At 59.0% G+C, this 112,334-nt stretch carries 104 protein-coding genes, 4 tRNA genes and 1 riboswitch (1 of these 109 cut by a window edge); of the genes, 60 read left to right on the top strand and 48 right to left on the bottom strand.

Annotated features, from left to right (window positions below; translation table 11 throughout):
* From D3F01_RS06995 to D3F01_RS06965, 7 genes are all read right to left on the bottom strand, one after another.
* A protein-coding gene (locus D3F01_RS06995) for a plasmid recombination protein (RefSeq protein ID WP_242887387.1) crosses the window boundary here: on the bottom strand, window positions 1–486 show its 5' end (the start). The gene continues 765 nt to the left of window position 1, outside the view; only the first 486 of its 1,251 coding nucleotides appear in the window; its start codon is at window positions 484–486; the stop codon falls past the left edge of the window.
* Window positions 487–1,113: 627 nt separating this feature from the next.
* Window positions 1,114–1,458, bottom strand: coding sequence for a hypothetical protein (locus tag D3F01_RS06990; protein WP_242887384.1), 345 nt, complete (start codon window positions 1,456–1,458; stop codon window positions 1,114–1,116).
* 899 nt (window positions 1,459–2,357) lie between these two features.
* Window positions 2,358–4,187, bottom strand: a complete 1,830-nt coding sequence (locus D3F01_RS06985; RefSeq protein ID WP_242887381.1) for an amylosucrase — start codon at window positions 4,185–4,187, stop codon at window positions 2,358–2,360.
* A 3-nt stretch (window positions 4,188–4,190) separates the two neighbouring features.
* Window positions 4,191–5,123, bottom strand: a complete 933-nt coding sequence (locus D3F01_RS06980; RefSeq protein ID WP_242887378.1) for a carbohydrate kinase — start codon at window positions 5,121–5,123, stop codon at window positions 4,191–4,193.
* A gap of 43 nt (window positions 5,124–5,166) precedes the next feature.
* Complete coding sequence (locus D3F01_RS06975) at window positions 5,167–5,784, bottom strand: hypothetical protein (RefSeq protein ID WP_015564179.1); 618 nt, start codon at window positions 5,782–5,784, stop codon at window positions 5,167–5,169.
* The gene (locus D3F01_RS06970; protein WP_242887362.1) at window positions 5,771–6,421 is read right to left on the bottom strand and encodes a DUF624 domain-containing protein; all 651 of its coding nucleotides are present in this window, start codon (window positions 6,419–6,421) and stop codon (window positions 5,771–5,773) included. Before D3F01_RS06970 ends, D3F01_RS06975 begins: the two co-directional genes overlap by 14 nt.
* Before the next feature lie 17 nt (window positions 6,422–6,438).
* Window positions 6,439–7,494 (bottom strand): LacI family DNA-binding transcriptional regulator, encoded by a 1,056-nt coding sequence (locus D3F01_RS06965; RefSeq protein WP_242887359.1) that lies wholly within the window; start codon window positions 7,492–7,494, stop codon window positions 6,439–6,441.
* A 358-nt stretch (window positions 7,495–7,852) separates the two neighbouring features.
* On the opposite strand from D3F01_RS06965, the gene D3F01_RS06960 reads away from it, so the two are divergent.
* The 7 genes from D3F01_RS06960 to D3F01_RS06930 all read left to right on the top strand — a co-directional run bounded on the left by D3F01_RS06960 (window position 7,853) and on the right by D3F01_RS06930 (window position 15,991).
* A complete protein-coding gene (locus D3F01_RS06960) occupies window positions 7,853–8,800 on the top strand; it encodes an ABC transporter permease subunit (RefSeq protein WP_117535009.1) in 948 nt (315 codons plus the stop codon).
* 13 nt (window positions 8,801–8,813) lie between these two features.
* Entirely contained in the window at window positions 8,814–9,719 is a 906-nt protein-coding gene (locus tag D3F01_RS06955) for a carbohydrate ABC transporter permease (RefSeq protein ID WP_173012883.1), read from the top strand.
* A 76-nt stretch (window positions 9,720–9,795) separates the two neighbouring features.
* Window positions 9,796–11,469, top strand: a complete 1,674-nt coding sequence (locus tag D3F01_RS06950; RefSeq protein ID WP_242887356.1) for an extracellular solute-binding protein — start codon at window positions 9,796–9,798, stop codon at window positions 11,467–11,469.
* A 24-nt stretch (window positions 11,470–11,493) separates the two neighbouring features.
* Window positions 11,494–12,969: a glycoside hydrolase family 32 protein gene (locus tag D3F01_RS06945; protein WP_242887353.1), complete on the top strand. Its 1,476-nt coding sequence runs from the start codon at window positions 11,494–11,496 to the stop codon at window positions 12,967–12,969.
* Between the two features lie 317 nt (window positions 12,970–13,286).
* Window positions 13,287–14,507, top strand: a complete 1,221-nt coding sequence (locus D3F01_RS06940) for a GTP-binding protein (protein WP_242887350.1) — start codon at window positions 13,287–13,289, stop codon at window positions 14,505–14,507.
* A gap of 31 nt (window positions 14,508–14,538) precedes the next feature.
* Window positions 14,539–15,501, top strand: a complete 963-nt coding sequence (locus tag D3F01_RS06935; protein ID WP_156076219.1) for a GTP-binding protein — start codon at window positions 14,539–14,541, stop codon at window positions 15,499–15,501.
* A gap of 28 nt (window positions 15,502–15,529) precedes the next feature.
* Complete coding sequence (locus tag D3F01_RS06930) at window positions 15,530–15,991, top strand: hypothetical protein (protein ID WP_242887346.1); 462 nt, start codon at window positions 15,530–15,532, stop codon at window positions 15,989–15,991.
* A gap of 56 nt (window positions 15,992–16,047) precedes the next feature.
* Here the strand turns inward: D3F01_RS06930 and D3F01_RS06925 are convergent, their stop codons facing one another.
* Window positions 16,048–16,902, bottom strand: coding sequence for an NAD(P)/FAD-dependent oxidoreductase (locus tag D3F01_RS06925; RefSeq protein ID WP_242887343.1), 855 nt, complete (start codon window positions 16,900–16,902; stop codon window positions 16,048–16,050).
* A 147-nt stretch (window positions 16,903–17,049) separates the two neighbouring features.
* On the opposite strand from D3F01_RS06925, the gene D3F01_RS06920 reads away from it, so the two are divergent.
* The 3 genes from D3F01_RS06920 to D3F01_RS06910 all read left to right on the top strand — a co-directional run bounded on the left by D3F01_RS06920 (window position 17,050) and on the right by D3F01_RS06910 (window position 21,500).
* A complete protein-coding gene (locus tag D3F01_RS06920; RefSeq protein ID WP_117533839.1) occupies window positions 17,050–18,057 on the top strand; it encodes an asparaginase in 1,008 nt (335 codons plus the stop codon).
* Window positions 18,058–18,234: 177 nt separating this feature from the next.
* Window positions 18,235–19,752: a sodium/proline symporter gene (locus D3F01_RS06915; RefSeq protein WP_242887340.1), complete on the top strand. Its 1,518-nt coding sequence runs from the start codon at window positions 18,235–18,237 to the stop codon at window positions 19,750–19,752.
* A 335-nt stretch (window positions 19,753–20,087) separates the two neighbouring features.
* The gene (locus D3F01_RS06910) at window positions 20,088–21,500 is read left to right on the top strand and encodes a glycoside-pentoside-hexuronide (GPH):cation symporter (protein WP_242887337.1); all 1,413 of its coding nucleotides are present in this window, start codon (window positions 20,088–20,090) and stop codon (window positions 21,498–21,500) included.
* A gap of 99 nt (window positions 21,501–21,599) precedes the next feature.
* Here the strand turns inward: D3F01_RS06910 and D3F01_RS06905 are convergent, their stop codons facing one another.
* Together D3F01_RS06905 and pckA are read right to left on the bottom strand one after the other, a co-directional pair.
* Window positions 21,600–22,262 (bottom strand): helix-turn-helix transcriptional regulator, encoded by a 663-nt coding sequence (locus D3F01_RS06905; protein ID WP_242887334.1) that lies wholly within the window; start codon window positions 22,260–22,262, stop codon window positions 21,600–21,602.
* Between the two features lie 170 nt (window positions 22,263–22,432).
* Window positions 22,433–24,037 (bottom strand): phosphoenolpyruvate carboxykinase (ATP), encoded by a 1,605-nt coding sequence (gene pckA / locus D3F01_RS06900; protein WP_097771399.1) that lies wholly within the window; start codon window positions 24,035–24,037, stop codon window positions 22,433–22,435.
* Window positions 24,038–24,485: 448 nt separating this feature from the next.
* Here pckA and D3F01_RS06895 point away from each other — a divergent pair.
* From D3F01_RS06895 to D3F01_RS06880, 4 genes are all read left to right on the top strand, one after another.
* Window positions 24,486–24,560 (top strand) — tRNA-Glu (locus tag D3F01_RS06895).
* 41 nt (window positions 24,561–24,601) lie between these two features.
* Window positions 24,602–24,678 (top strand) — tRNA-Asn (locus tag D3F01_RS06890).
* A 262-nt stretch (window positions 24,679–24,940) separates the two neighbouring features.
* On the top strand, window positions 24,941–26,002 hold the full coding sequence (gene trpS, locus D3F01_RS06885; RefSeq protein ID WP_005934814.1) for a tryptophan--tRNA ligase: 1,062 nt from the start codon (window positions 24,941–24,943) through the stop codon (window positions 26,000–26,002).
* 218 nt (window positions 26,003–26,220) lie between these two features.
* Entirely contained in the window at window positions 26,221–26,601 is a 381-nt protein-coding gene (locus D3F01_RS06880) for a hypothetical protein (protein WP_117506026.1), read from the top strand.
* Window positions 26,602–26,660: 59 nt separating this feature from the next.
* Here the strand turns inward: D3F01_RS06880 and D3F01_RS06875 are convergent, their stop codons facing one another.
* The 7 genes from D3F01_RS06875 to D3F01_RS06845 all read right to left on the bottom strand — a co-directional run bounded on the left by D3F01_RS06875 (window position 26,661) and on the right by D3F01_RS06845 (window position 34,576).
* A complete protein-coding gene (locus tag D3F01_RS06875) occupies window positions 26,661–26,813 on the bottom strand; it encodes a hypothetical protein (RefSeq protein WP_181967253.1) in 153 nt (50 codons plus the stop codon).
* The gene (gene thrS / locus D3F01_RS06870; RefSeq protein ID WP_242887331.1) at window positions 26,806–28,596 is read right to left on the bottom strand and encodes a threonine--tRNA ligase; all 1,791 of its coding nucleotides are present in this window, start codon (window positions 28,594–28,596) and stop codon (window positions 26,806–26,808) included. Before thrS ends, D3F01_RS06875 begins: the two co-directional genes overlap by 8 nt.
* Window positions 28,597–28,964: 368 nt before the next feature.
* Window positions 28,965–30,245, bottom strand: coding sequence for a chloride channel protein (locus D3F01_RS06865; protein ID WP_242887316.1), 1,281 nt, complete (start codon window positions 30,243–30,245; stop codon window positions 28,965–28,967).
* Window positions 30,246–30,490: 245 nt separating this feature from the next.
* The gene (locus D3F01_RS06860; RefSeq protein ID WP_242887303.1) at window positions 30,491–32,341 is read right to left on the bottom strand and encodes an ammonium transporter; all 1,851 of its coding nucleotides are present in this window, start codon (window positions 32,339–32,341) and stop codon (window positions 30,491–30,493) included.
* Window positions 32,342–32,593: 252 nt separating this feature from the next.
* Entirely contained in the window at window positions 32,594–33,004 is a 411-nt protein-coding gene (locus D3F01_RS06855) for a DUF1622 domain-containing protein (RefSeq protein ID WP_242887300.1), read from the bottom strand.
* A gap of 92 nt (window positions 33,005–33,096) precedes the next feature.
* A complete protein-coding gene (locus D3F01_RS06850) occupies window positions 33,097–33,732 on the bottom strand; it encodes an RpiB/LacA/LacB family sugar-phosphate isomerase (protein WP_242887297.1) in 636 nt (211 codons plus the stop codon).
* A gap of 67 nt (window positions 33,733–33,799) precedes the next feature.
* A complete protein-coding gene (locus D3F01_RS06845; RefSeq protein WP_242887294.1) occupies window positions 33,800–34,576 on the bottom strand; it encodes an SDR family oxidoreductase in 777 nt (258 codons plus the stop codon).
* Between the two features lie 162 nt (window positions 34,577–34,738).
* Here D3F01_RS06845 and D3F01_RS06840 point away from each other — a divergent pair, with 162 nt between their 5' ends.
* Complete coding sequence (locus D3F01_RS06840; RefSeq protein WP_242887291.1) at window positions 34,739–35,659, top strand: sugar phosphate nucleotidyltransferase; 921 nt, start codon at window positions 34,739–34,741, stop codon at window positions 35,657–35,659.
* 400 nt (window positions 35,660–36,059) lie between these two features.
* Here the strand turns inward: D3F01_RS06840 and D3F01_RS06835 are convergent, their stop codons facing one another.
* The 4 genes from D3F01_RS06835 to D3F01_RS06820 all read right to left on the bottom strand — a co-directional run bounded on the left by D3F01_RS06835 (window position 36,060) and on the right by D3F01_RS06820 (window position 42,617).
* Window positions 36,060–38,951, bottom strand: coding sequence for a leucine-rich repeat protein (locus D3F01_RS06835; protein WP_242887275.1), 2,892 nt, complete (start codon window positions 38,949–38,951; stop codon window positions 36,060–36,062).
* Window positions 38,952–39,150: 199 nt separating this feature from the next.
* A riboswitch (cyclic di-GMP riboswitch) is annotated at window positions 39,151–39,226 on the bottom strand.
* 230 nt (window positions 39,227–39,456) lie between these two features.
* A complete protein-coding gene (locus tag D3F01_RS06830; protein WP_242887272.1) occupies window positions 39,457–40,506 on the bottom strand; it encodes a putative ABC transporter permease in 1,050 nt (349 codons plus the stop codon).
* Between the two features lies 1 nt (window position 40,507).
* On the bottom strand, window positions 40,508–41,260 hold the full coding sequence (gene trmB / locus D3F01_RS06825; protein ID WP_242887269.1) for a tRNA (guanosine(46)-N7)-methyltransferase TrmB: 753 nt from the start codon (window positions 41,258–41,260) through the stop codon (window positions 40,508–40,510).
* 169 nt (window positions 41,261–41,429) lie between these two features.
* Window positions 41,430–42,617: an alanyl-tRNA editing protein gene (locus D3F01_RS06820; protein ID WP_242887266.1), complete on the bottom strand. Its 1,188-nt coding sequence runs from the start codon at window positions 42,615–42,617 to the stop codon at window positions 41,430–41,432.
* 124 nt (window positions 42,618–42,741) lie between these two features.
* Between D3F01_RS06820 and malQ the strand changes: the two genes are divergently transcribed.
* The 3 genes from malQ to D3F01_RS06805 all read left to right on the top strand — a co-directional run bounded on the left by malQ (window position 42,742) and on the right by D3F01_RS06805 (window position 45,774).
* Window positions 42,742–44,283 carry a 4-alpha-glucanotransferase gene (gene malQ, locus D3F01_RS06815; RefSeq protein WP_242887263.1) on the top strand — a complete coding sequence of 514 codons (1,542 nt, stop codon included), beginning with the start codon at window positions 42,742–42,744 and terminating at the stop codon, window positions 44,281–44,283.
* 195 nt (window positions 44,284–44,478) lie between these two features.
* The gene (locus D3F01_RS06810) at window positions 44,479–45,273 is read left to right on the top strand and encodes a diguanylate cyclase (protein ID WP_242887260.1); all 795 of its coding nucleotides are present in this window, start codon (window positions 44,479–44,481) and stop codon (window positions 45,271–45,273) included.
* Between the two features lie 60 nt (window positions 45,274–45,333).
* Window positions 45,334–45,774 (top strand): hypothetical protein, encoded by a 441-nt coding sequence (locus D3F01_RS06805; RefSeq protein ID WP_005934706.1) that lies wholly within the window; start codon window positions 45,334–45,336, stop codon window positions 45,772–45,774.
* A gap of 16 nt (window positions 45,775–45,790) precedes the next feature.
* On the opposite strand, the gene D3F01_RS06800 is transcribed toward D3F01_RS06805, so the two are convergent.
* Both D3F01_RS06800 and ychF read right to left on the bottom strand, forming a co-directional pair.
* On the bottom strand, window positions 45,791–46,474 hold the full coding sequence (locus D3F01_RS06800; protein WP_242887242.1) for a 5'-methylthioadenosine/adenosylhomocysteine nucleosidase: 684 nt from the start codon (window positions 46,472–46,474) through the stop codon (window positions 45,791–45,793).
* 67 nt (window positions 46,475–46,541) lie between these two features.
* Entirely contained in the window at window positions 46,542–47,675 is a 1,134-nt protein-coding gene (gene ychF / locus D3F01_RS06795) for a redox-regulated ATPase YchF (RefSeq protein WP_097771383.1), read from the bottom strand.
* A gap of 177 nt (window positions 47,676–47,852) precedes the next feature.
* Here ychF and D3F01_RS06790 point away from each other — a divergent pair, with 177 nt between their 5' ends.
* The 11 genes from D3F01_RS06790 (at window position 47,853) to D3F01_RS06740 (ending at window position 59,950) form a co-directional block, all read left to right on the top strand.
* Window positions 47,853–49,133, top strand: coding sequence for an L-serine ammonia-lyase, iron-sulfur-dependent, subunit alpha (locus tag D3F01_RS06790; RefSeq protein ID WP_097771382.1), 1,281 nt, complete (start codon window positions 47,853–47,855; stop codon window positions 49,131–49,133).
* Window positions 49,134–49,268: 135 nt separating this feature from the next.
* Window positions 49,269–49,967 carry a response regulator transcription factor gene (locus D3F01_RS06785; RefSeq protein ID WP_005934701.1) on the top strand — a complete coding sequence of 233 codons (699 nt, stop codon included), beginning with the start codon at window positions 49,269–49,271 and terminating at the stop codon, window positions 49,965–49,967.
* Window positions 49,967–51,481, top strand: a complete 1,515-nt coding sequence (locus D3F01_RS06780; protein ID WP_117477081.1) for a HAMP domain-containing sensor histidine kinase — start codon at window positions 49,967–49,969, stop codon at window positions 51,479–51,481. Before D3F01_RS06785 ends, D3F01_RS06780 begins: the two co-directional genes overlap by 1 nt.
* A gap of 254 nt (window positions 51,482–51,735) precedes the next feature.
* Window positions 51,736–52,386, top strand: a complete 651-nt coding sequence (gene rpe, locus D3F01_RS06775; RefSeq protein ID WP_097771380.1) for a ribulose-phosphate 3-epimerase — start codon at window positions 51,736–51,738, stop codon at window positions 52,384–52,386.
* A gap of 13 nt (window positions 52,387–52,399) precedes the next feature.
* Window positions 52,400–53,404, top strand: a complete 1,005-nt coding sequence (locus D3F01_RS06770; RefSeq protein WP_242887239.1) for an RnfABCDGE type electron transport complex subunit D — start codon at window positions 52,400–52,402, stop codon at window positions 53,402–53,404.
* Window positions 53,401–54,120 carry an Rnf-Nqr domain containing protein gene (locus D3F01_RS06765; RefSeq protein WP_097771378.1) on the top strand — a complete coding sequence of 240 codons (720 nt, stop codon included), beginning with the start codon at window positions 53,401–53,403 and terminating at the stop codon, window positions 54,118–54,120. The genes D3F01_RS06770 and D3F01_RS06765 overlap by 4 nt, the downstream gene beginning before the upstream one ends.
* Complete coding sequence (locus D3F01_RS06760; protein WP_242887236.1) at window positions 54,117–54,725, top strand: Rnf-Nqr domain containing protein; 609 nt, start codon at window positions 54,117–54,119, stop codon at window positions 54,723–54,725. Before D3F01_RS06765 ends, D3F01_RS06760 begins: the two co-directional genes overlap by 4 nt.
* Window positions 54,726–54,751: 26 nt before the next feature.
* Entirely contained in the window at window positions 54,752–55,861 is a 1,110-nt protein-coding gene (locus tag D3F01_RS06755) for a putative glycoside hydrolase (RefSeq protein WP_242887233.1), read from the top strand.
* Window positions 55,862–55,894: 33 nt separating this feature from the next.
* Window positions 55,895–57,193 (top strand): DUF1015 domain-containing protein, encoded by a 1,299-nt coding sequence (locus tag D3F01_RS06750; protein ID WP_242887230.1) that lies wholly within the window; start codon window positions 55,895–55,897, stop codon window positions 57,191–57,193.
* The gene (locus D3F01_RS06745; protein WP_242887227.1) at window positions 57,190–59,115 is read left to right on the top strand and encodes a DEAD/DEAH box helicase; all 1,926 of its coding nucleotides are present in this window, start codon (window positions 57,190–57,192) and stop codon (window positions 59,113–59,115) included. The genes D3F01_RS06750 and D3F01_RS06745 overlap by 4 nt, the downstream gene beginning before the upstream one ends.
* Window positions 59,105–59,950 (top strand): putative RNA methyltransferase, encoded by an 846-nt coding sequence (locus D3F01_RS06740; protein ID WP_154277110.1) that lies wholly within the window; start codon window positions 59,105–59,107, stop codon window positions 59,948–59,950. Before D3F01_RS06745 ends, D3F01_RS06740 begins: the two co-directional genes overlap by 11 nt.
* 61 nt (window positions 59,951–60,011) lie before the next feature.
* On the opposite strand, the gene D3F01_RS06735 is transcribed toward D3F01_RS06740, so the two are convergent.
* The 3 genes from D3F01_RS06735 to D3F01_RS06725 all read right to left on the bottom strand — a co-directional run bounded on the left by D3F01_RS06735 (window position 60,012) and on the right by D3F01_RS06725 (window position 64,060).
* Window positions 60,012–61,382, bottom strand: a complete 1,371-nt coding sequence (locus tag D3F01_RS06735) for a sodium-dependent transporter (RefSeq protein WP_117506044.1) — start codon at window positions 61,380–61,382, stop codon at window positions 60,012–60,014.
* Between the two features lie 119 nt (window positions 61,383–61,501).
* Window positions 61,502–63,049, bottom strand: coding sequence for a lipase (locus tag D3F01_RS06730; RefSeq protein ID WP_242887224.1), 1,548 nt, complete (start codon window positions 63,047–63,049; stop codon window positions 61,502–61,504).
* 135 nt (window positions 63,050–63,184) lie between these two features.
* Window positions 63,185–64,060, bottom strand: a complete 876-nt coding sequence (locus D3F01_RS06725) for a LysR family transcriptional regulator (protein WP_097771371.1) — start codon at window positions 64,058–64,060, stop codon at window positions 63,185–63,187.
* A 248-nt stretch (window positions 64,061–64,308) separates the two neighbouring features.
* Here D3F01_RS06725 and D3F01_RS06720 point away from each other — a divergent pair, with 248 nt between their 5' ends.
* Window positions 64,309–65,055, top strand: a complete 747-nt coding sequence (locus D3F01_RS06720; protein WP_242887221.1) for a TraX family protein — start codon at window positions 64,309–64,311, stop codon at window positions 65,053–65,055.
* Window positions 65,056–65,113: 58 nt separating this feature from the next.
* Here D3F01_RS06720 and D3F01_RS06715 read toward each other — a convergent pair whose 3' ends face one another.
* The 4 genes from D3F01_RS06715 to D3F01_RS06700 form a co-directional block, all read right to left on the bottom strand.
* Window positions 65,114–65,542 (bottom strand): type II toxin-antitoxin system HicB family antitoxin, encoded by a 429-nt coding sequence (locus D3F01_RS06715; protein ID WP_242887204.1) that lies wholly within the window; start codon window positions 65,540–65,542, stop codon window positions 65,114–65,116.
* Between the two features lie 30 nt (window positions 65,543–65,572).
* The gene (locus D3F01_RS06710; RefSeq protein WP_154277149.1) at window positions 65,573–65,743 is read right to left on the bottom strand and encodes a type II toxin-antitoxin system HicA family toxin; all 171 of its coding nucleotides are present in this window, start codon (window positions 65,741–65,743) and stop codon (window positions 65,573–65,575) included.
* 146 nt (window positions 65,744–65,889) lie between these two features.
* Window positions 65,890–65,983, bottom strand: a tRNA-Ser gene (locus D3F01_RS06705).
* A 33-nt stretch (window positions 65,984–66,016) separates the two neighbouring features.
* A tRNA-Ser gene (locus tag D3F01_RS06700) sits at window positions 66,017–66,104 on the bottom strand.
* Window positions 66,105–66,334: 230 nt separating this feature from the next.
* Between D3F01_RS06700 and D3F01_RS06695 the strand changes: the two genes are divergently transcribed.
* The 5 genes from D3F01_RS06695 to D3F01_RS06675 all read left to right on the top strand — a co-directional run bounded on the left by D3F01_RS06695 (window position 66,335) and on the right by D3F01_RS06675 (window position 70,874).
* On the top strand, window positions 66,335–66,964 hold the full coding sequence (locus tag D3F01_RS06695; protein WP_005934683.1) for an XRE family transcriptional regulator: 630 nt from the start codon (window positions 66,335–66,337) through the stop codon (window positions 66,962–66,964).
* Between the two features lie 78 nt (window positions 66,965–67,042).
* The gene (locus tag D3F01_RS06690) at window positions 67,043–68,401 is read left to right on the top strand and encodes a putative DNA modification/repair radical SAM protein (protein ID WP_035394627.1); all 1,359 of its coding nucleotides are present in this window, start codon (window positions 67,043–67,045) and stop codon (window positions 68,399–68,401) included.
* Window positions 68,380–69,174 carry a TIGR03915 family putative DNA repair protein gene (locus D3F01_RS06685; protein WP_242887201.1) on the top strand — a complete coding sequence of 265 codons (795 nt, stop codon included), beginning with the start codon at window positions 68,380–68,382 and terminating at the stop codon, window positions 69,172–69,174. Before D3F01_RS06690 ends, D3F01_RS06685 begins: the two co-directional genes overlap by 22 nt.
* On the top strand, window positions 69,171–70,235 hold the full coding sequence (locus D3F01_RS06680; protein WP_242887198.1) for a hypothetical protein: 1,065 nt from the start codon (window positions 69,171–69,173) through the stop codon (window positions 70,233–70,235). The genes D3F01_RS06685 and D3F01_RS06680 overlap by 4 nt, the downstream gene beginning before the upstream one ends.
* A 162-nt stretch (window positions 70,236–70,397) precedes the next feature.
* A complete protein-coding gene (locus tag D3F01_RS06675) occupies window positions 70,398–70,874 on the top strand; it encodes a peptidylprolyl isomerase (protein ID WP_097771366.1) in 477 nt (158 codons plus the stop codon).
* 351 nt (window positions 70,875–71,225) lie between these two features.
* On the opposite strand, the gene D3F01_RS06670 is transcribed toward D3F01_RS06675, so the two are convergent.
* On the bottom strand, window positions 71,226–71,879 hold the full coding sequence (locus D3F01_RS06670; RefSeq protein ID WP_117533782.1) for an ECF transporter S component: 654 nt from the start codon (window positions 71,877–71,879) through the stop codon (window positions 71,226–71,228).
* Between the two features lie 217 nt (window positions 71,880–72,096).
* Here D3F01_RS06670 and D3F01_RS06665 point away from each other — a divergent pair, with 217 nt between their 5' ends.
* Window positions 72,097–73,536 carry a PLP-dependent aminotransferase family protein gene (locus tag D3F01_RS06665; protein ID WP_242887196.1) on the top strand — a complete coding sequence of 480 codons (1,440 nt, stop codon included), beginning with the start codon at window positions 72,097–72,099 and terminating at the stop codon, window positions 73,534–73,536.
* On the opposite strand, the gene D3F01_RS06660 is transcribed toward D3F01_RS06665, so the two are convergent.
* Entirely contained in the window at window positions 73,443–74,354 is a 912-nt protein-coding gene (locus D3F01_RS06660) for a hypothetical protein (protein WP_207697292.1), read from the bottom strand. The genes D3F01_RS06665 and D3F01_RS06660 overlap by 94 nt on opposite strands.
* 124 nt (window positions 74,355–74,478) lie before the next feature.
* On the opposite strand from D3F01_RS06660, the gene D3F01_RS06655 reads away from it, so the two are divergent.
* Window positions 74,479–75,864: a sodium:alanine symporter family protein gene (locus tag D3F01_RS06655; RefSeq protein ID WP_242887192.1), complete on the top strand. Its 1,386-nt coding sequence runs from the start codon at window positions 74,479–74,481 to the stop codon at window positions 75,862–75,864.
* A 54-nt stretch (window positions 75,865–75,918) separates the two neighbouring features.
* On the opposite strand, the gene D3F01_RS06650 is transcribed toward D3F01_RS06655, so the two are convergent.
* Window positions 75,919–77,202 (bottom strand): aminoacetone oxidase family FAD-binding enzyme, encoded by a 1,284-nt coding sequence (locus D3F01_RS06650; RefSeq protein WP_242887188.1) that lies wholly within the window; start codon window positions 77,200–77,202, stop codon window positions 75,919–75,921.
* A gap of 223 nt (window positions 77,203–77,425) precedes the next feature.
* On the opposite strand from D3F01_RS06650, the gene D3F01_RS06645 reads away from it, so the two are divergent.
* From D3F01_RS06645 to dnaJ, 6 genes are all read left to right on the top strand, one after another.
* Window positions 77,426–78,901, top strand: a complete 1,476-nt coding sequence (locus D3F01_RS06645; RefSeq protein ID WP_242887185.1) for a diguanylate cyclase — start codon at window positions 77,426–77,428, stop codon at window positions 78,899–78,901.
* Window positions 78,902–78,990: 89 nt separating this feature from the next.
* Complete coding sequence (locus tag D3F01_RS06640; RefSeq protein ID WP_117477061.1) at window positions 78,991–79,533, top strand: stage V sporulation T C-terminal domain-containing protein; 543 nt, start codon at window positions 78,991–78,993, stop codon at window positions 79,531–79,533.
* A gap of 184 nt (window positions 79,534–79,717) precedes the next feature.
* A complete protein-coding gene (hrcA, locus tag D3F01_RS06635; RefSeq protein WP_097771359.1) occupies window positions 79,718–80,791 on the top strand; it encodes a heat-inducible transcriptional repressor HrcA in 1,074 nt (357 codons plus the stop codon).
* A complete protein-coding gene (gene grpE / locus D3F01_RS06630) occupies window positions 80,788–81,417 on the top strand; it encodes a nucleotide exchange factor GrpE (RefSeq protein ID WP_117505791.1) in 630 nt (209 codons plus the stop codon). Before hrcA ends, grpE begins: the two co-directional genes overlap by 4 nt.
* Window positions 81,418–81,520: 103 nt before the next feature.
* Entirely contained in the window at window positions 81,521–83,350 is a 1,830-nt protein-coding gene (gene dnaK / locus D3F01_RS06625) for a molecular chaperone DnaK (protein ID WP_005934665.1), read from the top strand.
* Between the two features lie 116 nt (window positions 83,351–83,466).
* Window positions 83,467–84,636 carry a molecular chaperone DnaJ gene (gene dnaJ, locus D3F01_RS06620; protein WP_117477058.1) on the top strand — a complete coding sequence of 390 codons (1,170 nt, stop codon included), beginning with the start codon at window positions 83,467–83,469 and terminating at the stop codon, window positions 84,634–84,636.
* Between the two features lie 187 nt (window positions 84,637–84,823).
* On the opposite strand, the gene D3F01_RS06615 is transcribed toward dnaJ, so the two are convergent.
* Window positions 84,824–85,654 carry an HAD family hydrolase gene (locus D3F01_RS06615; RefSeq protein WP_242887166.1) on the bottom strand — a complete coding sequence of 277 codons (831 nt, stop codon included), beginning with the start codon at window positions 85,652–85,654 and terminating at the stop codon, window positions 84,824–84,826.
* Between the two features lie 3 nt (window positions 85,655–85,657).
* Entirely contained in the window at window positions 85,658–87,157 is a 1,500-nt protein-coding gene (locus D3F01_RS06610; RefSeq protein ID WP_242887163.1) for a GH25 family lysozyme, read from the bottom strand.
* 363 nt (window positions 87,158–87,520) lie between these two features.
* On the opposite strand from D3F01_RS06610, the gene D3F01_RS06605 reads away from it, so the two are divergent.
* The gene (locus D3F01_RS06605) at window positions 87,521–88,579 is read left to right on the top strand and encodes a PTS sugar transporter subunit IIC (RefSeq protein ID WP_242887161.1); all 1,059 of its coding nucleotides are present in this window, start codon (window positions 87,521–87,523) and stop codon (window positions 88,577–88,579) included.
* A gap of 103 nt (window positions 88,580–88,682) precedes the next feature.
* On the opposite strand, the gene D3F01_RS06600 is transcribed toward D3F01_RS06605, so the two are convergent.
* The 3 genes from D3F01_RS06600 to D3F01_RS06590 form a co-directional block, all read right to left on the bottom strand.
* The gene (locus D3F01_RS06600; protein ID WP_242887158.1) at window positions 88,683–89,171 is read right to left on the bottom strand and encodes an 8-oxo-dGTP diphosphatase; all 489 of its coding nucleotides are present in this window, start codon (window positions 89,169–89,171) and stop codon (window positions 88,683–88,685) included.
* A 76-nt stretch (window positions 89,172–89,247) separates the two neighbouring features.
* Window positions 89,248–89,835 (bottom strand): RICIN domain-containing protein, encoded by a 588-nt coding sequence (locus D3F01_RS06595; protein ID WP_035394617.1) that lies wholly within the window; start codon window positions 89,833–89,835, stop codon window positions 89,248–89,250.
* A gap of 100 nt (window positions 89,836–89,935) precedes the next feature.
* Window positions 89,936–90,883 (bottom strand): hypothetical protein, encoded by a 948-nt coding sequence (locus D3F01_RS06590; RefSeq protein ID WP_242887155.1) that lies wholly within the window; start codon window positions 90,881–90,883, stop codon window positions 89,936–89,938.
* A 434-nt stretch (window positions 90,884–91,317) separates the two neighbouring features.
* Between D3F01_RS06590 and D3F01_RS06585 the strand changes: the two genes are divergently transcribed.
* The 14 genes from D3F01_RS06585 to D3F01_RS06520 all read left to right on the top strand — a co-directional run bounded on the left by D3F01_RS06585 (window position 91,318) and on the right by D3F01_RS06520 (window position 99,228).
* Complete coding sequence (locus D3F01_RS06585) at window positions 91,318–91,500, top strand: hypothetical protein (RefSeq protein ID WP_005934654.1); 183 nt, start codon at window positions 91,318–91,320, stop codon at window positions 91,498–91,500.
* Window positions 91,501–91,637: 137 nt separating this feature from the next.
* Entirely contained in the window at window positions 91,638–92,159 is a 522-nt protein-coding gene (locus D3F01_RS06580) for a nitroreductase (RefSeq protein ID WP_117533758.1), read from the top strand.
* Window positions 92,160–92,167: 8 nt separating this feature from the next.
* The gene (locus tag D3F01_RS06575) at window positions 92,168–92,659 is read left to right on the top strand and encodes a GNAT family N-acetyltransferase (RefSeq protein ID WP_097773195.1); all 492 of its coding nucleotides are present in this window, start codon (window positions 92,168–92,170) and stop codon (window positions 92,657–92,659) included.
* A 103-nt stretch (window positions 92,660–92,762) separates the two neighbouring features.
* Window positions 92,763–93,062, top strand: coding sequence for a YerC/YecD family TrpR-related protein (locus D3F01_RS06570; RefSeq protein WP_005934651.1), 300 nt, complete (start codon window positions 92,763–92,765; stop codon window positions 93,060–93,062).
* 72 nt (window positions 93,063–93,134) lie between these two features.
* Window positions 93,135–93,686: a DJ-1 family glyoxalase III gene (locus tag D3F01_RS06565; protein ID WP_242887152.1), complete on the top strand. Its 552-nt coding sequence runs from the start codon at window positions 93,135–93,137 to the stop codon at window positions 93,684–93,686.
* Between the two features lie 15 nt (window positions 93,687–93,701).
* Window positions 93,702–94,586, top strand: coding sequence for a fumarylacetoacetate hydrolase family protein (locus D3F01_RS06560; protein WP_242887149.1), 885 nt, complete (start codon window positions 93,702–93,704; stop codon window positions 94,584–94,586).
* A 223-nt stretch (window positions 94,587–94,809) separates the two neighbouring features.
* Entirely contained in the window at window positions 94,810–95,340 is a 531-nt protein-coding gene (locus tag D3F01_RS06555) for a twin-arginine translocase TatA/TatE family subunit (protein WP_242887133.1), read from the top strand.
* A gap of 94 nt (window positions 95,341–95,434) precedes the next feature.
* Complete coding sequence (tatA, locus tag D3F01_RS06550; RefSeq protein WP_097771347.1) at window positions 95,435–95,641, top strand: twin-arginine translocase TatA/TatE family subunit; 207 nt, start codon at window positions 95,435–95,437, stop codon at window positions 95,639–95,641.
* A gap of 3 nt (window positions 95,642–95,644) precedes the next feature.
* The gene (gene tatC / locus D3F01_RS06545) at window positions 95,645–96,454 is read left to right on the top strand and encodes a twin-arginine translocase subunit TatC (RefSeq protein ID WP_005934641.1); all 810 of its coding nucleotides are present in this window, start codon (window positions 95,645–95,647) and stop codon (window positions 96,452–96,454) included.
* Window positions 96,455–96,639: 185 nt separating this feature from the next.
* Entirely contained in the window at window positions 96,640–97,590 is a 951-nt protein-coding gene (locus tag D3F01_RS06540; protein ID WP_097771402.1) for an ROK family glucokinase, read from the top strand.
* Window positions 97,587–97,772 carry a hypothetical protein gene (locus D3F01_RS06535; protein WP_157774402.1) on the top strand — a complete coding sequence of 62 codons (186 nt, stop codon included), beginning with the start codon at window positions 97,587–97,589 and terminating at the stop codon, window positions 97,770–97,772. Before D3F01_RS06540 ends, D3F01_RS06535 begins: the two co-directional genes overlap by 4 nt.
* 81 nt (window positions 97,773–97,853) lie before the next feature.
* Window positions 97,854–98,291 (top strand): GNAT family N-acetyltransferase, encoded by a 438-nt coding sequence (locus tag D3F01_RS06530; RefSeq protein ID WP_242887131.1) that lies wholly within the window; start codon window positions 97,854–97,856, stop codon window positions 98,289–98,291.
* Window positions 98,292–98,583: 292 nt separating this feature from the next.
* Window positions 98,584–98,781 carry a helix-turn-helix transcriptional regulator gene (locus D3F01_RS06525; RefSeq protein ID WP_005934630.1) on the top strand — a complete coding sequence of 66 codons (198 nt, stop codon included), beginning with the start codon at window positions 98,584–98,586 and terminating at the stop codon, window positions 98,779–98,781.
* A 3-nt stretch (window positions 98,782–98,784) separates the two neighbouring features.
* Complete coding sequence (locus D3F01_RS06520) at window positions 98,785–99,228, top strand: DUF6773 family protein (protein WP_156066520.1); 444 nt, start codon at window positions 98,785–98,787, stop codon at window positions 99,226–99,228.
* Between the two features lie 76 nt (window positions 99,229–99,304).
* Here the strand turns inward: D3F01_RS06520 and D3F01_RS06515 are convergent, their stop codons facing one another.
* From D3F01_RS06515 to D3F01_RS06500, 4 genes are all read right to left on the bottom strand, one after another.
* Window positions 99,305–101,095 (bottom strand): ABC transporter ATP-binding protein, encoded by a 1,791-nt coding sequence (locus D3F01_RS06515; RefSeq protein ID WP_005934623.1) that lies wholly within the window; start codon window positions 101,093–101,095, stop codon window positions 99,305–99,307.
* Window positions 101,096–101,228: 133 nt separating this feature from the next.
* Window positions 101,229–101,948 (bottom strand): YggS family pyridoxal phosphate-dependent enzyme, encoded by a 720-nt coding sequence (locus D3F01_RS06510; RefSeq protein WP_242887128.1) that lies wholly within the window; start codon window positions 101,946–101,948, stop codon window positions 101,229–101,231.
* Window positions 101,949–101,954: 6 nt separating this feature from the next.
* Window positions 101,955–102,515, bottom strand: a complete 561-nt coding sequence (locus tag D3F01_RS06505) for a TIGR01440 family protein (RefSeq protein WP_117533743.1) — start codon at window positions 102,513–102,515, stop codon at window positions 101,955–101,957.
* Window positions 102,516–102,656: 141 nt separating this feature from the next.
* Window positions 102,657–103,970, bottom strand: coding sequence for an SMP-30/gluconolactonase/LRE family protein (locus D3F01_RS06500; RefSeq protein ID WP_242887124.1), 1,314 nt, complete (start codon window positions 103,968–103,970; stop codon window positions 102,657–102,659).
* 239 nt (window positions 103,971–104,209) lie between these two features.
* On the opposite strand from D3F01_RS06500, the gene D3F01_RS06495 reads away from it, so the two are divergent.
* Window positions 104,210–104,896: a response regulator transcription factor gene (locus D3F01_RS06495; protein WP_156066510.1), complete on the top strand. Its 687-nt coding sequence runs from the start codon at window positions 104,210–104,212 to the stop codon at window positions 104,894–104,896.
* 18 nt (window positions 104,897–104,914) lie between these two features.
* A complete protein-coding gene (locus D3F01_RS06490) occupies window positions 104,915–106,426 on the top strand; it encodes a HAMP domain-containing sensor histidine kinase (protein WP_242887121.1) in 1,512 nt (503 codons plus the stop codon).
* A 49-nt stretch (window positions 106,427–106,475) separates the two neighbouring features.
* Here D3F01_RS06490 and D3F01_RS06485 read toward each other — a convergent pair whose 3' ends face one another.
* The 6 genes from D3F01_RS06485 to gltX all read right to left on the bottom strand — a co-directional run bounded on the left by D3F01_RS06485 (window position 106,476) and on the right by gltX (window position 112,102).
* On the bottom strand, window positions 106,476–106,631 hold the full coding sequence (locus D3F01_RS06485; RefSeq protein WP_166444380.1) for a hypothetical protein: 156 nt from the start codon (window positions 106,629–106,631) through the stop codon (window positions 106,476–106,478).
* Between the two features lie 24 nt (window positions 106,632–106,655).
* The gene (locus D3F01_RS06480; RefSeq protein WP_242887120.1) at window positions 106,656–107,597 is read right to left on the bottom strand and encodes a pectinesterase family protein; all 942 of its coding nucleotides are present in this window, start codon (window positions 107,595–107,597) and stop codon (window positions 106,656–106,658) included.
* 55 nt (window positions 107,598–107,652) lie between these two features.
* Complete coding sequence (locus D3F01_RS06475) at window positions 107,653–109,935, bottom strand: SpoIIE family protein phosphatase (RefSeq protein WP_242887119.1); 2,283 nt, start codon at window positions 109,933–109,935, stop codon at window positions 107,653–107,655.
* A 119-nt stretch (window positions 109,936–110,054) separates the two neighbouring features.
* On the bottom strand, window positions 110,055–110,333 hold the full coding sequence (locus D3F01_RS06470; RefSeq protein ID WP_097771336.1) for a DUF4160 domain-containing protein: 279 nt from the start codon (window positions 110,331–110,333) through the stop codon (window positions 110,055–110,057).
* On the bottom strand, window positions 110,317–110,589 hold the full coding sequence (locus D3F01_RS06465) for a hypothetical protein (protein WP_097771335.1): 273 nt from the start codon (window positions 110,587–110,589) through the stop codon (window positions 110,317–110,319). The genes D3F01_RS06470 and D3F01_RS06465 overlap by 17 nt, the downstream gene beginning before the upstream one ends.
* Window positions 110,590–110,632: 43 nt before the next feature.
* Window positions 110,633–112,102, bottom strand: a complete 1,470-nt coding sequence (gene gltX / locus D3F01_RS06460; RefSeq protein ID WP_278252010.1) for a glutamate--tRNA ligase — start codon at window positions 112,100–112,102, stop codon at window positions 110,633–110,635.
* Between the last annotated feature and the right edge of the window lie 232 nt (window positions 112,103–112,334).

The following is a 112,334-nucleotide window of genomic DNA, read 5'->3' as shown; positions in this document are numbered from 1 at the left end:
CCAGTCCAGCACATGAACGTGTTCGCCAAACTTGGTCTTGAACACCTCAATGAACTCCGTGACGATGTTCAGCAAGTCCTCTGCGGAAGCGTGTTCATCCAGCGTCCCAAGCTGGTAGATAGTTTCCTCTGGGCAGGTCTTGCGGCTGGACAACAGGTCGGGAATGGAGCGGTTGCGTTCCGTGTGTCGGATCTTGGCGTTACGCTCGTTCTGACTTTCAACGAAGGCCGCGTACCGGCTCTCGTAGAACTGCCGTTCTACGTCCGAGAAGGTTGCCGCCAGATCGTCCGGGTCGGATGGAGCGAGAGCCGAACGGAAACCGTGGAAGCAGTCCCAGTAGATGTTGCCCTTGGCTCGTTCCGGGTCGATGTGCTCACTGTTGGCAAGGTTGAAACTGCGGTCATTATGCTTGGGGTTATAGGTGCCGTGGGCTCCGGCTCGTCCGTTGTGTCGTGTTAATTTCAGATAGACATCCCTCCGTTTCATCAGTTTGGCGTGGGAGAACGCAGCAGCGAAGCTGCTGGATCTGCCGCCGTTTTGCGCCAGATAATACCCAGTAGGATATGACGCACAGCATCATATCACTGGGCAAGGCGTTCCCCCTTGACTCCCTTCAACGGGCCATTTGGGCCCGTTGATTTTGGCAAGCTGGCGGTCAAAGATTTGCGAATCCCTGCCCACCAACTTGTCCGGCTTTTTCAGTTGGCCAAAATGACCAACTGATTCCGTTACGGGTAAAATCAAGTGCCGGGTGGCGGCACCTGATTTTCAATAGACCTTGCAGCGTTACAGGTGGAATCAGGTGGTCATCTTGACCACCTGATTTTTACGAGTGGGAGTGACGTGTTACAGATAAAACCGAAGTTATCAAAATGAGAACTCCGGTGGCTCTGCCACGGATGCAATCAAGTTATCATCTTGGGAACCTGATTCGGCAGGGGCTACAAATCAAGTTACGGAAAGCGTAACCTGATTTCAGATAATCGCCCAAATTCCCACTTTGGGGATTTGGGAGTGAGCAATTAAGCGTTACGGTATTTTGGCACTTCCCAGAATGGGAAGTGCCACTTTACTAGATAAAAGCAGCACCGATGAGGAACTTGACAAACTTTGTCAAGTTCCTAAAAGAGAAGTGTGAACTGTCGCTTTACGCTGGCGGTAGTCTTTCTGCCGACAGGCATTGCTGCAATATCTGGCATCTGCCCGGATCGGTAAGAACTGCTCCCCGCAACAAGCGCAGGTGTACGTTCCACGTTCGTCACGCTTTTTAAGGCTTTTCCGCAGATTCAACATCTTGTGACCGCAGGTCTGAAAGCTGCAATATTTGCGGTTTCGGGTCTGGGTGTAGATGACCTTGCGGTAGTATTCACACTGGATTCTGCGAACGCTGGGGTCTCCGTCAATGAAATATTCCATCAGGGTGTCCTGATTTTCACGTTCCCATTGTTCTGTTGTCATAGGCATCCTCCTTTGGCTGTTACGGGTGTGTGGTGGATAATGAAAAGCATTATTGACCCCAAATGTTACGGGTATATGGTGGTTACCAAAATGGTAGCCACCACTTTTACACAATAAAGCGTTACGATTGTCTGGTTGGTGATCAAAATGATCACCAACTAAACTTTCCCTGTTATGGTTGAGTGGTGAGTTACGGTTCTCGTAACCTAGCACAGAGTGACCACGTTACAGCAATTTGGTAAGTACTGAAAAGCAGTATTCACCAGATTTCACCGTGGCTTGACAAAATGTCAAGTTGAGGTCAGCCGTAACACGGGTAGAATCAATGTGGACAATTTGTCCACATTGATTTAGGCTGCGGCAATTCACCTCGTGTGGACAAAATGTCTACATGAGGTGAGCCATAACGCAGAAGACCCTTCTGGGAAATGACGTTTTGCGTCATTCACCTCATCAACTGGCCATTTTGACCAGTTGATATTGGGTGCGCCGTTCTCCCTGCATGGATTTCCTGCCCCCTTCCGGTGGCGTTTTCCGGCTCTCCCTTGCGGGGTCATCGCCGGGTATCCCATGCAGACGGTCATGCGGTTTTCAAGGTGCGGTGCCAGATTTGACAATAAAAAATCGCCACACAACAACCTGAACCTGACCATCCCTTCCGGGATGGCCTTGGTTCGGGTTCGTTATGTAGCGATAAGAAAGTCAAAAACTTGCTCCGGCTCCTTCAGGAGCCGAGCTGGAACTCTAAGTAAATATGTTATATTAAATTGTTGGAATAGATTACCACAAAAATCGAGCTGTGTCAACAAAAAGTTTTGAGAGCACGCCACTTTCGGCAGTGTGTAAGAAAACACGCTGAAAACTTTGGCGAAAAGAGAGAGCCGGATGACTCGTTTTACTTATTTGTTTTTTACCAGCAGCGCCTGATAGGGTTCCAGCTCCACATCCGCCAGCCAGACGGAAGTGCCCTCCGGGGTGTGATACTCGCCACCCAGAGCGTCCAGACTGGCCCCTGCCGGGTACTCGGTAAAGTTGAACAGTCCCACCAGCGTTTCCTCGCCGCGCTTGCGTACCAGCGCCAGCACGCCGGGGTTGTGGCTGTCCCATGTGGTCACCCACGCATCCGGGGCAAAGCAGGGGTCTGCCCGCATTTGGCGCAGCTGCTCCATGCCCTGCCACAGCTGGTTTTGCAGCGTGCCCTTCCGGGTGCGCTGTTTTGCGTCCTCCCAGTTGAATTTTGTGCGGTGCAGGTTGCGGCTGTCCTCCACACGGTCGGGGTCGTTTTTGTAATCCCAGCCGTTGAGTTGTGCGATCTCATCCCCGCAGTTCAGCATGGGGAAGCCCTGCAAGAATGCCATAGCAGTGTGCAGCAAAAGGTCACGCTTCACCGCATAGTCCAGTGCGATTTTATCGCCCTTTTCCAGTGCTTGCTCCACGCCGCACAGGCTGGCAGTGGTGCCGCAGCTGCGGGCATCGCCGGTAGCAGGGTCGTAGTTGTACAGTTCGCCCTTTGCCCAGCTGCCGGGGAAATTGCCCTCGTAGAAGTGGTAGAGATACTCCTTGTGCTTCTGCGGGTCGATGCCAAGCCGGTTTTCCACCGCCTCGTCCAGACCCCAGCCGATATCATCGTGGCAGCGCAGATAGTTCACGAACCAGCAGTTGTCCGGCAGTGCGTGGAGGGCATCCAGCTGCGCTTTCAGCAGCCGGGTGTCCCGGCTGGCAAGGGCACCCCACAGGTTGACCATGGTGGACACGTTGTAGAGCATATGGCATTCCGGCTTTTCCGGGGTGCCGAAATAAGCTGCCAGCTCCTTGGGAGCCATGACCACCTCGCCCTTGAGGATGACCGCCGGGCAGACACATTCCAGCACCATGCGGAGCATCCGCACGATGGTGTGTACCTGCGGCAGATTGCGGCAGGTAGTGCCCAGCTGCTTCCAGATATAGGGTACCGCATCAATGCGGAACACTTCCACGCCGAGGTTGGCAAGGTGCAGGATGCTCTTGGTCATGTCTACGAACACTGCCGGGTTTGCGTAGTTCAGGTCCCACTGGTAGTCGTGGAAGGTGGTCAGCACCCACTTGTGCATCTCCTCACACCATGTGAAGTTGCCGGGCGCGGTGTTGGGGAACACCTGGGGCACAGTCTGCTCGTACTGGTCGGGGATGGTGCGGTCCTCGTAGAGGTGGTAATAGGCCTGAAACCACGGGTCGCCCGCCTTTGCCGCCATGGCCCAGCGGTGGGTGCTGGCGGTGTGGTTCATGACAAAATCCAGACACAGGCTGATGCCGGCTTTCCGCAGCTCCCGGGTCAGGTTTTCCAAATCTTTGTTGGTGCCGAGAGTCGGGTCTACGGTATCGAAATCCTCCACCGCATAGCCACCATCGTTGTGGGGGTGGGGCATCTGCAGCAGGGGCATCAGGTGCAGATAGGTCAGCTTCTGCTCCTTGAGGTAGGGCAGCTTCTTTACCAGCTCTTTTAAATTTCCGGCAAAGAGGTCGGTGTACATGGTCATGCCGAACATATTGCCCCGCTTGTACCAATCCGGGTCGGCAGAGCGTGCTTTGTCCAGTGCTTTCAGTTCCGCACTGCGGGCGTTGTAGGCTTCTGCCATCTCCCGCTCCAGAACTTCCAGCCCTTCCCGGTTGTGGTACAGTTCCATGAACAGCCATTCCAGCTCGTCCTTGTGCTTGGCAAACCGAGACGCAAATTCCTGTTTTGCTGCCATGGTTCAGCCCTCCACTTCTGCAAGGGTGGGCATGGCGGGGATCGCGCCGTGGCGGCTGGTGGTAATGCTTGCCGCCTTGTTGGCAAAGGCAAGAATGCTTTCCAGTTTGTCCACCGTCAGGGTGTCCAGCTCCTCCTTGCAGAGCTTGGACAGAGCGGCACCAAAGAAGGTATCGCCTGCGCCGTTGGTGTCGCCCACCTTGCAGGGAACGCCCGTCACATGGCCGGTCTTGTCCCCAAAGCGATAGAACACGCCGTTTGCACCCAAGGTGACAAAAATCAGCCGGATTCCGTTCTGTGCCAGTTGTGCCGTGCCGCTTTCGCAGTCGGTGGTGCCGGTGAGCAGGGGCAGCTCCTCGTCGGAAACTTTCAGGATATCCACCAGCGGCAGGGGTGCCTTCATCTGTGTGACAGCTTCCTCTTTGTTCTTCCAGAGGTTTGCACGGTAATTCGGGTCATAAGTAATGACAGCACCCAGCTTTTTGGCACGAGCAGCAGCATCCAGCGTGGCGGTGCGGGAGGGGTCAGCGGTGAGGCTGACCGAGCCGAAGTGGACGATTTTGGCAGCTTTCAGAGCGCCCTCCGAAATGTCCTCTTTGCTCAGCATCACGTCAGCGTTGGCACTGCGGTAGAAGCTGAAATCCCGCTCGCCGGTGGCATCCACTGACACGACTGCCATGGTGGTGGGGTGGTCTGCATCCACCGCCATGCCGGAAACGTCTACCTTATTTTCTGCCAGAACCTCTTTCAGGTAGCGGCCAAAGGCATCCGCACCCACCTTGCCGATAAAGGCGGTCTGTGCGCCCAGACGGGCGGCAGCCACAGCCAGATTTGCCGGGGCACCGCCGGGATTTGCGGCAAATTGAGGAATGCCGCGCGCATCCTTGCCGGTCTGGGTCAGGTCGATCAAAACTTCACCAATCGTTAAAATGTCCATGGTTGCTCTCCTTATTTTTATCCTATAAGTTAAAACCCAACGATCACCGCTGGAACAGATAATGAATGTAAGCGGCTGCACGCTCCGGGTGCGGTGCATTCTGCACTACCCCAAGATAGACCTTGCCAGAAAAACCTGCCTGCCTGACAAACGGCGTGTCCGAAATATCCAGCACGGTCCCACCGGCGTTCAGACCCGACAGTGCATGGAAAGACGCATCCAGTGTCCGCAGATCAAGAAAATAATCATCTGCCAACAGTCGATCCCGTGCATATTCGTCCATCAGAACAACATCTAACCGCTGGGCACTGACTGCACCCAGCAGCTTCATCTCTGAAGCATATACATACTGCTCCTCTGCGCGTTCGCTCTCGCTGAGCAGCAAGCCGGACAGCAGATCGACCTGTTGCTTTTTGGTCAGACCCTGCGCCTCGGCAAAGCCGGTGGTAAGCTGTTCTGTCAGATCAGACCCGGCAGTGATATTTACCAGACCAAGGTAAAGCACATCCTCTTTTTTCGTCACATGGCGGTAGGCTGCATAGCCAAGGATATAGACGACGATGAGCACGATCGCAATGGGCAGCTTGTAATATGCCCAGATGTGCTCCCACTTTTTGCGCCCATGGAGGGAGCGGAGCGTATCCCGGTCAGTTTTCGTCATGGTCGTATTCCTCGTGTGCTGCATCAGGGTCTCCACCGATCAGATAGAGGATCCGAAGCATCAGAAAGGAGCAGAGCATGGCGCAGAAGCCCATGCCCAGCAGGAATGCAGGCGTGAACACAAACACGATGACGTACCCCATGATGCCATAGATCGCCGCCATCAGCAGGGTGCAAAACAGATACCGGACACCCACGAGAAACGCTGTTTTCAGGATGCCGAAGGTGGTGTTTTCAAACCGTGCCAGCAGAGGAAAGGCATACAGCAGAACGATGCCGTACAGAACTGCCGCACCAATAAGCACTGCAGTGAGCAGCGTCCAGAAAATGTTTTCGCTCCACATTCGGCGCAGCACAAAGCCATCCGCAGCCAGGAAACTGCCGACTGCCAGCAGGATAAGCCAGAGTTTTGTGGCAGGCTTAAAATTTTCCCGGAACGCCTTAAAAAACATCCGGGTCAGACCATCGTCCCGATCTTCCGCCATTTTGAGTGTGACGTAGAACAATGCGGTCGTAGAAGCCCCTATGGTAACGATGGGCAGGCTGCACACGAGCCATAGGATGTTCAGGTAAGCACTGTAAGTCAATTTCGTCAGCACAGCAAACAGCGGCTTGTCCGTATTGCACAGGTCACGCATGGGGGTTCTCCTTTCGCTCAATCTCCTGTGGATTCGCGCAGGATCAGGTTGGTTTCCGTATAGACGGTGCGATAGTTCAGCGATGGCTCTTCGATGCGGGTCATAAGCAGATTGGCAGCGGTGTAGCCCATGATCTGTCCATGGATATGGATCGAAGTCAGATGGGGGGCAAAGTAGGAAGCCTCCTGACTGTCATCGAAACCGCAGACCCAGATATCATCGGGAACCGAATACCCCAGCTCATCCAATGCCTTGACCAGATCCATGGCAACAAAGTCATTGGCGCAGACAAAGGCATCCGGCATCGTTTTGAACCGACGTATGGTTTCGTACAGGGATACCGGATAGTTCTGCTGTCCAGATGGCATCGCACAGGTGCTCAGGCCCTCTGTCAGACCAAAGTGCTCCACTGCATCCCTATAAGCCATATAACGCTCAAAGAAGGACTGACAGTGGTTTTTATCCCCCGCAAAGCTGATGCGTTTTTTGCCGCGCTGGACCATGTGGGTCACCGCATTCTGGATCTCAATGCGGTTTTCCATATAAAGGCGGTCAGCTTTAAGAGGAGGAAGCATATTCATCACAGGGCTGTCTACAAACAGCAGCGGAACATCCAGATCGCACAGCATCTGTGCGTAGTCATAGTCGAATACTTCAAAGCAGATGATGCCGGCTGTGCGCTGGATGTTGAGAGAAGATGGAAGTTTTTTCTCTTTCAGCTCTATGGGAGAAATGCGATGAATGGTCATGCCGCTGTGCAGATGGTTAATTTCCGACTGGAAACGATCCAGCATCGTGGAGGAAAAGTGAGAGCTGCTCAGAAACTGGGTCGTCAGCATGGCGATCTCCCGTTTGTCACTCGGCAGAATGAAAGGCTCTGCTGCTTTTGCAGCGTCTTCCTGAAACAGCGGCAGATAGGCGAACTGCTTATAGCCCATTTCGGCGGCTTTGCGCAGGATCTTTTCCCGTGTGGCATCTGCCAGCACACCGGTGTTGTTGATGGCCTTTGAAACTGTGTTGCGGGAAAGCTGCAGTTCGTTTGCAATATCCTGAATGGTGACCTTGGTTGCCATAAGTCATCCTCTTTCTTTATAATATAGGAGCGGATGTTCTTCTTTTATAGATAAAGTCTGGTGACGGATCTTGTTCTTTATGACTCCAGTATAGTGCAAATGCACAAATTAGTCAAACGTAAAAATGCAAATCATCATTTTGCATATTTGCGCACGTTCGAATTTGTGCATCTGTACAAATCCACAGTATTTCTTGATATATACTATGAATTATCGTTGACATTCGCTTGCTTGCGTGGTATAAATGAATTACAGAGTTTTACATTTGCACAATCAAAGTAAAAAGTGCAAAACTCAAAGGTGCAAATGTAAAATGCAAATCAAGCGGCAAGCAAATCAAAAAGGAGGAGAATGATTCATGAAAGCAAAGACAGCCTCGTCGGAAACGGCTGTGCTGGCAGCAGAACGCAAGCTGCACAACACATGGGTCTACATCAAACGGCATTGGCAGCTTTACCTGTTGTTCCTGCTGCCTGCCGTGGTGCTGACGCTGGTGTTCAAGTACGCTCCCATGGGCGGTGTGCTGATCGCGTTCCAGAAGTACAATCCCTTCAAGGGCATCTGGGGCAGCGAGTGGGTAGGCTTCAAAAACTTTACCCGCTTCATGTCCTCGCCGGACTTCCAGCGCTATCTGATCAACACCCTGAAGCTGAGCGTCTACGGTCTGCTGTGGGGCTTCCCGATCCCTATCCTGCTGGCATTCCTGCTCAACCGTATCGAGAGCAAGAAGATCAAGCAGAAGGTGCAGCTGGTGCTGTATATGCCCAACTTCATCTCGGTCATCGTGCTGTGCGGCATCGTCCGGGTGCTGCTGAGTGTCACCGGTCCGGTGAACGGCCTGCTTCACACCAGCATCAATTTCATGACGCTGCCGGAAGCATTCCGCCCCATCTACATCATCAGCGGCATCTGGCAGGGTGCCGGCTGGGCATCCATCATGTACACCGCATCCCTTTCTAACGCCAGCAAAGATCTGAAGGAAGCTGCGATGATCGACGGCGCAAACCTGATCCAGCAGATCATGACGGTGGAGTGGCCCGCCATTAAGGATATGGTCGTGATTCAGTTTATCCTGCAGGCAGGCAACATCATGAGCATCGGTTTTGAAAAAGCCTATGCCCTGCAAACCGACCTGAACCTGAACACTGCCGAGATCATTGCAACGTACGTTTATAAAAAGGGCCTGTTGGACGGCGATTACAGCTTTTCCACGGCAGTCGGTCTGTTCAACACCGTTGTCAACGTCATCCTGCTGATCGCAGTGAACAAGATCGTTGCCAAAATGAACGATGGCAAGGGCTTGTAAGGAGGGGTTTACCATGGCAAAACAGAAAAAATCAAAAATGGCCCTCTACACCAGACAAGATAAGATCATCCTGTACTGCGGCTACGCACTTCTGGGCTTGTTCCTGCTGGCGATCATCGTTCCGATGATCTACATCGTCATCGCGTCCTTTATGGACCCGGTCACTCTGCAAAACAAGGGCATTTCCTTTGATTTCAGCAAGTGGAGTCTGGATGCTTACCAGCGTGTCGTTTCGGACAAGCAGATCTGGGTCGGCTTCAGGAACGCAGTACTTTACTCGATCATCTTCACCATCATCTCGGTCGCTGTGACGATGCTTGCCGCTTATCCCATGTCGCTGCCGGACTTCAAAGGCAAAAAGATCTTCAACACCTTGTTTGTGATCACGATGTTTTTCAGCGGCGGTCTGATCCCCACCTACCTGCTCATCAATAATCTGGGTCTGCTGGATTCCATGTGGGCGGTCATTCTGCCGGGAGCATTCAGCGTGTGGAACATGATCATTGCCCGTACCTATTATCAAGGCATCCCGCGTGAGCTGCGTGAAGCTGCGGATGTGGATGGAGCCAGCGAGATGCTTTACTTCTTCAAGATCCTGCTGCCCGTCTGTATGCCGGTGGTGGCAGTTCTGGCCCTGTGGCAGTTCGTGGCAATGTGGAACAGCTACTTTGACGCCATGATCTACCTGAACAGCGCATCGAAGCAGCCGCTGCAGCTGGTGCTGCGTTCCATCCTGATCCAGAGCCAGCCGGAATCCGGCATGATCGCAGATATCCAGAGCACTGCCGAACGTGCGAAGATGGCAGAGCTGCTCAAATATGCAACCATTATTATTTCCAGTCTGCCGCTGCTGGTGATGTATCCCTTCTTCCAGAAGTATTTTGATGCCGGCATCATGGCTGGTTCCATTAAAGGCTGAGGATATTCCAGAATTTTATGAGCCGGTACGCTCATCTGTTACACGAAGAAAGAACCACAAAAAAGGAGAAAATACCATGAAAAAGCTGATCTCTCGCCGCAACTTCCTCAAGGTCTGCGCTCTGGCGGGCTCTGCCGCTGCTCTGTCTGCCTGTGGCGGCGGCAAATCCACCGGCGGCAGCAATTCTGCTGCCGCAGCTGTGGACGTGACCGGTGCCGTTACATTTCCGCTGTCCGAAAAGGTCACCTTTACCGGTATGACCAGCTTCCCTGTGGGCAGCGAATCCGAGCCGAACAACCGCACCATCTTCAAGCGTCTGGAAGAGCAGACCAATGTGCACATCGACTGGACCGCCATCCAGTCCGACCAGTGGAGCGATAAGATCACCCTGAATATGTCCAACCCCAACACCCTGACGGATTTTGTTTTTACTGCTGATTTTACCGACAGCAATCTGCTGCGCTACGCAGATCAGGGTGTCATCCTCAATCTGGAAGACTACATTGACAACAATATGCCTAATCTCCAGAAGGTCTTTGAGCAGTACCCGGAGTACCGCACCATGTGTACCGACAGCGATGGCCACATCTGGGCACTGCCCTGGATCGAGCAGCTCGGCTCAGAAAAGACCGCCATCCAGACCATTGGCAACATGAGCTTCATCAATACCAAGTGGCTGAACTTCCTCGGTCTGTCGATGCCCACCACAGTGGACGAGTTTGAACAGGTGCTGATGGCATTCCGTGATAACGCCGCTTCTATCAAGGCAGAGTATGGCATTGACGGCGACATCATCCCCATGTCCTGCATCGTCAACAACGGCGATCAGGACCCCAGCATCCTCATCAATGGCTTTGGCGAAGGCTACGGCGATGCAGACAAAGACCGCCATATCGCTGTTACCAACGACCGGAAAGTCATCTGTGCCGCCACCCAGCAGGGCTACCGTGATGGTCTGGACTGGCTGCATAAGCTGTATGCCGAAAAGCTCATTGACCCGGAGTGCTTCACGCAGGAGTGGTCCACCTATGTCTCCAAGGGCAAGGCTGGCCGCTATGGTGTCTGCTTCAGCTGGGATGTTGCCAACATTGACAATCTGACCGACTGGGAGCCGCTGCCTGCCCTGACCGCCGATACCCGGAATATCACTCCGCAGAACGGCTCTTTCACCAGCGGCTTTGGCCGCGGCAAGTGCGTTGTTACCGCAAAGGCGACTAATCCTGCACTGGTTTGTGCATGGCTGGATCAGATGTACGCACCCCTCCAGTCTCCTCAGAACAACTGGGGTACTTACGGCGATACGGAAGGCTTTAACATTTTTGAAATGTCCACCAACGATAAGGGTGAGCCCATGCTGAAGCACGCTCCTCTGGGCGATGCTTCTCCCGTGGAAGTCCGTGAGGCGCAGTGTGTCGGCGGGCCTCTGGCGGTTCTGGATGATTACTATGGTGTATACGTTACCTGCCCGGACGATGCACAGTACCGTCTGGACTGGATCAAGGATATCTACACCCCGGATATGAACAACGATTATGTCTATCCCAATGTCTTTATGAGCAACGAGGACACCGAGCAGGTCTCTAACCTGCAGGCAGATCTGCAGACCTACATGAATACGCAGAAGGCAAACTGGATCATGAACGGCACTACGGATGCAGAGTGGAACGAATATCTGAGCAAGCTGGAAGCCTACGGCCTGTCCGACTATCTGGGCATTATGCAGAAATATCTGGATGCTTACTACGCATAAGAATTCTTTCCTTTGGAGGATTCCATGAACGGTTTGACTTTACAAAAAGCCCGTGCCTACGAGGCCGAGCACGGCGCAGCCATTTCCCCGGCGGAACGCCCTGCCTACCACATGACCCCCTATGTGGGCTGGCTCAATGACCCCAACGGCTTCTCCTACTATAAGGGGCAGTATCATCAGTTCTATCAGTATAATCCCTACGATGTGCGGTGGGCGCCCATGCACTGGGGTCACGCCGTCAGCACCGACCTGCTGCACTGGGAGTATCTGCCCTGTGCGCTCGCACCGGATTCCCCGGCAGACAATGGCCCCGGCTGCTTCTCCGGTTCTGCCACCGAGATGGATGACGGCAAGCAGCTGCTGATGTACACCAGTGTGGTGGCAGAAAAGCAGCCCAATGGGGAGATGCGGGACATCCAGACCCAGAGCATCGCCATCGGTGACGGTCTCAACTACGAAAAGCCTGCCTGCAACCCGGTGCTGACCCAGAAAGACCTGCCGGAAGGCTTCAGCAGGTTCGATTTCCGGGACCCCAAGATCTGGCGTGAGACCGACGGCACCTACTCCGCCGTCACCGTCTGCCTTGCCGAGGACGGCAGCGGCGCAGCGGCACTGTTCCAGAGCAAGGACGGCTTCGACTGGCACTTTGTCACGGTGCTGGAACGCTGCAACAATCAGTACGGCAAAATGTGGGAGTGCCCGGACTTCTTCCCGCTGGATGGCAAGCAGGTCTTGATGCTGGGGCCCATGGAGATGCTGCCCAAGGGCGAGTTCCACAACGGTCACAACGTGATTGCCTTCATCGGCAGCTACGACCAAGCCACCCACACCTTCACCAAGGAAAATGTGCAGCTGATGGACGGCGGCATCGACTTCTACGCCACCCAGACCACCCTTGCCCCGGATGGCCGCCGGATTATGACGGCATGGCTGCAGACCTGGTCGGACACCGAGGATAAGCCCCAGGGCTGCAAGTGGTTCGGGCAGACCATCTGCCCCCGGGAGCTGCATATCAAGGACGGACGCATTATTCAGACCCCCGTGCGGGAGCTGGATGCCGTCCACGGCAAGCGCACCTTCCACAAAAATGTGACGGTGCAAGGCGAAACAACGCTGGAGGGCATCAAGGGCCGTGTGGCCGATCTGACCGTCACGGTGCAGCCCGGCGAATACCGCTCCTTCACCCTGAAGCTGGCCGCCGATGCAGACCATCACACCAGCCTGACCTATGATCCCTACACCTCTCAGCTGACGCTGGATCGCAGCCATGCCGGTTCCCGTGCCGACATCGTTCACCGCCGCAGCTGCAAGGTGCGCAGCCAGAACGGTGCGCTCAAGCTCCGCATCCTGCTGGATAAGAACAGCATCGAAGTTTTCGCCAACGATGGTGAGCAGACCATGACCGAATGGATCTACACGCCCCAGTCTGCCGACGGCATCACCTTTGCTGCCGATGGCAAAGCAACTGTTACGGCAGAACAGTTTGAGCTGAATCTGTAACCTGATATTCCCATCATTTCTCCTTCATTGAATACAGCCCCGCTTTGGCTTCTTCTTCACCAAAGCGGGGCTGTGTTTTTGTATGGGTTCTATGCTTTCTGCCCTGTTCCGGGGGCTTTTTTGTGTCCGGGAGGCGGCGTTTTCTGAAAACGCAGCCAAACTGCAAAAAAAGTTACAATTTTCTCATCAAAAAAGGCGGTTTCCCATTGACAGCCTTGTTATAATAGGAGTGTAAGATTTTTGAGCCAGCACTCTGCGGCTCTGATTGCTGAACGGCCCTTGCGGGCTTTTGGAAAAAGAAAGAGGCATACAGCATTATGACGAATATCGATATTTTCTCCGGCTTCCTTGGTGCCGGCAAGACGACCCTGATCAAGAAGCTCATCAAGGAATCCTTTGCGGGCCAGAAGGTGGTCCTGATCGAGAACGAGTTTGGTGAGATCGGCATCGACGGCGGCTTCCTGAAGGAGTCCGGCATCCAGATCAACGAGCTGAACGCAGGCTGCATCTGCTGCTCTCTGGTGGGCGATTTCCGTGCCGCTCTGCAGCAGGTGGTGGAGCAGTACCACCCCGACCGCATCGTCATTGAGCCCTCCGGTGTGGGCAAGCTGAGCGATGTCACCCGCGCTGTGGAGGGTGTGGCTGAGCATCTGAATGTGAAGCTGAACAGCTTTGTCACCGTGGCCGATGTCAACAAGGTCAAGATGTATATGAAGAACTTCGGTGAGTTCTATGATGATCAGATCAGCCACGCAAGCTGCATCATCCTGAGCCGCACCCAGACCGCCAGCGAGGAGAAGATCGCCGCTGCGGTCGCCATGCTGCGCGAGAAGAACCCCACCGCTACCATCGTGACCACCGCATGGGATTCCCTGACCGGCGAGCAGATCCTGAAGGCCATGTCCTCCAAGGACGATTTCAAGGCAGAGCTGATCGCCATGGCTGCCAAGGCCAATGAGGAGCACGCCGAGGAGGACGAGGAAGAAGAGCACGAGCATCATCACCATCATTACGATGAGAACGGTGTGTGCAGCTGCGGCCATCACCACCATGATCACGATGACGATGACGACGATGATGAGGACGAGCACGAGCATCACCACGACCACGAAGAGGATGACCACGAGGAGCACTGCTGCCACCACCATCACGACCACGACAATGAGGATGACGATGACCATGACGAGCATGAGCATCATCACCACGATGAGGACGGCCACTGCTGCTGCGGCCATCACCACCACCATCACCACGACCACGATGCCGACGAGGTGTTCACCAGCTGGGGTGTCGAGACGGCCAAGAAGTTCAGCAAGGCAGACATCGAGCATGCACTGACCGAGCTGGACGGCGGCAAGTACGGCATGATCCTGCGCTCCAAGGGCATCGTGGACGGCGGTGCCGACGGCTGGCTGGAGTTCGATTACGTCCCCGGCGAGTGGGAAGTGCGTCAGCGCGGTGCTGATGTGGGCGGCAAGCTGGTCGTCATCGGCTCCAAGCTGGACGAAAAGGCCATTGCCGCACTGTTTGGCTGCTGAGCTGCAAGTTGTGTAAGGAGAAAAACCGATTATGGCAAACGAGATCCCGGTTTACCTGTTTGTGGGCTTCCTCGAAAGCGGCAAGACCAAGTTCATTCAGGAGACCTTTGAAGACCCCAATTTCGACTCCGGCGACAAGACCCTGCTGCTGGTCTGCGAAGAGGGCGAAGAAGAATATAACGAGAAGAAGTTCGCCTTCCCCGGCGTGACCCTGAAGGTCCTCGAGGATAAGGCAGAGCTGAACCCCCAGAATCTGGCCAGGCTCGAGAAAGAATCCGGCGCAGGCCGTGTGGTCATTGAGTACAACGGCATGTGGCTGCTGCAGGATCTGGCCAACAACCTGCCCGAGAACTGGATCGTCTACCAGTGCATCGCCACGGCTGACGGCACCACAGCCTTGACCTATGCCCGCGACAACTCCATGCGCTCTCTGCTGCTGGACAAGATCGCCCGCAGTGAGCTGATCGTGTTCAACCGCGCCGAGGCCGTGAACAACGATGCCGCCCGTCAGGAGCTGCACAAGCTGGTGCGTCAGGCCTCCCGCAAGTGCGATATCGCCTATGAGTTCGCCGACGGCAGCGTGGCATACGATGACATCCCTGACCCGCTGCCCTTCGATCTGAACGCCCCGATCGTTGAGATCGGTGAGGACGATTTCGGCATCTGGTATATGGACTGCCAGGACGAGCCCCAGAAGTATACGGGCAAGACCGTCCGGTTCCTGGCGCAGGTCTGCCAGACCAACCGCGCGGGCAAAAACAGCTTTGTGCCCGGCCGTTTTGCAATGACCTGCTGTGTGCAGGATATCCAGTTCGTGGGCTTCCCCTGCAGCTATGATGGCTACAAGGCACTGGAGCAGCGCGCCTGGGTCACTGTGACCGCCAAGGTCAATTACAAGTTCCACAACATCTACCGCGGCAAGGGCCCGGTGCTGACCGCCATCTCGGTGGAGCCCGCCGAAAAGCCGCAGAACGATGTCGTAACATTCTCTTAATCCTATCTTATACAGGGAGGACTTCACCATGAAAACTCTGTTCCGTGTTCTGGGTGCCGTTGCCGCTGTGGCTGTTACCGGTGCCGCCATCGTCGTGCTGGACAAAGTTCTGAACGACAAGGACCCGCTCCACGTCGAAAACGTGGAGTTCCCCGAGGAAGCTGAAAAGGACCCCGCCGAGGCCGAAAAGACTGCCGAAGCCTACGCCGAGGGCGAGGCCAAGGAGACCGCTCCCGGTGACGCATGGCCCCCTGCCTTTGAAAAGGCTCCTGCCGAGCCCGAGACTGCGCCCGCAGCCCCGGTGGTGGAAGCTGCCCGGGCAGAGGAGACTGCCGAGGAAAAGCCTGCGGCAGAGGAAACGACCGTGAATCCTGTGGAGGCAGGCCCTGCCGTTGCCCCCAAGGATGAGAACGGCAAGTTCGATGCCACCAAGATCGCGGAGGCCAGCGATTTCACCGGCATCGAAGAGGAATCCGGCTGCAAGAGCTGAGCAAAGCAATAAAAGGACGCTGTGCCGCAGGGCACAGCGTCCTTTTTCTGTCTGGGTCATTTCCGCAGGGCTTTGGCGGCTTCGGTGCCTGCCACGGCACCCTCGTACACGGCCTTGGCAACCTGCAGCAGCCCGCCGGTGCAGTCTCCGGCGGCATACAGGCCGGGCAGGGAGGTCTGCATGTGGTCATCCACCACGATCCGGCTGCCGTTCACCTCGGCTCCCAGCTTGCGGGCCAGGGCGGTGCTGCCTGCCACGCCCAGCGCCACGAACACGCCGGAGACTTCCAGTGTCCCGCCGTCTTTCAGCTGCACGCCGGTGACCCGCTCCTCGCCGAGGATGGCTTCCACGGCTTCCGTCCGCACGGCCACCTCTGGCGGGAACTGTGCCGTCAGCGGGGTCCCGCCCGTGAGCAGGGTGACGCTGTGGGCCACGGGCAGCAGGGCCTGTACCTCGTGCAGGGCGTACTCTCCGCTGCCCAGCACGGCCACATCCCTGCCGCGGTAGAAAAAGGCATCGCAGGTGGCGCAGTAGCTCACGCCGTGGCCCTCCAGCCCGGCAAGGCCCGGAATGCGGGGCGCTGCCCGGGAAGCCCCCGTGGCCAGAATGACGGCATCGGCAGGGAAATCCCCGGCCAGCGTCTCCACGGTCAGCTTGTCGGTGTAGGTCAGGCCCACGGCTTCGGTGGTGACGAACTCCACCCCCACGGCCTTGGCACCCTCGATGCCCCGGCGTTCCAGCTCGGCACCGGTGATGGGTTCGGCAAAGCCGTAGTAGTTCTGGATGAGTTCGGCCCGGTCCAGTGCGCCGGGACCCTTGGTCAGAACGGTGGTCTGCACCCCGGCGCGTGCGGCATACAATGCCGCCGAGACACCTGCGGGGCCGGAACCGATGATCACAATGTTAGACATGGCAGTTTCTCCTTATGGTAGGTTGTACAGAGGATAGCTTGATCTTATGATAACTATTATACCTCAACTCCCCGCACTTTTCATCTCCGACGAACTGTGCTATACTGAAAACATCGCAAGAATCGACACCATGGAGGGGAAAAACCTATGTCCAAGCAGCGCCTGCTTTTTATCACCACCGGCGGCACCATTGCCAGCGTGCGCACCGCACAGGGGCTCAAGCCTGTTCTGACCAGCGAGGAGCTGCTGGCCCATCTGCCGGAATTACAGCAGCTCTGCTGCCCGGAAACGCTCAATCTGTGCAGCATCGACAGCACCGACCTTGGCCCGGAGCACTGGCTGATGATGGCCAAAGCCGTGCAGGAAAATTATGCGCTTTACGATGGCTTCATCATCTGCCACGGCACCGATACGCTGGCCTACTCGGCGGCGGCGCTGTCCTACCTTATCCAGAATGCGGACAAGCCCATCATCCTCACGGGTGCCCAGCAGCCCATTTCCAATGAGATCACCGATGCCAAGAAGAACCTGCGGGACAGCGTGATCTGTGCCCTTGATCCGGGCAGCCGGGGTGTGATGGTGGTATTTGGCGGGCACGTCATTGCGGGCACCCGCGCCAAGAAGAACAAGACCATCAGCTACGATGCCTTTGCGTCGGTCAACTTCCCGGCGCTGGCGCTGGTGCAGGGCGACCGGCTGGTACGGTATGTGGCTTCGCCCTGGCCCACCGGCCCGGTGGAGTTTGGCCGGGCGCTGAACCCCAAAGTGTTCCTGCTCAAGCTGACCCCCGGCCTTGGGCCGGAGCTTATCCCGGCCATCTTTCAACAATATGACTGCGTCATTGTGGAAAGCTTTGGCGTGGGCGGCATTCCCCAGCGGCTCATGGATGCCTTTGCCGAGGAGCTGGGCGATTACGACCAGACCCACAAGATCCTGATCCTGACCACGCAGGTTACTTATGAGGGCAGCGATGTGGGCATTTACGAGGTGGGCAAGCGGGTCAAGAATCGCTTCCGCTTCCTGGAGGCCCACGATATGACCATTGAGGCCGTTGTCACCAAGGTCATGTGGCTGCTGGCCCAGAACTGCGAGAACTTTGACCAGCTCCAGCAGCGCTTCTACCGGCAGATCAATTTTGATACATTCTATCATTGAAACAAACGGGAGATGCCCCACCGGCACCTCCCGTTTCTGTTTGAAAACTTTTTGTCCGCCACTCGTGGACTTTTGGCGAATCAGGATAAAGTTTTGCCAAAAGGCTTGCACTTTGATGCTTTACTGTGGTAAAATCGAAGTGTACTTTCATTTGGAAAGACAAGGGGGAAAAAGTATATGACCAACATCTGCATCATCGCCACCATCATCATCTATCTGGTGGCAATGCTGTTGGTTGGGTTTGCATACAGCAAGTCCAACAATGACAGCACCGATTTCTACCTTGGCGGCCGCAAAATGGGCCCGCTGGTCACGGCCATGAGCGCCGAAGCCAGCGATATGTCCAGCTGGCTGCTGATGGGAATGCCGGGCCTTGCCTACCTCACCGGCATCGCCTCGCCCGGCTGGACCGCCATCGGCCTGGCGCTGGGCACCTGGCTGAACTGGCTCATCGTGGCCCGGCGGCTGCGGCGGTATTCGGCCAATCTGGAAGCCATCACCGTGCCGCAGTTCCTGTCTCTGCGCTTCCACGACCAGCGCAATCTGCTCAACGCATTGGGTGCGGTGATCATCATCGTGTTCTTTGTGCCCTACACGGCTTCGGGCTTTGCCGCCTGCGGCAAGCTGTTCCACAGCCTGTTCGGCGTGGATTACATGGCGGCCATGGTGGTCTCGGCCTGCGTCATCGTGGGCTATACCATCACGGGCGGCTTCCGCGCCGTTACCACCACCGACCTCATCCAGTCCATCGTGATGAGCCTGGCCCTTGTGGCCGTGCTGGTGTACGGCATTGGCGCGGCAGGCGGCTGGGATGCCGTTGTGGCCAACGCTCAGAGCCTGCCCGGCTACCTGACCATGATGGGCAGCCACAACGCTGCCGAGGGCACGGCCACCTCGTACAGCCTGCTGGACATCGTCTCCACCATGGCGTGGGGCCTGGGCTACTTCGGAATGCCCCACATCCTGCTCCGCTTCATGGCCATTGAGGATGAAAAGAAGCTGGTGCTCAGCCGCCGCATTGCCAGCGTGTGGGTCATCATTGCCATGACCGCCTCCATCATCATCGGCATGGTGGGCCTTGGCATGACCAAGGCAGGCGCGCTGGAGTACCTGAGCGGCTCCTCCAGCGAGACGGTCATCGTCCGCATTGCAAACCTCATTGCGCAGCACGGCATTCTGGCAGCCGTTCTGGCGGGCCTGATCCTGGCGGGCATCCTTGCCGCCACCATGTCCACCGCCGACAGCCAGATGCTGGCTGCCGCGTCCAGCGTCTCCCAGAATATCCTGCAGGAGTTCGGCCACATGAAGCTGACCGAACGCCAGAGCCTGTTTGCTGCCCGCCTGACCATCATCTGCGTCAGCGTGGTGGGCGTGGTGCTGGCCCGTGACCCCGATTCCAGCGTGTTCGGCATCGTCAGCTTTGCATGGGCCGGTTTCGGCGGCGCGTATGGTGCCGTGATGCTCTGCGCCCTGTTCTGGAAGCGCTGCAACTGGCAGGGCGCACTGGCCGGGATGCTCGCCGGCGGCCTGATGGTCTTTGTCTGGAAGTACCTCGTCAGCCCTCTGGGCGGCGTGTTCGGCATCTATGAGCTGCTGCCTGCCTTCCTGACCTCGCTGCTTGTCTGCGTGGTGGTCAGCCTGGTCACCCCTGCCCCCTCGAAGGAGATCGAAGCCGAGTTTGCGGCGGCGAAATAAGAAACAATAGCAAGGGCCATTGCACGGGAATCTGTGCAATGGCCCTTGCGCTTTATATGCGGCGCACAACGCCGTTCTCAACAAAGAAAAGATTCGGCTAAGAAAAAATATTTTGTATACAAAAAAGAAAAAATTGTTTGTGCAGAGTCACGAAAATGCCGCATAAATTAAAGTATACAACAAGGAATGCTTTAAAACCGTAAAATTGTAAGGATATACCATAAAAAAATACTAACATTTTGGAAGGAGATGCCGTATCATGGATTTATAAATGAGCATACGGCTTGCGGGCCGTGTGCCAAAATTGTCCGGAAATTTGAGGAAGGAGTATTTTCATGGGAAAATCAACAGTGGATGCGTCTGCAGGGTTTGGATTGCGTGATAAACTTGCATACGCAGCGGGTGACTTTGGCTGCAATATGAGTTTTGCGCTCAAAGGTTACCTGACGATTTATTGGACGCAGTTTATGGGGATCGACAACTACCTGATGGCATCCCTTCTGCTGATCGTGCAGATCTGGGACGCAATCAACGATCCGATTATCGGAGCAATGGTAGATGCGGATACGCGCAAATACCGCCGGAACAAGTTCCTTGCCTATATCTGGTTCGGTGCGATCGGACTGACCGTGGCCGGTGCACTTTGCTATCTGCCGTTCCCGCAGGCTCCCGGTATGGTCAAGAACATTCTGTTTGTGGCAGGCTATATGATCTGGGATGCTTTCTACACCGTTGCAAATGTGCCGTATGGCTCGATGCTGTCTCTGATCTCGGATGACCCGATCCAGCGTGCACAGCTGTCGACTTTCCGCTCCATTGGTTCTATGGGCGGTGGGCTTCTGACCGGTATGCTGATTCCGGTGATCATTTATGATAACCAGAACAACCTGCGCGGTGAGCAGATGTTTGTCATCGCTCTGATCATGGGTTTGATCGGTCTGGTCTGCTTCCGCTTTATGGTCACGAACACAAAGGTGCGTGTGGACACCACGATCACTTTGAAAGAGGATGCACCGAAGTTCAACGTCATGAAGGCGTTCAACAACTTTATCCATAATCGCCCGGCTGTGGGCGCAACGCTGGCACCTATCGCAACGTTTATTGGTATGTATGGTGCCTCTACTGCAGGCCAGATCCTGTTCCAGGCTTATTTCAAGAATGCAAAGATCTCCGGCCTTGTGGGTATGATCTCCTACTTTGGCGTTTTCATTTTCAGTCCTTTTGTGAGCCGTATCGTCAAGCGCTTTGGCAAGAAGGAAGCCGTGACCTTTGGTTCAGTAGTCTGTGCGCTGGCCTACGTCCTGATGTTGGTTCTGCCCATCACACCGGACGGCCGGGGCCTCAGCCTTTATGTCCTGTGTCAGATCATTGCAATGCTGGGCGGCGGTGTCGGAAACTGCCTGAGCTGGTCTCTGATGGCAGATGCGATCGATTACAACGAGTGGAAATTTGGCGTGCGAGAAGAAGGCACTACCTATGCACTGCACTCCTTCTTCCGTAAGCTTGCACAGGGCATCGGGCCTTCTCTGGGCCTTGTTCTGGCAACCAAACTGGGCTATGATGCATCTCTGAAGGCTGCACAGACGATCGAAGTGGCAACCCGGATGCGCTATCTGGTGCCGGTCATGTATCTGGGAAGCTATATCGTGATGATCATTGCGTACGGCGTGGTGTTCAATCTGGATAAAAAGACGCTGGCGCAGATGGAAAGCGATCTGAAAGAACGCCGTGCAAAGAACGAAAAGTAAAGGATCTTAAAATCAGAGGAATATAAGAACGGAAACCTTCTGATAAGATGATAGAAAGCCCTCCTTTCGCCTGAGTGCGACAGGAGGGCTTTCTTTTTTTCAGTTGATCAGAATCGCCATCATCTCAGCGCAGGGGACCACGAAGCCGAACCCGAAGAAGAACAGCAGGTCGAGCACAAACTTCCAGAGCCGGACAGTAGGGGAGCAGAAGTTCATGGAGCGGGTGACGGAGGCACCTATCTCACCCCAGTGTCGGTAGTAGCCGGTCTGCTCAAAGTTGTTCCAGAGCTCCAGCGAGAGAAATTCTATCCCGACGAACAATGGGAAAAACACCCAGGAGGGAAGCCAGCCGTCTGCCTGCAGGTTCCCATTGCTCAGGGTACGCCAGTGGACGGCCATCCGGCCCGGGCAGGCGAGGATGCCCCAGATGGCCAGTGCGGCACTGAGCCAAAACAAAACTGCCCGTACCGAGCGCCAGTCAATGGATTGTTGACGGCGCAGCAGGGTAAAGAAATCTTCCAGCGGGACTTCCGGTGCAATATCTGCTTCCTGCGGGTCGCGGCAGTGCATCAGGTCGGCAAGGGTCAGCCCCAGCGCGTCGGCCAGTGGTTCCAGCGTGTTGATGTCCGGCAGGCCGACCCCGCGTTCCCATCGGCTGACGGCTTTATCCGTTACATGAAGCTGTTCGGCCAGCTCTGCCTGTGTTAATCCTTGTGACTTGCGCATCCGGGCGAGAAATGCCCCGAACGTTTTCGCATCCATTGTGCTCACATCCTTTGGAAAAAGGATAGCATACCACGCACCAAAAGGCAATCGATGCTTCGTTTACAGACGCTGAAACGCAAAAGCTCCCCACCCTGTGCTCGGTCAATGAGCACAGGGTGGGGAGCTTCTTTATATGGAGTTCAGAAGAAAAATGCTGGGATCAGAGCTTACAGCTGGGGGCCGGCAGAGACCAGAGCCTTGCCGTGCTCGTTACCCTCGTACTTCTTGAAGTTCTTGATGAAGCGGCCAGCCAGATCCTTGGCCTTCTCCTCCCACTGGGAAGCGTCGGCGTAGGTATCGCGGGGATCCAGGATGCCGGTGTCAACACCGTTCAGGACGGTGGGAACCTCGAAGTCGAAGTAGGGGATCTTCTTGGTGGGCACGTTGTTGATATCGCCGTTCAGGATAGCATCGATGATGCCACGGGTGTCCTTGATGGAGATGCGCTTGCCGGTGCCGTTCCAGCCGGTGTTGACCAGGTAAGCCTTAGCGCCGCTCATCTTCATCTTCTTGACCAGCTCCTCAGCGTACTTGGTGGGGTGCAGCTCCAGGAAAGCCTGGCCGAAGCAAGCGGAGAAGGTGGGGGTGGGCTCGGTGATGCCGCGCTCGGTGCCAGCCAGCTTTGCGGTGAAGCCGGACAGGAAGTAGTACTGGGTCTGCTCGGGGCTCAGGATAGAGACGGGAGGCAGAACGCCGAATGCGTCAGCAGACAGGAAGATGACATTCTTTGCAGCAGGTGCAGAAGAGACGGGACGGACGATGTTCTGGATGTGGTTGATGGGGTAGGACACACGGGTGTTCTCGGTGACAGACTTGTCAGCGAAGTCGATGTGGCCCTCGGCATCCAGAGTGACGTTCTCCAGCAGAGCGTTGCGCTTGATGGCGTTGTAGATATCAGGCTCGGAGTCCTTATCCAGGTTGATGACCTTTGCGTAGCAGCCGCCCTCGAAGTTGAACACGCCGTTGTCGTCCCAGCCGTGCTCGTCATCGCCGATCAGCAGACGCTTGGGATCGGTGGACAGGGTGGTCTTGCCGGTGCCGGACAGACCGAAGAAGATGGCGGTGTTCTCGCCGTTCAGGTCGGTGTTGGCGGAGCAGTGCATGGAAGCAATGCCCTTCAGCGGCAGGAAGTAGTTCATCATGGAGAACATGCCCTTCTTCATCTCGCCGCCGTACCAGGTGTTGACGATGACCTGCTCCTTGCTGGTGATGTTGAACATAACAGCAGTCTCGGAGTTCAGGCCCAGCTCCTTGTAGTTCTCGACCTTGGCCTTGGAAGCGTTGTAAACAACGAAATCAGGCTCAAAGTTCTCCAGCTCCTCAGCGGTGGGCTTGATGAACATGTTGGTGACGAAGTGTGCCTGCCAGGCCACTTCCATGATGAAACGGACAGCCATGCGGGTGTCCTTGTTTGCGCCGCAGAAAGCATCCACAACGTACAGGCGCTTGTTGGACAGCTCCTTCTTTGCGATCTCCTTCACGGCAGCCCAGGCTTCCTCAGAAGCGGGGTGGTTGTCGTTCTTGTACTCGTCGCTGGTCCACCAAACGGTGTTCTTGGAGTTCTCGTCCATCACGATGAACTTGTCCTTGGGGGAACGGCCGGTGTAGATGCCGGTCATAACGTCCACAGCGCCCAGCTCGCTGACCTTGCCCACTTCGTAGCCTTCCAGGCTGGGCTTGGTCTCTTCCTCGAACAGCTGCTCGTAAGAGGGGTTATACACGACCTCGGTCGTGCCGGTAATGCCGTACTTGCTCAGATCTACCTTTGCCATGATACTTATACCTCTTCTTTCGTTCAGATCAATTCTGATCGCGCGACGCACATGCCCTTAGCCAATGGGCAGCGCGGGCGATGAAGAAATACAGATGCGTATTCTCCTGTTTACCATTATACATAAAAACGTTCCAAAATCAACCAGAGGGAACAAAAGGTTCTTATAAATGTAACAAATTTCATTCAGAATCTTAGCTGTTTGAAGTGATTTCATAAGAAGGAAGGGGAACCGCGGCGAACAAAATAAAGAAAAGAGACCCAAAACACAACTTTGATAATATTTTGTCGATTCTGGATGCAATCGGGTATCCCAGAGCGGAAAAACCGGGGCGGGAGGCCCGCAGCACAAATTTCTGAAAAACTTGAAATTTCCTGTTGACAAAGTACGACTGCTATGCTAAAATAATCGAGTCGGGAGCAAAACCCCGATGCAAAAATGGACGTATGGCCCGTTGGTCAAGCGGTTAAGACAGAGGCCTCTCACGCCTTTAACATCGGTTCGATTCCGGTACGGGTCACCATTTTATAGTAGTAAAACGGCTGTATGCCGTTTTATATAGATGCCTCTTTAGCTCAGTCGGTTAGAGCACCTGACTGTTAATCAGGGTGTCGCCTGTTCGAGTCAGGCAAGAGGCGCCAGTAAAGCGATGGAAATGTTCCATCGCTTTTTTCTTTTTGTTGACAGAAAATTGCACAGGGGATATACTGGAGAGTAAGAAATATCACGATAGCGGCATCCTTGTGGTCAGCGTCCTCACCCTCTCAGGCGCTTGAGCGCCAGCTCTCCCAAAGGGAGAGCTTCTGACGAAACGGTGAAGCTGCCCAAGGCTCCCCCTTTGGGGGAGCTGGCATTGCGAAGCAATGACTGAGAGGGTGAGCTGCCTGAAAAGGAGAAATCACAATGAAACAGATCATTCTGACCGGCGACCGTCCCACGGGCCGCCTGCATGTTGGCCACTACGTTGGCTCTTTGAAGGAGCGCGTGCGCCTGCAGAACACCGGCAAGTTCGACGAGATCTATATTATGATCGCTGACGCGCAGGCCCTGACGGACAACGCCGATAACCCGGAGAAGGTCCGCCAGAACATCCTGCAGGTGGCACTGGACTATCTGGCCTGCGGTCTGGACCCCAACAAGGTCCACATCTTCATCCAGTCCATGGTGCCTCAGCTGACAGAGCTGAGCTTCTATTATATGAATCTGGTCACGGTGAGCCGCCTGCAGCGCAACCCCACCGTGAAGAGCGAGATCCAGATGCGGAACTTCGAGACCAGCATCCCGGTGGGCTTCTTCACCTACCCCATCAGCCAGGCAGCGGATATCACGGCGTTCGGTGCCACCACTGTGCCGGCCGGTGAGGATCAGATGCCCATGCTGGAGCAGTGCCGCGAGATCGTGCACAAGTTCAACGCCGTCTACGGCGAGACCCTGACCATGCCTGAGATCATGCTGCCCCAGAATGCCGCCTGCCTGCGCCTGCCCGGCATTGATGGCAAGGCCAAGATGAGCAAGAGCCTGGGCAACTGCATCTACCTGTCGGATGAGCCCGAGGACATCAAGAAGAAGATCATGTCCATGTACACCGACCCCAACCACCTGCGGGTGCAGGACCCCGGCAAGGTGGAGGGCAACCCCGTGTTCATCTATCTGGATGCTTTCAGCCGCCCCGAGCACTTCGCCGAGTTCCTGCCGGAGTACCAGAACCTCGATGAGCTCAAGGCCCACTATCAGCGTGGCGGTCTGGGCGACGTGAAGATCAAGAAGTTCCTGAACGCTGTCATGCAGGCCGAGCTGGAGCCCATCCGCAACCGCCGCAAGGAGTGGGAGCAGCGCCTGCCCGAGGTCGTGGAGATCCTGAAGGAAGGCAGCGCCGTGGCTGAAAAGACCGCTGCCGCCACCCTGGCCAATGTCCGCAAAGCCATGCGCATTGACTACTTCGCGGATAATAACCTGCTGAAATAATCTTTTGTAAAATGTAAGCCGCTCGTTTCCGGTGCCAATGCCGGAAAAGAGCGGCTTTTTTGGTAAGCGCAATTGCTGGCTGACAGATTTCCAGTTGCAAATGGTGATTGTTGCCCTCCGTGTCTGAGTAGAGCGGAAAAAGATTAACAAATCATCTATTGCATCTCCTGAGGGAGTTGGTATACTCAAGGAAGAACCATAAAAAGGAGGGCTGTGATATGAAACAAAAGGGAATCTGGCTTCGGAACGGATGGAGGCTGCACCATCTGAATGCGGCAGAACTGGCGCTGGCGCTGCTGGTGCGGGAAAAGCCACTGACAGCGCAGCAGCTCTCTGCGGCGTTGACAGAAAAGGAAACCCGGCTGGATCGTAAACAGTTGGGAAAAATTCTGGCAAAGCTGGAACGTGCAGGCGCAGTTGAAACGGCGGCAGGAAAATACATCTGCCAGAATGAAACGATTCTCCACTATCCGACGACGTACAGTGAAAGTCAGCTGCTGGATATTATCGGCATGACCCAGAACACCGTAAATGGTCAGGCGGTATTCAGTGGAGTGCCGCCTATGAGCATCAGCTCCCGTGGCAGCAGCGGGGTTTGAAACAGGATATTATAAAACAAGCGCCGCTCTCCCGGTCATGGGAAAGCGGCGCTGTTCGTTTAACGTTTCAAATCTGCAAATAGTTCATCCAAATCCGTATAATGCTTTACATTGGGGTCTCGCGCAATGCGCTCGGCTTCCAACATGGCAGCAATGGTTTCTTCGTTTGGATGCTCTTCACTTTGCAGCTCTATTTTTACAATATCAGGCATTGTAGCTGCGGGTCTTGATCTCCTCGGTGACCTTTGCGATGAATTCATCCACTTCCATCGTGGTGGTCTCGCCCTTGCGGTCACGGACAGAGAGGTTGCCGGCCTCGGCTTCCTTGGCACCCAGAACCAGCATGTAGGGCACACGGTCCACCTGCTGTGCGGCACGGATCTTGTAGCCGATCTTCTGGTTGTCGTCGTCCAGAGCCACGCGGACACCGGCCTCCACCAGCTTCTCGGTGATGCTCTCCGCATACTCGAGGGTCTTTTCGGAAACGGGCAGGACCTTGACCTGAACAGGTGCCAGCCAGGTGGGGAACTTGCCCTTGGTCTCCTCGATCAGGTAGGCCATGAAGCGGTCCAGGGAGCCCAGGATCGCACGGTGCAGGACAACGGGGGTCTTTTCGGAGCCGTCCTTGTCCACATAGGTCAGGTGGAACTTTGCGGGCAGGCAGAAGTCCAGCTGGCAGGTGGACAGAGTATACTCAGCACCCACGGCGGGCTTGACGTTCACGTCCAGCTTGGGGCCGTAGAAGGCGGCCTCGCCGATCTCCTCGGTGAAGTGGATGCCCAGCTCGGTCAGCACCTCGCGCAGAGCGTTTTCGGCGTGGTTCCACATGGCATCGTCGTCGTGGTACTTCTTCTTGTCGGCGGGGTCACGCAGGGACAGAACGCAGCGGTAATCGGTGATCTTGAAGTCCTTGTAGGTCTCGAAGATCAGGTTGCAGACATCGGCGACCTCGCTCTTGATCTGCTCCGGGGTGCAGAACAGGTGGGCATCGTTCTGGCAGAAGTGGCGGCCGCGCTCAATGCCCTTCAGGGTGCCGGAGGACTCGTAACGGAAATCGTGTGCGATCTCACCGATGCGCATGGGCAGGTCACGGTAAGAGTGGGGACGATTTGCGTAGATCATCATGTGGTGGGGGCAGTTCATCGGGCGCAGGACGTAGCTCTCGCCCTCCATCTCCATGGCGGGGAACATGTTCTCGCGGTAGTGATCCCAGTGGCCGGAGGTCTTGTACAGGTTCACGGTACCGATGCAGGGGGTCATCACGTGCAGGTAGCCGCGTGCACGCTCCTTCTCCTTGATATAGTTCTCCAGCTCCTGCCAGACGGTGTAGCCAGCGGGCAGGAACATGGGCAGGCCGCGGCCCACCAGGTCGTCGGTCATAAACAGGCCCATCTCCTTGCCGATCTTGCGGTGATCGCGCTCACGGGCCTCCTGCTGCTCCTTCTCCCAGGCTTCCAGCTCTTCCTGGTTGTGGAATGCCACGCCGTTGATACGGGTCAGCATCTTGTTTTCCTTGTCGTTCTTCCAGTATGCGCCGGACTGCTGGGTGATCTTGAAGGCCTTCAGCGCCTTGGTGTAGGTCAGGTGGGGTCCGATGCACATGTCAACGTACTCGCCCTGCTGGAAGAAGCTGAACTCGGTCTCGTCGGCCAGGTCAGCCATGTGCTCGATCTTGTAGTGCTCCTGGCGCTCCTCCATCAGCTTCACAGCCTCGTCACGGGGCAGGATGAAGGGCTTGATGGCCAGATTTTCCTTGCAGATCTTGCGCATCTCTTTTTCGATGTTGGCCAGATCGTCATCGGTGAGCTTGATGTCGCCCAGATCGACATCGTAGTAGAAGCCGTTCTCGGTGGCGGGGCCAAAGGCGAAGTCAGCCTCGGGGTACAGGCGCTTGATAGCCTGCGCCATGATGTGAGCAGCGGTGTGGCGGATAACATGCAGTTCCTGGTCCTGCGGGCACTCGTCCACATGGCCGTCTTTGTAGATGATCTTCATAACGGTTCTCCTTTTGATGAAAGTTAAAACAAAAAAGCGCTCCATCCCGCTCAAATTTACGGGATGAAGCGCCTGAAGATTTCACGCGTTCCACGGTTCCACCCGAATTGCGTGCCCTTGAGAACACGCCACTCGCTGTGCTGTAACGGGCGCACCCGGCAGAGGTTCTCCTCTGCGCTCTGCGGTGGTAGAAGCCCGATGCACGGCAGGCTGCTTGCAGCACCCGGTATCCGGGGCAGCCCTCTCTGCGTCATGGGGAACGAGCTTCGGTTTGTCCGCATCATCGCTTTGGTCAGGATGAAACTACGCTGATTGTAGCACGATGGCGGCAAAAAATCAAGCACTCCGCGGCGAAAATCTGCGAAAAATCATTCTTCTTTTTTCTTCAGCTTGACCCGCCACTTGTGGGAGGCGTACTCCGGCCGCAGCTTGTTGGTGACAAAGGTCTGGCTGCTGTAGAGGCCGTGGTGGCCCGAGAGCATGTAGCACACGCCGCAGCCCAGCGCAATAAGCTCCAACCCCTGCCCGCCAAACAGCTCGAATCCCAGCAGGATGGAGGGGATCAGGGCGTTTGTGGCTCCGCAGAACACGCAGACCAGACCGATGGCACCGGCAAACCCGGCGGGCAGGCCCAGCAGGGGGCCGGCCACACAGCCAAAGGTCGCCCCGATGTAGAAACTTGGGACCACCTCGCCGCCCTTGAAGCCCACCGCCAGCGTCAGGGCGGTCAGGAAGATCTTGCAGGCAAAATCCCAGGGCAGGGCAGTGCCCTGCTCCACGGCATCGGCAATGACGGCCATTCCGGCCCCGTTGTACCGCCCGACACCGAACAGATACGAGAACGCTACTACGGCTGCACCGCCCGCAAAAGCCCGGAGCCAGGGATTCGGGATCCGTTTGGGGATCCCGTGCTCCAGGGTGTGAAGCGTCCAGCAGAACAGCCGGGTCACGGCGGCACAGGCAATGCCCAGCAGGGCGGTCTGAAGCGCGGTTTCCAGCGTCAGGTGCGGGATGGAATTGAGCACAAAATTGGTCGGGGCGATCCCGAAGAACAGGGATACGCCGTAAGCAATGAGGGCCGAAGTGAACGCGGGCATAAAGGCCGAAGTGAACGTCAGCCCCACGTCCTCCACCATCATGGCGAAGAGGGCGGCGGTCAGCGGGGTGCCGAACAGAGCGGAAAAGAACGCGGCCATCCCGCTGATGGTGGCAGTGCGGCGGACGTAATCGCTTAGATGCAGCAGTTTTCCCACGTTCCAGCCGATGCTGCCGCCCATCTGCAAAGCGGCACCCTCGCGGCCGGCAGAACCGCCGCACAGGTGGGTGAGCACCGTGCCCAGAAAGATAGCGGGCACCAGCAGCAGGCTGACCGGCTCGCCGCTCTGCACGGCGCGGATGACATTGTTGGTGCCCACGCCTTCGCACTTTGTGACCTTGTAGAGTGCCACGATGGCAAGGCCCGCCAGCGGCAGGCAGAGCAGCAGCCAGCTCTGCGCGGCCCGCAGCTCGGTGACGTACTCCACGCTCAGGTGGAACGCTGTGCCGACTGCGCCGCAGACCAGACCCGTGGGCACGGCCAGCAACAGCCATTGCAGGGCCACCCGCAGGGCGGCTTTGGCCTCGCGGTTAAAATCATTCAAGTTGCTCATAGAAACTCCTGATACAAAAAAACTGAAAATTTTTACTCCTCAAAATAACACGCCCGCACGGGGATGTCAACCCGGAACCATTGCAGGGGGCTCACATCGTGGTGACAACAACAAACCCCTGCTTCCTTGTGCGGAGAAAGCAGGGGTTCTGCCGAATGGATTTCAGAAAAAGGAAAAAGGAGAACAAGGAGAACAAATATCGTCACGCTTTCAAAGCGGGACAGCGGTTGAAATTGTGCGGAGCGTTACTCCACATCCTGCAGGGCGGCGAAGTCCTCTTCGCCGGTGCGGATCTTGACCACGCGGGTCACGTTGTAGACAAAGATCTTGCCATCGCCGATGTGGCCGGTGTACAGGGCCTTCTTGGCGGCATCCACCACAGCGTCCACGCTGATCTTGGAAACAATGACCTCGACCTTGATCTTGGGCAGCAGGGTGCTGTCCACAGGCACGCCGCGGTATTTCTCGGTGGTGCCCTTCTGGATGCCGCAGCCCATCACCTGGGTCACGGTCATGCCGGTCACACCCAGATCGTTCAGCGCGGTCTTGAGCTGATCGAACTTGGAGAGCTTTGCAATGATGGACACTTTGTGCATCCCGGTGTCGTAGATGCCATCGTGGATGACGGCAGGCTCCTTGACCACAGGCACGGCAGCGTTCATCTGCACGGCGCTTGCCTTGGAGGCATCATCCTCGCCCAGATCGGTGTTCTCGTTGGGCACCATGGCAGCGGCGTTGGCATCGGAGATGGAGAAACCGGCGTAAGCAGAAGTCAGGCCGTGCTCGTGGATATCCAGGCCGTCGATCTCCACCTCAGCAGGGACGCGCAGGCCGATGGTCTTGTCGATGATCTTGAAGATGATGAACATCACGACCACAACGTACACATCAACGGTGATAAGGCCCAGCAGCTGGGTGCCCAGCTGTGCAAAGCCGCCGCCGTAGAACAGGCCCTTGCCCACGCCGTCGCCGCCGTTGGAGAACAGGCCCACGGCAATGGTGCCCCACACGCCGTTTGCAAAGTGAACGGAGACAGCACCCACGGGGTCATCGATCTTTGCGATCTTATCAAAGAATTCAACGCTCAGGACCACAAGGATGCCGGCCACGAAGCCGATGATGAAGGCACCGAAGGGAGAGACAGCGTCGCAGCCTGCGGTGATGGCGACCAGACCGGCCAGAGAGCCGTTCAGGGTCATGGAGACATCGGGCTTGCCGTAGCGCAGCCAGGTGAAGATCATGGTCACGCAGGTGGCAACGGCAGCGGCCAGGTTGGTGTTGAAGCAGACAAGACCCGTCAGGGTCATGGAGACATCGGGCTTGCCGTAGCGCAGCCAGGTGAAGATCATGGTCACGCAGGTGGCAACGGCAGCGGCCAGGTTGGTGTTGAAGCAGACAAGACCCGTCAGGGTCATGGCCTCATCGGTGGCAAGGCTCAGGGAAGAGCCGCCGTTGAAGCCGAACCAGCAGAACCACAGGATGAACACGCCCAGCGCACCGGCGGTCAGGTTGTGGCCGGGAATGGCGTGGGGGGTGCCGTCTTTGTCGTATTTGCCGATGCGGGGGCCGAGCATTGCGGCACCCAGCAGGGCGATCACACCGCCCACGTTGTGAACGGCTGCGGAACCGGCAAAATCATGGAAGCCCATGCTCTGCAGCCAGCCGCCGCCCCACATCCAGTGGCCGCAGATGGGGTAGACCACCAGCGAAATGGCAGCGGAATAAACGCAGTAAGCCTTGAAGTTGGTGCGCTCGGCCATGGAGCCGGACACGATGGTGGCTGCCGTGGCACAGAACACGGTCTGGAACACGATGTACACCCACAGCGGGATATCAAGCCCCAGGTGGCCGTAATCGCCCTGAATGAACGGATCGAACCCGCCGATCAGCGCGCTTGTGCCGCCGAACATCAGGCCGAAGCCGATGACCCAGTAGCACGGTGTGCCGATGCAGAAGTCCATCATGTTTTTCATCAGGATGTTGCCGGTGTTTTTGGCGCGGGTAAAGCCCGCCTCACACAGCGCAAAACCGGCCTGCATAAAGTAGACCAGGAATGCCGCAACCAGCACCCAACAGGTGTTTATGGAACTGAACATTATAATACCTCCCCGGTTTGTAATGCGCTCCCCGCACCGAATGTGCGCGGGAGCCTTGTTCAGGAGGCCCTCTATTCCTCCCGAGCAATATCCAGCGAAAACACAAAAGGCGCTGGCGGAATCTCTTCCGTCAGCGCCTTTGCTTTCGATGGCACGAGTATAGCCCCTTTGTGCAAAACTGTCAAGAGCCGGGGCGCAATTTTTACGTTTTACACAACCCAGAACCGAGAAAAAAGAGGGAAACTTTATAAGTCATTCTTTTCTCTCGGCCTCACCGGCGGGCGTTTCTTCCTTTTTGCGGCCGGAGCGGTGCCCGCCCTCCATCTCCCAGTGGAGCATCAGGCTCATCATGGCCCGCAGGGCAAAGGTGGCCGCCAGCGGCACCACCGATTCCAGATTCTGCAGCAGGAAGGTCTTGGCGATCTCCGCCGACATCAGGAACTCCAGCGCCGTGGTCAGGCCGCTGGACATCTCGTGGAGGAAATCGTGCTGGCCATGGAAAAAGGTGGCCCGTACATAGTGGTAGGTGGCCTTGACAAGGCTTGTGACGATGATGAACAGGCCGATGATCTCAGCCAGCCCGGAAATCAGCGGCACCGCCGTCTCCAGAAACCCCTCCATGCCGTGGGTGACGATCTGATTGAAATGGTATAACCATGCCATATTAGACTTCCTCGTGTTTCGTATTATAAACCGCCCGTTTCAGGGTGAGCAGGATGTGTTTGGATAAGATTAGTGTATCCTGCCGCTTCTGCTTACAGCAGGGTCTTGATGTAGGCGGCCAGCTGCTCGTCCTTGCAGGAAGCGAAGAACAGCTCGCTGAACTTTTCGCCTGCAATGGCTCCCTTGAGCAGGTCCTGGTCGATGCTCTGCAGGCACTCGATCAGGGGCTTGAAGGTGGCGGCGCGCACATCGTCCAGAATGGTCTTGTTCCGCATCTCAGGCACAACGCGCTCCTTGGGGTAGCCCTGACCGTGGCCAAAGCCGAACAGCTTTTCGAAGCAGTACTCGAGGTTCAGCTCGCCGCCCCAGCCAAAGCCCTTGGCAAAGGGCATGGAAACGGCGTTGCCGTCGTTGACGTGGGCAAAGGTGTAAGCGTCCACGGGGTCCTCCACATGGCCGCAGATCACGCCGGGGAAGCTATTCAGGGCCAGCATGGCACCCTCGCCGGTGCCGCAGCCGGTGATGACGTAGTCGGCCGCGCCGCTGTTCAGCAGGATGGCGGCCAGAATGCCGCACTGAACATAGGTCAGCTGGGCGGCATCCTCGGCGGTGTACATGCCGTAGTTGACCACCTCGTGGCCCATGGGTTCCACCACCTTTTTCAGGGCGGCTTCAATGATGCCGTTCTTGGCGGCCTGGCTGTTTTCGTTGATGAGTGCAATCTTCATGGAACATTCCTCCTGTTTTTCGGATACCTCTAGGATACATGAGCGGCGGTGCGCTGTCAAGCGGCCATCAGCCCAGCTTTTTCTTCTGCTGGTGGGCCAGGATGGGCATGAGCAGGGGCGTGGGAACGAGCTTCTGGGCCGTGGTGGCAAGGCGCATCAGGGTGCTGGGCACGATGATGGTCTTGCGGTGGAGCATCCCGCGCATGGCCTCCTCCACGCAGAGTTCCGGGGTGATGCCCTTGAGGGCGAACACCACGTCGGCGCGGTCGTTGAACTCGGTGTCCACGGGGCCGGGGCAGAGGGCACAGACATAGACCGGACTGTGCTGCTCCCGCAGCTCCTCGGCCACGCCGCGGGTCAGGCTGACAACGTATGCCTTGGAGGCGTAGTAGCCCGCCATATAGGGCCCGCCCGGCAGCAGGCCCGCCGAGGATGCCACGTTCAGGATGGTGCCAAAGCCCTGGGCTTCCATCTTGCGCAGGGTGAACTTGAACAGCCGGTGCATGGCCAGCACGTTCACCCGCAGCATGGAAAGCTCCTTGCCCTCGTCCGTCTCGGAAAAGGCACCGCAGGCACCAAAGCCCGCGTTGTTGATGAACAGGTCGATGCGTTCGTCTGCCAGTGCTTCGCACAGGGCGGTGACCTGCGCATCCTGCTCAAGGTCGGCGGGTACGATGCGGCAGAGGGTGCCGTGTTTCGCCCGGAGCTCAGCGGCAAGGGTCTCCAGCCGGTCGCGGCGGCGGGCGGTCAGAATGAGCCGGAAGCCCAGCCGGGCATAGCGGCGGGCAAACTCCCGCCCGATGCCGGAAGAAGCGCCGGTGATCCAGACAGTTTTGGTTGACATAAGCATTCTCCTTTTCTGCGGAAACTCCATTGCCTCTATTCTATCACGGCAGCGGGTGAGAATCCATGCAAAAATTCAAGGAAAAGCTATCCCTTGTTGCCCGGGAAAATTTGGAGTATAATAGACTCAAAGAACAGCGCACTGACGCAGGAGGAAAGAAAAATGAACAAACCGGTATTGGTGGTCATGGCTGCCGGCATGGGCAGCCGTTACGGCGGCATGAAGCAGATCGACCCGGTGGGCCCCAAGGGTCAGCCCATTGTGGAGTACTCCCTGTACGATGCCCACCGCGCAGGCTTTGAGACTGTGATCTTTGTCATCAAGCACGAAATCGAGGAGGCCTTCAAAGCCGCCATCGGCGACCGCGTCTCTCAGGGCATGAACGTGAAATACGCTTTCCAGCAGCTGGATGAACTGCCCGCAGGCTTCACCATCCCCGAGGGCCGTGTTAAGCCCTGGGGCACCTGCCACGCCGTGCTGGCCGCAAAAGACCTCATCGATGGGCCCTTCGCCGTCATCAACGCGGACGATTACTACGGCCCCGAGGCCTTCAAGGTCATCTATGAGTATCTGTCCACCCATCAGGACGGCGCAGTTTACGATTACTGCATGGTGAGCTACCTGCTCAAAAATACCGTCTCTGAGAACGGCACCGTCTCCCGCGGTGTCTGCGTGGTGAACCCGGACGGCACCCTGCACAGCGTGACCGAGCGCACCGGCATTGAGACCTATGAGGGCGGCATCCGCTGCACCTCCCTCACCGGTGAGGGCACGGATGACCTGCCGGTGGAAGCACCTGTCAGCATGAACCTGTGGGGCTTCGGCAAGAGCTTCCTGGACGAGGCCGACCGCCGCTTTGCGGGCTGGCTGCGTGAGAATCTGCCCAAGAACCCCCTCATGTGCGAGTATTTCCTGCCCACTGTGGCCAGCGAGCTCATCGATGAGGGCAAGGCAGCAGTCACCGTGCTCAAGAGCACCGATAAGTGGTACGGTGTGACCTACCGCGAAGATAAGCCCACCGTGGTGGCCGCCATCGCCCAGAAAACCCAGGAGGGCCTGTACCCCGAGGATCTGTGGGCGTGAGCAAAACAAAATCTGCTTGACTTTTTGAGCGATACAGCATATAATAAAGTTGTAAAAGAGATTGGTTGCAGTTCATAAAACTCACCAAGCAGCAACAAGAAGCCCCCGCGGTAGTGCGAATACCGAGGGGGCTTCCTGCTTGCTAAGGATTAGTGCTTACCGGCCTTGAACTGGTCGTCAAGCCACTTGCAGATGTAATAGCTGACTACACCCGCTGCGACGGACAGTGTAAAAGAGATTATAAAGTTCATAAAACTCACCCCCTTCCTCTTATAGATCGAGGTCGGAAGGCCGACAAGTACAGTATAACAGAAAATTCGACACATTACAACGCAGAAGCGCCCCATCCGGTGAAGGATGAGGCGCTTCTACGTATATTTGGGAATATTCGGGGATGGCGTTAGTTGTTCTTGAGCTCCTGTGCCTTCTGCCATGCATTCAGCACATCGAGCTTGCTTACGGGATTGGCCGGGAAGAACTTCATCTCTTCCGGAGCCGTGCCCTCATCGTTCAGGTCAGGGATAAGCTCGTTTTCCATGGCCCAGCGGGCGGCGTGCTGCAGGTCCATATCCTGCTCTTCCTGCCCTACATCGGGGTAGAGCAGTTCAGATTCGGGCATGGGCTTGCCTGCATCCTCCCACAGCATCATGGCAAGAGCGCTGCGGTTGCTGGGGAAGTAGGGCAGAGCCATCAGCTTGCCTGCAAATTCAGTGCCCAGAGAATAGGCCTGATAGCCCAGCACTGCGGTGCCCACAGCGGCAGTACCAATGATCGCGGCAGTGCCCAGCACATTGGGCCCATCATCTTCAATGGTGGCATCACGGTACTGTGCGGCAATATCCACACCACTGCTCATGGTGTTCATGGTAAAGGTGATGGTCTCAGCCTTGTAGTCCTGACCCAGCGGCAGGGAGAACTTGCCAGTAGACCAGATGTCAAACACCATGCCCTCAGGGATCAGGGTCTTGTCCAGCGTCACGGTCACTGTTGCGCCGTCCGGTACATAGTAGGTCTTTTTGCCGGTGGTCTCGTCAGTAGTAACAGTCAAGGTATTGGTCACATCCTTGTCACCGTTTTTCACGGTAACAATGCCGCCGGTCACGGTCAGCGGGTGGCAGGCTGCGGTATCGGGGGTGTGGTCAGTGGCGGCATCACGGTACTTTGCAGACACATTCACACCATTGCTCATGGGGAAAGTGATGGTCTCAGCCTTGCAGTTCTGATCCTGCGGCAGGGAGAGATTGCCGGTAGACCAACCGTCAAACACTTTGCCATTGGGCACTGCGGTCTTGTCCAGCGTCACGGTCACTTCTGCGCCGTCCGGTACATAGTAGGTCTTTTGGCCGGTGGTTGCGTCAGTTTTGCTGTTCAACTTGCTGGTCACATCGCTGCCGTCGTATTTCACAGTAACAGTGCCGCCGGTCACGGTCAGCGGGCGGTAGCCCGGAGCATTGGGGTCGAACTCCCAACCGGCATAGAGGGTGATGTCCTCCGTAATGGCGGTTTTGTCCACATCAAACTTGCCATCTTCGGGCTTGCCATCTGCGGTGGTGTACCAGCCGGTGAACTTGTAACCCGCACGGGTGGGAGCTTTGATGGCAGTCAGTTCGTTTGCCTTGGTATCAGTGATTTTTTCGGTCTTATAAACCGGCACCTCAGCGGGGTCGGTCAGGTTGCCGCCCTTGGCATCAAAGGTCACATGGCAGAGGTAAAGGAAATTGCGGTTTTTCAGATCGGTGTTGGTAGAGTTTGCAAGCAGGGCATCTGCAGCGGTCTTGTCGTTGTTGTAGTAGATGGCACCATTGGCAACGTAAGTGTGGATAATAAGGTTGCCCTCTTCATCAGTACGGAAATTGCCCTCACTGTCCTTCTCGTAGACAGGAGAAATTTGTCCAGTCATACAAGTGCTCAGATCATCCTTGAAGGAGGTCAACCCGGCAGGGAGCATAATGTATTTCAAATTATAGCAATAGGAAAAGGTATTAGGTTCAATGGTTGTTACATTTTTCGGGATAGTGATGGAGACGATTTTTTTGCAGAAGTAAAAAGCATGCTCCCCAATGGTTGTTACACTGTCCGGCAGAGTGATCGAGTCGAGGTTTTCACAGTTGCCAAAAGCCCACTTTCCAATGGTTTCCACTCCGTCTGGCAGGGTGATCTTTGAAAGGTTAGCACAGTTGAAGAAAGCAGAGTTGTTGATTGTTTTTAGATGGGCAGGCAGTTGGATGTTCTGCAGTGCTTTGCAGCCGCCGAATGCGTCATTTCCGATTTCAGTCAGGCCGCTGCCCAGAGTAAGATCAGAAAGCGTTTCGCAACCTGCAAAAGCGTGATCTTTAATATGGGTTACATTGTCGGGGATCACAACATGATCCAAGAGTTCACAATTGCAAAAAGCAGAATCACCAATGGTTGTTAAACTTTTGGGAAGTTCAACAGTCTTTAGTTTAGGGCATACCGTAAATGTGCATTTTCCGATTGACGTTACCGGGCCTTTTATCTTGGCAGAGCCAAGTTCATCGCATTCGCCGAATGCGGCATCACCGATATGTGTGACCTTTTCTGGAATTGTAATTTGGTGCAGCTTGTTGCAGCGCCAGAAAGAATACTCTCCAATGGAGGTCAAATTTGCAGGAAGGGTAACGTTGTCTAGGATAAGGCAGTTGTTAAAGGCGTAATCGCCGATCGTCTGAATGCCGCTGCCTAACGTAAGATGCGCAAGCTGCTCACAGTACATGAAAGCATGATCGCTGATTTCCCGGACACCATCGCCTAACGTAACATTTTTAAGAGCGCTACAGTAAGCAAAGGTGAAACTGCCCATGGAGGTTATACCCGCATCAATGGTAACGTCTGTCAAGGCAGTGCAGCTTTCAAAGGCAGATTCACCGATGGAGGTAATGCCCTTTGAAATTTTAACGACCTTGATCTGCTGACAGAGCTTGCTTAATTTTGGGTCTTTTGGATGATTGGATGGGCCGGCAAATGCGCCTACGCCGATAGCGGTCACATTGTAATTGCCCAGCTTTGTAGGCACGGTAATGGTATAGGGGGCAGGGGTTTCCGCTGATTTAACAGGTCCAAGAAAATCCGTGATGGTGATGGTGGCGGTGTCGTCTGCGTTTTCCTTATACGCATACCAATAGGTGCCGTCGCTGGCTACAAGGTCATCTGGTGACGTTGGGGTTGGGTATGAGGATGCTGATGCTGCAAATGCCGTGACTGCCGACAGGGGCAGCATGGTGATCATCATGCAGACCGCAACCAATAAGCTGATCAAACGCTTGGGTCTCATAATTTTTTACTCCTTTTCCATGATATTCCCAAAAATTCTCTCTATTTCAACCAAAACAAAAGAGCGCCGCACCGGCCAAACGGCTGGTACAACGCTCTGAACCCTTGCAGACCCGCTGCACGCTCGCTCTCCTGAAGGGAAGCCGACGCATCTTCACAAGGAGGTGCAAGGTTTCGTATTACCTTACCCGGAGAGAATAACGTGCAGCTGGCTGCCATGTTACAGGCCCTGTAGCTTTGCGTCGCAGCCTTTCGACTGGTTTGCCGATTCTTCAGTTTTTAGCGGGAATAGCATATTGCACAGGATAAGATACTCTTTTTTTTTTTTTGTCAATATGACGAAAAAAGATTTGGAAGAGTATACAAAAAGGAGCGTACAATGTGGAAAACAGAATCGTGCAGCAGCACAAGATCTGCCTGACTTTATGGAGAATGCAGCGCAAGAAAAATGCCCCTGACCGAAAGAAGCCGGTCAGGGGCATTTGGGGTTGCTGCAGCGGTCAGGGTCAGTGCCTGCGCTCGTATTTCAGGCGCTCCCGCAGCTCGTCCAGAGAGCGGTGCTTTTCGCCGTGGCGCAGCTTGGGGTAAGCGCGGAGCATACGGCCCTTGCCAAAGTACTTGGAGCTCCGGGTGCGGGCGCGCATCTCCTCGCTGCGGGCCTGCAGTTCCTCGGCCAGCTGTTCCAGACGGAGCAGCTCTGCCGTGCGCTCTGCGGTGCCCTTGGCGGCCAGCTTGACGGCAGTGGCGGCCTCAGAGGCATTGAGCCGGGCCTCCTGGGAGGACTTGCGTGCAGCCTCCATGGCCTCGTCGGCCTTGGCGCGCAGGGCGGCAGCGGCATCCCGGGGGCTCAGTTTGGCGGCATTGTCCCGGGCCTCGGCAGCTGCCAGTTTGAGCTGCAGGCGGCTCTCGTCCATCTTCTGGTCCACATCCATGGCGGTGGTACCCAGCAGCTCGGTCATGGCATCGGACACGGCGTGCATACTGTCGGCCACCTTTTCCAGAGCATCCAGCTCACGGGCCAGGTCAGAGGCCGCAAAGGCGGTCACCACCACGTCGGCGGCGTAGCAGGCGTACAGGATGCACATGAGGACGAAGCCCACCATCTGGGGGACCATCGCCACAAAACCCGCGATCACGGGGTGAACGGCCTTCATCACCACAACGGTGCCCACGCCCCACAAAAGGGAGAACTCCAGGCAGATATATCCGCCGATGTTGAAGGGGAAGTCGCTGTAATCCCACCACCGGGTGTGGTAGAGCTTGTAGAGCGCCCAGCCGCCCGCCAGCTCCAGCACGCTGGGCAGGATCACGCCGCCGATATAGAGCAGCAGCAGGTTGTCTGCCAGCGGCGAAAGGGTGAACAGCACGATGATCATGCCAAAGCCGTAGATGGGGCAGACCGGGCCGTTCAGAAAGCCGCGGTTCACCAGCTGGCCGGTGGAAACGGCAGCATAGATGACCTCCAGGCACCAGCCCAGGCAGGAGTAGATCAGGAAAAACGCCAGGATCTGATACAGCGAAAAGCCGCAGACCATGGTGTTGACAAAAAAGGACATCTTACGCCTCCTTTGCGGCGGCAGCAGCTTCCTCCGCAGCCTTCATTTTTTTCAGGACCTTGGGCTCGATCCAGGTCACGGTCTCATCGCCGGGCAGCTTTTTGGCGATCAGGGCCTTGATCCTGATGCCCATTTCGGTGAACATCCCCTCGTGCTCGGTGCGGATGTTCCACTCCGGCTCGTTCTCGTGCAGGTCAAAGGTCTTCCAGGTGATCTCGTAGCCGGAAGCGGGGAAATACTCCAGGCTGTCGCGGAACAGATCGTCGTCATCGGTCTTGAAGTAGATCTCGCCGCCGTCCTTCAGGAATTCGCGGTACTGGATGAGCTGGCGGGGATAGGTGAGCCGGTGCTTGTTGGAGGAAGCGTTCTTGCTCCACGGGTTGCAGAAGTTGATGTAGATGCGGCTGACGGTATCCTCGGCGGTGAGCACGCCCTTGATGCGCTCGATGTCGGTGCTCATGATCTTCACGTTGTCGATGGGGCGGCCTGCCTCGGTGTAAGCGGCCTCGATCTTACGCTTGGCAAGGATCAGCACCTTGTCGGTGATGTCGATGCCCAGATAGTTGTTCTCCGGGTGGGCGCAGGCCAGCTGGGAGAGGAAGCCGCCCTTGCCGCAGCCCAGCTCCAGCACAAAGGGCTGCTCCGGGCGGGCATACTGTGCGTGCCACTTGCCGCCCCAGATCAGGGGCTCGTGGACGTGGAAATCGGCGGCCATCAGCTCATCGTGGGCGTAGGGTTTGAAACGCATTCTCATAGTTTGTTGTTCTCCTTAAAATTAACGTGGCTCGCCCTCTCAGGCGCTGACGCGCCAGCTCCCCCAAAGGGGGAGCCTTTGGCAAAAACGGATGGTTTTCCGCACTGCCAAAGCCTCTCCCTTTGGGAGAGGTGGCTTTGCGAAGCAAAGACGGAGAGGGCGAGGATGCTTACCGGTCTTGCTTCCGCAAAAATTCTTCCACCTGTTCCGGCTCTGCGGCGCAGCTTCCCTGACAGATGCCGGGTTTGCCGCCGCCGCGGCCATTGAGGGCGGCGTTCAGGGCTTTGGTCAGGGCACGGACATCACCGCCCGCCTGGGCGATACAGTAGCCGGTGCCCTTTTCGTTGGGGGTCAGGGCCGCGCACAGGCCGGTGGTGGCTTCGCTCAGGCGGCTAGCCAGCCGGTGCAGGCCGTCCGGGTCCAGCCCCGGCACGATGCGGATGGCATCCGCACCGGGTGTTACCTGCGCGGCCAGCGCGTCAAAGAGCTGGCTGCACAGCCCGAAGTGGGTGAATTTCAGGGCGGTGTACTCGTCATACACCCGGTGCACGGCGTTGGCCGTCTCGCTGGCCTTGGCGCTGAGCAGGGCACCGATCTCTGCCTGCCGCGCCCGCATGGCCTGCGCGGCTTCCAGCGCGCGCCCGCCGCAGACGATGCTCAGGCGCACGCCGCCCTTATAGTTTTCGGCGGCCAGGATCTTGATCTGGCCCACCGCGCCGGTAAAGGCGGTGTGGGTGCCGCAGCAGGCACAGACATCCGCCCCGGGGATGGTCACGATCCGCACCTGCCCCTCGATCTCCTTTTTGGAGCGGTAGGTCAGGGCGGCCAGCTCCTCCCGGGTGGGGTAGGTGATGTTCACCGGCACATTCTCCCAGATGATGCGGTTGGCGGCAGTCTCGGCCGCTTTCAGCCCCTCGGCGGAGATGGGGATGTCCGTGTCCATCCGCACGGCATCGGAGCCGATGTGGAAGCCCACGTTCTCGGCCCCGAACATGCTGTGCAGGATGCCGGAGAGGATGTGCTCGCCGGTGTGCTGCTGCATCTTGTCAAAGCGCCATGCCCAGTCGATGGCCTGTGCCGCTTCGGCCCCGGGCACCGCCCCGGCGGGCAGGGAAGTGACCATGTGCCAGATGACACCTGCCTGCTCGTGGACATCGGTGACGGTCAGCACTGTGCCGTCGGCAAGGGTCAGGGTGCCCCGGTCGGCAGGCTGGCCGCCGCCCTCGGGGTAAAACACCGTGCCGTCCAGCGCGATGCGCCCGCCGCCGGTCCGGCTGTCCGGCTCTGCGGCTAAAATATGCCCCACCGCCTCCCGGCGGTAGGCATCGTGTTCATAGTATTTTTCAGTTGGCTGCATAAGCACCTCCTAATATAAAAACAAGTATACCACGTTTTTTGCCTGTGGAAAATAGTCTGCAGTTATGTTATGATAGAAAACAGACAAGCCCCAGCAAAAAGTTTGAGACGAGGAAGGATTTACAATGCGTGAAAGTGGTATTCTGATGCCGGTGTCCAGCCTGCCCGGCCCCTACGGGATCGGCTGCTTTGGCAAAAAGGCAGAAAAATTTGTGGATTTCCTTGCGGCGGCAGGCCAGAAGATCTGGCAGATCCTGCCCCTGAGCCCCACGGGCTATGGGGACAGCCCCTACCAGAGCTGCTCTGCCTTTGCGGGCAACCCTTATTTCATTGATCTGGATGCTCTGAAAGCCGAGGGGCTGCTGACAGCCGCCCAGCTCAAGGCCGAGCCTTGGGGCAAGGACCCGCTGAACGTGGATTACGGCACCCTGTACACCAGCCGCTACAAGATCCTGCGTGCCGCCTACGCCGCCTGGTGCAGGCAGTGTGCAGGCCGGCACGGCTGTGCCCACTACTATCCGGATGCGTACTATGCCTTCACGCTGGAAAACGAGGGCTGGCTGGAGGATTATGCCCTCTACATGGCCCTCAAGACCGCCAACGGCATGAAGAGCTGGACCGAGTGGCCCCGGGAGTACCGCAAGCGGGAGCCGCAGGCGCTGGAAGCTTTTAAGGCAGAGAACGAGGAAGAGATCGGCTTCTGGAAGTTTCTGCAGTACGAGTTCAGCATCCAGTGGAAGAAGCTGAAAGCCTACGCCAATGCTAACAACGTGCAGATCCTGGGCGATATCCCCATCTATGTCTCGGCAGATTCCGTGGATGCCTGGGTGGGCGGCCCGCTGTTTGAGCTGGATGCAGACGGCGGCTTTGCCCGGGTGGCAGGCTGCCCGCCGGATTACTTCTCGGCAGACGGCCAGCTCTGGGGCAACCCGCTGTACAACTGGCCCTACCATAAGCAGACCGGATATGCCTGGTGGATCCAGCGTGTCCGCCATGCGCTGGGCATCTATGACCTGCTCCGCATCGACCACTTCCGCGGGTTTGATACTTACTGGGCCATCCCGGCAGACAGCACTACCGCCAAGACCGGCAAGTGGGAGACCGGCCCCCGGATGGAGCTGTTCAACGCGCTGGAAGGTGCGCTGGGCAAGCTGCCCATCATCGCCGAGGATCTGGGTGAGCTCTTCCCCAGTGTGCGGGAGCTTCTGGCAGACAGCACCTTCCCGGGCATGAAGGTGCTGCAGTTCGCGTTCGGCGGCGGGGACAGCGAGTACCTGCCCCACAACCACGTCAAGAACAGCGTGGTCTACCCCGGCACCCATGACAACACGACGCTGACCGCCTGGTGGGACGAGAGCGCATCGGCCAAGGAGAAGGCTGTGGCCGCCGCCTACCTGCATCTGACCGGCTGTCAGCCCACCGCAAAGGAGGTGGCCGCTGTCAGAACAGAGGCGGCCCGCACCGCGCTGCTCCGGGCTGCGCTGGGCTCTGTGGCCGATCGTGCCATCATCCCCATGGCCGACTGGCTGGGCCTGGGCGAGGAAGCCCACCTGAACAGCCCCGGCAAGCTGGGCGGAAACTGGAGCTGGCGCGCCGCCGATGGGTTCGACACTGCCGCGCTGGCCAAGCGCATTCTGGCGGAGTGCGCCGTGTACTGCCGTACATAACCGGGCCGGAAATCCGGAGTGTGTTTAGCAATTTGACGAAAATGTAAAAAAATACGTTAAAGTTTGTGCGTTTTGCTGGAAACGCCCGGCACGAGATGGTATAATTCCGGTAATGGGGGCTGCACTTTCAGCGGCCGTGTGGCAAAGCTGTGCCGGAGGGGAGAGAGTCCGGCACCGGATAATGGGGAAAAACGCATGAAAAAAGAATGGACGGAACAGGATCTGCGCGCCTTTGCAGAAAACGCACAGACCGCCTTTGAAGACGTGACCCTGACGGAAGCCGATGAGGAGGCCGCGGACACCTGGCAGGACGATGGCCTGCAGGTGGATTATGTCCTGCGCAATGGGCAGGTGGACTGCGTGCTGCGCCGCCTGATCGAGGCGGACGGCAAGCTCTGGCAGCTGCAGATGACGGCTCCGCTGGCGGGCAGCGACCTGCCGGAGGATCGGATGACCGCGCGGGAGCGGGAGCTCTGCCGGGACGATATGAATCACGATTTCCTGACCGGCGTGTTCAACCGCCGCTATTTTGAAACGGAGTTCTGCACCCGGCTGGATGAGTGGACGGATGCTCACCGCTGTGCTTCGCTGGCGCTGGTGGCGCTGGACGATGAGGACGGGATGCGCACCCGGCAGGGCGATGCCGTGATGAACCAGCTGGTCTGTTTTGTGGCCAACCAGTGGAAAAAGTACTACGACCGCCCTGCAGAGCGGGTGGTCTGCCGCCTGACGGACACGCTGTTCGCCATCGGCTGCGCGGATAAGAACTGCGCAGAGCTGGCCGAGGAGCTGAACGGCATCTATGCCGAGATGCCCCGCGCGTGTGTGGCATCGGTGGGCCTGATGCGCCGGGTGCCCTTTACCCAGTCCATCGGCTGCGCCTGCACCGGCGAGGTGCGGGGCAAAAACTGGGACGCACTGTATCAGCTGTGTGAGCAGCGCCTGAAGGCGGCCCAGGCCGCCGGCGGCGACCAGATCTGCAGCAAATAAACCGAATGCATAAAATCCCCCTTTGCGGTACAAGCTAGTGCCACAAAGGGGGATTTTTGTATGGAAAATCAGAAAAATGATAACCTGAATCTGCTGGAAGCGGTGGTGCAGAACACGGAGATGGGCAAGAACACGCTGGAACAGATCGTGCCCATGACCGAGGACCCTGCCTTCCGGGCCGAGCTCCTGCGGGAGCGGAACCTCTACCGGGAACTGAATCAGGAGGCCCACACCGCCATCGAGGCCTGCGGCGGCACGGCTCAGGGCCAGAGCATCATGGCAAAGCTCAACACCAAAATGGGCATCGGGATGAAAACGCTCACCGACAGATCTACCCGCAATCTGGCCGAAATGCTCAGCGAGGGAAGCAGTCAGGGCGTGATGGACTGCATCAAGAGCCAGAAGGATTATCCCGATGCGGCCCCCGGCTCCAAGCGCCTGATGCAGAAACTGCAGGATCTGGAGGAAGAGAACCGGCTGAAACTGGAGCAGTTTCTGTAAAGGCCGCTCCGGCTGCTCAGAGTGCTTCTACCATGGCTGCCACGATCCTGGTGGCGGTAGCCACGTACTCGGCGATGCTGAACTTCTTCACCACCAGCACCTCGTGGCCGTCCTCGTCGGCATTGTCGCTCATGGCGCGCAGGATGACGCAGGGCACATCGTTCTTGGCGGCGATCTGGCTCACGGCGGCACCCTCCATCTCAACGCAGTCGGGGGCGCACTTGGCTTCGATGGCGGCCTTGGTCTCGCTGTCGCCCACGAACAGGTCGCCGGTGGCGATCTTGCCGGTCAGGGCCTTGACCCCGGCCTCGGCGCAGGCTTTTTCAGCGGTGGCGATGAGGGCCGGATCACCGGCGTACTCCTTCAGGTAGGGCGGGTTCTGGCAGATCATGTCCAGCTGGGCATCGTGGTAGAGCACCGTCTTGCCAATGACCACATCACCAATGCCGATCTTGCTGGTCATATTGCCTGCAATGCCGGAGAAGATGATCTTCTCGGCACCGTATCGGGTGATGAGCACCTGAGTGGTGGCGGCGGCATTGGCCTTGCCCATGCCTGCACAGCAGACCACGACCTGCTTGCCTGCCAGCGTGCCCCTGTGGTACTCCACGCCGCCGTAGGGTTCCACGGTGACATTTTCCAGTTTTGCACACAGCTGATCGACTTCATCGGGCATTGCGCCCATAATTCCGATAATCATATAGATGTCCTTTCTCCTGGGCAAAAGTGTCTCCCACGCGCCGCGCGGGAGACACTTTTATCATACATCAGACGTTGAACAGGAACTCGATCACGTCGCCGTCCTTCACGACGTACTCCTTGCCCTCGGTGCGCTGCAGGCCCTTGGCCTTGACAGCGGCATAATCGAAGTTGTTGGCTTCCAGGTCGCCATAGCCGATGACGCTGGCACGGATGAAGCCGCGCTCGAAATCGCTGTGGATCTTACCGGCGGCCTGAGGTGCCTTGGTGCCCTTGCGGATGGTCCAGGCGCGGCACTCCTTTTTGCCGTCGGTCAGGAAGGAGATGAGACCCAGCAGGTCGTAGCTGGCAGTGATCAGGTTGTCCAGGCCGCTGGCCTCGATGCCCATCTCGGCCAGGAAAGCCTTCTTCTCCTCGGGGGAGTAGTCGGCAATGTCCTCTTCGGTCTTGGCGCAGATGGGAATGTAGCGGGCCCCCTCCTCGGCGGCGCGGGCGGCCACCAGCGGGACATAGCGGTTGTTCTCAATGCCCTCCATCAGGTCGTCCTCGCCCACGTTGCAGGCGTAGAGCACGGGCTTGGAGCTCAGCAGGCCCATCTCGTGCAGCACGGCCTGCTGCTCGGCATCCCCCTCGTCAAAGTCAAAGCTGCGGGCGGGCTTGCCTGCGCTCAGGTGGTCGGCCAGCTTCTGCAGCCAGGCGGCTTCAGCGGCAGCACCCTTGTTGTTTCCGCTCTTGGCAGCCTTGGCCATCCGGCCCGCGCGGTTCTGAACGACCTCGAGGTCAGAGAGGATCAGCTCGTAGTCAATGGCATCGATGTCGGCGATGGGGTCCACGGCCTCGGCCTTGGTTACGTCCTCCACCACATGGATGATGTTGTCGTCATCAAAGCAGCGCACCACATGCACGATGGCATCACACTCGCGGATGTGGCCCAGGAACTTGTTGCCCAGGCCGGCACCCTGGCTGGCACCCTTGACCAGACCGGCGATGTCTACAAACTCCACGATGGCAGGTGTCTTTTTGTTGGTCTGCCAGATCTCAGCCAGCTTGTCCAGCCGCTTGTCCGGCACGGCCACAATGCCGCTGTTGGGCTCAATGGTGCAGAAGGGGTAGTTGGCGGCTTCCGCGTTCTTGGTGGAAGTGATGGCGTTGAACAGAGTGGACTTGCCGACGTTCGGCAGACCGACGATACCTAACTTCATATAAAATACGCTCCTTACACGTTTTTTTGGCATAACGATACAACTATCATTATACGCGATGAAAACCCGGAGCGCAAGGGGATGGGCGCAAAACAACGGATTTACACGGCGGGAGTTCTATATTATACTGTTCTTAAAATACGAACCGATTTCCGGAAGGGAAGGCAGGAGGATGTTATGGAACGCAACGACCCGCGCTATCAGGCTTATGTGGAGATCCTGAAGGAGGAGCTGATCCCGGCGATGGGCTGCACCGAGCCCATCGCGCTGGCCTATGCGGCGGCAAAAGCCCGCGAGGTGCTGGGGGTGCTGCCGGACAGCGTGCAGCTGCAGGTGAGCGGCAGCATCATCAAGAACGTGAAAAGCGTCATCGTGCCCAACACCGGGCACCTGAAGGGCATGGAGGCGGCGGTGGCGGCAGGCATCATCGCCGGTTCCGCCGAGAAGGAGCTGGAGGTCATCTCGGAGGTCAGCGAGGAAAAGAAGTCTGCTATCCGGGACTATCTGCAGACGGTGCCCATCACCATCGAGCACACCGAGCAGGGGCATGTGTTTGACATCGTCGTCACCGAGCGCTGCGGGCAGGACTACGCCCGGGTGCGCATCGCGGACTACCACACCAACATCTGCCGCATTGAGAAGAACGGCACGGTGCTGTACGAGGTGCCCCTGCTGGACGAGACCGTGCAGGCGGATGCCCGCGCCGACCGCAGCCTGCTGAACATGCAGGATATCTGGGACTTTGCCGAGACCGCCGACCTGCGGGACGTGGCAGACCTGCTGGAACGGCAGATCCGCTACAACAACGCCATTGCAGAAGAGGGCCTGCTGGGCGACTACGGCGCCAACATCGGGCGGGTGCTGCTGACCACTTACGGCAACGATGTCTCCAACCGCGCAAAAGCCAAGGCCGCCGCCGGCTCCGATGCCCGCATGAACGGCTGCGAGCTGCCGGTCATCATCAACTCCGGCAGCGGCAATCAGGGCATCACCTGCTCGGTGCCCCTCATCGAGTACGCCAAGGAGCTGCACAGCGGCAAGGAAAAGCTCTACCGCGCCCTCATCATCTCCAATCTGGTGGCCATCCACGAAAAGACCGGCATCGGCACCCTGTCTGCCTACTGCGGCGCGGTCAGCGCGGGTGCGGGTGCAGGCGCAGGCATCGTGTACCTGTGCGGCGACGGCTATCAGGCTGCCATCCACACGGTGGTCAACGCCCTTGCCATCGTGTCCGGCATCGTGTGCGACGGAGCCAAGGCTTCCTGCGCCGCAAAGATCGCATCTTCGGTGGATGCGGCGCTGCTGGGCTACAACATGTACAAGTGCAATCAGGAGTTCAAGGGCGGCGATGGCATCGTGATGAAGGACATCGAGACCACCATCAAGGGCATCGGACGTCTGGGCAAGGACGGGATGCGGCAGACCAATGAGGAGATCATCCGGCTGATGATGAGCTGAGCGGCGGAGCCTGCGTCCCAAAAATCATACAAAACCTTCTTTATTTTGTCATAACTCTTCCGTATAATAAGAAGTGGATACTTTGTCACAAGGCCCGAAAGGGCCGGAACATACAGAATTGGGGAGGAAACCACTATGGCAAACGAAAAGATCCTCGTCGTGGACGACGATACCAACATCTGCGAGCTGCTGCGGCTTTATCTGACCAAGGAGGGCTATCAGGTCACCACCGCGAACGACGGCGAAGAAGGTCTGGACAAGTTCAATCAGGTCAAGCCCGATATGGTGCTGCTGGATGTGATGATGCCCAAGATGGACGGTCTGGAGGTCTGCCGCCGCATCCGCAAGCTGGGCAACACCCCGGTGATGATGCTGACCGCCAAAGGCGAGACCTTTGACAAGGTGCTGGGCCTGGAGCTGGGCGCGGACGATTACATGGTCAAGCCCTTTGACACCAAGGAGGTCGTGGCCCGCATCAAGGCGGTGCTGCGCCGCTGCACCACCACCACCGCCCAGACTGAGAGCACTGAGGGCGTGATCGAGTTCGACAACCTGCGGCTGGACATGAACAGCTACGAGCTGCGGGTCAAGGGCAAGGTGGTGGAAGCTCCCCCCAAGGAGCTGGAGCTGCTGAACTGCCTGGCCTCCCACCCCAACCGTGTTTACACCCGCGACCAGCTGCTGGACGAGGTGTGGGGTTTTGAGTACTACGGCGACAGCCGCACCATCGATGTCCATGTCAAGCGCCTGCGCGAAAAGCTGGCGGGCGCTTCCGATAAGTGGGAGCTCAAGACCGTCTGGGGCGTGGGCTATAAGTTCGAGGTGCGTCAGTAATGCGCAAAAGTATTTCGGTTACCTTCTTTTCGATGGTGGCCACCCTGCTGGTGCTGGGCACGGCGGTGCTGGGGTGCTCCGAGTGGCTGCTGTTCAGCCGTTATTTTGCCCAGGAGCGGTACGACACGCTGGACAGCGTGGCGGATGTGACCCAGCGCGCGGCGGATTATATCGTGCAGCAGGCGGCTCTGCCCAAGGGGGCCGAGCTGGATGCCCTGAACACCAAGCTGGAGATCATCGGCGAGAGCGCCGAGGCCTACCTGTTTTTTACCGATGAAGAGGGCAGGGTCCTCATTGCCTCCAACCCCGAGATGGTGGGAACAGATGTTGTGGGGCCGGAGCTTATGAAAAAAGTTGCCGGGGATCAGCCCTACCACACCCTGAGCACGCTGGACGGTGTGCTGACGGAGAAGAGCTATGTCTCGGTGCGGCACATGCAGGATGCCCAGGGCAACAACAGCGGCTATCTCTTCCTCTGCTCCTCCGGTGCGCGGCTGACCGACTTCAAGGAGGAGTTCTGGTCGAACTTCTTCTTCTCGGCCTGCATCATGCTGCTCTGCGCCAGCGTGCTGACCTCCTTCCTGATGCGGAAGCTGACAGACCCGCTCCAGAAGATCACCGATGCCGCCCAGCGGTTTGGCGGCGGGGACTTCTCTGTCCGTGTTGAGGGCGTGGAAGGTGAGGGCGAAGTGGTGGATCTGGCCCGCACCTTCAACCAGATGGCGGAGAACATCCAGTCCAACGACAATTCCCGCGGCCAGTTCATGGGCAACATCGCCCACGAGCTGCGCACCCCCATGACCACCATCAAGGGCTTTGTGGACGGCATTCTGGACGGCACCATCCCGCCCGATATGCAGAACCACTACCTGCAGCTGGTCAGCGAGGAGACCGGCCGCCTGGCCCGGCTCATCCAGAACATGCTCGATCTCTCCAAGCTGGAAAGCGGCGAGTATCAGGTGAACGCCCGTATGTTCAACATCTGGGAGACGCTCACCGGTGTGGCCCTTTCGGCGGAGCAGCGCATCAATGACGGCATGATCGATCTGGAAGGCCTGACCATGGATGAAAAGGTGCTGGTCTACGCGGACCCCGACCTCATCCATCAGGTGGCTTATAACATTCTGGACAATGCCATCAAGTTTACCCCGGCGGGCGGCACCATCAAGTTCCATGTGGAGAAGCTGGGCCCCGAGGTGGAGATCTCGATCTGGAATTCCGGTCAGGGCATCAGCCCCGAGGCGCTGCCCTATGTGTTCCAGCGCTTCTACAAAGAGGACAGGTCCCGCGGACTGCACGCCCGGGGGGCCGGTCTTGGCCTGAATATCTGCAAGGTGCTGGTCAACCTTTCCGGAGGCCAGATCCGTGTGGAGAGCCAGCAGGGCGAGTGGTGTCAGTTCGTGTTCACCCTGCCCGCCACGCCCCCCAACCCCAGCGGCATGAAGCGCCTGCCGGACGAATCCGGTCAGCCTGTGCCGGTGGAGGACCCCGCCAGCATGAAGCCTGTCAACTGAATCCGCGGCCAGACTGTCCCCCTGAAACGGGCGGGGCGGTCTGGTCGTTTTTGGTTTTGGAATGGATTTTGGATGGATACAGGGGAAGGTTTGAGACTTTTCCGTGAAAAACACGGCTCCGGGTTTGATTTTTTGCGTGTTTTCATGTAAACTAAGAGTAACCATGCCCGCCCTGCATTCCGGCCCCAAAACAGGTGCTCCGGCAGAACGGATGGTGTAATCTTTCTGAAAAATAACGGAGAGTATAAAACACAATGACGATCATTAGTCCTTCGATCCTTTCGGCTGATTTCAATCAGCTTGGCGCAGACTGCCGCATGGTGCTGGATGCCGGTGCGCAGATGCTGCATTATGACGTGATGGACGGCCACTTTGTGCCCAACATCAGCTTTGGCGTGCCGGTACTGAAAAGCCTGCACAAGGGGATGCCCGCAGCATTCTACGATGTCCACCTGATGATTAGCCACCCGCTGCAGTATGCAGAGCCTTTCATCAAGGCGGGTGCCAGCCTGTACAACTTCCACCTCGAGTGCGAGGACGACATCCAGCAGACCATCGATGCAGTCAAGGCACTGGGCTGCAAGGTGGGCCTGACCATCAAGCCCGGTACGGATCCGGAGGCGCTGGCCCCGTATCTCGACCAGCTGGATCTGGTGCTGGTGATGAGCGTGGAGCCCGGCTTCGGCGGGCAGAAGTTCATGCCCTCGGCGCTGGAAAAGCTGCGCTGGCTCAAGGAAGAGCGGGCAAAGCGGAGCGCCCGCTACCTGCTGGAAGTGGATGGCGGCGTGGACGACACCACCGCCCCCCTGTGTGTGGAGGCGGGTGCCGATATTCTGGTGGCGGGCAGTGCCGTGTTCGGCGCAGCCGACCCGGCTGCGGCAGTGCGCCGTCTGGCCGCCCTGTGAGAGGTGCCTTACCATGGATGAACGTTTGATCCAGCAGCAGGAGCAGGAGCTTGCAAAGACGGGGCGGTACTATCTGCACGTCTGCTTTATGACCATCCCGCTGCTCTGCATGGCCTGCTTCCTGTACGGTCTGCGGCCCCTGCTGCTCTGCGGCGCGGCGCTGCTCACCGGCAATCTGTGTGACCGCCTGGTCTCCCTGCTGCGCCGCCGCGTGTATCGGGCCGGGGATTTCTCCAACGAGAGCTTTGCCCTCATCATCGCCCTGCTCATGCCCGCCACGGTGGACTGGTATGTGGTCATTATGGCGGTGCTGGCCGGTGTCCTCATCGGCAAGGAGGTGTTTGGCGGCTACGGCAGCTATCCCTTCAACCCCGCTGCTGTGGGCTACGCCGTGGCGGCGGTGTCCTGGCCGGAGCAGGTGTTCCGCTACCCCCAGCCCTATATCAACATCCCCCTGTGGGATGCCACCGGCGTGCCGGTGTCCAGCACCATCTCGGATACCCTGCGCAGCGGCGGCAGCCTGAACATCGGCGCAATTTCGCTGGGGCTGGGCGAGTACGCCGCCCCCATGGGCACCGGTGCTGCCCTCATCCTTCTGGCCTGTGGGCTTTTCCTCTGGCTGCAAAAGGATGTCCGTCTGAGCGCTTCTGTCAGCTTTGTGGTCACCTGTGCCCTCATCGCCTTCCTCTTCCCCCGTCAGGTGGGGGTAAACGGCGTGGACATCGCCCTGCGCCTGCAGTGTGTGCGGGATGAGCTGCTGACCGGTGCCATGCTGTTCAGCGCGGTGTTCCTGCTCAACGAGCCCTACACCTGCGCCCATCACCATCTGGGCCGCATCCTGTACGGTGTGCTGGTGGGTGCGATCACCATGGGCTTCCGGTATTACGGCGTGTACGAGACGGGCGTCTGCTTTGCTCTGCTCACGGTCAACAGCATTTCCGGCTGGATGGACCGCACCGAGAGCCGCCTGTACCAGCTGATGCACCGCCCTGCGGCCGGAAAGGAGGGCGCTGAATGAAACGCTCCATTGCAGAACTGATCACCCGTGATCCTGAAAAGTTCGCCCACCATGACCGGGTATTCAAAAACAACCCCGTTGTCATGCAGGGCATGGGTCTGGCTCCGCTGGTGGTGCTTGCCACCACAGGCAAAAATGCTTTGATGCTGGCCGTGGCTGTGGCCCTGCTGCTCACGCCTTCCCGGATGCTGGCCTGCCTGGTCAGCCGCCTGTTCCCCCTGCGGGACGAGCAGCCCGCCCCGGAAGAGCTGGAGAAAAAGCTGCTGCCCCGGGCGCTGGTGTACAGCGGCAGTGCGGCGGTGGTCTACCTCGCCGCTTATCCCATCCTGAACGCCGTGTTCGGCACCGACCTGCTGATGCTGGGCATCTACCTGCCTATGCTGGTGGTGGAGCCCCTGCTGACCTACCGCTTTGGCCGCGTACAGGAATCTATGCACAAGGCTGTCTCCAAGGGTCTGCGCATCACGGTGGGCTACGCGCTCATCCTGTTCATCGTGGGCTGCCTGCGGGAGTGGCTGGCGCTGGGCAGTGTGTTCGGGATCCAGCTCAGCCGCTCTGTCCTGCCCATGGCATCCATGCCGGCAGGCGGCTTCATCGTGCTGGGCGTGGTGTGTGCCGTCTGGCGCGCGCTGGCCCGCAAACACAAGGAATACCTGAAAACTGAGGCGCGCGGCACTCTGGCTGCGCACCCCCGGAAGGAGGTGCAGGATCAGTGAGTGCTGTGATGAATACCATCGGTGTGGCCTTTGCCTACGCCGTGCTGGCCCTGTTTGCCCAGAACGCCATCTTTACCCGTGGTCTGGGCGTGTCGCGCCTGATCCAGCTGGTGGGTGACGAGCGCACCAGCAGCTGGTGGTTTGCCCTGCTGCTCTGTGTTACCCAGACGCTGGTGGCTCCGCTGGCGTATTTTGCGAGCAGCCAGATCGTGGATCTGCCCTACCGTGCCCCGCTCCGCCCGCTGCTCTACCTGGCCTGTGTGGCGGTGGTCTGCATCTTTGAGCACGCCATCCTGCGGGCGGTCAAAGGCCCCCGCAGCGGCCTGCTCATCCGAATCCTGCCCATTGCCGCCGTGAACAGCGGCGTGCTGGGCACCGCGCTGGTGGAGCGCACCCAGAGCTTTACGCTGGCGCAGTCCATCGGCTTTGGCCTGGGCAGCGGCCTGGGCTACCTGCTGGCTGTGATGCTGGTGACCGAGGCGGGCAACCGCCTGCGCAGCAAGGCCATCCCCGAAGCATTCCGCGGCCTGCCCATCACCCTGATCTATATCGGGGTGCTGGCGCTGGCCATCTACGGCTTTACCGGCCATTCCGTGATCCTGTAAGTTGACCCCAAGGAGGGTGGTTGATTATGGCAAGATATCCCAAACGCCAGAAGGTCAAGCGCTACCGGCGCAGCTTTTACACCCGTGAGATGCGGCTGAAAAAGGGCATCGGCATTGCGGTGCTGGTGGTGGCTGTGCTGGCAGCGGCCTGGGTGGCCGCGCCCCATGTGCTGGACTGGGCCACCCACACCTGGTATACCGTGGTGCGGGATCGTGACCTTTCCGCATCCAGTGCTGCCAGCGAGAGTGCATCCTCCGGGGCACAGAGCACCGCTGCCAGCGAACCGGCAGCTTCCTCGGTGCCGGAAAAGGAGCCGGAGCCGGCGGTCAAGGGCACTGATATTGTGACGGGCCTGTGGGCAGAGGTGGATGTGACCACCCTGACCGACGAGGCCGCCATCCGCTCCGCCGCCCGGCAGCTCAAGGCGCAGGGCATGACCTATGCCATCCTGACCCTGAAGGATACCGCCGGGCAGGTGTATTACGCCTCCCAGACGGCGGTGGGTGCCGCCAATGCAGCCCCCACGCAGGTCGAGCTGACGAGTGTGGCATCCATCTTCAAGGAAGAGGGGCTGGTGCCGGTGGCCGCGCTGAATGCCTTCCGTGACCCTGCCGGTGCCCGGGCCGACCGTGCTCTGGCCATCCGGTATCAGGGGCAGGAGTACCTCTGGCTGGACAACAAGGCTTCCGCCGGAGGCAACCCCTGGCTGAACCCCTACGCCGCGGAGACCGTGCAGTATATCGGTGATCTGATCGCCGAGGTGCACGCCGCCGGGTTTGATCAGGTGCTGCTGGAAAATGTCCAGTTCCCCTCGTCCACCAGCGCCAAGCAGGACTATGGCAACACCAACGGTGTGGACCGTGCCGGGCAGCTGACTGCGGATATCGCCGCCTGGCAGGCCCGCTTCGGAGATACGGTGACGCTTTGGTATGGTTATTCGCTGGCCGAGGTGACCGGCTCCTCCAGCCAGCTGGGAGCCCCTGCGGCCCAGCTGGGCGTGAAGAACCTGCTGGTGAAGGTCCCGTCCTCCTCTACGCTGGATGCAGCGGCCCGGGAGGAGATGACCCTCTCCCTGACCGAGGCAGGTGTGGAGCATCTGGTCATCCGGGACGATGCCGCCAGCTATTTTGAGTGATCCCTGCGTTTTTGTGAGAGGGAGGAAAGTATTATGAACAAAATACCCTGTTTTTCCCCGGCGCACATCCTGCTGCCGTCGGAACAGATCCCGGTGGGGCAGTGGGGCTGTGTGGCCTGCGATCAGTTCACCAGTGACCGCTCCTATTGGGAAAAGGCTGCGCAGGCCGCCGCAGGCGGCCCCAGCACACTGGACCTGATCCTGCCGGAGGTCTATCTGGAAGAGGATGACGTGGATGCAAGGATCAGTGCCATCCATGCGGCCATGGACGATTATACCCGGAACGTGCTGACCCGCGCGGTGGACGGCTTCATTTATGTGGAGCGCACTGAGCAGAGCGGCCGGGTGCGGCAGGGCCTTGTGGGCAGGATCGACCTGGAGGCATACAGCTATGCCGAGGGCGCGGTGCCTGCCATCCGTCCCAGTGAGCACACAGTGGAAAGCCGCATCCCGCCCCGCATGGCGGTGCGCCGGGGGGCAAGGCTGGAAACGCCTCATATTATGATGCTGGCCGATGACCCCGGCTGCACCCTCATCGAGCCCATCGGCGAGAAGAAGGAGCAGCTGCGCAAGGTCTACGAGGGCGACCTGATGCTGAACGGCGGCCACATTGCCGGCTGGGCAGTGGAAGATCCCGCCCTGCTGGCCCAGATCGACAGCGCCCTGAACGCTCTGGGCAGCCAGGAAGCCTTTGATGCCCGGTACCCCCAGGCAAAGGGCGGCGCACCCCTGACGCTGGCCGTGGGCGACGGCAACCATTCGCTGGCTTCCGCCAAGGCCTGCTGGGAGGAGCTGAAAAAGACCCTGACCCCGGAGCAGCAGCTGACCCACCCGGCCCGCTGGTGCCTGGCTGAGGTCTGCAATGTCCACTCTCCGGCCATTGAGATCGAGCCCATCCACCGTGTCCTTTTCAATGTGGACTGCGGTGCCGTGCTGCTGGCCCTCATCGCGTGGAGCGATTCCCACGCGGCAGGCATCTGCTTCGGCGATGCAAAACAGCAGTCCTTTACGCTGGCAGGCCCCCATGTGGCCAATGTGCTCAGCTTTGAACATCCCGTTGCCCCGCTGACTGTGGGCACCATTGACGCATTCATTGAGTATTTCATGGCCCGCCACATCGAGGCCCGGGTGGATTATGTCCACGATGAGCCCGCTGTCCGCGCCCTGTGCAGGCAGGGAGGTGTGGCTTTCCTGATGCCGCCCTTTGAGAAGAGCGACCTGTTCAAGGGCATCGTTATGGGCGGTGTGCTGCCCCGCAAGACCTTCAGCATGGGGCACGCAGAGGAAAAGCGCTATTATATGGAATGCAGAAACATTTTAGGTGAAGAATGACATTTAACGAACTGAATCTTTCCGCGCCTGTGCTGCGTGCTGTGGCACAGGCGGGCTATGAATCCCCCTCGCCCATTCAGGCGGCGGCCATTCCGCCGGTGCTGGCCGGGAGGGACTTGATGGGCTGCGCCCAGACGGGTACCGGCAAGACGGCTGCCTTTGCGCTGCCCATGCTCGACCGCCTGACTGCCAGCGCGCCCCGCAAAAAGGGTGCCATCCGCGCCCTGATCCTGACTCCTACCCGGGAGCTGGCTTTGCAGATCGGCGAGAGCTTTGAAGCCTACGGCAAGTATCTGACCCTGCGCAGCACCGTCATCTTTGGCGGTGTGGGTCAGGCTCCGCAGGTCGCGGCCCTGAAAAAGGGCGTGGACATCCTCATTGCCTGCCCGGGCCGTTTGAACGACCTGGTGGGGCAGGGGCTGCTGGACCTCTCCAACATTGAGATCTTTGTTCTGGACGAAGCCGACCGGATGCTGGATATGGGCTTTGTCCACGACGTGAAAAAGGTGATCGCCAAGCTGCCCAGGCAGCGCCAGAACCTGATGTTCAGCGCCACCATGCCCAAGGAGATCGAGCAGCTGGCTGCAGGCATCCTGCATGACCCGGCCTTTGTCAAGGTGGACCCGGTGTCCAGCACGGTGGACCGCATCCAGCAGAGCCTGTATTTTGTGGAGAAGGGCAACAAGAAGTTTTTGCTGCCCTGGCTCATCAAAAACCTGAAGCCTGAGGTGGTGAACGCGCTGGTGTTCAGCCGCACCAAGCACGGGGCCGATAAGATCGCAAAAGACCTGAACAAGCAGGGCATCCCCGCTGCCGCTATCCACGGCAACAAGAGCCAGACCGCCCGCGTGACGGCGCTGGAGGACTTCAAGGCGGGCAAGACCCGGGTGCTGGTGGCGACCGATATCGCCGCCCGCGGCATTGACATCAGCGAGCTGTCCCATGTGTTCAACTACGACCTGCCCGAGGTGCCCGAGACCTACGTCCACCGCATTGGCCGCACGGCCCGTGCCGGTGCCGACGGCACTGCCGTCAGCTTCTGCGCCCCGGAGGAAAAGGAATATCTGGCCGGGATCGAAAAGCTGAACCGCCGCCAGATCCCGGTCGTCTCCGGCCATCCCTGGGACGGCGCGCCTGCCCCTGTCAAGGCTGCGCCCCCGGTGCGGGGCAAAAAGCCCAAGGCGGAAGCAGAGCAGCCCGTGAAGGCAGAGAAGCCCGCCAAAGCAGAAAAGGCAGCCAAGGCCGAAAAGCCCGCTGCCCCCAAGAAGGAAAAAGCGGCTGCAAAACAGCTCAGCCCCAAGAATACCGAACCGAAAGAAGGAACATCCATGGAGGAAAACCAGAAGCGCACTTCCGGCGGCCGCAGTGAGAACCGCCGCTCCAATAACAGCCGCACCCGCCGCGAGGGCAATGCCCCGCAGCCGGCCAACCGCGGCAGCAACGCCCAGCCCAAATTCGACCCCCACTTTGTGAGCGCCCCGGAGGCTACCCCCCTGCGCCCGGTCAAAAAGGCTCCGGCTGCGCAGCCTGCCGCAAAGCAGACTGCTCCGGCCCAGAATGGCCAGCGTCAGCGCGGCGGTCAGCCTGCCCGTGCCGAGCAGCACACCGACCGCAATGATCCGCGCACCGAGCAGCGGGCAGAACGGAACAGCCGCAATGCCCGCCCGGCCCAGAACAGCCAGAGCCAGCAGGGCAGCCGCAATAACCGCAATGCAGTGCAGAGCAGCCGCCCGGTCCGCCCCGCCAAGAGCGAGGCACCCCGCAGCCGCGTCCGGAACGCCGCCCCTGCACGGGACGAGGACCCGGGCCTGATGCTGATCAGCCGCCGCCCGCCCCAGCAGAAGTTCACCAACTTTGAAGAGTATATGACCGCCCACGGCGGTGCCACCGCACCCATTGAGGATCACACCGATGAAACCTGAGCCGTTTGCCCCCTGGCAGTGCCCGCTCTGCGGCGAACCCCTGACCGGGGACACTGCCCTGAAATGCGGCAGGAACCACAGCTTTGACCGGGCGAAAGAGGGGTACTGGCACTTGCTGCCGGTGCAGAGCATGCGCACCAAGGCCCCGGGCGACAGCAAAGAGATGGTCGCCGCCCGCCGTGCCTTCCTGAACGCCGGGTATTACGGCATCTTCGGCAGGGCACTGGGGGAACTGTGCCTTGCATACGGCGCTTCCGCCGGGGCAGATGCACCGCTCCACCTGCTGGATGCGGGCTGCGGCGAGGGCTGGTACGACCGCTGCATTGCACAGGCCTTTGCGCAGGCGGGCCGGCCGGTGCAGCTGGCGGGTTTTGATATCGCAAAGCCTGCGGTGCGTCTGGCCGCAAAGGCACTGCCTGCCGCAAAATACGCGGTGGCATCCAGTTTTGCCCAGCCTGTCCGCACCGGATGGGCCGACCTGCTGCTCAACTGCTTCTCGCCCTTTGCACAGGAAGAGTTCCGGCGTGTGCTGCGCCCGGGCGGACGGATGATCTATGTTGTGCCCGGTGCAGAGCACCTCTACCAGATGAAGGCTGTCCTCTACGACACGCCCTATAAAAATCCGGTGCAGGAGGTGGCCTATGAGGGCTTCCGTCCCATCGGGGAGCGGGAAGTCTCGGGCAGCATCACGGTGCCTGCCGGGCAGCTGGAGGCGCTGTTCGCCATGACCCCCTATTACTGGAAAACGCCGCGGGATGGCGCGGCCCGCCTGGCCGCCCTGCCCGAGCTGACCACGGATATCGCGTTCCGCTTCCTTGTGTTTGAAAAAGAGTGATCGAAAAGCCCCCGGCCTGTGAGGATACAGGCCGGGGGCTTTTTGCGTGCAGAAAACAGGGTCACATCGCGATCCAGCCCAGTGCGTTGGCGACCGAGCTGGCCAGGATGATAGCCGCGAAGATGGGGCAGAGATACCGGAGCATAAAGTTGAACACCGGTTTGCGGCGGAAGGGCTGACCTTCCCGTGTGACCTCTTCCTCGATCTTTTCCACACCGACGATCCGGGAGACCAGCAGGCAGGTGGCAATGGCCGCAATGGGCATCATCACCGAGTTGGTCAGGAAGTCGAAGAAATCGAGGAACTGCATCCCGAACACGGTCACGCTGGCAAGGGGGCCGTAGCCCAGCGCGGAAAGGCTGCCCAGTGTGATCATAATGCAGCCGATGAGGATGGTGGAGCGGGTGCGGTCCCAGCCCAACTCGTCCTCAAAGGTAGAAACAGCACTCTCGGTCAGGGCAATGGAGCTGGTGAGGGCCGCGAACAGCACCAGCACAAAGAAGAGCACGCCTACGGCAGTGCCCATGCCCATGCTGGCAAAGACCTTGGGGATGGTAATGAACATCAGGGCCGGGCCCGCCTGCAGGGTGTCAGGGTCGCCGCCCGAAAAAGCGAACACGGCGGGAATGATCATCAGGCCCGCCATGATGGCAATGGCGGTGTCGAAGATCTCCACGTTTTCCGTGGACTGCTCAATGGACACGTTCTTTTTCATGTAGGAGCCAAAGGTCACCAGGATGCCCATGGCAATGGAGAGGGAGTAGAACATCTGCCCCATGGCGGAAACCACGGTCATCCACGAGAAGTTGGCCGGGTTGGGCACCAGAAAATACTTTACGCCTGCCAGTGCGCCGGGCCGTGTGACCGAGTAGACGGCAATGACCACCGAGAGCACCACCAGCACCGGCATCATCACCTTGGAAACGCGCTCCACGCCGTTGCGCACGCCCGCAAAGATGATGCCCAGCGTGATAAAGGCGAACAGCAGGAACGAGATCTCGGCCAGCAAACCGTTGGAGATGAAGCCGGAGAAATACCCGTCCGATGCCAGCGCGCTGCCATGGCCGGTAAGATACTGGGCCAGATAGTGGATGACCCAGCCGCCGATGACCGAATAATAGGGGACGATCAGGATGGGGATGACGGCGTTGATCCAGCCGCCGAACGCCAGCCCCTTCCCTTTGCCAAAATGGCTGTAAGCGCCCACCGGGCTTTTGCGGGTCATCCGGCCCAGCGCCGTTTCGGCAATGATCATGGTGTAGCCAAAGGTGACAGCCAGCAGGATGTAGATGAGCAGAAAAATGCCGCCGCCGTATTTTGCGGCCAGATACGGGAAGCGCCAGATATTGCCCAACCCGACCGACGCACCGGCGGCGGACAGCACGAATCCGAGTTTGCCGGAAAACGCGCTGCGCTTGTGGTGAGTTTCCATGTTTTTTTCCTCTTTTCCAATTGATAAACTCAAGTGTAACATAGAAGAAACGGGATTTCAACGAATCGCAGGCGTTTCACCGGTGGAGAGATTTCAGGCGGAAGGTGAAGAAAAGTGCATCATCTTCTGGTAAAGGGCTCCAGACCGTGCTCCTCGGGGGTGTAGTATTCCATCAGGGAGATGTAGTTTTCCGGGTGGTGGCAGAACGCCGCGCGCAGAACACTGTCCAGCTCGCCCCGGGCGGTGAGCAGGCGGATGATGTACTGGGCCACCATCTGCACCACATCGGTCTCGATGCCGTAGCACAGGCCGACCGCCAGCACCGGGATCAGGATCTGCCGGGCCAGCAGGGGCACGTTCTGGCCGTACCGCTCAAGGATGGGCCGGCTCATGGTGGAGGCAGCCCAGACGCTGCCCACGATCTGCCAATAATCGATCTCTTTCATGTGGGAAAGGGTCTGCAGCCGCTCCACGATCTCACCGTCGCTGAGGATGTAGCCCTCGACCACCTCTTTTTCGGAGCGGATAAAGGCACACTGGATCATGTCCATGATGGCGGTTTCGTACTTCTGGTGGAAATTTTCCCGGGAAACGCAGAACTTGGCCACGATGTCGATGAGGGCACTGGTGTCCTCGGCGGTGGCAAGGCTGCTGACCACCAGCGGCGTGGGGCCGAATTCCGCCCCCAGCGCGTCCAGGTCGGCCAGTTCTTCGGCATTCCGGGTGGCGGGCAGAAAGCGGTCACAGCCGTTGCGGTGGTAGCCCCAGGCAGCGGGCAGCACCCGGGCCACTGCATCGCCGCTGGAAATGATGCTGAAGATGTTGCTCTCGGGCCAGCTTTCCAGCAGGGTGCCGTCCGGGGCGTGGTTGGCATCGAAATCCTGCTGCAGGTCAGGCCGGTCGGCGGCAGTCAGGGCTGCAGGCACCGCAAAGCCGTAGGCATAGATGTTCTCCCGCCCCAGCTGGGGGAGCTCCCGGGCGATCTTTGCCGCCAGCAGATTTGCAATGATGGAGCCGCGGCTGTAGCCGCCCAGCCAGAGCTTGAAGGCACCGCTCTGCCCGGCCCGGGCCAGATAGGCCTTGAGGGACGCAAACACCGCCGCCACGGGCGTGACAAAGCCGGTGTGCGCGCTGGTATCGCCCATGTGGAAGTTGCTGGCCCACTCGCCGCCGTAGCCGCCGCCCCGCAGGATAAGCGCCACAAGGGTGGTGCGCTGGCCGTTCAGGGTCAGGGTCTTGCGGGCCAGCGAATAGCCCACAAAGTCCCCGGCCCGGCCGGTGTCGAGATCGTAATTGTAGAACAGCGCGTCCCCGAAGCCCAGGGCCTCGTAGGCGGCAGCAATGTGGGCTTCCCGCCCCACGGAGCCGTTGACCCAGTATTCCGCATCGCTGGCTATGGTGTTGGCCGCAGCGCAGACCAGACCCAGCGTTGCCAGTGCCAGCTGGTGGTCATATTGGGTGGCCGGGTGGGTGAAAAAGCTGTCGGAGTAATAGAACGTGTGGGTCAGGTCGCAGCCGCTCAGGTCACTGCGGATGCCAATGGCGTAGCGGCCATCCGGTACTGCGCGTCCCACGGAGCTCTGCCCGGCGGCCCGGACCATCAGCCCGGGCAGCAGAGTGCTGCCGGCCGCAAACCCCAGCACCTTGCAAAAACTTCTTCGATCCATAATTTTTCCCCTCAAAACCAGAATGGATTTTTTCTTAGTATACCGTATCCCGGGCGGGGATACAATCCAAAGTTTTCCGGGCGGCAAAAAACGGGCCGGTGTTGCGCACACCGGCCCGTTATGTTACACTGTTGTTCAGTCCAGATCCTTGCAGCACTCCACGATGTGGTGGAACATCTGCTCCACGGCGGGAGCCATGGCGGTGGGACGCTGGACGGCCAGACCCACCACGCGGTCCTCTTCGGGCTCGATGGGGTAGATCTTGACCGCTGCCGTGCAGTTGCGCAGCAGCATCCGGGGCATGATGGAAATACCCAGGCCTGCCTCGACCATGGCAATGTTCGACTGGTCATCGATGACATGGCAGCGGCGCTCCGTTGAGATGGAATACTTCTTGAGGAACTGACGCATCTCCGCGTCGGTGGCATCCCACTGCACCACAAAGTTCTGCCCGTTCATCAGGGCGGGGGTCATCACGCCGTTGGGCGGCTCGGGCCAGTCCATGGGGGTGATGCAGAGCAGCGGCTCGTGGAATAGCTCGGTCAGAACAAACTCCTCCCGGCAGTTGTTGGAGAGGAAGGCGATGTCCACCTGACCGGTGCGCAGCCACTCCTTGACATCGTCGTAGGTGCCCTGATAGACCTCGACTTCGATCTGTGGGTAGTGGTCCATAAAGCCCTTGAGGATGCTGGGCAGCAGCCCGGAGCAGATCGAGTTGAAGGCACCCAGCTTGACCTTGCCCTTTTCCAGGCCGTTCAGGCGGGCAATGCTCTGCTGCAGGGCCTCGTCGCTGTTCAGCACCGCACGGATGGAGGGGTACAGCGAAGCGCCGTAGCTGGTCATGGTAACGCCGTTTTTGCCGCGATTGAATAAGGTAAAGCCAAGCTCGGCCTCCATCACGGCGATGGCGTGGCTGATGGCCGAGGGAGTCAGATGCAGCTGCTGAGCCGCCTTGTTAAAGCTGCCCTGCCGTGCAACTGCGTCGAAAATCTCATAAGAAAACAGCGTCATTCCCAATGCCTCCTTCCGGTCTGATCTGGTTCGGAGACGCTCGATCCTCTGTGAATCTTTTTCATCTTTGGTTTGAGATAGTTCAATTATCTTCTTGATTTTACTATCCCGCGTCCGTCCTGTCAAGCATTTTGGGCTGATTTGTGCACGCTCTGTGCAGATTTTGCCGCAGCAGACGCAGGAAATGCCACCTTTCCGCCGTTATAGTTCTTATAACGATTTTTTACAAACTGACCGAGGTGTTTTTTATGACCGCACTTTCCCCGCGCTGCAGCTTCAGCGGCACCGCCCTTAAAACCATTGCCTGCATCACCATGCTCATCGACCACATCGGCGCGTCCTGCATCGAGGCAGGTATCCTTACGCCCGGGCTGGACAGCGGCACCCTCTCGCGGGACACCCTTTTCGCCTATCCGCTGTACCGGCTGGACATGGTGCTGCGCTTCACCGGGCGGCTGGCCTTTCCCATCTTCTGCTTCCTGCTGGTGGAGGGCTTTGTGCACACCCACAACGTCAAAGGCTACCTTGGGCGGCTGGTGCTGTTCGGCCTTCTGAGCGAAGTACCTTTTGACCTTGCGTTCTTCCGCACCCCCTTTGACTTCAGTGCGCAGAACGTTTACTGGACGCTGGCGCTGGGCGTGCTGGCCATGGCAGGTCTGAAGCATTTTGAAAAGCCGGACGGCTCTGCCAGCTGGAAAGGACTCTTGTGTGCGGCAGGCTGCACGCTTGCGGCGCTTCTGGCCTGTACGGACTACAACGGCATCGGCGTGATCATCATCTACGCGCTGTATCTGACCCGTGGCGATCGCAAGCGGCAGTGCATCGTGGGAGCCGTGCTGTTTGCCTGGGAGCTCACCGCCCCGCTGGCCTTTGTGCTGGTCTGGTTCTACAACGGCCAGCGGGGCGCGTGCAGTCCGCTGCAAAAGAAGGCCTTTTACTGGTTCTATCCCGTGCACCTGAGCGTGCTGGCTGCGGTGACGAATCTTTTGCTGTAAAAAAGCAAAACGCGCTTTTCGGAAGGCCCCGGAAAGCGCGTTTTGTGTAAAAATCTGTTCAAGCCATGTGCAGCTGCTCTTTCAGTGCCTGCTGAAGGACGCGGGAGAAATTGATCCCCTGTGCCATAGCGGCATCGTTCAGCCAGGCAGGGATGGAAAGCGTCTTTTTGACAGATTTCTCGAAGTGCTGTTTTGCATATTCTGCCACGTCAACAGAAACAACATTGACAAATGCTTCAGGAACAGGCTCGTCAGGAGCAAGTGCCCGAGACACAGCGATTGGGTCGATGGAACCCGGACGAGACGGTGTGGGAATCGTTTCGCCATCCCGCTTGCAGGTGTAGAGATAGCCTGCAAGGCAGTCTACTGCCATCTCCATGGCTTCCTCAAAGGTATCCCCCTGTGTTGCAAGGTTGTTCAAATCAGGAAAAATGACAGAATAACCTTCTGCCTCTTTATAAAAACAAGCCGGATACATGGATAACATCCTTCATCCCTCCTGTATGATGATATGGCATTATTTGAGCCCTGCCTGCTTTCGGATGGAAAGCTCTGTGCGGCGGTCAAGTTCTTTTCCCTTGTGAAAAGGAATTGTGACCTTGCCGGGTTTTGTGGGATGGACATACTGACGGTGGGAACCGACCTGTTCCTTGAAGACCCAGCCATCGGCAAGGATCAGCTTTTCCATTTCACGCGGTTTTGGCGGCACAAGCTTCACATCCTCTCAAGAGAAGTATACCATATTATACGTATTGTGTAAATACGTATTGAAAGATAAGATGAGAACAAAATGGAAAAAGCCCGGTGATTTCAAAGAATCATCGAGCTTTTTCTTGGCGGAGTAGGAGGGATTTGAACCCTCGCGCCGTTGTTTAGACGACCTACGCCCTTAGCAGGGGCGCCTCTTCGGCCTCTTGAGTACTACTCCAGAGCAAAGTGTATTGCACTTATTCAATAAAAATGGCGGAGAGAGTGGGATTCGAACCCACGGTACGTTGCCGTACGGCAGTTTTCAAGACTGCTTCCTTAAACCACTCGGACATCTCTCCTCGTGGGCACCCGCACACGCCGTACCGAATGCCTATTTAATTTACCAGATTTCAGCGGCGCTGTCAAGCCTAAAATCAAAATTTCCGCTCATTGTGCGCATTTTTGTGCGGAACGACAACTTTTCTTCGAGAAAAAGCGGGATTCCCTCTTTACTGAAACATCTTTTTGTTGTATAATAAATACAGATAAAACCTTACCGGACCCGGTACAAGCAGAGGAGTGTTGAACAATGTCGTTTCCGGAGCTGTTACGGCAATGCCGAAAGCAAAAGCACATGAGCCAGGCGGAGCTTGCTTCCCTGTTGGGCGTGACTCAGCAGGCCGTGGGAAAATGGGAGAGCGGAAAGAGCTCCCCGGACCCCACCACCGTGGCAAAGCTGGCGGAGATCCTGGACACGACCGCGGACTATCTGTTGGGTCTGTTCGACCCCACCGCGGAGGGCCAGACCGAAGAGCGCTTCTTCGGCAGCTATGTGTACAGCCTGATCCCTGTCATCGGCACGGTCAAGGCAGGCTACGGCGCGCTGGCCTATGAGGAAGACTACGGCAAGGAGTATGCCCGGGTCAAGGACCCTTCCAGCTACTTCTATCTCGTTGTGCGCGGCGACAGCATGGAGCCCCGCATCCACGATGGTGACCTTGCCCTGGTGCACCGTCAGGACACGCTGGAAAACGGCGACCTGGGCGTGCTGATCTACGGCGACGAGGGCGAGGGTACCCTCAAGCGCTACCTCCAGCGCGGCAACTGCGTGGTGCTGCAGCCCTTCAACCCGGCCTATAAGGAAATGGTCATCAAGGGCGAGGAGCTCAACCATCTGCACATTGCAGGCCGTGTGGTGGAGACCAAGGCGAAGTGGTAAAAACGCCACACCAGCGCCTGAAAAAGAAAAGCCATCCAGTATGGCTTTCTTTTTATACCCATTTTTCGGAGGTGTCCCATGGAACAGAGCCTGATGGATAAGCTGACGATCCTGGCGGACAGCGCAAAATATGATGTGGCCTGTACCTCCAGCGGCGCTTCCCGGGCAGCAGGAGCGGGCGGGGTCGGCAGCTGTTACGCCCCGGGCTGCTGCCACGCCTTTACTGCCGATGGCCGCTGTGTCAGCCTGCTGAAGGTGCTGATGACCAACTGCTGCTCCTTCGATTGCAGCTACTGCGTCAACCGCAAGTCCAACGATGTGCCCCGGGCCACCTTCACCCCCCGGGAGCTGGCCGAGCTGACCATTGAATTCTACCGCCGCAACTACATCGAGGGTCTGTTCCTTTCCAGTGCCGTGCTGGTGAGCCCGGATTATACCACCGAGCGGATGCTGGCGGTTCTGCGCCTGCTGCGGGGGGAGTACCGTTTCGGCGGCTACATCCACGCCAAGGCCATTCCCGGCACCAGCCCGGAGCTGCTGGAACAGCTGGGCTTTCTGGCCGACCGCCTGAGCGTGAACATCGAGCTGCCCAGTGAGCGCAGCCTGAACCTGCTGGCTCCGGACAAAGGGCGGCACTCCATTTTCCGCCCCATGAAGCAGATCGCGGTGGAGGGGGCCGCCAACCGGGAGGAGGTGGCGCTCTACCGCAAGGCCCCCAGATTTGCCCCGGCGGGCCAGAGCACCCAGATGATCGTGGGGGCTTCCCCGGAAACGGATTATCATATCCTGCAATTAACGGAAGGATTATACAATAAGTATCACCTGAAACGGGTGTTTTACTCCGCCTACATCCCTGTGACCGAGGACACCCGCCTGCCCGCGCTGGATACCAAGCCGCCGCTGCTGCGGGAGCATCGGCTCTATCAGGCAGACTGGCTGCTCCGCTTTTACGAGTTCAAGGCAGAGGAGCTTCTGGACAGGGACAACCCCAACTTCAACCCCTATCTGGACCCCAAATGCAACTGGGCGGTGCAGCATTACGGGCTGTTCCCGGTGGACGTGAACCGCGCCCCCTTTGAGATGTTGCTGCGGGTGCCGGGGATCGGCCCCAAGAGCGCCCGGCGCATCTGGCACGCCCGCAAACAGGCCGCGCTGGGGCTGGACGAGCTCAAGCGGATGGGCGTGGTGCTCAAGCGGGCGCAGTATTTCATCACCTGCCGGGGCTTTGCGGGGGCGCACCCGGGCCGCGGCAGCGCCGGGCGGGAGCGCATCACCCGGGCGCTCATCGACCCCAACGTATTCAGCGGCGGGGTGGAGCAGCTGAGCATGTTCAGCCCGCCCGCCGTGGATCGGCTGGTGGAGCAGGGCGTGCCGCCCCGCACAGCCCAGAAAATGGTGCGGGAGGAGGCAGTGCAATGTCTGGCCAGAGCCCTGTAAGCCCCGCCCGGAAGCTCCACGATGCCGACGTGGTCTACCTCTATGATGGCAGCTTCGAGGGCTTTCTCTGCTGTGTGTTTGAGAGCTTTGCCCAGCATGAGCTGCCCTTCGCGGTCTGGACCCCGGAGCGGGAGACGGCTACCCTCTACCCTGTGAAGGAGATCCCCACTGACCACGCAAAGGCCCGGCGGGTCTTTGCCAGCTTCCGCGCCAGGCTGGGCGAAGAGACGGAATCCCTCGTCACCCGGGATTTTCTCTCGGGCTGGGAGGATAAGGAGCTGCGGCTCATCCGATTTCTGCATCTGGCCTTTGCGCTGGGGCCAGGCACCGTCAAGCGGCGGGGCCACCCGGAGGTGGCTCCGCTCTACCAGATGAAGCAGAGCCTGGACTGGGAAGTGGACAAGTTTCAGGGCTTTGTCCGCTTTCAGGAGCACGAGGGGATGCTGGGTGCAGTCATCCACCCCAAAAACTATATTCTGCCCCTCCTGCGCCCCCATTTCTGTGCCCGCTTCCCGGAGGAAAATTTTATGATCTACGATGCCGTCCATCAGGCGGTGCTGCTGTACCAGAACCACAGGGCTCAGCTCATGGAGCTGGCCGAACCCCTCGCCCTGCCCCCACCTGATGAAAAGGAGCAGCAGTTTCAGGAGCTGTGGAAGCAGTTTTACAAAACGCTGGAGATCAGGGCCCGCCACAACGAAAAAGGCCGTATGACCCACTGCCCCAAACGCTTCTGGGCCGATATGACCGAGATGAAAGAGGAATTGGAATGAAAACAGAAAAAAAGACCGGACGCTGGAAATATGCTGCCATCGTGCTGATTGCGGCCCTGCTGATAGGGCTGCTCTGGAACCATGTAAAAAACGGGCCGAAGGGCGAAATCTATCTCTATGGAGAAGAACACAGCAAGCAGAGCATTCTCGACAAGGAACTTTCCATCTGGGGCGAGTATTACGAAAAAGGAATGCGGGATCTGTTTGTGGAATACCCGTATACGGATGCACAATTTCTGAACCTGTGGATGCAGGCCGACGATGATGAATTGCTGGATCTGCAGTTCAAGGACTGGGAAGGCACAGCAGGCGGCACCGAGGTCGTGAAAAATTTTCTGAAACAGATCAAGGAGCAGTACCCGGAAACCGTGTTCCACGGCATCGACGTGGGCCATACCTGGGAAAGCACCGGGCCGCGGTATCTGGCCTATCTGGAAGCCAACGGGCAGAAGGATACCGAAGAGTACAAACGTGCGCAGGAAAACATGGAACAGGGCAAACGGTACTATGAGATCATGGCGACGGATGAAGCGTCTTCGGTCCGATACCGGGAGGACCGGATGGTGGAGAACTTCCGGCGCAGCTATCAGGAGCTGGAAGCGGTACGCCGCACCGATATCATGGGTATCTATGGAAGTACACATATTGTGGAGTCGGAGTATCGGAACTCGGACTTTCGCATGGCAAAACAGTTGAGCGAGAACTATGGGGAACATCTCCATACCAAAGATCTGACGCAGGAACCGGAACGGATCGACACGCTGGAAGTCAACGGAAAGACCTACACAGCCTCCTATTTCGGCGAGCAGGATATTTCGATGGTAAAGGGCTACAAGACCCGAAAGTTCTGGCGGTTGGAAGACGCATACGAGGACTTCAAGGAGCTGCCGACACCCCGTGAGATTCTGCCAGCCGACAACTACCCTGTAAAAATCCAGGCTGGGCAGGTGTTTGCTGTGGAGTACCTGATGTCGGATGGCTCGACCGAGTGGAAGTATTATATCTCGGACGGCACAGTACAGAATGGCCAACTCATCACAAAGCGGATGAAGATGGAATAAGCAGGCTCCCGGCCCCGGAACTTTGCCAAATTTACAAAAAGGTTGCATCTGCGTAGTTGAAACCCGCAAAACCTATGGTATACTATAAGGGATATCCGGGCAGGCATTTCTGCCCCACACACCCCCGCTGCGGGGTCAACACAAAAGGAGTATTGTAGCGTTATGGTTCGCATTACTATGGAAGACGGCGGCATCATCGACATTGAGCTGAATGAGGAAGTCGCCCCCATCACCTGTGAGAATTTCAAGAAGCTGGTCAGCGAGGGCTTCTATAACGGCCTGACCTTCCACCGTGTCATCCCCGGTTTTATGATCCAGGGCGGCTGCCCGCTGGGCAACGGCACCGGCGGCCCGGGCTGGAACATCAAGGGCGAGTTCGCTGCAAACGGTGTGAACAACCCCATCAAGCACACCCGCGGCGTGATCAGTATGGCCCGCAGCATGAACCCCAACAGCGCCGGCAGCCAGTTCTTCATCATGCACAAGGACGCTCCCCATCTGGACGGCCAGTATGCCGCTTTCGGCAAGGTGGTTGCCGGTATGGATGTTGTGGACAAGATCGCTTCCGTCCGCACCGACTGGAACGATAAGCCCACTACCCCCGTCAAGATGAAGACCGTTGAGCTCATCGAGGGCTGATCTTCTGCACTTCTGTCCCACATCGCCTGCCCGTGAAGTGCCCCGTCAAGCAGACAGAAAAAATAATATAAGATTTTTGTTCGCCGTTTCCACAAGGGAACGGCGAATTTTTTGTGCAAATCGGCGTTAGGCCGCTCGATTCATGGCACGGACGTGAGCTTGCAGCGTCCAACACGGGACATTTTTTTGATATTTTACCTCCGCTGTATCGTGATTGTTCTTGCTTGACATGAAAATACCCCCAGAGTACGCAGAGTTTTCTTTTTACTCTGTCTACTCTAGGGGCAGCATATCATGTTGAGGATACAGGCCGGGGGCTTTCCATCTATGCGTCAGAAAGAGATGAGAGGCTTACTTTTTCTCGCCCTTGGGCAGCAGACCGGCGCGCTCCAGAGCCGGGCGCAGGGCCAGATACAGGATGACCACGCAGATGGTGGAGGCTACGCTGTTGACAAAGGTGACACCACCGGCAATCTTGGACAGGGCCTGTGCCACGGTGTACTCCTGGCCAAAGATGTAAATGTTGCGGAAATAGCCCAGGAACGGGTCGGTGATGACGTTCAGCAGCAGGCCGGAGCCGCCTGCCACGATGACCTTGAGCAGGTAGCCCTTGCTGTGGCGGTCAAGATCGCGCAGCTTGAACACCTTGTGGGCCACGGCACCGCAGGTGATGCCGATGATGAACTTCAGCACAAAGGTGGTCACGGCATAGCCCGGGTCACCGGCCAGGATATCGGCCAGAGCCAGACCGATCGCACCGGCCAGGCCGCCGGAAACGCCGTCCAGCAGCAGGGCGGTCAGGGCGGTGAAGGTGTTGCCCAGATGGAACGAAGAGCCGCCGTAGAACGGCACACGGAAGAACAGGTATGCCACCAGGCTCAGCGCGGCCATAACGCCGGTCAGGGCCAGCTCCTTGGTGGTAAAGGTGCGTTTGTACAGCACACTGCCGAACAGGATGACAACGATCACCACAGCCAGCAGCAGCCACATTGCAGTTGTAGACATGATTTTTCCCTCCAAATTTTTCGGGGCGAACCCCCTCCATCCTGTTTTGCAGGATCGTTCGCCCGTTTCAAAGCAACTTACCCATAAAACTACTTGACATTTGGGTGTGTGGTTGGTATGCTCCTATTATACGCGAAACTGGCACCATGAAAATACCCAGAATAAAGTTTTTTTATGGGGTCAGTTTGGCAAAGCATCCAAAAAGGGGAGAGGTCTTATGTTTCATCTGACAACAGCACTGGATGCCGCCAGCGGGGTGCCGCTGTACGAGCAGCTCTATGAGAGCCTTGCCGCCGAGATGCGCAGCGGGGCCATTCCGGCGGGCACCCGGATGCCCGGCAAGCGGCGGCTGGCGGCAGAGCTGTCGGTGTCTGTCAACACGGTGGACGCGGCATATCAGATCCTGGCGACCGAGGGCTACATGGAGCCGCGGGAGCGCAGCGGCTTTTATGTACAGGAATATCTTGCCCTGCCCACCCGGCCCGAGGAAGTGCCGCCCCCGGTATCTGCCGCTCCGCAGCCGGAAGCGGCTGAGCCGCCTGTCCGGTTCGATCTGTCCACTCGGGGCGTGGACCCGGGGCTGTTCCCGTTCCGCACCTGGGCCCGGCTGCAGAAAGAGCTGCTCTATTCCTCGCCCCAGCTGCTGACCCATGGCGATGCGCAGGGGGACGTGGAACTGCGGCAGGCGCTGGCGGACTATCTGGAGGAATACCGGGGCGTGCGGTGCACCGCCGAGCAGGTGGTGGTGGGTGCCGGTATGGAGTATCTGCTGAGCCTGCTGGCCCCGCTCCTGCCCGGCAAAACGGCGGTGGAAAACCCCGGCTACCAGCGCGCGAAGCAGGTGCTGGAAAACAACGGCGTGGCGTGCTGCTGCCTGCCTGTGGATGCGGACGGCCTTTCTGTTGAGGCATTGTCCGGCTCGGGTGCGGCGGTGTGCTATGTCACGCCCAGCCACCAGTTCCCCACGGGCGTGACCATGCCGGCGGGCCGCCGCACGGAGCTGCTCCACTGGGCCTCCCGCTGCCCGGGCCAGCGGTATATCATAGAGGACGATTACGATTCGGAGTTCCGCTTTGATACCCGCCCCCTGCCCAGCCTGCAGGGCATGGCCGGGGCCGACGGTCCGGTGGTCTACCTCTCCACCTGCTCCCGCAGCCTGGCCCCCGGCATCCGCATCGCTTACATGGTGCTGCCCCGGCAGCTGCTGCCCGCCTGGCGGGCAAAGTACCGGATCTATTCCGGCACCGTCAGCCGGTTTGAGCAGCAGACCCTGGCCCGCTTCATCCGCGAGGGCTACTTTACCCGGCATCTTGCCCGGGAGCGCGTGGCCTACAAGGCCCGGCGGGATGCTTTGGCTGCCTCTCTGCGCGCTGCTTTTGCGCCGGACGAGCTGACCCTGACCGGCCTGCACACCGGCCTGCATCTGTTGGCAAGGCTGAAAAATGCCCCGCCGGATGCCGCCCTTCGCGCCGCCGCAAAGGCGCAGGGCGTGGCCCTGAGCCTGCTGAGCGATTATGACCTGACCGGCGGGGAACAGGATTTTTCCGGTACGTTTGTGCTGGGCTATGGCTCCCTGAGCGAGGCATCATTCCCCGAGGCGGGCGAAACGCTGAGGAAGGTCTGCACCGCCGCCCGGGAAGCGTCTGTGACCGTGTAAGTGCCCGCCTTTGCATCCCACGCCCCGGGCAGGGCCTCGGCGTGGGGGAGGGCGCTGTTGTTGGCCAGAAACTCCAGGACTGTGCCCAGCAGGGTGTAATCCTGTGCTGCAAAGTCGGTGAGCAGGGCCGTGCTGCTGGCCCGCAGGGCATCCGGCAGGGTGGCGGGCAGCAGGGCGAGGTCCTGCCGGAAAAAGGCTTCCCACACTGCCGCCCGGGCAGCGGCCCGGCGGGCAGGCGGCAGGGTGCCGTCCGCATCCCAGCCGGAGAGCAGAGCATGGGCCTCCTTGGCTGAAATGCTCTGCACGGCGGCGGAAAGCCCGGTTTCGGCCAGCTCATCGGCAGTCAGTGCCCCCGAAAACCCCACCCGCACCGGCCCGTAACGGGAAGCGGTCTTTTCCAGCACGGCGGGGGACAGCGCCAGATAAAGCATATCCTCCGGCAGGCCCAGCACCTCCAGAAGCGCCTGACGGCACCGGGCGGGCCCCGCCGCTCCGTAGCAGTGGGCAAGACTGGCAGTCTCTCCGTTGAAGGGAACCGTCAGCTCCCCCGGCACGGCCAGCAGGTTCAGACTGTTCTGGGCGGCGTTCAGGTAGACCAGCAAAAAGCCCGGCTGCTCTCCGGCGGTGCAGAGAAGCAGGGTCATCCGGTGCTCGGCCCGGGGCAGCTGGATGGGCACCCCGCTCTGGGGCTGGGCGGTCTGGATGCGGGTGCGCACCATCTGCCGGGTGAGCAGGACTGTGCCGCCCACCAGCGGCAGCAGCACCAGAAGTGCCGCCCCCAAAGCAGCCCAGAAGGGCCTCCAACCGTTTTTGTGCATCCTGTGTTCCTCCGTTCCGTTTTGGAACAGGGTGGGCCGGGATGCGCTTTTTTATACAGAAACCGCTGCCCGAGCATGAAAACGCCCCCTGTGCCATACAGTAGAGCACGGGGGGCGTTTGTGTATGTGGGAGAGCCTGGTGCGGGTGAATGCGGTGGTCAGCGGTGTGGTATGGGGGCCGGTGGGGCTGGCGCTGCTGTTTGGCACCGGCTGCCTGCTGACGGTGCGCACCGGATTTTTCCAGCTGCGGTATTTCGGGTACTGGATGCGCCACACCATCGGGGCCATCTTCCTGGACCGGAATGTGACTGCCCACACGGACGATGAAGCCATCAGCCAGTTCCAGAGCCTTTGCACGGCGCTGGCGGCGACCATCGGCACCGGCAACATCGTGGGCGTGGCGGCGGCCATTCTGGCAGGCGGGCCGGGGGCTGTGTTCTGGATGTGGGTCATGGCCCTGCTGGGGATGATGACCAGTTATGCCGAGAACGTGCTGGGCATCTGCTACCGCCGCCGGGATGCTGCCGGAAGATGGTGCGGCGGGCCCATGTACTATCTGGCCGAGGGGCTGGGCGGCGGCTTTGGCCGGGTACTGGCGGTGCTGTTTGCCTGCTTTTGCGTGCTGGCCAGCTTCGGCATGGGGAACATGAGCCAAATCAACTCCATCGCGGGCAATCTGCAGGCGGTGTTCCGGGTGCCGCCGGTGGCAACGGGCATCGTGCTGGCCCTGCTCACCGGGCGGGTCATACTGGGCGGGCTGAAGCGGGTGGCCGCAGTTACGGAGGCCATCGTCCCGCTCATGGCCCTGTTCTACCTGTTCGGGGCGCTGACCGTGGTCTGTGTCCATTGGGCGGCTGTCCCGGCGGCATTCGCGGCCATCTTCCGGGGGGCGTTTGGCTTGCAGGCCGCCGGGGGCGGGGTGCTGGGTTACGGCATGGCCCGGGCCATCAGCTGGGGATTCAAGCGGGGAGCCTTTTCCAACGAAGCAGGACTGGGCGCGTCGGTGCTGGTGCACTGCGCGGCCAACGTGGAGGAGCCCGTCCAGCAGGGAATGTGGGGGATGTTCGAGGTGTTTGCAGATACCATGGTGGTCTGCACCCTCACGGCCCTTGTGGTGCTCACCAGCGGCCTTGTGGATCTGGACACCGGTGCGGCCCTGACCGGTGTGGAAGGCTCCGCACTGGTGGGGCAGGCCTTTTCCACGGTGTTTGGGGCGTTCGGGCCGCAGTTCATCGCGGTGTCGGTCCTGCTGTTTGCCTATTCCACTACGCTGGGGTGGAGCCATTACGGCACCCGGGCAGTGGTGTATCTGCTGGGGGAGCGTGCCGCCGCAGGATATAAACTAGTGTTTGCAGCCATGGTGCTGGTGGGTGCAGTGATGAAGCTGGATCTGGCCTGGGCGCTCTCCGATACCTTCAACGGCCTGATGATGCTGCCCAATCTTGTGGGCGTGGTGGGGCTTTCGGGAGTGGTGGTCCGGGAGACACAAGCGTATCTGAAACGAAAATGACCCTCTCCGTCCATGCAGTCTGTCTGTCAGATGCGGGATGGAGAGGGTCATTCTTTATCGCTTCTTCTGATTTGGCTTCGGGGCAGGCCGCTTCAGGCTCCGCACCGCGTCACGCCCGGCGGCGATGCCGCTGCCAAAGGCCCAGTGCAGGTTGAAGCCGCCGCAGCTGCCGGCGCAGTCCAGCGTTTCACCCACAAAGTAAAGGCCGGGGCAGCCCTTGAACTGGAAGCTGGGGGTCACTTCGGTCAGGCTCAGGCCGCCGCCGGTGGTCTGGGCCTGCTTCCAGCCGCAGGGGGTCAGGCCCTCGAACAGCCAGTGCTTGGCCGCGTTGGCCAGCACCTGCCAGGCTGCATCCGGCAGGGTGTCCACCGGTTTTTCAGGCAGCTTTGCCGCTGCCCACAGGGCGCGGCCCAGCTTGGGGTTGAGCAGGCCTGTCCAGAAATCCGCAGGTGCCTTGCCCGGCAGCAGGGGCACCCGGGCTGCAAACAGGGCGGTCAGGGCAGCCTCGTCCAGCGTGGGGAAGAGGTCCAGCTCCACAGCCGGGCGCTTTGGCCCCCGCCCCGGGGCCAGATAACCGGACAGCTGCATGATGCAGATGCCCGAAAGCCCGTAGTCCGTGAACTGCACCTCGCCGTTTTCCACAGCCACGGTGCAGTGGCGGTCGAGGTCCAGCAGGGTGGCAGAGGCTTTGGCCCGGATGCCGGCCAGAGATCGGTTGGGCCTGGCTGTCTGCAGGGCGGTCAGGCAGGGGTACAGCGGCTCCAGCTTTCCGCCGCACTGGGCGGCGAATCGGGTGCCGAAGCCGTCGGTGCCGAACTGCGGCCCGGCATTGCCGCCCATGGCGCAGATGACGGCATCGGCCCGCAGGGTCTGGTCATGGCCCTCGGCATCCTCGCACAGGATGGTATAACCGCTGCGGTTCTGGCTCAGGGTCTGCACGGTGCAGCCGGTGCGCACCTCCACGCCCAGCCGGGCAAGGTGGCCTTCCAGCAGGGCCAGCACGTCTGCGGCCTGGTTGGAGTAGGGATACACCCGTCCGGTTTCATCGGTGCGGGTGTACAGGCCCAGCGCCGCGAACCATTCCAGCGGCGCGGCGGCATCCACCGCGGCCAGCAGGGGCCGCAGGGCGGCGGGGTCGGCAGTGAAATACTGCTCCGGTGCAATGCCGGTGTTGTCCAGATTGCAGCGGCCGTTGCCGGTGGCCAACAGCTTTTTGCCGCACCTGGGGTTGCGGTCCAGCACCGTCACCCGCACTGCCCCTGCCGGGGCAGACTGGGCAGCGGCCAATGCGGCGGCAAGGCCCGCTGCACCGCCGCCCAATATCACGATCTGCTGCATAAGAGCACCCCCTCGGAAATCCATACATTTTATTATAACATACACAGCGGCAAAAGGACAGCGGAATGCTTTAAATTTACGCCCAATAATTTTTGGCGATAGTCTTGACAGAAAAAACAGAATTTGGTAGTGTAGATTCGACGGAATTGCGTGGTTTCGCAGGCTGCGGAAATGCGGCCGCAAAAGGGCAGAGAGTTGGGACTCTGCTGAGGAGAAGCTGAATATGTGGAAGAAAAAAGAAAGATGGACGGCAGCTGCGGTGCTGCTGGCGATGGTCGTGGCGACAGGTCTGTGCTGGTACATCCTGTACATCCGGCAGCAGTTCTATGACGAAGGCACCCGCAACCTGCTGGAGACCTATGAGCAGGTGGATAAGTCTTTTTCCATCTTCTCTCAGAGCAACTGGAACATGCTGAACGAGTGGGGCAAGGACCTGCAGGCCGCCAATGATGAAGGCCAGACGGAGAAATGCCTGCGCAGCTATGAAGCCGAGCGGGAGATCTGGCGGTACAGCAGCGTGTATCTGTTCAATGAAAACTGCGAATATTGGAGTGTCCGGGGCAAGCATGAAAAAGTGGATCACCTCTGGACGGCCTTTGAAGAGATGTACCGCACCGGCAAGCCTACGGTGTCCAGCTACATCATGCGGAGCGGGGAGCGCCGGGTGGTATACGCTGCACCCATTGCGCCGGTGGAGATCGACGGAACTACTTACACCAGCCTTGCAGTGAGCTATCGGAATAAGACCATTGAGGAATTGATCGGCGGCAATGCCTACGGCGGGCAGAGCGACTGCTACATCATCCATCCCGATGGCGATGTGATGCTCTCGGAGGAGCCCAAGAGCGAGATCGATGACTGGATGGACAACCTGTTCGATTACCTGCAGAAACACACGCAGGTGGATGGGGGCGCACTGACCCGGGCCCGGCAGGACGTGGCAGAGGTCCGCAGCGGCAGCCTTTCCTACTGTCTCGAGGGCAAGAGCTACTATCTGGTCTACCGGCCGGTGGGCTTTCAGGATCTGTCCATTGTGGGCATCGTCGGCCGTGACGTGGTGGACAGCGGAATGCGGAAGATCCAGAATGCCACCATCCTGCTGCTGGCGGGCCTGTTCCTCTGCGCAGGCATCGTGCTGGTGCACGGTGTCCGCACCGATGCCCGCCTGCGCGTGGAGGAAAAGGAGCGCGCACTTCAGCAGGAAGAGGAGGCCCGCCAGCAGATGGAGGACCTGGCCAACACCGACGGCCTGACCGGACTGTATAATGAACGCTATTTTGACGCATTGTTGAAAGAAAACGAGCTGTACAAGACACCGTTTGTCCTGTTCTACCTCGACCTTGACCGTTTCAAGCCTGTGAACGACCGTTACGGCCACGATGTGGGCGACCAGCTGCTCAAGGAGGTGGCCAGCCGCCTGCGGGGCTGCGTGCGGGAGAGCGATGCGGTGTTCCGCATCGGCGGGGATGAGTTCGCCCTCATCGTCAACGGAGCCGCAACGGAGGGGTTCTGCAAGAGCCGGGTGGAAAAGATCAAGGCAGCCATCCGGGAGCCTTACCGCCTGAAGGATGCAGAGGTGCAGGTTGGCACCAGCTGCGGCTGTGCGGTCTACCCAAGTGACAGTGACGATGTGCGTGCCATCCGCATCCTGGCTGACCACCGGATGTATGAGGATAAGCAGCGCTCCGGCAGGAGCTGAATGAATAATTCCCTTCCTGTTTCCACAGAATAACCATACTTCGCAGAAATCTGGAAGCAAAACCGGAACATGGAAAGGAAGGGAACCTTATGAAAGCAACCGGCATCGTGCGCCGCATCGACGAGCTGGGGCGGGTGGTCATCCCCAAGGAGATCCGCCGCACCCAGCGCATCCGCAGGGGAGACCCGCTGGAGATCTTCACAACAGGGGACGGCGAGGTCATCTTCAAAAAGTATTCGCCCATGGGGGAGCTGAGCGGGGTGACGGCCCAGTATGTGGATGTGCTGAGCAAGTGCTTTGCCCTGACGGCCTTTGTCTCAGACCGGGACCGCATTCTGGCGGCATCCGGTGCGGGCAGGCGGGATCTGGCAGACCGCAGCGTGAGCCAGCCGCTGGAAAAGCTGATGGACAGCCGCAAGCCCTACCAGAGCGATGGCAGCCCTGAAAAGGCACTGCTGCCCTGTGAGGGCTCACCCCGGGCGCTGCTGTGCGCTGTGCCCATCATTGCGGCGGGGGATGTTACCGGCAGTGTGGGCCTGCTTACGGAGGACCGCACTGCCCGGCCCGATGCCGCTCAGCTCAAGGCGGTGAACGTGGCGGCGGCATTTCTGGCAAAGCAGATGGAGGAATGATCTATTATATAGGAGAGCCGCCGCAGGGCGGCTCTTTTTTGTACGGCCTTTATGACAGAATTATGAATCTTTCAAAACTTTTCTGAGAAGCTATTGACAGCGCCGCAAAATTGGATATAATGGTCTTAGCACTCAGGAAGAAGGAGTGCTAAAGAACAAAAAGCGAACGAAGGAGGCAGGCGCTATGACGATGGATGCACGCAAACAGCGTGTCTTGCAGGCGATCGTTGCGCTGTATGGCCTCGAGGGCGAGCCCGTGGGCAGCAGTGTGCTGGCAAACTACTTTGATATGGCAGTTTCCAGTGCCACGCTGCGCAACGAGATGGCCGCGCTGACCAAGCTGGGTCTGCTGGAGCAGCCCCACACCAGCGCAGGCCGTGTCCCCAGTGCCAAGGGCTACCGTTATTATCTGGATCATCTTCTCACCGATGACCAGCCGCTGGACCGTGTGACCCGCGCCCGTGTGGACGCGGTGTTCGCAAGCCTTGACCATGAGCCGGAAAAGCTGGCACAGGGTGCCGCCAAGGCACTGGCCGCCATCAGCGGCTGCACTGCCGCTGTCAGCACTCCCTGTGCTGAGGATCTCTGCATCGCCCATTACGAGGTGGTGCAGGTGGGCCGCAGCGCCGCAGCGGTGCTGGCTGTGACCACTGCCGGTTATGTCCGCACCCGTGTGGCGCGGGTCCGCACCGGTCTTTCCCGGGAAAATGCAGCGGCGCTTGCCGCCCTGCTCAACCGGAACCTGACCTTTGTGGCTCCTGTTGATCTGTCGCCCCGGCTCCTTGCAGAGCTGTGCAGCCAGATCAGCCCGGAGCTGGTGCCGGTGATCAGCGCCGCCGCCGCTATCCTGCAGGATTCCACCCAGCCCCATGTGTATTTGGGTGGTGAGCAGTACCTGCTGGACTGGCCCCAGCTGGACGGCAAGGTGGGCAGCATCCTGAGCCTGCTGAACGACGAAGAGCAGGCCGCCGCCCTCATTGCACCCCCGGCAGAGCAGAGCGAAAGCATCCTGCTGGGCGAGGATCTGGAACCTCAGATCCCCGGCCTGTGCATCGTGAGTGACCGGTATCTGGTGGGCGGAGGCCTCTGGGGCTCCGTGGCCCTCATCGGCCCCACCCGGATGCCCTTCCAGAAGCTGATGCCGCTGCTCCACACCTTTGCCGATCAGCTTGGCGAAGGAATGAGCGGCAAACGAAAAGATACCCCGCAGGCAGCCGCACCCCGGCGGACTGTGATCTATAAGGAGGACCTGGAATGAGCGAAGAAACAAAAAAGACCCCGCAGGCAGAAGAACCTGCCGTGGAGCCCAACACCGCCGAGCAGGCCGCCCCGGAAACTGCACCTGAGCAGGCAGCGGCTCCCGAGACGAACGCTGAAGCGGCAGACCCCAAGAAAAAAGATGGCTTCTTCAACAAGAAGGCCCGGGAGCTGGAGGCTGTGAAGGCAAAGCTGGACGCGGCTGAGAAGAATGCCAATCAGGCCAAGGATCAGCTGCTGCGGATGGCCGCCGAGTATGAGAACTACCGCAAGCGCTCCACCCGTGAGGCTGACCAGAAGTTCAACGACGGCGTGTCCTTTGCCGTGAACCAGATCATCCCCATTCTGGATACGCTGGAGATGGCGGCCAACGCCCCCACCACCGACGAGAACTACAAGAAGGGCGTGACCATGACGCTGGACAAAGCCGCCAAGGCGCTGAGCACCCTCCATGTGGAGGAGATCGAGGCGCTGGGCAAGCCCTTTGACCCCAACTTTATGAATGCCGTGCAGCAGATCCCCGCCCCTGATGGGCAGGAGAGCGGCACCGTGATCACGGTTTACCAGAAGGGCTACAAGCTGGGCGATAAGATCGTCCGCCATGCCACCGTTGTTGTGGCAGAGTGATTTTGCAAGACCCCGCAAGGGTTTTCAAATATAACATCCGCTTGGTAACATTTGAGCATCACATAAACAAAAAAACGTTCTGAATTTGAGAGGAGCTTTCATTATGAGTAAGATCATTGGTATCGACCTTGGTACTACCAACAGCTGCGTGGCTGTTATGGAGGGCGGCGAGCCCGTTGTTATCGCAAACTCTGAGGGTGCACGCACCACCCCGTCTGTTGTCGGCTTCACCAAGACCGGCGACCGTCTGGTGGGTCAGGTGGCAAAGCGCCAGGCCATCACCAACCCTGAGAACACGGTGGCTTCCATCAAGCGTTATATGGGCACCGACCACAAGGTGACCCTGAACGGCAAGGAGTACACTCCCCAGCAGGTCAGCGCTATGATCCTGCAGAAGCTGAAGGCAGATGCCGAGGCTTATCTGGGCGAGACTGTCACCGATGCAGTCATCACCGTTCCTGCATACTTCAACGACAGCCAGCGTCAGGCAACCAAGGACGCAGGCACCATTGCCGGCCTGAACGTCAAGCGTATCATCAACGAGCCCACTGCCGCATCTCTGGCATACGGCATCGATAAGGAAGAGGACCAGAAGATCATGGTCTACGACCTGGGCGGCGGCACCTTCGATGTGTCCATCATCGAGATGGGCGACGGTGTGACCGAGGTTCTGGCCACCAACGGTGATACCCACCTGGGCGGCGATGACTTCGACCAGCGCATCATCGACTGGATGGCAGATGCGTTCCAGAACGAGAACGGCATCGACCTGCGCAAGGATAAGATGGCCGCACAGCGCTTGAAGGAAGCTGCTGAGAAGGCAAAGATCGAGCTGTCCAGCGCAATGAGCAGCCAGATCAACCTGCCCTTCATCACTGCTGACGCTACCGGCCCCAAGCATCTGGATATGACCCTGACCCGCGCAAAGTTCAATGAGCTGACCGCTGATCTGGTCGATCGTACCATGACCCCTGTCCGCAAGGCTCTGCAGGATGCAGGCCTGCGTCCCTCTGACCTGAAGAAGGTCCTGATGGTCGGTGGTTCCACCCGTATCCCCGCTGTCTACGATGCAGTCAAGAAGGAACTGAACTGCGAGCCCTTCAAGGGCATCAACCCCGATGAGTGCGTGGCTGTGGGCGCTGCCATTCAGGGCGGCGTTCTGCAGGGCGATGTCAAGGGCCTGCTGCTGCTGGATGTCACCCCGCTGAGCCTGGGCATTGAGACCCTGGGCGGCGTGTGCACCAAGATCATCGACCGCAACACCACCATCCCCACCCACAAGAGCCAGGTGTTCTCCACTGCCGCTGATAACCAGCCCTCTGTTGAGATCAACGTTCTGCAGGGCGAGCGTGAGTTTGCCCGCGACAACAAGAGCCTGGGTGTGTTCCACCTGGATGGCATTGCTCCGGCTCCCCGTGGTGTGCCTCAGATCGAAGTTACCTTCGATATCGATGCAAACGGCATCGTGAAGGTCAGCGCAAAGGATCTGGGCACCGGCAAGGAGCAGAACATCACCATCACCGCTTCCACCAATATGTCCAAGGAAGATATCGACAAGGCTGTGAAGGAAGCTGAGCAGTTTGCTGCCGATGATAAGAAGAAGCGTGAAGAGGTCGATATCCGCAACGGCGCTGATCAGATGGTGTTCCAGACTGAGAAGATGCTGAAGGAGAACGGCGACAAGATGCCCGCTGACGTGAAGAGCGAAGCTGAGGCAAAGCTGGCCGACCTCAAGACCGCTGTTCAGTCCGGTTCCATCGATGAGATCAAGGCAAAGCAGGATGAGCTGAGCCATGTCTTTGAGAAGATGTATCAGGCTGCCGCTGCTGCCCAGCAGGCTGCAGGCGCACAGCCCGGCCCCGATGCTGGCGCAAACAACCAGCAGAAGCCCAACGATGACGGCGTTGTGGACGCTGACTTCAAGGAAGTCTAAGGTCTGACACAAACGGCAGATGCCCGGCCAAACCGGCGGGCAGGCGTGCCGGATAAAAGCAAAAGCCGCTCCGGTTTTGCCGGGGCGGCCTTTGCTGGTTTTATAGAGGTATGGTTATGGCACAGGAAAAGCGCGATTACTACGAAGTGCTGGGAGTATCCAAAACGGCCACCGATGCGGAGATCAAAAAGGCTTACCGCAAGCTGGCCATGAAGTACCACCCGGACTACAACCCCGGCGATAAGGATGCCGAGGAAAAGTTCAAGGAAGTCAATGAAGCCAACGAGGTGCTTTCGGACCCGAAGAAGCGCCAGTTGTACGATCAGTACGGCTTTGCCGGTGTTGATCCCAGTTATGCAGCCCAGAACGGCGGCGGTGCGGGCGGCTTCGGCGGCTTTGGCGGCGATGGAGTCGATCTGGGCGACATCTTCGGTGATATCTTTGGCGGCGGCTTCGGCGGCTTTGGCGGCTCTGCCCGTCAGGCAAACCCCAACGCCCCCCGCAAAGGCCAGGATATCCGTGTGCGGATCACCCTGAGCTTTGATGAGGCCGTGCATGGCTGCAAGAAGAACATCACCATCACCCGCCAGCAGGAGTGTACAGAGTGCCATGGCAGCGGCTGCGCCGCCGGCAGCAGCCCCGAGACCTGCCCGGACTGCGGCGGCCGCGGCTATGTCATCCGGCAGCAGCGCACGCCCTTTGGCGTGATGCAGACTCAGCAGCCCTGCTCCCGCTGCGGCGGTAAGGGTAAGCTGGTCAAGAACCCCTGCAAGGTCTGCCACGGCAGCGGAAAAACTGCCGCCAGGAAAACGCTGGAGGTGTCCATCCCCATGGGCATCGACGACGATCAGAGCTTTGCACTGCGCGGCATGGGCGATGCCGGTACCAACGGCGGCCCTGCCGGTGATGTGATCGTGATGGTCACGGTCCGGCCCAGCGAGGTGTTCCAGCGCGATGGCTATGATGTCTGGGTCACGGTGCCCATCACCTACAGCCAGGCGGTTCTGGGCGACAGCATCACCGTGCCTTCCATTGACGGCAAGGTGGAGTACACTGTGCCCGAAGGCACCCAGAGTGGCACCACCTTCCGTCTGCGCGGCAAGGGCATCCAGTATCTGAACGGCCGCGGCCGGGGCGATATGTACGTCAAGTGCGAGGTGGAGATCCCCAAGAAGCTGAACAAGGCCCAGCGGGATGCCCTGAAGAAGTTTGAGGGTACCCTGAAAGAGGAGAACTACGAAAAGCGCAAGGGCTTCTTCAAGAAGCTGAAGGATATGTTTGCATAAGATTGGCGGCCTCGCCCTCTCAGTCTCGCTGACGCTCGCCAGCTCCCCCAAAGGGGGAGCCAAGAGTACTTGCCTCTCCCTTCGGGAGAGGTGGATTTGCGAAGCAAAGACGGAGAGGGTGAGCACGCTAAACAAAAATGGAGTTGTTACACGAGATGTGTAACAGCTCCATTTTTTATGCTTGAATTTAATGTGCCGGGACAAAATCCTCCGGACAGACACAACCGTTCTGTGCCAGAACACGGTGTAAGACCTGCATGACACCGGCTTCCCGGTGGGAGGGGGCCAGGAACGGAACGTTCCGGCGCAGCGGAACACTGCCGTTTTCCATCAGAAAACCGTATTTTGCGGTACGCAGCATCTCGGCATCGTTGTAGGTATCGCCAAAGGCCATCATGCTCTCAGACGGCAGACCCCACAGCTGCCCCAGCGTTTGCAGGGCGGCACCTTTGTGGACACCGGGATTCATAATGTCCACCCAGCATTCACCGGCAACGGCTACGGAGTAGATGCTCCGCTGACTGGCATAGACCGTGTCGTAGGCCTGCTGCGCATTGTGCTGTGGCAGGTAGATGGTGAATTTGTCGGCAGGGGCGGTGACATCTTCCAGCCGGTCCACATATTCGATCTTGGTGTAAAAATGCCGCAGCACGGCATCGTGGACGGCGAACGGCCGCTCCACATAGGCACTTTCCAGACCGCAGAGAACCGCAATATCGCCCTGCTCCCGGGTCAGGCGGTTCAGCGCCCGCCAGCCTTCCGGAGACATCTCCGAAGTGAAGAGGTTCTGCCCCTTCCAGCGGATGGCACCGCCGTTGTCGCCGATGAAAACAAGCTCATCCTGTAAGGTGGGGAACATGGCTTCCAGCGTATAGAGCGGTCTGCCGCTGGCAGGAGCAAACCGGATGCCCAGCTCTGCCAGTGCATGGATCGTCTCTTCAAAGTCAGCCGGGAGCTGACTTTGTTCGTCCAGAAGGGTGGCATCCATGTCGGATGCGATCAAGCGGATACGATCCATAACTTAACCCATATAGCTGATGTTCACATCGATCTGGCCGCCGTAACCGGGGATGCGGGCGGTGCAGGTGCCCTGCCACATGTTGCAGGCAATGGGGCTGGAGGCCACGTTGTAGTGGGCGTTCCAGATGTAGTAGTTGGACAGCTGGCTCATATCCAGCCGCTTGCGGAACCAGGTGGTGGAGGCGTACACGCCGGGCTTGTAGCCCAGTGCCTTGACCTCTTCACAGAAAGCCACGGCACACTTGGTGCGGTCTTCCACGCCCAGACCATCGGCACGGCCATTGCCTGCACCGGAAGCCTCAGTATCAAAGTAGATGGGGTAATCGAGCTGGCGGCCATTCAGCACATAGACGCAGGCCTGTGCTTCCTCGCGGGCCTCGTTCTCGTTGACGGCCTGGCTGAAGCAGTAGATGCCCACCCGCAGCCCGGCGTTGCGGGCGTTGGTGAAGTGCTCCTCAAACTTGGGGTCCTGCACCAGCGCGCCGGAGCCGTAGCCGCGGTAGCCGATGCGGATGATGGCAAACTCCACACCTGCCGTTTTCACCTTGTCCCAATCAATGCTGCTCTGGTACTTGGAAACATCGATGCCGAAAGTGGCGGGCTGCTGCACGCCGGAGGCATCAAAATAATAGAGCTTGTTGTCGATGCTCTGGATGCCGGTGACGGGCTGGTGGGTGTTCTGGTCGTAGTAATAGGTCTTGCCGTTTTCGGTGCGCCAGCCGGAATACTGGGGCGTTTCTTCCTCATCCTTGCCGAAGAAGAATTCCCACAGCCACTGCAGCAGGCCATTTTCACCGGTCAGGCAGGTGGGGTCGATGCTCTCTTCGTCCAGCGTGCCGCTGTCCAGTGCATCCCGGATCTCCTCAGGGGTCAGCAGAACGGTGCCGTTGATATCCTTGATCTGGGCTTCAGCCAGCACATCCTCGCCGTTCTCGGAAGCGGCAGGCGCTTCCTCGGCTACGGGGGCGGTCTCCTCCGTTTCGGGCAGGATGGCGGCCTCTTCGGGAGCGGCCATCGGGTCCTCGGCGGCCAGCGCCTCGGTCTCTGTCAGGAAGTGGGGGAAGGAGTTCTCCTTCTCGATCTCCGAAGCATCCCCGGCCATGGGGTCGGCGGGTGTGGCCTCCGGCTGCACAGCGGGCTCCGCAGTGGGGGCGGTGCTCTCTGCCGGGGCGGCGGCGGTGTTCTCCGCCTTGGTCACGGGTGCGGCAGGGGTGCTGGCTGCGGCCTGCTCCTGAGAAGAAGCGCTCTCCTCCGGCTGGGTGCTCTCGGCCTTTGCCTCGCTCCGGTCACTCTTATGATCGAATTTGGGCAGGGTGACCCTGCCCTCAGTCTGCAGGGCGGCGGGCTCGACCGTCAGGCCCGCAGGCTGGGATGCCAGCAGGAAAGTGGTGCCCGCACCGCCAATGGTGATGGCCGCCGCCATCACAAGGCACGCAACAGCCTGGCCGATGCTGCGGCCGGTGCCGTTCTTGCTTGATTTTTTGAAAGATGTTGGTTTCATGCCGCTTGCTCTGCCTCCAAGCTGGACCGGGCAGGATACACGAACTGCACCGGCCCGCCAATATAGTCTCGCATCATTGCGGATAAAGCTATTTTTACTCTCCCAGTATACACCCAAACCCGGGTCGCCGTCAATCAGTTCGCTGTGCTCCGGCATCGCGTCAGGCAGAAAAAGCGGAAAGAAAAACACGCTCCACAGTAAAAACGAGCAGGAAAGCAGAATCATTGCATCCAAAGCTGTGAAATTTGTCGCTTTGGACGAAAAACGCGGCCTCCTCTTGCTGTCTTGACAGGTGTATGGTATGATACTTGACACGGAAAGCTCCCGCGCAATGGGCCGGGAGAGAAAGGTTAGGAAGAGTCTATGTCAAGTGTAAAGGACTTTTTGAAGCGGAAGGATATCGTCATCACTCCGCAGCGTTATCTCATCGAGGCTCTGGGTGCCATGGCACAGGGCCTGTTCGCCAGCCTGCTGATCGGCACCATCATCAAAACGCTGGGCCAGCAGACCGGGCTGGAGGTGCTGGTCGATCTGGGCGGCTATGCCTCGGCCATGAGCGGCCCGGCCATGGCCTGTGCCATCGGCTGGGCACTGCACTGCCCCCCGCTGGTGCTGTTCAGCCTGATCACCGTGGGCTACTCGGCCAATGCGCTGGGCGGCGCAGGCGGCCCGCTGGCTGTTCTGATCATTGCCATTCTGGCCGCTGAGATGGGCAAGGCCGTGAGCAAGGAGACCAAGGTCGATATCCTTGTCACCCCGCTGGTGACCATTTTTGTGGGCGTGGGCCTCTCCATGCTCATTGCGGCTCCCATCGGTGCTGCCGCCAGCCAGGTGGGCACCCTGATCATGTGGGCCACTGAGCAGGCCCCACTGGTCATGGGCATTCTGGTGTCTGTCATCGTGGGTGTGGCACTGACCCTGCCCATCTCCTCTGCCGCCATCTGCGCGGCTCTGGGCCTGACCGGCCTGGCGGGCGGCGCTGCTGTGGCAGGCTGCTGCGCCCAGATGGTCGGCTTTGCCGTGATGAGCTATAAGGAGAACGGTGTGGGCGGCCTGGTCAGCCAGGGCCTGGGCACCAGTATGCTCCAGATGGGCAATATCATTAAGAACCCCCGCATCTGGATCGCCCCCACGCTGGCCTCGGCCATCACCGGCCCGCTGGCGACCTGCCTGTTCCACTTTGAGATGAACGGCGCGGCGGTCTCCTCCGGCATGGGCACCTGCGGTCTGGTGGGCCAGATCGGCGTGTACACCGGCTGGGTGAACGATATCGCCGCCGGCACCAAGGCCGCCATCACCCCCATGGACTGGGCTGCCATGGTCCTGATCTGCTTTGTTCTGCCCGCAGTCCTGAGCGTTCTCTTCTGCGAGATCGAGCGCAAGCTGGGCTGGATCAAAGAGGGCGATCTGAAGCTGAATTAAACTCCCTCCGTCATCGCTTGCGCGATGCCACCTCCCTCAATGAGGGAGGCTAAAAGGCTCCCTCTCCGAGGGAGCTGGCACGGCAAAGCCGTGACTGAGGGAGTTATAAAGGTTTCCCGTCCAACACGGCTTCAGCCAGCGTATCATCTTCATATCGGAGTTTGAGCGAGAAAAAGGGTCTGTCCTCCTTGAGCAGGCGAAAGAAGATCTTGTCACCCTCCCAGATGGGCAGCTGCTCCACCTGCTCCTTGGGCACCCATTCTAGAATGCCCTCGTTCCGGGCGGCATCCTTTACCAGTGTGCCCGTCCAGGCATCGGCAGTGTAAAGGAACATGTATTCGGTCAGCTCGCCCAGAAGAAAGGTCACTACGCCCCGGCAGCGGTAGGAGGTCAGGGTGAGGCCGGTCTCCTCCTGCACTTCCCGCAGCAGGCAGTCCTCCGGGCTTTCAAACGGCTCAAACTTGCCGCCAACACCGATCCATTTGTCGTGGTTCAGGTCGTTCTTCTTGGTCACGCGGTGGAGCATCAGGTAGGCATCATCCTGTTCCAGATAGCACAGGGTGGTGTTGCGCATGGGAAATTTGGAATCCATCAGCAATTCTCCGTTTCTGTCAGCATTACAAAAAGCGTCCCACGGGGAGCCCCCTGTGGGACGCTTTTATCGTTTCTTATTTCCGTGCGGCCCGGCCTTTTCCGGCGTTGTTCAGCTTCCGCACCAGATCATTCTGGTGCTTGCGCTGGGAGGGCGTGGGCTCCGGGTCCCGCTTTTCCTCGGCACGGGCGTTGGTCTGCGCGGTGTCGGGGTCAACGCGCACCAGGTTCCATTCCTGATTGCCGCCCGAGACGTAATTCCAGATCTGGGCCTGTGCACCGTTGGAGGTGTTCATGCCCACAAGGTCGATGTACTTGTCGGCCAGCACATTGCGGATGCGGGTGCGGCCGTTCCGGGTGGACTCCAGCTCCCAGCACTGGCTCAGCCCGCTGGTGCGGCCCCACTGGTGCAGCCAGGTGCCCTCGACCACGCCGCCCAGGGCCAGATCGATGAACTTGCCTGTAAAGCGGTTCCTGATCCGCCAGCGTCCCTCGCCAGCGTCCACGAACTGCCACTGCTGCCACGGATGTCCGGCGTAGTCCCACAGACGGATGGCCGCGCCGTTCTCCGTGTTGAAGTTCTTGATCTCCAACACCTTCCCATTGGGTGCCTTGATGAGATAAAACTCATTTTCCAGTAAAACGACCTGAGATGCTTTTGCCATACGTCCGTGTCTCCTTTCCGGTAAAATCTGGTTTGACGCTTCTATTATAGCGGATTTCCCGGTGCGCAACAAGATTGATTCTTGACGAATTTTTTTCTTTTTATTGTGCATTTTGCACTTTCCGCAGCTTTCGACAGAGCCACGGCCCGGCGTACCACAGCACCAGACAGACAAGCGCGATCAGCCGAATCTGTGTGTTGGTGCAGTGGGTGTTCAATTCCAGCCCGATGCCGAAGGAAAGGAGATTGGCAGACAGCGCATAGAGGATGGGGTGAGGCTTTTTGCCCTCCGGCCAAGGCAGATACCGGTTGTAGACAAAGGCCTCCACGGAGAACACCAGTACCTCCAGTGCAAAATAAAGGAAATTGCCCCACATCGGCCCGAGATAGAGCGTGCCATAGCACAGCCCGAGGTTCAGGATGATCTGCGTGGCAAGGTTGACCTTGCCGATGAGAGCGCGCTGGGCGGGGCCGCGCAGCCCGAAAAGCAGGATGCCCCACGTCAGCTCTAAAATCAGGGTGATGAGCACCCGGGCGGCAAAGGAGGAAAGGATGTCGGAATCGTTGCGGTTGTGGTGAACCCGCAGGCTGTCTTGGGAATCGAGAAGCACCTGCCACTCGCTGGAAAAGGCATAGCGCTCCACCGGCTCCTCACTGCGGTAGAATGTACCGGTCTCTATATTATAGAGTAAAACATAGAACTTGTTGGGCGGGTAGTAGCCCCAGACGAACTCTGCATCGGCATCGCCGGGGTATTCCTGGAAGTAGTCGAGGAAGTAGTAGCCCTCCGGAGCGGGGTAGTTCCGGAATGCCTCCCAGGTCTCCCGGGAGCCCATCCGCTCCCGGTACTGGTCTGCAGCGCCCCACGGCCCGCTGACCCTGGTATTGCCCAGCAGGGTGACCGCATAGCGTTGGCCCGGTGTGTAATAGAGCTTGAGCGTGACCGAGGGCTTGGGGCCCATGTCCGCAAAAACGGGCAGGGAAAGGGCCAGCACCAGCAGGGCCGAGAGGAAAAAAGCAAAATTTTTTTTGCGAAAAATTTTCTTCATGGCGGTATCCTCACTTCAAAAAACAAAAAAATCCGACACGTCCTTCCTTAACCTGTAAACGAATGGAAAACAGCTGTTATTGCAGGGCGTTCTGCACAAAATTGCGGATGGCGCTTTGTACACCATTTTCTGTTTTTTCTGCAAGGACAAAACGCCCGTTTTCGGCCTCTTTCGGGGCAGAATGTGAACAATTTGTTTCCGGCTCACGGCCAATTCAGGACACTGACTTCACATTTATAAAGCAAAGCGAACTTCACTGCTTTATTTACATGAACAAAATGACTTTCAAAAGAAACTTTAATTTGTTTCACGTTTTTGGATATTGACTTTATATCAAAATTGCGGTATAGTAAGGATGCGGAGAGCGGAAAACGCCCCGCCGACACTTGAGCTTCAGGCGTAAGCCTGTGAGAAAAATATAGGAGGTTTGACTTATGTACTATTACATTCTGGGTTGCGGCATTGCTTGTCTGGTTCTGTTCGGCATCAACAGCATGGATACGGTGGATGTCAAGCCGGCCGAGATCCTGGGTAAGGTCATTCTGTGGCCCGTTGCCCTGATGGAAGCAGTTGTTCGTTACAGCTCCACGCATCACAACATCAAGACCGCGCTGTAAAACATCTCGTTCCAAACCAACGAAGAGCAAAAAGGCGGCTGCGCTTTCAAAAAGGAAGGCGCAGCCGCCTTTTTGTTTTGCACTTTACGGCGTTGTATGGTACAATAACATCAGAACTTTCAGGGAGGGAAATTGCTATGACCAATGAGACCTTACATACCCTTGAGACCCGCCGCAGCTGCCGCGCCTACAAGCCGGAGCAGATCACGAAAGAGGAGCTGGAAGCCGTTCTGCGTGCAGGCACCTTTGCCCCCAGCGCTATGAACCGCCAGAGCGCAAAGATCGTGGTGGTGCAGGATGCCAAGACCCGCGCCCAGCTCACCCGGATGAATGCCGCCGTGATGGGCAACACGGGCGACCCCATGTACGGTGCCCCCACCATTCTGGTGGTGCTGGCGGATGCCAACGCCCGCTGTGGCGTGCAGGACGGCAGCCTTGTGATGGGCAACCTGATGAATGCTGCTGCCGCCGTCGGGCTGGGCAGCTGCTGGATCAACCGCGCAAAGGAAGAGTTCGAGACCGAAGAGGGCAAGGCCCTGCTGAAAAAGTGGGGCATTGAGGGAGATTACATCGGCGTGGGCCACTGCATTCTGGGCTACCCGGCAGAGGAACCCCGCCCCGCCGCCCCCCGCAAGCCGGATTATATCGTATACGCATAAGGAGCACTATGAAACCCGATTACAAGCTGGTCGCAAAGGCCAAATACATTCACGCCAACGCTGACCTTGCCAGTGAGATCTGGCACGAGGTCTACAAGCGCTATTACCCTGCAAAGCAGCTGGACACACTGGTGGAAACGCTGCAGAGCGCCGATGCCATTGAGGCGGATATCGACAACGATGTGAATTATTTCCTCGTGGTGCTGGGCGGCAAGACCATCGGCTACTTTGCCTGGAAGATGGAGAACACGGCCCTGCACCTGCTCCACCTCTACCTCAAGCCCGAGTACCGGGGCAAGGCACTGGGCCGGGATATCCTGGCCACCTGCGAGCGCCTGGCCCGGGGTGAGGGCCGGGGCCGCCTGTACTGCGAGGTGCACACCAAGTGCCTGCCGGTGCTGCAGTTCTTCAAGACCAAGGGCTACCGCGTGCTGGGCCCCGCCGAGGCAGAAGCTGCGGGCATTTCCATGCAGCTGACCACGCTGGAAAAAATGCTGTAAATTTCCCGTTGATTTTTTGCCGCGTTTGCACTACAATAAAGTAGTGTATTGAAGTGCCCCGCGCGGGCCAGACCCAACCTGAACGATAGGGGAGGAACAAGCCATGGCAAAAGATCATCCCACCGGAGAGTCCGGCCTGTATTCTGCATTGCTGGAGCTGAAAACGCCTGAGGAGTGCTACCGCTTTTTACAGGATGTGTGCAGTTACGCCGAGCTCAGTGCAATGGAGCAGCGGTATAACATCGCGGAAAAGCTGGTCAACAAGCAGAGCTATACCAGCATCATGGGCAACATTGGCGCGTCCAGCGCCATCATCAGCCGGGTGAGCCGGGTCATCAGCAAAGATGACAGTGTGCTGCGCCGCCTGCTGGAAGAAAAGGCGGAACAGCCCGCCGAAGAATAACACGGACCGCGCGCCGCGGGGCAGGGGAGCACCCGCTCTGCGGTGCGCTTTTTTAGAAGGGAGTCTGTAAAGATGAGTAAGGCAGTTGTATTTTTTGCCGATGGCACCGAGGAGTGCGAAGCCCTGCTGGTGGTAGACCTGCTGCGCCGCGCCAAGGTGGAGGTCATCGTGGCCTCTGCCATGGGCCGCAGGGAGCTGGTGAGCAGCCATAAGATCCACCTGACCGCCGATGCGCTGGCCGAGGAAGTGGATTATTCCGATGTGGACATGGTCATTCTGCCCGGCGGGATCCCGGGCACACCCAACCTTGCCGCCAACAAGACGGTCACCGAGACCTGCGCCGCCTTTGCCAGGGCAGGCCGGAAGGTGGCCGCCATCTGTGCCGCCCCCAGCATCCTGGCCTCTCTGGGCCTGCTGGAGGGCAGGAACGCCACCGCCCACGCTGGCTTCCAGGATCAGCTGGCCGGTGCCGTCGTCCACGATGAAGAGGTCGTGGTGGATGGCAACATCACCACCAGCTATGGGTTGGGCGGTGCCATCCCCTTTGCACTGGAACTGGTGCGCCAGCTGGCCGGTCAGGCAGAGGCGGAGCGTATCCGGAACGCCATTGCGTATCGGCACTGAGAAAGGGGATACGGTATGCGCTTTATTACCTGCCGCTTGCCGGACGGCGTGGAAGACCCGGCGATCTTATCGGAGGATGGGCGGCAGGTCTGGCCGCTGAGCTGGCTGGGCCTGAGCTATGAGACCCTGAGCGAGGCCATCCCGTTTCTGACCCCGCAGGTGCGGTATGGGCTGTCGCTGGCCATTGCGGGCATTCCCGCTCTGCCTGTGGAGGCCGTCACGCTGGAAAGCCCCATCCCGGCCCCGGCACAGGATGTCATCTGCCTGGGCATCAATTATATGGCCCACTCCGATGAGGCGGAGAAATATTCTGCCGCTGCCTTTGCCACCAAGCACGAGGATGCCATCTACTTTTCCAAGCGCGTGACCCGCGCCGTGCCGGACGGCGGCCCCATCGAGGCCCACACCGATCTGGTGAAAAAGCTGGATTATGAGTGTGAGCTGGCTGTGGTGCTGGGCAAGGATGCCAGGGATGTGCCCGCCGGTCAGACCCGGGACTATATCTTCGGCTATACCATCCTGAACGATGTCTCGGCCCGGGATGTGCAGACGGCGCACAAACAGTGGTACTTCGGCAAGAGTCTGGACGGCTTTACCCCCATCGGGCCCTGCATCGTCACGGCAGATGCCTTTGCCGACTACCCGCCCAGGCTGGGCATCCGCAGCTTTGTCAACGGCGAGAAGCGGCAGGATTCCAATACCGCCCTGCAGATCTTTGACATCGACCATGTCGTTGCCGAGCTTTCGCAGGGCATGACCCTGAAAGCGGGCACCATCATTGCCACCGGCACCCCGGCGGGTGTGGGCATGGGTATGGACCCGTCGCAGTTCCTCAAACCCGGAGATGTGGTGCGGTGCGAGATCGAGGGTATTGGTACGCTGACCAATCCGGTCAAGTGATTCCAAGGCGTAATATCATTGATGGAGTATATGAATTGTTATATAATTGACGGAAAAATTGCTCTTATTCATATACTGTTCAAAATAAGTTCATTTGAAGTTCACACACTTCCGGTATACATAGGGCAACAAAGGCGCACACCGCGCCGCATCCCCTGTGCAGTAACAGCACGGCAGGCCGCAAAGGATGCCTGTTGTGTGAGAGGAAAGGAATTGGAACGCTATGAAAATTGGTATTACAGAGCTGATCCTGGTGGCCATCGTGGCCTTCGTGGTCATCGGCCCCGATAAGCTGCCCGAGTACGCCCGCAAGCTCGGCAAGATGCTGCGGGAGCTGAAGAAGTACACCGGTGCCGCTTCCGAGGAGATCCAGAAGAATGTGGTGGAGCCCCTGAACGAGATCCAGGCCCCCATCAAGGAAGCTGTTGCTCCCCTGACCGACATCAAGAAGGACATCGACGACAGCATGAAGGATGTCACCAAGAGCTTTACCAACATTGGTAAGACCAGCAAGGAAGAAGCCAAGAAGGCCGAAGAGGTCGAGGAAGTGGCCGAGCTGGAGGATACCGTGGAGGAGCTGCCCGAAGAGCCCGTCAAGGCGGAGGAGCCTGCCGCTGAGCCTGTGAAGGCAGAGGAAAAGGCAGAAGAGCCTGCTGCAGAGGAAAAGCCCGAGGAGGCCCCCGCTGCAAACGAAGCCCCTGCCGAGGCTGCTCCCGCTGAGGAGGCTGCCCCTGCCGAAGAGGCAAAGGTCTAAGTACATGGATACACCCGCGCCCGCGGTTGTAGGATAAAAACTGGAATCCAGCCCGCCAGAGCGGCGCGGCAAGAGGAAAAAGGAGATTATTATTATGAGAATCGGACCTCAGGAGCTTATCATTGTTCTGATCATCGTTCTGGTCATCTTTGGACCCAAGAACCTGCCGAAGCTGGGCAAGATGTTCGGCAAGACCATGAAGAACTTTAAGGAAGGCATGGACGACGTGGATGAGAACGGCGATGCCAAGCCTGCCGAGACCAAGACCGAGGAAAAGGCTGAGAAGAAGGACGAGGAGTAATTTGTGGCTACCAACGTGAAGCGCAAAAAGAAAGCCGAAGTCATGTCGGACGACGGCAGCATGACGCTGACCGGACATCTGAAAGAGCTGCGGAACCGGCTGATCATCTGCGCGGCGGTGTTTGTAGTGGGCGTGATCGGCTTCCTGGCAATTTCGGATAAGCTGATCGACCTGCTGACGGCCATGGCAATGAATGCGAACTACACCTTCGTGTTCCTGGCCCCGCAGGAAAAGCTGATGCAGTATTTCCGGGTGTCCCTGATCGCTGCGGTGATCGTGACCATTCCGGTGGCGCTGTATCAGGTCTACGCCTTTGCAAAGCCCGGCCTGAAACGGAGCGAGAGCTTCTTCTTCCGGCTGGTGCTGCTGTTCGGTCTGGCTCTGTTCTGCGTGGGTGTGCTGTTCGCCTACAAGGTCACCCTGCCGTTCATGCTGAACTTCCTCGTCACGCTGGAGGGTACCGATTACATCACGGCATCCATCAGCATCGAGAGCTACATCAACCTCTGCCTGACCATGTTCATCATCTTCGGCTGTGTGTTTGAAATGCCTCTGGTCACCATCATTCTGGCCAAGATGGGCATTGCAAACCCCGAGATCATGAAGAAGGGCCGCGGCGTTGCCATTGTCCTGATCTTCCTGGTCGCAGCCATCATCACCCCGCCCGATATCGTGTCGCAGTGCTTCGTGGCTGTTCCCATGTGCCTGCTGTACTTTATCAGCATCTTCCTCAGCGGCATTTTCTATAAGCCCAAGACGGATGATGACGACGAGGATGAGGATGACGAAGAGGAATCCTCTGACGAGGAGTAAGTTCTCCCAAGGCTTTCCGGCCCTCCCACTGCGGGAGGGCCTTTTGCTTTGCCAAAAATCGAAACGGATTTTCGGCTTTTTGCATAAATCCTGTTTCAGCCTCTGTCATTTGCAAATGGATATGCTATAATGATAACGATGAGAAAACCGGCGGCCTGACCGCCGCAAAGAAGGGGTAAATGAATATGAAAGAGTACGCATTCGGCATCGACCTGGGCGGCACCACGGCCAAGGTGGGCCTGTTCACCACGGCGGGCGCTCTGCTGGAAAAGTGGGAGGTGCCCACCGACACCTCCAATGCAGGGGAACACATCCTTGGAAACCTGGCCAAGGCCGTGAAGGACAAGATGCAGGAAAACGGCATCACTGCCGAGCAGGTGGAGGGCGTGGGTGTTGGTGTGCCCGGCCCTGTGCTGGACAGCCGCATCGTGCCCATTGTCTGCGCCAACCTCGGCGGCTGGGGTGAGCGGAACGTCTCCATCCAGCTGTCCGGCCTGCTGGACGGCATCAAGGTGCTGGTGGGCAACGATGCCAACGTGGCCGCGCTGGGCGAGATCTGGATGGGCTGTGCCAAGGGCTGCCGCAGCGCGGTGATGGTCACGCTGGGCACCGGTGTCGGCGGCGGTGTCATCGTCAACGGCAGGATCACCGAGGGTGCACACGGTGCAGGCGGCGAGATCGGCCACATCACCGTCAACCCCCACGAGACGGCGGTCTGCGGCTGCGGCAAGCACGGCTGTCTGGAGCAGTATTCCAGCGCCACCGGCGTGGTCCGCTGTATGAAGAAGCTGCTGGACGAGAACCCGGACACCCCCTGCACCCTGCGCGGCACCGACTTTGCCGCCAAGGATGTCTTTGATGCCGCCCGTGCAGGCGATGCACTGGCCGCCCGTGAGGTGGACGAGATGACTGACACCCTGGGCATGGCGCTGGCCTCCATTGCCTCTACCACCGACCCCGAGATGTTCATGGTGGGCGGCGGTGTCGCCCGTGCCGGTGATGTCCTCTTCAACCCCCTGCGGGAGCATTTCAAGACCTATGCCTTCAGCTCCTGCCGCGAGACCCCCATCGTTGCCGCTACCCTCGGCAATGATGCCGGCATCTATGGTGCCGTGCGGCTCATCGTGGGAGAATGATGGAGCCGACCGAATGCCGGTGGGTTGCTCCGCTGGATGAAGAGGACAGGGAATACTTTTCCTATTTCCGCACCGTCTGCAAACGGTATGATATCGTACCCTCCCGGGCTACCCGTCTGGAATACGACTTTGTGACCCGTGTGGCAGAAAGTGAGTTTTACTTGCAGAAAGCTGCGACCTGATGAAATGGTTGAGCCCCATGCCCACATCTCAATCGTGTGGGCATGGGGATTTTTATTTTATAAGAAGAAGGAGCTGAATCAATGAATTATACCCCTCTTACAGAGGAAAATGTTGAAAAAGTAGCAACGCTTTATATGAACCACTACAACCAACATTCTGGCGGGTGCTGGACTTATGAAAAGGCATATAAGCGAATCCATCAAATGGTAACGATGGAGGATTCCCTCTGCCTGATGCAAGAAGATGACAACGATATTCCAACAGGGCTTGTCATCGGTTTTTTGGAAAGCTACGATGATTTTACATTCTATTATCTCGACGAGATCCTGATTTTCGGGGAGTATCAGAACAAGGGGTATGGCAGATTACTTCTCCAAGAAGTGGAACAGCGTGTGCGGGAACGTGGTGCACAGATGATTGAACTGGTCTGTCCGGATGATGCGCATCACATGCACTTTTACGGCGGCTTCGGGATGGCGGAAGCAACGAACCTGAAGCTGATGAAAAAACAATTGTAAATCTGCCGTGGTTATTTTTGAGGCAAAAACGGAAGAACTGGAACAGCACTATCTCCGGGATTTTGGAGCGCGTCCGGTTGCATCCTTACATCCAGGCGGGCCGGGAACGTTTTTCTGAAATCATTGCAAAGCCCCGTGCCGGTGCGATATGCCAGACACGGGGCTTTTTCTATTTTTGAAATATAAAATACAAGACAAAAAGTAAATTATACTTGACATAATGTCTGGCGAGTGCTATTCTGTATCCAGAGGGAATGAGCTTACCCTCACAGGAAAGAGACGAGGTGACAGGATGCCGAAGAATCTGAAACTGAAAGCTGCCCGCGCGGAAAAAGATATGACGCAGGGGGCATTGGCAGAAGCGGCTGGGGTCTCGCGCCAGACCATCAACGCGATCGAAAAGGGCGAGTACAACCCCACCATCAATCTCTGCCGCAGCATCTGCAAAATTCTGGGAAAAACACTGGATGAACTGTTCTGGGAGGAATGAGAAATGAAATTTTCACTGTACAGCAAGAAAAATGTTCTGGATGAGATGCAGGAGCAGACCATGTCCAAAATTGAGAGGCGTGGCTTCTGGCTGATGTGGGGCGGTCTGCTGGCCGCAATGGTGATTCAGCAGCTGACGGGCAATGCAGATAAAGCGACCGGAGAAGGGGTCGTTTTTATGGCCGGATGTGTTTACACCGTTGCAGAGTGCGTCCGGAATGGCCTGTGGGACCGCCATCTTTCTTCCAGTATGGGTGCCAATGCGGTTTGTTCTCTGCTGGCGGCTGTGGCGGTTACGGTGCTTCATGGCCTGACCTATGGCTATTGGATGGGCGCTGCGTTTACTGGTGTTTCGACAGGTCTGCTCTGCTTTGCGCTGCTCCAATTCTGTGCACATCTGGTGCAGAAGAATCGGAAAAAGCTGGACGATGAACCGGAAGAAAAATAACACCTGGTTTTCCACAACAAAAAGCGGAACCGTTGAAAACTCAGCGGTTCCGCTTTTTTTATGCAATGATTTTGCTTTACAAGGTGTCCTCACCGGGCAGCTGGTTCCACAGGCGGTAGTACACTCCCTGCTTTGCTAGCAGCTCTTCGTGGGTGCCGGATTCCACAATGCCCTCGGAGCCAAGCACCAGGATGCGGTCGTAGTTCTTGATGGTGGTCAGGCGGTGGGCGATGGTCAGGGTGGTGCGGCCATGGGCCAGCTTTTCCAGGCTCTGCCCCACAAGAATCTCGCTCTCGTTGTCCAGTGCACTGGTGGCCTCGTCCAGGATCAGGATGGGCGGGTTCTTCAGGAAGACACGGGCAATGGCGATGCGCTGCTTCTGGCCGCCCGAGAGCTTGACACCGCGCTCGCCGACATAGGTGTCGAAGCCGTCCTTCAGGGCCATGATAAAGCGCTCTGCACCGGCCAGACGAGCGGCTTCGATGATCTCCTCCCGGGTGGCATCGGGCTTGCCGTAGGCGATGTTATCCGCCACAGAGCCGCTGAACAGGTACACGTCCTGCTGGACGATGCCGATGTCCTCGCGCAGGCTCTTGAGGGTGACCTGCTGGATGTCCTGCCCGTCAATGTAGATGTGGCCGCTGGTCACATCGTAGAAGCGGGGGATGAGGTTGCACAGGGTGGTCTTGCCGCCGCCGGATGGGCCGACCAGAGCCAGCCGTTCGCCTGCCTTGATGTCCAGACTGACATGATGGAGCACCTTGTTGTGGTCGTCAGGGTACTCAAAGCTGACATCGTCAAAGCGGATGGCACCGGGGCCGGGCTGCAGGGGCCGGGCATCCGGGGCATCGTGGATGGGCACGGGGGTGTCCATGATCTCGGCAAAGCGCTCGATGCCGGTCATGCCGCGCTGGAACTGCTCGGCGAACTCGACGATGCGGCGGATGGTAGCGATGAGAGTGGTGACATAGAGCATGTAGGCCACCAGGTCACCGGCGGTGATCTTGCCGTTGACCAGCGACAGGCCGCCCGCCAGAATGACCACCAGATACATCAGGCCGTCGAACAGGCGGGTGGAGGTGTTGAAAGCCGCCATGGCGTAGTAGCCCAGCGTCTTGATGTGCTCAAAGTCCTTGTTGCCCTGCTCGAACTTGGCGCGCTCCTGCTCCTCGGCAGCAAAGGCTTTTACCACGCCCTGACCCAGCAGGCTGTCCTCGATGGTGGCGTTCAGCTCACCGATCTGGATGCGCTGCTGCCGGAACCGGGCACGCAGACGGCCGTTCAGATAAACGGATACCACGCCCATCAGGGGCACGCAGGCGAACACCGCCAGCGTCAGCGGGATGCTGGCCTGGCACAGGATGATGAAGGAGGCCAGGATCTTGATGAAGGCGATGAAAAATTCCTCGGGGCAGTGGTGGGCAAACTCGGTCACATCGAACAGATCGTTGGTGATGCGGCCCATGATGGTGCCGACCTTGGTGTTGTTGTAGTAGGTGTGGTCGAGCAGCAGCAGATGGTCAAAGGCATCCCGGCGCATGTCGGTCTCGATGTGCACGCCCATGATGTGGCCGATGCCGGACATGAAATACTGGGCCGCACCGTCGATGATGCGGAGCACAAAGTAGATGCCCGCCAGCTTGAGCACGATGCCGGTGGTCAGGGTGATGCCCACGCCCATGGCCGAGTTGGTGATGGTGCTCATGATCTTGGGCAGGAAGATGTCACACAGGGTGGTCAGCGCGGCACAGAACAGGTCGAGAAAGAGCACTGCCTTGTGTTTTGCCAGATAGGGTAAAAAGCGGCGGATGAGCGCGCCGCTGCTGTTGTGATGCGCACCGGGGTCTTTGATGTTCTGTTTTGCCATGGTTCCTCCTTGATTTGAACCTCTCAGTCTGCTTCGCAGACAGCTCCCCTGATAGGGGAGCCAAGCTTACCCTGCGGTGGACTTGCCTCTCCTACTAGGAGAGGTGTCAGCGCGTCAGCGATGACGGAGAGGTTTATTTCTTGCTGTAATCCCGTTCGCCGTAGATCGCGGTGCCAATGCGCACCAGCGTTGCGCCTTCGCGGATGGCGTTCTCGTAGTCGCCGCTCATGCCCATGGAGAGGGTCTGCATCTCCACGTTGGAATAGCCGCGCTCCCCGGCCTTTACGAACAGGTCGTGGACGGCGGCGAGATACCGGCGGTTCTGCGCATCGTCATCATTGACCGGGGGAATGGCCATCAGGCCCTTGACCCGGATGTGCTCCTGTGCGGCAGCGGCATCCAGCAGGGGCCAGAGCGCTTCCGGCGAAACGCCGCTCTTGCTCTCCTCCCCGCCGATGTTCACCTCCAGCAGGACGTTCTGCACGATGCCCGCCTTGGCGGCTTCCTTCTCGATGGCGGTCAGCAGATGTTCACTGCCCACGCTCTGGATCAGGCTGGCCCGGCCCAGGACTTTTTTGATCTTGTTGGTCTGCAGGTGTCCGATGAAATGGCTGGGCTTGCCGCAGTAAGCGCCTGCGTCAAAGTTTGCGCAGAGCTCCTGCACATGGTTTTCGCCAAACACGTCAATGGGCAGGGCGGCACTTGCGGCCACGGTTTCAGCGGTGCGGGTCTTGCAGGCGGCGCACAGCTGGACCTCGGCAGGGGCGCGGCCCGCCTCCCGGGCAGCAGCGGCCATCTTTTCACGGATGGCCAGCACGGCCTCCCGCATCTCTTCCGGTGTTTTTTCTGCCATAAGGCATCAGTCCTCCTCGGTATATTTTGCGCGCTCCCCGCCGATGAGCTTCGGGCGGGTGCGGGCGCAGAGAATGTTTGCTTCGCCGATCCGGCTCAGGCTCAGCCGCACCGGCACGGCCACCCGGCGCAGGTGCATCCCGATCAGGGTGCCGCCAATGTCGATACCGGCGTGAGCGCGGATCTCCTCCACGGCAATGGGGTCTTTGCACTGCTTCCAGCAGGTGGTGGCCCAGCTGCCGCCCGCATGGGGCCGGGGCACGACACACACTTCCTCCCAGCCGTATTGTTCGGCGGCTTCCCGCTCCATGATAATGGCCCGGTTCAGGTGCTCGCAGCACTGTGCCGCCAGCCAGATGCCGCGCTGGGCCAGCACCGGCGCAATGCCTGCGTAGACGGCCTGCGCTGCCTCCAGACTGCTGTCCTTGCCGATGTGCCCGCCCACGATCTCGCTGGACGAGCAGCCCACCACGAACACGTCGCCTTTTTTCAGCTTTGCCTGTTCCAGCAGCTCTTCCACTGCCTGCCGGGCTTCCGCCTGGATCTGCTGTTTGAATGCGTCTGTCATATCAATTACCTCGTATCGATTGGTTGCCGCGATGACCCGATGTTCTATGTTCGATTGGGCCCAAGCGTTTACAACAATTTTTCCGGGATGCCCAGGGCTCCCCTGGCAGGGGAGCTGGCATGCGAAGCGTGATGGAGCGGTTCAGACCCGTACAGAATAAAGCGCTTTTTCTCCCGCGATGCCAAAATACACCCGGTTCTCCACCGGGCAGAGGGCAGAGCTGCTGCCCTGAGGCTTGCCGGAAAAGCTCCACAGCCAGCTTCCGCTGGCGGTGGAAACGGCCTCGGCGCGGATGCCGTCGGCGGGCAGGGAGAACAGGTTCTCCTGCATCGATTCGCTCAGCCGCAGGGCCACACCGCGCAGGAAAGTGCTGCCTGCATGGCGTTCCAGCCAGCTGGAGCTGGCCCAGCGGTAGCTGATGTAGAGGGTGCTGTCCTCATCCAGCGCCAGCGCGCCGGGATAGCCCGGCAGCCCGCTGAAGCTGCTCTGACAGCCCTTGCCCCCTGCGGTCAGGCTGCGGGCAGAGGCCGCCGCGCTCCAGATGCAGCGGCTGCCGAGGTCGGAGATGTAGAGGGTCTGGGTGCGCTCGTTCAGCGCAAGGCCGGACGCTCCGGCAATGCCGCCCACCACCTGCTCCACGGTGCGGGCAGCGGGATCATAAACGTATACCGCGCCTGTTCCGGTGTGGGCCAGCAGCTCGGTGCGCAGGGCGCTTTCCAGCCCCTGTTCCGCGCTCTCCTGCCCGACCATGGCAAAGTAGACCTTGCCGTCCGCACCGACTTCCACGGCAGAAAGGGCTCCCAGCGGGGCACCGTCGATCTGCGTGACCACCTGCTCCACCGAAGCGCCCCAGCTGTCGTGCCGGGCGCGGCAGAGGGTGCCCCCGGCAGGGGTAAGAACTGTGAGCCACAGGTCTCCCGCAGCATCGAACGCAAAGCCGGTCAGCTCGCCCTCTACGCTCAGGATGACCGCAGCGTTGCCGCCGTCGGTGCGCACCAGATCGCTGGTGCGTTTTTTCAGGGAGGAGCCATTCCATGCCGCCGCATAGACAAGGCCATCCCGGGTGCGGATGCAGTCCACACCCTGATACCCGCCCAGATCCCAGATCTCCCTGCGGTCGGTGGAAAGCGCTGCCTGTGCCGCGCCGGAGGCCTGCCGGTGATCCGGGGCGGTGTAGGCTTTGGGAGGGGACTCAATGGGCCGGAGCACCAGCGCCCAGACCAGCGCAGCAACCGCGGCCAGCGTAAACACGATGCTCAATTTCTGGAACCTCTGGAGCACTTCCTCCCGCTCGGCGGCACGCTGGGCCTCCTGCACGGCCCGGCGGCGGGCAGCGGCGGCACTGGCCCGGTTGGCGCGGCGAAGCCAGCGGTCTACCCACAGGGCCGCACTGGGCCCGATGGTCAGTGACGCGATGAGCAGGATGAGAAGCAGTTCAACGAATCCGATGCGCATAGGCAGATTTCCTTTGTTCTGATGGTTGTTTTTATCAAATCAGTATAGCACACTTTATAGCAGAGAAGCAAGCGGGCGGCAGGCTCCTGCTGTTTCTTGCGGGGCTTTTGTGGTATACTAAAAGAAATGGGGCGGCGGTTTTCCAAACCATTCACTTAAACTTCACAAAATTTTCCAATAATTATATTATGATACCCCTAGAAACTGGAGCTATTTTGATAACGAGGAGGAAACCTCAGATGGCAAAGATACTGATCGTTGATGATGAACCCCGCATCCGGGAACTGATCCGGGAGCATTTACAATATGCCGGCTATGTCTGCGAGGAAGCGGGCGACGGCTCTGCCGCCCTTTCGCTGCTGAGCGGCGGCGGTTTTGATCTGGTGATCCTGGATGTGATGATGCCCTTTATGGACGGCATGACCTGCCTGCGCGAGATGCGCGCCCGCCACATCAACACGCCGGTGATCATCCTGACCGCGCGCGGCGAGGAATATGACAAGCTGGCCGGTCTGGAAGGCGGCGCGGATGACTATGTGGTCAAGCCCTTCTCCCCGCGGGAGCTGGTGGCCCGTGTCAAGGCGGTGCTCAACCGCACCATGCCCCGCTCCGAGGCATCGGACGGCACCATGACCTTCGGCGAACTGACCATCGACACGGCCAGCCACACCGTGCGAGTGGCGGGTGAGGATGTGAGCCTGACCCCCAAGGAGTTTGACCTGCTGGTGTTTCTGGCCTCCAACAAGGGCATTGCCCTGAGCCGGGAGAAGATCCTGCAGAAGGTGTGGAACTACGACTATTTCGGTGAGGACCGCACCGTGGATACCCACGTCAAGATGCTGCGCGGCCATCTGGGCAGATGCCGGGGCTATATTGCCACCGTGTGGGGCATCGGCTATAAGTTCGACCCGGATGCAGCGCGTTAAACAGGAGGTTTGCGGTTGATGCGGCAACCCGAAAAAAAGCGGCGTACCGTGGGCATCCGCGGGCAGCTGATGTGGTTCCTCTGCTTCATCTGCCTGCTGCTGCTGGTGCTGTTCTGGTTTTTGTGCACCCAGCTGCTGGAGCCCCTGTACACCACCCATATCCAGAAGCAGCTGACCGAACAGGCGGATGCCATCGTGCAGAAGCTGGACGATGCCATTGCCGACGGCCAGACCCTCTCTTATTGGGGGTTCGGCAGTCAGCTCTATGTCAACAGCCAGTTTTTCAACCAGCTCGGCAGCGAGATCTACGAAAATGGCGGCATGAGCAGCTTCTGCGTGGACATCTCCGATGTCACGCTGCGGCAGATCTTCAAGGTGGAGAACCTCTCCTACTGCAACCTTCACCGCACCCGGCCCACCGATGAAAACAGCGAGCTGCCCTCTTACAGCACCGCCCGCGCCATGCGTCAGCTCTGCCGCGAGACCGGCAGCTGTGTGCGGAAGATCAATCCGCCCACGCCCTCGGGCACGGTGGAGCTGATGGTGGGCAGAACGACCTCCGACGGCAGCTATACCGTGCTGGTGACCACAAGCCTGATGCATGTCTCGGAGGCCGGTGAGGTGATGAGCACGGTGCTGCCGCTGGCGGCGGCGCTGATCTTTGCCTTTTCCATGAGCGCGGCGTGGCTGTTCAGTGAGTGGTTCACCAAGCCCCTGCGCCAGCTTTCGGGGGCGGCCCGGCAGGTGGCACAGGGCGATTATGCCGTGCAGGTGGAGACCAACCGCCGGGACGAACTGGGCGATCTGGCGCAGGAGTTCAACCACATGGCCAGGGAGGTCCAGCACGCGGCTCAGATGCAGCGCGACCTGCTGGCAAATGTCTCCCACGACCTGCGCACCCCGCTGACCCTCATCAAGGGCTATGCGGAGACGGTTCGGGACATCACCGGCGACGACAAGGCCCACCGGGACGAGCAGATGAACATCATCGTGGATGAGGCCGACCGGCTGACGGCGCTGGTCTCCAGCGTCATGGAGCTGAGCAAGGTGACCAGCGGCGCGGAAAAGTGCGAGAAGGTCCACTTTGATATGGGCCAGCTCTGCGATGAGGTCAGCGAGCGCTATGACGCGGTCTGTGCCCAAAATGGCTGGCAGCTCAAGCTGGAGCTGCCGGAGGAAGAGCTGCCTGTCTATGCCGACCCCAACATGATGCAGCGCGCCCTCCACAACCTGCTGGGCAACGCCATGCACCACATCGGCGGGGACGGCATCTTCCTCCTGCGGGCCTCTAAGGTGCCCGAGGGGGTCCGGGTGGAGATCGAGGACCACGGCCCCGGCATCTGTGCCGAGGATCTGCCCTATATCTTTGACCGGTATTACCGCTCCCGCTCCGATGCGGGCAAGCAGGGCACCGGCCTGGGGCTTTCCATCACCAAGGCCATCTTCCAGCAGCACGGCTTCCGCTTCGGCGTGCAGAGCACGCTGGGCAAGGGCACGACCTTCTGGTTCATTGCAACGGATACAAAGTAAAGCGACCCTCTCCGTCATTCCGAAACAATGACGGAGAGGGTCGCTCTTTTTAAGCATCTGCTTTCCGGTAAATGCCCAGACTGTTGTCCGGTTCCGGCATCTTCACGCGGGAGGCGCGGTCGTTCACCTTGACCAGCATCCAGCCCATCAGGGCCAGCACCACCACGATAATGAGCCATTTTACGGCGTTGGGGAGTTTCTTCATATTCACATTCCTTTGTTTTTGATCTCAGGGGCGACAGAGCTTCCGCGCCCGGGCCAGCAGGGCGGCGGCATCGGCGGCAGAGGGCGCTGCGACCCAGTCCGGGCGCTGGCGTGCCCCCGGGCCGCTGCTTCCGGCCTCGGCAAAGCGGGCAAGGCAGGTGTCCGTGCGGTCATTCCAGCCGGAAAAGCCCTCCGGCGCAATGTGGGCTCCAAGGCGGCAGTCCAGCACGGCAGTCTTGCCGGTGGGCCGCCAGGGCCTGCCCAGATAGACCGTTCCGGCGGGGCAGTCGGAGACGAAATCGCAGTCCCAGAACACGAAGCCCAACCCGTTGGCGCTGCCCGAGGGGGCGGTGATGTAGCTGTGGGGAAGGTGGTTGTCTACCGTGCGCAGGATGCACTGCTCAAACAGGGCATCGGCCCCGCCAAAGATGAAGTCGATGTCCCCCGCGATCTCGCAGCTCTGGTAATACTGCGCCGAGGGGCGGCGGGGCGCAAACTTGCGGGGGCCCAGAAAACCGTCCTTCTCCCGTTCAGCCTCGGGCAGGGGCGCGCAGAAGAGCGTGTCCTGGTTGCCCAGCAGCCTTACCCGGCGGAACACGGCCTTTTCAGCATCCACATAGGCGGCAATGGCCTGCCCCACGGCACTGCCCGGACCGGCATCGTTGGCAATGCTCAGATCCTCCACCGTTATGCTGCCGCCGCTGAAAAAAGCGGTGTAGCTGCGGAAGGTGTGGGTGGGCCGCCCATCCGGGTGGGGCAGCTTGCCGCCGTCCCCAAAGATCAGGGTTGTGGCATCGGCTCCCGCGCCCCGCAGGGTGAGCGCCCGTTTTTCACAGACCAGCTTTTCCCGGTAGATGCCGGGCCCGATGCAGATCTCTGCTTCCAGCTCGTAGGGCACCGCCAGCACGGCCTCCGAGATGCTGGCAAAATCGCCGCAGCCATCTTGGGAAACGGTGAGTTTTAACATGGGCAGTCCTCCCTTGGAAAAGATAAGGCTATTATATGCCCCTTTTGTGAAATTTTCAATGTCCGCAGGGCTCTAACCGGAGCACGGCGGCGGTGATATCATCGGGTCGGCCGGTCTGTTCGGCGCGGGCGCGGGCGGTCTCCACAAGGATCCGGGCCACCTTCTCGGGCGGGTCGCCTGCAGCGGCGGAGAGTTCCAGCTGCTTGGCCACCCAGCCGGGGCCGTCCACCAGCAGACCGTCCGAGACCAGTACGGCATAGTCCCCGGCAGCAAGATGCACCACCCGGCTCTGGCCGTTCACGCCGCCCAGAATGCCGATGGGCAGGCTGATATCGCCCACCGGACGGGCGCGGCCCCCGTGCACCAGAAAGCCCGGGGCGGCCCCGGCCTTGAAGATCCGTGCCGTGCCGGTGTAAAGATCCACGCTGATCAGGTCGAGGGTTGCCCCGCTCTCCTCATCGCTTTTCAGGGCCAGCGCCACATTGACCAGCCGCGCCGCCAGCTCAGCGGTGAAACCGGCTTTCAGCAGGCGGGCAGTGAGCTCGGCGGCAAGGCTGCCATCCACGGCGGCCGGGCGGCCTGTGCCCATGCCGTCACACAGGATCATCTGGGCAGCGGCCGGGCTGCAGAACTGCTGGACCGCATCCCCGGAGACAGTGCCCTTTGCCGCTGTGCCTGCAGTTCCGAACACGGCCCGGAGGGCGGGCTTTTCGCAGAAGAGCAGGGTGGTCATCCCTTTGCAGGAGAGCACCTGCGGCGGGTCGAAGTCCCGGCGGCAGATGCGTCCGGTCTCCTGCGCCAGTGCGGCCAGCTCGGGGGAAGAGAAGCGGGTGCGGGGCAGGGTGACCGCCGCCCGTGTCCGGCCCAGGTCGTCCAGCGTGACAGCGCATTCCAGCGGCGGCGTGCCCAGGCTGGCAAAAAACGCGGCCACCCGCCCGGATTTGTAGGGCTCCGGGTTTCCGGGGCGGCCCAGCTGCTCACTGAGCACGCTCAGGGCATCGGCCATGGCGCTGTATTGCTCGGTCAGGGCGGTGCGCATGGCCTCAGCGTGGACGTGGGCTTCCTTCCGGCTCCGGTAGAGTGCAAAGGAGCGGTTTGCCGCTGCACAGAGCGCCGCCGGGTGGATGCATCTGGACAGCTGGCCGGGCAGGTCGCCGGTCTGCAGGTGTCCCTGCTGTTCCAGAATAGGCCGCAGGGCGTTCATCCCCTCCAGCGTGGCGGTGTATTCCTGCTTCCAGCAGGTTTCCCGCCGCCCGCAGTTGAAGCACAGGCTGTCGTGGGTGTTGTCGATGACCCAGCGGAAGGTGTCGCACCGGCGGGGAAACGCATCGTACACAGCGTTCACCGTCTCGGCCAGCGAGGAAAGGCTCTCGGCCACTGCTTCCAGCCGGGTGGCGGCGGCAGATAGCCGGGGCGGCTCCTCGGGCGGCGCGGGGGCTTCCGGCACCGGTGTCAGCCAATGTTTTGGGAAAAAGGCGGGGGCCGCAAAGCCCAGCCCGGCGCTGAGGAGCAGGGGCAGGGCCGTGCCGGAGGCGGGAACACAGAGCACCCCCAGCACACACCCGCCCGCACAGGCGGCAAGGGTCTCAGCCCGCCGCCCGGGGGCCAGCAGGACCGCTGCCGCCGTGCCGCAGCAGAGCCCCACTGCGGCCGGGGCAAGGGAAGGGTCTGCGGCGCAGAGCGCGGCTCCGGTGAAGGCAGCAAAGGCCAGCGCGGGCTTTTCCTGCCCACGGCAGCAGAGGGCGGCATCCACCATGGCACAGGCTGCTGCCCCGGGACAGAGGGGGCCGAAGCGCAGCCCGCCCAGCGCCGCCGCCACGACAGAAGCGGCCAGCAGGGTGCCAAAACCGGGCTTTTCGGGCGGGAAGCGCTGCAGCGCATAGCCGAAGCCGCCCGCCAGCAGGGCATCTGCCCCGCAGAAGAACACCAGCGTGAAGCCTGCCCCGCCGGGCCCCAGCGCAAAGCAGACACCTCCCAGCACCAGCGCCCCGCACCCGGCCAGAAATGCCGGGCGGAGCCTGCCGGGCCAGAGCCATCGGGCGGCCACGGCCGCCCCCACGGCGCAGAGCAGGCAGAGGCTGTCCAGTGAAAACGCCCCGAACCCGTGGAACAGGATGCTCAGTGCGGCCCCGGCTGCGCAGGCGGCAAAGCAGTCCGCAGGCAGGCCCAATGTCAGCCCCAGCCCAAAGGGGAGCAGGGCTCCGTAGAGAACGGCCCAGCCCCCGGCAAGCCCCAGCGCAAAGGCCCCGCCCTGCCGCAGGGCCGGGCGTACCGCCGCCCGGGAGGCCAACGCGGCGGCAACAGGCTGCTTCGGGTGGAGTTTTGTGGTTTCCGGCATGAAAAAATCCCCGCTTTCCGGCGGGGATCTTTTGCAATGTTCTGTTTCCCGCGCCCTTTGCATATACTGTAGCGCAGGCGCGCGGCGTTTTATGGGGTCATGCGGGGAAGCGGCTCAAATCAGCAGAAATAGCGCACTTCACCAAAGAAATTCATCCATTTGGCAATCACTTCATCGCTTCGTGCTTCGATGATAGCCATGATGTTTCGCAGAACACGGGGCGGAATGTTGGAATTGTTGTGGCACAGATAGCATTTCCCGGCCCGCGTGATCCAGATCTTGGTCGCGTTGCTGCTGGGAGCACCCTGTGAAACATGAACATGAATGGGTTCCAGCGGATCATTTTCGTTGGCCCAGAAGTAGACCCAGTAGGAGCCGATCTTAAAAACCTGCGGCATTTTCTACCCCTCCTTCCTGGGAAAACTGCAGGATCAGATGTGCAGTGGATTCCAGGAACTTCTGGTAGCGGTCGATCTCAGCAGGGGTGAAGCCGCTGACATCCTCCCAGGTATAATCCGGCAGATAGCAGACCGCAGAGTGGAAACAATCCTTCTCGTCGGGCTTTTCGATGTAGACCTTTACACGGTGGTCTGGCTGCATCTCGGAATGCACGATCTCGGTGTTGTCGTCCAGTGTCATAAACGGGTACATCATAAAAACACCTCCGTGGATATGATTGCGAAAAGGGGAAGGAAGATCAGCCGTTCAGCTTCTCAATGGCAGCTTTGACACGGGCAAGGGTCGTCTCGCGGCCCATCATGCAGGCAAGGTCGGTGCCGCCGCCGGGGGTGTGCTGTTTGCCGGAAAGGGCAATGCCCAGCGGGTAGAGCAGCCAGCCGTTCTTCTTGCCCAGCTCCTCGGCCTTGGCCTTGCAGGCGTTGAACACAGTGTCGCGGTCAGAGAAGTCCAGGCTCTCGTCGCTCAGCAGGGGCAGCAGGGCTTCCAGTGCCTCCCGGGCGGTCTCCGGGGTGGTCTTCTGCTTCTTGTTGGTGTACAGGCTCACATCGTAGTCAGGCATTGCGTCAAAGAAGTCCAGCTGCTCGGGGATCTCGCCCAGCACCTCACAGCGGGGCTGCAGGTTGGCGCAGAGCAGCTTCTTGTCGATGGGGGTGTGCACGGCCTGATCGATCCAGGGCTCGGCCTTCTTCTGGAACTCCTCAGGGCTCAGGCGGCGGATATACTCCGCGTTGATGGCCCGCAGCTTGAGGGGGTCGAAGATGGCGGGGGACTTGGAGATGCCGTCCGGGCTCCAGATCTTGATGAGCTCTTCCAGGCTGAAGATCTCCTGCTCGGCGTACTCGCCCTTGGGGCTCCAGCCCAGCAGGCAGATGTAGTTCATCACGGCCTCGCTCAGGTAGCCCTTGGCCACCAGATCCTGATAGCTGGCATCGCCGTTGCGCTTGGACAGCTTGTTCTGCGCGTCCTTCATCACGGGCGGGCAGTGGATATAGGTGGGGATCTCCCAGCCAAAGGCCTGATACAGCAGGTTGTACTTGGGGGTGGAGGACAGATACTCGCTGCCGCGGATGACATGGGTGATGCCCATCAGGTGGTCGTCCACAACATTGGCAAAGTTGTAGGTGGGCATTCCGTCGGTCTTGATGAGGATCTGGTCGTCCATCTCGCTGTTCTCGACCTCGATGTGGCCGTAGACCACATCATCAAAGCCGGTCACGCCCTCCTTGGGGATCTTCTGGCGGATGACGTAGGGCTCACCTGCGGCCAGACGCTGCTTGACCTCCTCCTCGGGCAGGTCACGGCAGCAGCCGTCGTAGTGGGTCATCTCACCGTTGGCGCGCTGCTCGGCGTGCAGTGCCTCCAGCCGCTCCTCGGTGCAGAAGCAGTAGTAGGCCTTGCCCTCTGCCACCAGCTGCTCGGCATACTGCTTGAACATGCCCATCCGCTCGCTCTGAACGTAGGGGCCCACAGGGCCGCCGATGTCCGGGCCCTCGTCCCACAGCAGGCCGGTCTCCCGCAGGGTGTTGTAGATGACATCCACAGCGCCCTCAACGTAACGGCCCTGGTCGGTGTCCTCAATGCGCAGGATGAAGGTGCCGTCCTCGTGCTTGGCCATCAGGTAGGTGTACAGCGCGGTGCGCAGGTTGCCAACGTGCATGTAGCCGGTGGGCGAGGGGGCAAAACGGGTGCGGACTTTATTGCTCGGCATAAAAAAACGCTCCTTTATATTTACAGGCAAAAAATTGCGGATAGCTACCTTTTAGTTTAATCGCTGTGCGCTGTTTTGTCAACGAATCGGCCGCAGATTTGGCAGAATGGGCGTTTGGAAGCAAAAGAAAAATCTTTTTGTCGAAACTGCACGCAATCATTGACGAATGATTGGAAATTTTGTATACTGAGTGGGAGAGATGGCACAATTTTCCTTTGAAGGCTCTGAAGGA

The organism is Faecalibacterium sp. BCRC 81149 (assembly GCF_022750605.1).
Lineage (GTDB): Bacteria > Bacillota > Clostridia > Oscillospirales > Ruminococcaceae > Faecalibacterium > Faecalibacterium duncaniae.
The sequence above is the reverse complement of the archived record's forward strand: the minus strand, read 5'-3'. Positions and strand labels throughout refer to the sequence as shown.

Excerpts from the sequence above, each read along its gene's own strand:
- D3F01_RS06990 (WP_242887384.1), bottom strand. The coding sequence starts at position 1,458 with ATGACAACAGAACAATGGGAACGTGAAAATCAGGACACCCTGATGGAA.
- D3F01_RS06985 (WP_242887381.1), bottom strand. The coding sequence starts at position 4,187 with ATGGCAGCAAAACAGGAATTTGCGTCTCGGTTTGCCAAGCACAAGGAC.
- D3F01_RS06980 (WP_242887378.1), bottom strand. The coding sequence starts at position 5,123 with ATGGACATTTTAACGATTGGTGAAGTTTTGATCGACCTGACCCAGACC.
- D3F01_RS06975 (WP_015564179.1), bottom strand. The coding sequence starts at position 5,784 with ATGACGAAAACTGACCGGGATACGCTCCGCTCCCTCCATGGGCGCAAA.
- D3F01_RS06970 (WP_242887362.1), bottom strand. The coding sequence starts at position 6,421 with ATGCGTGACCTGTGCAATACGGACAAGCCGCTGTTTGCTGTGCTGACG.
- D3F01_RS06965 (WP_242887359.1), bottom strand. The coding sequence starts at position 7,494 with ATGGCAACCAAGGTCACCATTCAGGATATTGCAAACGAACTGCAGCTT.
- D3F01_RS06960 (WP_117535009.1), top strand. The coding sequence starts at position 7,853 with ATGAAAGCAAAGACAGCCTCGTCGGAAACGGCTGTGCTGGCAGCAGAA.
- D3F01_RS06955 (WP_173012883.1), top strand. The coding sequence starts at position 8,814 with ATGGCAAAACAGAAAAAATCAAAAATGGCCCTCTACACCAGACAAGAT.
- D3F01_RS06950 (WP_242887356.1), top strand. The coding sequence starts at position 9,796 with ATGAAAAAGCTGATCTCTCGCCGCAACTTCCTCAAGGTCTGCGCTCTG.
- D3F01_RS06945 (WP_242887353.1), top strand. The coding sequence starts at position 11,494 with ATGAACGGTTTGACTTTACAAAAAGCCCGTGCCTACGAGGCCGAGCAC.
- D3F01_RS06940 (WP_242887350.1), top strand. The coding sequence starts at position 13,287 with ATGACGAATATCGATATTTTCTCCGGCTTCCTTGGTGCCGGCAAGACG.
- D3F01_RS06935 (WP_156076219.1), top strand. The coding sequence starts at position 14,539 with ATGGCAAACGAGATCCCGGTTTACCTGTTTGTGGGCTTCCTCGAAAGC.
- D3F01_RS06930 (WP_242887346.1), top strand. The coding sequence starts at position 15,530 with ATGAAAACTCTGTTCCGTGTTCTGGGTGCCGTTGCCGCTGTGGCTGTT.
- D3F01_RS06925 (WP_242887343.1), bottom strand. The coding sequence starts at position 16,902 with ATGTCTAACATTGTGATCATCGGTTCCGGCCCCGCAGGTGTCTCGGCG.
- D3F01_RS06920 (WP_117533839.1), top strand. The coding sequence starts at position 17,050 with ATGTCCAAGCAGCGCCTGCTTTTTATCACCACCGGCGGCACCATTGCC.
- D3F01_RS06915 (WP_242887340.1), top strand. The coding sequence starts at position 18,235 with ATGACCAACATCTGCATCATCGCCACCATCATCATCTATCTGGTGGCA.
- D3F01_RS06910 (WP_242887337.1), top strand. The coding sequence starts at position 20,088 with ATGGGAAAATCAACAGTGGATGCGTCTGCAGGGTTTGGATTGCGTGAT.
- D3F01_RS06905 (WP_242887334.1), bottom strand. The coding sequence starts at position 22,262 with ATGGATGCGAAAACGTTCGGGGCATTTCTCGCCCGGATGCGCAAGTCA.
- pckA (WP_097771399.1), bottom strand. The coding sequence starts at position 24,037 with ATGGCAAAGGTAGATCTGAGCAAGTACGGCATTACCGGCACGACCGAG.
- trpS (WP_005934814.1), top strand. The coding sequence starts at position 24,941 with ATGAAACAGATCATTCTGACCGGCGACCGTCCCACGGGCCGCCTGCAT.
- D3F01_RS06880 (WP_117506026.1), top strand. The coding sequence starts at position 26,221 with ATGAAACAAAAGGGAATCTGGCTTCGGAACGGATGGAGGCTGCACCAT.
- D3F01_RS06875 (WP_181967253.1), bottom strand. The coding sequence starts at position 26,813 with ATGCCTGATATTGTAAAAATAGAGCTGCAAAGTGAAGAGCATCCAAAC.
- thrS (WP_242887331.1), bottom strand. The coding sequence starts at position 28,596 with ATGAAGATCATCTACAAAGACGGCCATGTGGACGAGTGCCCGCAGGAC.
- D3F01_RS06865 (WP_242887316.1), bottom strand. The coding sequence starts at position 30,245 with ATGAGCAACTTGAATGATTTTAACCGCGAGGCCAAAGCCGCCCTGCGG.
- D3F01_RS06860 (WP_242887303.1), bottom strand. The coding sequence starts at position 32,341 with ATGTTCAGTTCCATAAACACCTGTTGGGTGCTGGTTGCGGCATTCCTG.
- D3F01_RS06855 (WP_242887300.1), bottom strand. The coding sequence starts at position 33,004 with ATGGCATGGTTATACCATTTCAATCAGATCGTCACCCACGGCATGGAG.
- D3F01_RS06850 (WP_242887297.1), bottom strand. The coding sequence starts at position 33,732 with ATGAAGATTGCACTCATCAACGAAAACAGCCAGGCCGCCAAGAACGGC.
- D3F01_RS06845 (WP_242887294.1), bottom strand. The coding sequence starts at position 34,576 with ATGTCAACCAAAACTGTCTGGATCACCGGCGCTTCTTCCGGCATCGGG.
- D3F01_RS06840 (WP_242887291.1), top strand. The coding sequence starts at position 34,739 with ATGAACAAACCGGTATTGGTGGTCATGGCTGCCGGCATGGGCAGCCGT.
- D3F01_RS06835 (WP_242887275.1), bottom strand. The coding sequence starts at position 38,951 with ATGAGACCCAAGCGTTTGATCAGCTTATTGGTTGCGGTCTGCATGATG.
- D3F01_RS06830 (WP_242887272.1), bottom strand. The coding sequence starts at position 40,506 with ATGTCCTTTTTTGTCAACACCATGGTCTGCGGCTTTTCGCTGTATCAG.
- trmB (WP_242887269.1), bottom strand. The coding sequence starts at position 41,260 with ATGAGAATGCGTTTCAAACCCTACGCCCACGATGAGCTGATGGCCGCC.
- D3F01_RS06820 (WP_242887266.1), bottom strand. The coding sequence starts at position 42,617 with ATGCAGCCAACTGAAAAATACTATGAACACGATGCCTACCGCCGGGAG.
- malQ (WP_242887263.1), top strand. The coding sequence starts at position 42,742 with ATGCGTGAAAGTGGTATTCTGATGCCGGTGTCCAGCCTGCCCGGCCCC.
- D3F01_RS06810 (WP_242887260.1), top strand. The coding sequence starts at position 44,479 with ATGAAAAAAGAATGGACGGAACAGGATCTGCGCGCCTTTGCAGAAAAC.
- D3F01_RS06805 (WP_005934706.1), top strand. The coding sequence starts at position 45,334 with ATGGAAAATCAGAAAAATGATAACCTGAATCTGCTGGAAGCGGTGGTG.
- D3F01_RS06800 (WP_242887242.1), bottom strand. The coding sequence starts at position 46,474 with ATGATTATCGGAATTATGGGCGCAATGCCCGATGAAGTCGATCAGCTG.
- ychF (WP_097771383.1), bottom strand. The coding sequence starts at position 47,675 with ATGAAGTTAGGTATCGTCGGTCTGCCGAACGTCGGCAAGTCCACTCTG.
- D3F01_RS06790 (WP_097771382.1), top strand. The coding sequence starts at position 47,853 with ATGGAACGCAACGACCCGCGCTATCAGGCTTATGTGGAGATCCTGAAG.
- D3F01_RS06785 (WP_005934701.1), top strand. The coding sequence starts at position 49,269 with ATGGCAAACGAAAAGATCCTCGTCGTGGACGACGATACCAACATCTGC.
- D3F01_RS06780 (WP_117477081.1), top strand. The coding sequence starts at position 49,967 with ATGCGCAAAAGTATTTCGGTTACCTTCTTTTCGATGGTGGCCACCCTG.
- rpe (WP_097771380.1), top strand. The coding sequence starts at position 51,736 with ATGACGATCATTAGTCCTTCGATCCTTTCGGCTGATTTCAATCAGCTT.
- D3F01_RS06770 (WP_242887239.1), top strand. The coding sequence starts at position 52,400 with ATGGATGAACGTTTGATCCAGCAGCAGGAGCAGGAGCTTGCAAAGACG.
- D3F01_RS06765 (WP_097771378.1), top strand. The coding sequence starts at position 53,401 with ATGAAACGCTCCATTGCAGAACTGATCACCCGTGATCCTGAAAAGTTC.
- D3F01_RS06755 (WP_242887233.1), top strand. The coding sequence starts at position 54,752 with ATGGCAAGATATCCCAAACGCCAGAAGGTCAAGCGCTACCGGCGCAGC.
- D3F01_RS06750 (WP_242887230.1), top strand. The coding sequence starts at position 55,895 with ATGAACAAAATACCCTGTTTTTCCCCGGCGCACATCCTGCTGCCGTCG.
- D3F01_RS06745 (WP_242887227.1), top strand. The coding sequence starts at position 57,190 with ATGACATTTAACGAACTGAATCTTTCCGCGCCTGTGCTGCGTGCTGTG.
- D3F01_RS06740 (WP_154277110.1), top strand. The coding sequence starts at position 59,105 with ATGAAACCTGAGCCGTTTGCCCCCTGGCAGTGCCCGCTCTGCGGCGAA.
- D3F01_RS06735 (WP_117506044.1), bottom strand. The coding sequence starts at position 61,382 with ATGGAAACTCACCACAAGCGCAGCGCGTTTTCCGGCAAACTCGGATTC.
- D3F01_RS06730 (WP_242887224.1), bottom strand. The coding sequence starts at position 63,049 with ATGGATCGAAGAAGTTTTTGCAAGGTGCTGGGGTTTGCGGCCGGCAGC.
- D3F01_RS06725 (WP_097771371.1), bottom strand. The coding sequence starts at position 64,060 with ATGACGCTGTTTTCTTATGAGATTTTCGACGCAGTTGCACGGCAGGGC.
- D3F01_RS06720 (WP_242887221.1), top strand. The coding sequence starts at position 64,309 with ATGACCGCACTTTCCCCGCGCTGCAGCTTCAGCGGCACCGCCCTTAAA.
- D3F01_RS06715 (WP_242887204.1), bottom strand. The coding sequence starts at position 65,542 with ATGTTATCCATGTATCCGGCTTGTTTTTATAAAGAGGCAGAAGGTTAT.
- D3F01_RS06710 (WP_154277149.1), bottom strand. The coding sequence starts at position 65,743 with ATGGAAAAGCTGATCCTTGCCGATGGCTGGGTCTTCAAGGAACAGGTC.
- D3F01_RS06695 (WP_005934683.1), top strand. The coding sequence starts at position 66,335 with ATGTCGTTTCCGGAGCTGTTACGGCAATGCCGAAAGCAAAAGCACATG.
- D3F01_RS06690 (WP_035394627.1), top strand. The coding sequence starts at position 67,043 with ATGGAACAGAGCCTGATGGATAAGCTGACGATCCTGGCGGACAGCGCA.
- D3F01_RS06685 (WP_242887201.1), top strand. The coding sequence starts at position 68,380 with ATGTCTGGCCAGAGCCCTGTAAGCCCCGCCCGGAAGCTCCACGATGCC.
- D3F01_RS06680 (WP_242887198.1), top strand. The coding sequence starts at position 69,171 with ATGAAAACAGAAAAAAAGACCGGACGCTGGAAATATGCTGCCATCGTG.
- D3F01_RS06675 (WP_097771366.1), top strand. The coding sequence starts at position 70,398 with ATGGTTCGCATTACTATGGAAGACGGCGGCATCATCGACATTGAGCTG.
- D3F01_RS06670 (WP_117533782.1), bottom strand. The coding sequence starts at position 71,879 with ATGTCTACAACTGCAATGTGGCTGCTGCTGGCTGTGGTGATCGTTGTC.
- D3F01_RS06665 (WP_242887196.1), top strand. The coding sequence starts at position 72,097 with ATGTTTCATCTGACAACAGCACTGGATGCCGCCAGCGGGGTGCCGCTG.
- D3F01_RS06660 (WP_207697292.1), bottom strand. The coding sequence starts at position 74,354 with ATGCACAAAAACGGTTGGAGGCCCTTCTGGGCTGCTTTGGGGGCGGCA.
- D3F01_RS06655 (WP_242887192.1), top strand. The coding sequence starts at position 74,479 with ATGTGGGAGAGCCTGGTGCGGGTGAATGCGGTGGTCAGCGGTGTGGTA.
- D3F01_RS06650 (WP_242887188.1), bottom strand. The coding sequence starts at position 77,202 with ATGCAGCAGATCGTGATATTGGGCGGCGGTGCAGCGGGCCTTGCCGCC.
- D3F01_RS06645 (WP_242887185.1), top strand. The coding sequence starts at position 77,426 with ATGTGGAAGAAAAAAGAAAGATGGACGGCAGCTGCGGTGCTGCTGGCG.
- D3F01_RS06640 (WP_117477061.1), top strand. The coding sequence starts at position 78,991 with ATGAAAGCAACCGGCATCGTGCGCCGCATCGACGAGCTGGGGCGGGTG.
- hrcA (WP_097771359.1), top strand. The coding sequence starts at position 79,718 with ATGACGATGGATGCACGCAAACAGCGTGTCTTGCAGGCGATCGTTGCG.
- grpE (WP_117505791.1), top strand. The coding sequence starts at position 80,788 with ATGAGCGAAGAAACAAAAAAGACCCCGCAGGCAGAAGAACCTGCCGTG.
- dnaK (WP_005934665.1), top strand. The coding sequence starts at position 81,521 with ATGAGTAAGATCATTGGTATCGACCTTGGTACTACCAACAGCTGCGTG.
- dnaJ (WP_117477058.1), top strand. The coding sequence starts at position 83,467 with ATGGCACAGGAAAAGCGCGATTACTACGAAGTGCTGGGAGTATCCAAA.
- D3F01_RS06615 (WP_242887166.1), bottom strand. The coding sequence starts at position 85,654 with ATGGATCGTATCCGCTTGATCGCATCCGACATGGATGCCACCCTTCTG.
- D3F01_RS06610 (WP_242887163.1), bottom strand. The coding sequence starts at position 87,157 with ATGAAACCAACATCTTTCAAAAAATCAAGCAAGAACGGCACCGGCCGC.
- D3F01_RS06605 (WP_242887161.1), top strand. The coding sequence starts at position 87,521 with ATGTCAAGTGTAAAGGACTTTTTGAAGCGGAAGGATATCGTCATCACT.
- D3F01_RS06600 (WP_242887158.1), bottom strand. The coding sequence starts at position 89,171 with ATGGATTCCAAATTTCCCATGCGCAACACCACCCTGTGCTATCTGGAA.
- D3F01_RS06595 (WP_035394617.1), bottom strand. The coding sequence starts at position 89,835 with ATGGCAAAAGCATCTCAGGTCGTTTTACTGGAAAATGAGTTTTATCTC.
- D3F01_RS06590 (WP_242887155.1), bottom strand. The coding sequence starts at position 90,883 with ATGAAGAAAATTTTTCGCAAAAAAAATTTTGCTTTTTTCCTCTCGGCC.
- D3F01_RS06585 (WP_005934654.1), top strand. The coding sequence starts at position 91,318 with ATGTACTATTACATTCTGGGTTGCGGCATTGCTTGTCTGGTTCTGTTC.
- D3F01_RS06580 (WP_117533758.1), top strand. The coding sequence starts at position 91,638 with ATGACCAATGAGACCTTACATACCCTTGAGACCCGCCGCAGCTGCCGC.
- D3F01_RS06575 (WP_097773195.1), top strand. The coding sequence starts at position 92,168 with ATGAAACCCGATTACAAGCTGGTCGCAAAGGCCAAATACATTCACGCC.
- D3F01_RS06570 (WP_005934651.1), top strand. The coding sequence starts at position 92,763 with ATGGCAAAAGATCATCCCACCGGAGAGTCCGGCCTGTATTCTGCATTG.
- D3F01_RS06565 (WP_242887152.1), top strand. The coding sequence starts at position 93,135 with ATGAGTAAGGCAGTTGTATTTTTTGCCGATGGCACCGAGGAGTGCGAA.
- D3F01_RS06560 (WP_242887149.1), top strand. The coding sequence starts at position 93,702 with ATGCGCTTTATTACCTGCCGCTTGCCGGACGGCGTGGAAGACCCGGCG.
- D3F01_RS06555 (WP_242887133.1), top strand. The coding sequence starts at position 94,810 with ATGAAAATTGGTATTACAGAGCTGATCCTGGTGGCCATCGTGGCCTTC.
- tatA (WP_097771347.1), top strand. The coding sequence starts at position 95,435 with ATGAGAATCGGACCTCAGGAGCTTATCATTGTTCTGATCATCGTTCTG.
- D3F01_RS06540 (WP_097771402.1), top strand. The coding sequence starts at position 96,640 with ATGAAAGAGTACGCATTCGGCATCGACCTGGGCGGCACCACGGCCAAG.
- D3F01_RS06535 (WP_157774402.1), top strand. The coding sequence starts at position 97,587 with ATGATGGAGCCGACCGAATGCCGGTGGGTTGCTCCGCTGGATGAAGAG.
- D3F01_RS06530 (WP_242887131.1), top strand. The coding sequence starts at position 97,854 with ATGAATTATACCCCTCTTACAGAGGAAAATGTTGAAAAAGTAGCAACG.
- D3F01_RS06525 (WP_005934630.1), top strand. The coding sequence starts at position 98,584 with ATGCCGAAGAATCTGAAACTGAAAGCTGCCCGCGCGGAAAAAGATATG.
- D3F01_RS06520 (WP_156066520.1), top strand. The coding sequence starts at position 98,785 with ATGAAATTTTCACTGTACAGCAAGAAAAATGTTCTGGATGAGATGCAG.
- D3F01_RS06515 (WP_005934623.1), bottom strand. The coding sequence starts at position 101,095 with ATGGCAAAACAGAACATCAAAGACCCCGGTGCGCATCACAACAGCAGC.
- D3F01_RS06510 (WP_242887128.1), bottom strand. The coding sequence starts at position 101,948 with ATGGCAGAAAAAACACCGGAAGAGATGCGGGAGGCCGTGCTGGCCATC.
- D3F01_RS06505 (WP_117533743.1), bottom strand. The coding sequence starts at position 102,515 with ATGACAGACGCATTCAAACAGCAGATCCAGGCGGAAGCCCGGCAGGCA.
- D3F01_RS06500 (WP_242887124.1), bottom strand. The coding sequence starts at position 103,970 with ATGCGCATCGGATTCGTTGAACTGCTTCTCATCCTGCTCATCGCGTCA.
- D3F01_RS06495 (WP_156066510.1), top strand. The coding sequence starts at position 104,210 with ATGGCAAAGATACTGATCGTTGATGATGAACCCCGCATCCGGGAACTG.
- D3F01_RS06490 (WP_242887121.1), top strand. The coding sequence starts at position 104,915 with ATGCGGCAACCCGAAAAAAAGCGGCGTACCGTGGGCATCCGCGGGCAG.
- D3F01_RS06485 (WP_166444380.1), bottom strand. The coding sequence starts at position 106,631 with ATGAAGAAACTCCCCAACGCCGTAAAATGGCTCATTATCGTGGTGGTG.
- D3F01_RS06480 (WP_242887120.1), bottom strand. The coding sequence starts at position 107,597 with ATGTTAAAACTCACCGTTTCCCAAGATGGCTGCGGCGATTTTGCCAGC.
- D3F01_RS06475 (WP_242887119.1), bottom strand. The coding sequence starts at position 109,935 with ATGCCGGAAACCACAAAACTCCACCCGAAGCAGCCTGTTGCCGCCGCG.
- D3F01_RS06470 (WP_097771336.1), bottom strand. The coding sequence starts at position 110,333 with ATGCCGCAGGTTTTTAAGATCGGCTCCTACTGGGTCTACTTCTGGGCC.
- D3F01_RS06465 (WP_097771335.1), bottom strand. The coding sequence starts at position 110,589 with ATGATGTACCCGTTTATGACACTGGACGACAACACCGAGATCGTGCAT.
- gltX (WP_278252010.1), bottom strand. The coding sequence starts at position 112,102 with ATGCCGAGCAATAAAGTCCGCACCCGTTTTGCCCCCTCGCCCACCGGC.